The organism is Paenibacillus sepulcri (assembly GCF_042647105.1).
Lineage (GTDB): Bacteria > Bacillota > Bacilli > Paenibacillales > Paenibacillaceae > Paenibacillus_Z > Paenibacillus_Z sepulcri.
On the sequence record NZ_JBHRUP010000001.1, the window covers coordinates 2,133,842 to 2,249,184 of the forward strand.

111 protein-coding genes and 2 riboswitches (2 of these 113 running past the window's edge) are annotated in these 115,343 nt (G+C 50.9%); of the genes, 31 read left to right on the plus strand and 80 right to left on the minus strand.

All coding sequences use genetic code 11. The features are described 5' to 3' along the window. The 6 genes from ACFOLF_RS09375 to ACFOLF_RS09400 all read left to right on the plus strand — a co-directional run. Window positions 1-554, plus strand: partial view of a carbohydrate ABC transporter permease gene (locus ACFOLF_RS09375; protein WP_210038487.1) — the 3' portion only. The gene continues 349 nt to the left of window position 1, outside the view; the window shows 554 of its 903 coding nt (coding positions 350-903); its start codon lies off the left edge, out of view; the stop codon is at window positions 552-554. Window positions 555-578: 24 nt separating this feature from the next. Then, window positions 579-1,424 carry a carbohydrate ABC transporter permease gene (locus ACFOLF_RS09380; RefSeq protein WP_210038486.1) on the plus strand — a complete coding sequence of 282 codons (846 nt, stop codon included), beginning with the start codon at window positions 579-581 and terminating at the stop codon, window positions 1,422-1,424. 286 nt (window positions 1,425-1,710) lie between these two features. After that, window positions 1,711-2,943 (plus strand): DUF2157 domain-containing protein, encoded by a 1,233-nt coding sequence (locus tag ACFOLF_RS09385; protein WP_210038485.1) that lies wholly within the window; start codon window positions 1,711-1,713, stop codon window positions 2,941-2,943. Continuing rightward, the gene (locus ACFOLF_RS09390) at window positions 2,930-3,478 is read left to right on the plus strand and encodes a GDYXXLXY domain-containing protein (RefSeq protein ID WP_210038484.1); all 549 of its coding nucleotides are present in this window, start codon (window positions 2,930-2,932) and stop codon (window positions 3,476-3,478) included. The genes ACFOLF_RS09385 and ACFOLF_RS09390 overlap by 14 nt, the downstream gene beginning before the upstream one ends. 126 nt (window positions 3,479-3,604) lie before the next feature. After that, complete coding sequence (locus ACFOLF_RS09395; RefSeq protein ID WP_210038567.1) at window positions 3,605-5,455, plus strand: LTA synthase family protein; 1,851 nt, start codon at window positions 3,605-3,607, stop codon at window positions 5,453-5,455. Window positions 5,456-5,611: 156 nt separating this feature from the next. Then, window positions 5,612-6,238 (plus strand): C40 family peptidase, encoded by a 627-nt coding sequence (locus ACFOLF_RS09400; protein WP_210038483.1) that lies wholly within the window; start codon window positions 5,612-5,614, stop codon window positions 6,236-6,238. Between the two features lie 34 nt (window positions 6,239-6,272). Here ACFOLF_RS09400 and ACFOLF_RS09405 read toward each other — a convergent pair whose 3' ends face one another. Next, the gene (locus ACFOLF_RS09405) at window positions 6,273-7,010 is read right to left on the minus strand and encodes a DUF1906 domain-containing protein (protein ID WP_210038482.1); all 738 of its coding nucleotides are present in this window, start codon (window positions 7,008-7,010) and stop codon (window positions 6,273-6,275) included. Window positions 7,011-7,382: 372 nt separating this feature from the next. Between ACFOLF_RS09405 and ACFOLF_RS09410 the strand changes: the two genes are divergently transcribed. After that, entirely contained in the window at window positions 7,383-8,816 is a 1,434-nt protein-coding gene (locus ACFOLF_RS09410) for a SpoVR family protein (RefSeq protein WP_210038481.1), read from the plus strand. 168 nt (window positions 8,817-8,984) lie between these two features. Further along, on the plus strand, window positions 8,985-9,326 hold the full coding sequence (locus tag ACFOLF_RS09415) for a hypothetical protein (RefSeq protein ID WP_210038480.1): 342 nt from the start codon (window positions 8,985-8,987) through the stop codon (window positions 9,324-9,326). Window positions 9,327-9,516: 190 nt separating this feature from the next. Here the strand turns inward: ACFOLF_RS09415 and ACFOLF_RS09420 are convergent, their stop codons facing one another. From ACFOLF_RS09420 to ACFOLF_RS09440, 5 genes are all read right to left on the minus strand, one after another. Further along, on the minus strand, window positions 9,517-10,386 hold the full coding sequence (locus ACFOLF_RS09420; RefSeq protein ID WP_210038479.1) for a transglutaminase family protein: 870 nt from the start codon (window positions 10,384-10,386) through the stop codon (window positions 9,517-9,519). Further along, window positions 10,383-11,387, minus strand: a complete 1,005-nt coding sequence (locus ACFOLF_RS09425; protein WP_210038478.1) for an alpha-E domain-containing protein — start codon at window positions 11,385-11,387, stop codon at window positions 10,383-10,385. The genes ACFOLF_RS09420 and ACFOLF_RS09425 overlap by 4 nt, the downstream gene beginning before the upstream one ends. A gap of 30 nt (window positions 11,388-11,417) precedes the next feature. Continuing rightward, window positions 11,418-12,875 carry a circularly permuted type 2 ATP-grasp protein gene (locus tag ACFOLF_RS09430; protein WP_210038477.1) on the minus strand — a complete coding sequence of 486 codons (1,458 nt, stop codon included), beginning with the start codon at window positions 12,873-12,875 and terminating at the stop codon, window positions 11,418-11,420. Window positions 12,876-13,057: 182 nt separating this feature from the next. Continuing rightward, window positions 13,058-14,071 carry a protoglobin domain-containing protein gene (locus ACFOLF_RS09435; protein ID WP_210038476.1) on the minus strand — a complete coding sequence of 338 codons (1,014 nt, stop codon included), beginning with the start codon at window positions 14,069-14,071 and terminating at the stop codon, window positions 13,058-13,060. Window positions 14,072-14,281: 210 nt separating this feature from the next. Beyond that, on the minus strand, window positions 14,282-16,177 hold the full coding sequence (locus ACFOLF_RS09440) for a PrkA family serine protein kinase (RefSeq protein ID WP_210038475.1): 1,896 nt from the start codon (window positions 16,175-16,177) through the stop codon (window positions 14,282-14,284). Between the two features lie 578 nt (window positions 16,178-16,755). On the opposite strand from ACFOLF_RS09440, the gene ACFOLF_RS09445 reads away from it, so the two are divergent. Next, window positions 16,756-17,520 (plus strand): DUF2161 domain-containing phosphodiesterase, encoded by a 765-nt coding sequence (locus ACFOLF_RS09445; protein WP_210038474.1) that lies wholly within the window; start codon window positions 16,756-16,758, stop codon window positions 17,518-17,520. Beyond that, entirely contained in the window at window positions 17,501-17,839 is a 339-nt protein-coding gene (locus ACFOLF_RS09450) for a Rieske (2Fe-2S) protein (protein ID WP_210038473.1), read from the plus strand. The genes ACFOLF_RS09445 and ACFOLF_RS09450 overlap by 20 nt, the downstream gene beginning before the upstream one ends. Window positions 17,840-17,922: 83 nt before the next feature. Here ACFOLF_RS09450 and ACFOLF_RS09455 read toward each other — a convergent pair whose 3' ends face one another. The 3 genes from ACFOLF_RS09455 to trmL form a co-directional block, all read right to left on the minus strand. Further along, window positions 17,923-19,119 carry an aminotransferase-like domain-containing protein gene (locus ACFOLF_RS09455; protein ID WP_210038472.1) on the minus strand — a complete coding sequence of 399 codons (1,197 nt, stop codon included), beginning with the start codon at window positions 19,117-19,119 and terminating at the stop codon, window positions 17,923-17,925. Between the two features lie 668 nt (window positions 19,120-19,787). Beyond that, window positions 19,788-20,039, minus strand: coding sequence for an AbrB/MazE/SpoVT family DNA-binding domain-containing protein (locus ACFOLF_RS09460; RefSeq protein WP_210038471.1), 252 nt, complete (start codon window positions 20,037-20,039; stop codon window positions 19,788-19,790). Between the two features lie 196 nt (window positions 20,040-20,235). Beyond that, window positions 20,236-20,700 carry a tRNA (uridine(34)/cytosine(34)/5-carboxymethylaminomethyluridine(34)-2'-O)-methyltransferase TrmL gene (gene trmL / locus ACFOLF_RS09465; protein WP_210038470.1) on the minus strand — a complete coding sequence of 155 codons (465 nt, stop codon included), beginning with the start codon at window positions 20,698-20,700 and terminating at the stop codon, window positions 20,236-20,238. 135 nt (window positions 20,701-20,835) lie between these two features. Here trmL and ACFOLF_RS09470 point away from each other — a divergent pair, with 135 nt between their 5' ends. Continuing rightward, window positions 20,836-21,561 (plus strand): response regulator, encoded by a 726-nt coding sequence (locus ACFOLF_RS09470; protein ID WP_210038469.1) that lies wholly within the window; start codon window positions 20,836-20,838, stop codon window positions 21,559-21,561. Between the two features lie 93 nt (window positions 21,562-21,654). Here the strand turns inward: ACFOLF_RS09470 and serC are convergent, their stop codons facing one another. The 12 genes from serC to liaF all read right to left on the minus strand — a co-directional run bounded on the left by serC (window position 21,655) and on the right by liaF (window position 35,265). Further along, a complete protein-coding gene (gene serC / locus ACFOLF_RS09475) occupies window positions 21,655-22,743 on the minus strand; it encodes a 3-phosphoserine/phosphohydroxythreonine transaminase (protein WP_210038468.1) in 1,089 nt (362 codons plus the stop codon). A gap of 310 nt (window positions 22,744-23,053) precedes the next feature. Beyond that, window positions 23,054-24,478 (minus strand): type I glutamate--ammonia ligase, encoded by a 1,425-nt coding sequence (glnA, locus tag ACFOLF_RS09480; protein WP_210038467.1) that lies wholly within the window; start codon window positions 24,476-24,478, stop codon window positions 23,054-23,056. A gap of 359 nt (window positions 24,479-24,837) precedes the next feature. Beyond that, complete coding sequence (gene aroF / locus ACFOLF_RS09485) at window positions 24,838-25,899, minus strand: 3-deoxy-7-phosphoheptulonate synthase (protein WP_210038466.1); 1,062 nt, start codon at window positions 25,897-25,899, stop codon at window positions 24,838-24,840. Between the two features lie 132 nt (window positions 25,900-26,031). Further along, window positions 26,032-26,568, minus strand: a complete 537-nt coding sequence (locus tag ACFOLF_RS09490) for a DUF2062 domain-containing protein (RefSeq protein WP_379113966.1) — start codon at window positions 26,566-26,568, stop codon at window positions 26,032-26,034. Continuing rightward, entirely contained in the window at window positions 26,565-27,515 is a 951-nt protein-coding gene (locus tag ACFOLF_RS09495) for a 4-hydroxy-3-methylbut-2-enyl diphosphate reductase (RefSeq protein ID WP_210038465.1), read from the minus strand. The genes ACFOLF_RS09490 and ACFOLF_RS09495 overlap by 4 nt, the downstream gene beginning before the upstream one ends. A gap of 218 nt (window positions 27,516-27,733) precedes the next feature. After that, a complete protein-coding gene (locus tag ACFOLF_RS09500; RefSeq protein WP_210038464.1) occupies window positions 27,734-29,233 on the minus strand; it encodes a sensor histidine kinase in 1,500 nt (499 codons plus the stop codon). A gap of 5 nt (window positions 29,234-29,238) precedes the next feature. Further along, the gene (locus ACFOLF_RS09505; RefSeq protein WP_210038463.1) at window positions 29,239-29,931 is read right to left on the minus strand and encodes a response regulator transcription factor; all 693 of its coding nucleotides are present in this window, start codon (window positions 29,929-29,931) and stop codon (window positions 29,239-29,241) included. Window positions 29,932-30,110: 179 nt separating this feature from the next. Then, window positions 30,111-31,742 (minus strand): S1C family serine protease, encoded by a 1,632-nt coding sequence (locus ACFOLF_RS09510; protein WP_210038462.1) that lies wholly within the window; start codon window positions 31,740-31,742, stop codon window positions 30,111-30,113. Window positions 31,743-31,930: 188 nt separating this feature from the next. Beyond that, entirely contained in the window at window positions 31,931-32,344 is a 414-nt protein-coding gene (locus ACFOLF_RS09515; protein WP_210038461.1) for a YugN family protein, read from the minus strand. 62 nt (window positions 32,345-32,406) lie between these two features. After that, window positions 32,407-33,075, minus strand: a complete 669-nt coding sequence (locus ACFOLF_RS09520; RefSeq protein WP_210038460.1) for a response regulator — start codon at window positions 33,073-33,075, stop codon at window positions 32,407-32,409. Further along, window positions 33,062-34,108: a sensor histidine kinase gene (locus tag ACFOLF_RS09525; protein WP_210038459.1), complete on the minus strand. Its 1,047-nt coding sequence runs from the start codon at window positions 34,106-34,108 to the stop codon at window positions 33,062-33,064. Before ACFOLF_RS09525 ends, ACFOLF_RS09520 begins: the two co-directional genes overlap by 14 nt. An 8-nt stretch (window positions 34,109-34,116) precedes the next feature. After that, entirely contained in the window at window positions 34,117-35,265 is a 1,149-nt protein-coding gene (gene liaF / locus ACFOLF_RS09530; RefSeq protein ID WP_379113964.1) for a cell wall-active antibiotics response protein LiaF, read from the minus strand. Window positions 35,266-35,519: 254 nt separating this feature from the next. Between liaF and ACFOLF_RS09535 the strand changes: the two genes are divergently transcribed. Then, window positions 35,520-36,815 carry an ammonium transporter gene (locus tag ACFOLF_RS09535; protein ID WP_210038458.1) on the plus strand — a complete coding sequence of 432 codons (1,296 nt, stop codon included), beginning with the start codon at window positions 35,520-35,522 and terminating at the stop codon, window positions 36,813-36,815. Between the two features lie 42 nt (window positions 36,816-36,857). Here ACFOLF_RS09535 and ACFOLF_RS09540 read toward each other — a convergent pair whose 3' ends face one another. From ACFOLF_RS09540 to ACFOLF_RS09570, 7 genes are all read right to left on the minus strand, one after another. Then, complete coding sequence (locus ACFOLF_RS09540; RefSeq protein ID WP_210038457.1) at window positions 36,858-37,235, minus strand: hypothetical protein; 378 nt, start codon at window positions 37,233-37,235, stop codon at window positions 36,858-36,860. A gap of 99 nt (window positions 37,236-37,334) precedes the next feature. Continuing rightward, window positions 37,335-38,648 carry a methyl-accepting chemotaxis protein gene (locus ACFOLF_RS09545; protein ID WP_210038456.1) on the minus strand — a complete coding sequence of 438 codons (1,314 nt, stop codon included), beginning with the start codon at window positions 38,646-38,648 and terminating at the stop codon, window positions 37,335-37,337. A gap of 215 nt (window positions 38,649-38,863) precedes the next feature. Next, window positions 38,864-39,004, minus strand: coding sequence for a hypothetical protein (locus ACFOLF_RS09550; protein WP_210038455.1), 141 nt, complete (start codon window positions 39,002-39,004; stop codon window positions 38,864-38,866). 64 nt (window positions 39,005-39,068) lie between these two features. Next, entirely contained in the window at window positions 39,069-39,614 is a 546-nt protein-coding gene (locus tag ACFOLF_RS09555) for an RNA polymerase sigma factor (RefSeq protein ID WP_379113962.1), read from the minus strand. Window positions 39,615-39,735: 121 nt separating this feature from the next. Continuing rightward, window positions 39,736-40,362: a 3D domain-containing protein gene (locus ACFOLF_RS09560; RefSeq protein ID WP_210038454.1), complete on the minus strand. Its 627-nt coding sequence runs from the start codon at window positions 40,360-40,362 to the stop codon at window positions 39,736-39,738. Between the two features lie 189 nt (window positions 40,363-40,551). Beyond that, entirely contained in the window at window positions 40,552-42,489 is a 1,938-nt protein-coding gene (gene thrS / locus ACFOLF_RS09565) for a threonine--tRNA ligase (protein WP_210038453.1), read from the minus strand. Window positions 42,490-42,854: 365 nt separating this feature from the next. Further along, complete coding sequence (locus tag ACFOLF_RS09570; RefSeq protein ID WP_210038452.1) at window positions 42,855-43,859, minus strand: putative sporulation protein YtxC; 1,005 nt, start codon at window positions 43,857-43,859, stop codon at window positions 42,855-42,857. A 167-nt stretch (window positions 43,860-44,026) separates the two neighbouring features. Between ACFOLF_RS09570 and ACFOLF_RS09575 the strand changes: the two genes are divergently transcribed. Continuing rightward, window positions 44,027-45,139: a GGDEF domain-containing protein gene (locus ACFOLF_RS09575; RefSeq protein ID WP_210038451.1), complete on the plus strand. Its 1,113-nt coding sequence runs from the start codon at window positions 44,027-44,029 to the stop codon at window positions 45,137-45,139. An 85-nt stretch (window positions 45,140-45,224) separates the two neighbouring features. Here the strand turns inward: ACFOLF_RS09575 and mqnC are convergent, their stop codons facing one another. The 4 genes from mqnC to metA all read right to left on the minus strand — a co-directional run bounded on the left by mqnC (window position 45,225) and on the right by metA (window position 49,878). Then, entirely contained in the window at window positions 45,225-46,361 is a 1,137-nt protein-coding gene (gene mqnC, locus ACFOLF_RS09580; protein ID WP_210038450.1) for a cyclic dehypoxanthinyl futalosine synthase, read from the minus strand. A 205-nt stretch (window positions 46,362-46,566) separates the two neighbouring features. After that, a complete protein-coding gene (locus ACFOLF_RS09585) occupies window positions 46,567-47,751 on the minus strand; it encodes a trans-sulfuration enzyme family protein (RefSeq protein ID WP_210038449.1) in 1,185 nt (394 codons plus the stop codon). An 8-nt stretch (window positions 47,752-47,759) separates the two neighbouring features. Then, window positions 47,760-48,920: an aminotransferase class I/II-fold pyridoxal phosphate-dependent enzyme gene (locus ACFOLF_RS09590; RefSeq protein WP_210038448.1), complete on the minus strand. Its 1,161-nt coding sequence runs from the start codon at window positions 48,918-48,920 to the stop codon at window positions 47,760-47,762. A gap of 40 nt (window positions 48,921-48,960) precedes the next feature. Continuing rightward, window positions 48,961-49,878: a homoserine O-acetyltransferase MetA gene (gene metA, locus ACFOLF_RS09595; RefSeq protein WP_210038447.1), complete on the minus strand. Its 918-nt coding sequence runs from the start codon at window positions 49,876-49,878 to the stop codon at window positions 48,961-48,963. Window positions 49,879-49,994: 116 nt separating this feature from the next. After that, window positions 49,995-50,102: riboswitch (SAM riboswitch) on the minus strand. Between the two features lie 467 nt (window positions 50,103-50,569). Between metA and corA the strand changes: the two genes are divergently transcribed. After that, on the plus strand, window positions 50,570-51,505 hold the full coding sequence (gene corA, locus ACFOLF_RS09600) for a magnesium/cobalt transporter CorA (RefSeq protein WP_210038446.1): 936 nt from the start codon (window positions 50,570-50,572) through the stop codon (window positions 51,503-51,505). A 166-nt stretch (window positions 51,506-51,671) separates the two neighbouring features. Here corA and ACFOLF_RS09605 read toward each other — a convergent pair whose 3' ends face one another. Beyond that, window positions 51,672-52,967 carry an MFS transporter gene (locus tag ACFOLF_RS09605; RefSeq protein ID WP_210038445.1) on the minus strand — a complete coding sequence of 432 codons (1,296 nt, stop codon included), beginning with the start codon at window positions 52,965-52,967 and terminating at the stop codon, window positions 51,672-51,674. A 193-nt stretch (window positions 52,968-53,160) separates the two neighbouring features. Here ACFOLF_RS09605 and ACFOLF_RS09610 point away from each other — a divergent pair, with 193 nt between their 5' ends. From ACFOLF_RS09610 to ACFOLF_RS09625, 4 genes are all read left to right on the plus strand, one after another. Next, window positions 53,161-54,063: a LysR family transcriptional regulator gene (locus ACFOLF_RS09610; RefSeq protein WP_210038444.1), complete on the plus strand. Its 903-nt coding sequence runs from the start codon at window positions 53,161-53,163 to the stop codon at window positions 54,061-54,063. A gap of 12 nt (window positions 54,064-54,075) precedes the next feature. Then, the gene (locus ACFOLF_RS09615) at window positions 54,076-54,885 is read left to right on the plus strand and encodes a histidinol-phosphatase (RefSeq protein ID WP_210038443.1); all 810 of its coding nucleotides are present in this window, start codon (window positions 54,076-54,078) and stop codon (window positions 54,883-54,885) included. A gap of 195 nt (window positions 54,886-55,080) precedes the next feature. Then, the gene (locus ACFOLF_RS09620; protein WP_210038442.1) at window positions 55,081-56,031 is read left to right on the plus strand and encodes a cation diffusion facilitator family transporter; all 951 of its coding nucleotides are present in this window, start codon (window positions 55,081-55,083) and stop codon (window positions 56,029-56,031) included. Window positions 56,032-56,068: 37 nt separating this feature from the next. Next, window positions 56,069-56,983, plus strand: a complete 915-nt coding sequence (locus ACFOLF_RS09625; RefSeq protein ID WP_210038441.1) for an EamA family transporter — start codon at window positions 56,069-56,071, stop codon at window positions 56,981-56,983. Between the two features lie 16 nt (window positions 56,984-56,999). Here the strand turns inward: ACFOLF_RS09625 and ACFOLF_RS09630 are convergent, their stop codons facing one another. Continuing rightward, window positions 57,000-57,836 carry a DUF695 domain-containing protein gene (locus ACFOLF_RS09630; RefSeq protein WP_210038440.1) on the minus strand — a complete coding sequence of 279 codons (837 nt, stop codon included), beginning with the start codon at window positions 57,834-57,836 and terminating at the stop codon, window positions 57,000-57,002. A 276-nt stretch (window positions 57,837-58,112) separates the two neighbouring features. On the opposite strand from ACFOLF_RS09630, the gene ACFOLF_RS09635 reads away from it, so the two are divergent. Further along, the gene (locus ACFOLF_RS09635; RefSeq protein ID WP_379113961.1) at window positions 58,113-58,421 is read left to right on the plus strand and encodes a winged helix-turn-helix transcriptional regulator; all 309 of its coding nucleotides are present in this window, start codon (window positions 58,113-58,115) and stop codon (window positions 58,419-58,421) included. Window positions 58,422-58,500: 79 nt separating this feature from the next. Next, window positions 58,501-58,779, plus strand: coding sequence for an ArsR/SmtB family transcription factor (locus ACFOLF_RS09640; RefSeq protein WP_210038439.1), 279 nt, complete (start codon window positions 58,501-58,503; stop codon window positions 58,777-58,779). Window positions 58,780-58,845: 66 nt separating this feature from the next. Here the strand turns inward: ACFOLF_RS09640 and ACFOLF_RS09645 are convergent, their stop codons facing one another. From ACFOLF_RS09645 to ACFOLF_RS09660, 4 genes are all read right to left on the minus strand, one after another. Beyond that, on the minus strand, window positions 58,846-59,949 hold the full coding sequence (locus ACFOLF_RS09645) for a citrate/2-methylcitrate synthase (protein WP_210038438.1): 1,104 nt from the start codon (window positions 59,947-59,949) through the stop codon (window positions 58,846-58,848). A gap of 180 nt (window positions 59,950-60,129) precedes the next feature. Continuing rightward, the gene (gene sdhB / locus ACFOLF_RS09650; protein ID WP_210038437.1) at window positions 60,130-60,894 is read right to left on the minus strand and encodes a succinate dehydrogenase iron-sulfur subunit; all 765 of its coding nucleotides are present in this window, start codon (window positions 60,892-60,894) and stop codon (window positions 60,130-60,132) included. 15 nt (window positions 60,895-60,909) lie between these two features. Next, window positions 60,910-62,652: a succinate dehydrogenase flavoprotein subunit gene (sdhA, locus tag ACFOLF_RS09655; protein WP_210038436.1), complete on the minus strand. Its 1,743-nt coding sequence runs from the start codon at window positions 62,650-62,652 to the stop codon at window positions 60,910-60,912. Window positions 62,653-62,676: 24 nt separating this feature from the next. Then, window positions 62,677-63,348: a succinate dehydrogenase cytochrome b558 subunit gene (locus tag ACFOLF_RS09660; protein ID WP_210038435.1), complete on the minus strand. Its 672-nt coding sequence runs from the start codon at window positions 63,346-63,348 to the stop codon at window positions 62,677-62,679. Between the two features lie 220 nt (window positions 63,349-63,568). Between ACFOLF_RS09660 and ACFOLF_RS09665 the strand changes: the two genes are divergently transcribed. Then, window positions 63,569-64,471: a LysR family transcriptional regulator gene (locus ACFOLF_RS09665; RefSeq protein WP_210038434.1), complete on the plus strand. Its 903-nt coding sequence runs from the start codon at window positions 63,569-63,571 to the stop codon at window positions 64,469-64,471. 109 nt (window positions 64,472-64,580) lie between these two features. On the opposite strand, the gene ACFOLF_RS09670 is transcribed toward ACFOLF_RS09665, so the two are convergent. Genes ACFOLF_RS09670 through ACFOLF_RS09680 form a run of 3 tightly spaced genes read right to left on the minus strand, consistent with a single transcriptional unit; the run spans window position 64,581 to window position 67,902 of the window. After that, window positions 64,581-65,822, minus strand: coding sequence for a cation:proton antiporter (locus tag ACFOLF_RS09670; protein WP_210038433.1), 1,242 nt, complete (start codon window positions 65,820-65,822; stop codon window positions 64,581-64,583). Between the two features lie 48 nt (window positions 65,823-65,870). Further along, window positions 65,871-66,533 carry a potassium channel family protein gene (locus ACFOLF_RS09675; protein WP_210038432.1) on the minus strand — a complete coding sequence of 221 codons (663 nt, stop codon included), beginning with the start codon at window positions 66,531-66,533 and terminating at the stop codon, window positions 65,871-65,873. A gap of 16 nt (window positions 66,534-66,549) precedes the next feature. After that, the gene (locus tag ACFOLF_RS09680; protein WP_210038431.1) at window positions 66,550-67,902 is read right to left on the minus strand and encodes a TrkH family potassium uptake protein; all 1,353 of its coding nucleotides are present in this window, start codon (window positions 67,900-67,902) and stop codon (window positions 66,550-66,552) included. Between the two features lie 78 nt (window positions 67,903-67,980). Beyond that, window positions 67,981-68,183: riboswitch (cyclic di-AMP (ydaO/yuaA leader) on the minus strand. Between the two features lie 243 nt (window positions 68,184-68,426). On the opposite strand from ACFOLF_RS09680, the gene ACFOLF_RS09685 reads away from it, so the two are divergent. Then, window positions 68,427-70,064 carry a CPBP family intramembrane glutamic endopeptidase gene (locus ACFOLF_RS09685; protein ID WP_210038430.1) on the plus strand — a complete coding sequence of 546 codons (1,638 nt, stop codon included), beginning with the start codon at window positions 68,427-68,429 and terminating at the stop codon, window positions 70,062-70,064. Here the strand turns inward: ACFOLF_RS09685 and uvrC are convergent. Continuing rightward, the gene (gene uvrC / locus ACFOLF_RS09690) at window positions 70,033-72,093 is read right to left on the minus strand and encodes an excinuclease ABC subunit UvrC (RefSeq protein WP_210038429.1); all 2,061 of its coding nucleotides are present in this window, start codon (window positions 72,091-72,093) and stop codon (window positions 70,033-70,035) included. The genes ACFOLF_RS09685 and uvrC overlap by 32 nt on opposite strands. A gap of 208 nt (window positions 72,094-72,301) precedes the next feature. Between uvrC and ACFOLF_RS09695 the strand changes: the two genes are divergently transcribed. Both ACFOLF_RS09695 and rsgA read left to right on the plus strand, forming a co-directional pair. Continuing rightward, on the plus strand, window positions 72,302-72,448 hold the full coding sequence (locus ACFOLF_RS09695) for a YqzM family protein (RefSeq protein ID WP_210038428.1): 147 nt from the start codon (window positions 72,302-72,304) through the stop codon (window positions 72,446-72,448). Window positions 72,449-72,980: 532 nt separating this feature from the next. Next, window positions 72,981-74,072 carry a ribosome small subunit-dependent GTPase A gene (gene rsgA / locus ACFOLF_RS09700; protein WP_379113959.1) on the plus strand — a complete coding sequence of 364 codons (1,092 nt, stop codon included), beginning with the start codon at window positions 72,981-72,983 and terminating at the stop codon, window positions 74,070-74,072. A gap of 32 nt (window positions 74,073-74,104) precedes the next feature. Here rsgA and ACFOLF_RS09705 read toward each other — a convergent pair whose 3' ends face one another. The 16 genes from ACFOLF_RS09705 to ACFOLF_RS09780 form a co-directional block, all read right to left on the minus strand. Beyond that, window positions 74,105-74,686: a hypothetical protein gene (locus ACFOLF_RS09705; protein ID WP_210038427.1), complete on the minus strand. Its 582-nt coding sequence runs from the start codon at window positions 74,684-74,686 to the stop codon at window positions 74,105-74,107. A gap of 162 nt (window positions 74,687-74,848) precedes the next feature. Beyond that, window positions 74,849-76,567 carry an ABC transporter ATP-binding protein gene (locus ACFOLF_RS09710; protein WP_210038426.1) on the minus strand — a complete coding sequence of 573 codons (1,719 nt, stop codon included), beginning with the start codon at window positions 76,565-76,567 and terminating at the stop codon, window positions 74,849-74,851. A gap of 35 nt (window positions 76,568-76,602) precedes the next feature. After that, a complete protein-coding gene (locus tag ACFOLF_RS09715; protein WP_210038425.1) occupies window positions 76,603-77,634 on the minus strand; it encodes a FecCD family ABC transporter permease in 1,032 nt (343 codons plus the stop codon). Beyond that, window positions 77,635-78,690: a FecCD family ABC transporter permease gene (locus tag ACFOLF_RS09720; RefSeq protein WP_210038424.1), complete on the minus strand. Its 1,056-nt coding sequence runs from the start codon at window positions 78,688-78,690 to the stop codon at window positions 77,635-77,637. A 230-nt stretch (window positions 78,691-78,920) separates the two neighbouring features. Further along, window positions 78,921-79,166 carry a YezD family protein gene (locus ACFOLF_RS09725; protein WP_210038423.1) on the minus strand — a complete coding sequence of 82 codons (246 nt, stop codon included), beginning with the start codon at window positions 79,164-79,166 and terminating at the stop codon, window positions 78,921-78,923. A gap of 52 nt (window positions 79,167-79,218) precedes the next feature. Next, window positions 79,219-80,283 carry an ABC transporter ATP-binding protein gene (locus tag ACFOLF_RS09730; RefSeq protein WP_210038422.1) on the minus strand — a complete coding sequence of 355 codons (1,065 nt, stop codon included), beginning with the start codon at window positions 80,281-80,283 and terminating at the stop codon, window positions 79,219-79,221. Next, window positions 80,280-81,167, minus strand: a complete 888-nt coding sequence (gene cysW / locus ACFOLF_RS09735) for a sulfate ABC transporter permease subunit CysW (RefSeq protein WP_210038421.1) — start codon at window positions 81,165-81,167, stop codon at window positions 80,280-80,282. Before cysW ends, ACFOLF_RS09730 begins: the two co-directional genes overlap by 4 nt. A gap of 13 nt (window positions 81,168-81,180) precedes the next feature. After that, window positions 81,181-82,026: a sulfate ABC transporter permease subunit CysT gene (cysT, locus tag ACFOLF_RS09740; protein ID WP_210038420.1), complete on the minus strand. Its 846-nt coding sequence runs from the start codon at window positions 82,024-82,026 to the stop codon at window positions 81,181-81,183. 24 nt (window positions 82,027-82,050) lie between these two features. After that, window positions 82,051-83,190 carry a sulfate ABC transporter substrate-binding protein gene (locus ACFOLF_RS09745; protein WP_379113957.1) on the minus strand — a complete coding sequence of 380 codons (1,140 nt, stop codon included), beginning with the start codon at window positions 83,188-83,190 and terminating at the stop codon, window positions 82,051-82,053. A 353-nt stretch (window positions 83,191-83,543) separates the two neighbouring features. Beyond that, window positions 83,544-84,008, minus strand: a complete 465-nt coding sequence (locus tag ACFOLF_RS09750) for a hypothetical protein (protein ID WP_210038419.1) — start codon at window positions 84,006-84,008, stop codon at window positions 83,544-83,546. Between the two features lie 59 nt (window positions 84,009-84,067). Then, window positions 84,068-85,306: a cation:proton antiporter gene (locus ACFOLF_RS09755; protein ID WP_210038418.1), complete on the minus strand. Its 1,239-nt coding sequence runs from the start codon at window positions 85,304-85,306 to the stop codon at window positions 84,068-84,070. A 4-nt stretch (window positions 85,307-85,310) separates the two neighbouring features. Beyond that, window positions 85,311-85,805: a cation:proton antiporter regulatory subunit gene (locus ACFOLF_RS09760; protein WP_210038417.1), complete on the minus strand. Its 495-nt coding sequence runs from the start codon at window positions 85,803-85,805 to the stop codon at window positions 85,311-85,313. Between the two features lie 291 nt (window positions 85,806-86,096). Next, complete coding sequence (locus tag ACFOLF_RS09765; protein ID WP_210038416.1) at window positions 86,097-86,459, minus strand: hypothetical protein; 363 nt, start codon at window positions 86,457-86,459, stop codon at window positions 86,097-86,099. Window positions 86,460-86,662: 203 nt separating this feature from the next. Further along, a complete protein-coding gene (dnaI, locus tag ACFOLF_RS09770; RefSeq protein ID WP_210038560.1) occupies window positions 86,663-87,616 on the minus strand; it encodes a primosomal protein DnaI in 954 nt (317 codons plus the stop codon). A gap of 25 nt (window positions 87,617-87,641) precedes the next feature. Continuing rightward, window positions 87,642-89,192, minus strand: a complete 1,551-nt coding sequence (locus ACFOLF_RS09775; RefSeq protein WP_210038415.1) for a helicase DnaB — start codon at window positions 89,190-89,192, stop codon at window positions 87,642-87,644. A gap of 138 nt (window positions 89,193-89,330) precedes the next feature. Next, complete coding sequence (locus tag ACFOLF_RS09780) at window positions 89,331-89,636, minus strand: YuiB family protein (RefSeq protein ID WP_379113955.1); 306 nt, start codon at window positions 89,634-89,636, stop codon at window positions 89,331-89,333. 173 nt (window positions 89,637-89,809) lie between these two features. On the opposite strand from ACFOLF_RS09780, the gene hemQ reads away from it, so the two are divergent. Beyond that, on the plus strand, window positions 89,810-90,553 hold the full coding sequence (gene hemQ / locus ACFOLF_RS09785) for a hydrogen peroxide-dependent heme synthase (RefSeq protein WP_210038414.1): 744 nt from the start codon (window positions 89,810-89,812) through the stop codon (window positions 90,551-90,553). Between the two features lie 159 nt (window positions 90,554-90,712). Here the strand turns inward: hemQ and ACFOLF_RS09790 are convergent, their stop codons facing one another. Both ACFOLF_RS09790 and ACFOLF_RS09795 read right to left on the minus strand, forming a co-directional pair. Beyond that, the gene (locus tag ACFOLF_RS09790) at window positions 90,713-90,970 is read right to left on the minus strand and encodes a hypothetical protein (RefSeq protein ID WP_210038413.1); all 258 of its coding nucleotides are present in this window, start codon (window positions 90,968-90,970) and stop codon (window positions 90,713-90,715) included. Further along, complete coding sequence (locus ACFOLF_RS09795) at window positions 90,970-92,163, minus strand: NAD(P)/FAD-dependent oxidoreductase (protein WP_210038412.1); 1,194 nt, start codon at window positions 92,161-92,163, stop codon at window positions 90,970-90,972. The genes ACFOLF_RS09790 and ACFOLF_RS09795 overlap by 1 nt, the downstream gene beginning before the upstream one ends. Before the next feature lie 323 nt (window positions 92,164-92,486). On the opposite strand from ACFOLF_RS09795, the gene ACFOLF_RS09800 reads away from it, so the two are divergent. After that, on the plus strand, window positions 92,487-93,461 hold the full coding sequence (locus tag ACFOLF_RS09800; RefSeq protein WP_210038558.1) for an NAD(P)/FAD-dependent oxidoreductase: 975 nt from the start codon (window positions 92,487-92,489) through the stop codon (window positions 93,459-93,461). 253 nt (window positions 93,462-93,714) lie between these two features. Here ACFOLF_RS09800 and sda read toward each other — a convergent pair whose 3' ends face one another. From sda to ACFOLF_RS09850, 10 genes are all read right to left on the minus strand, one after another. Next, window positions 93,715-93,858 (minus strand): sporulation histidine kinase inhibitor Sda, encoded by a 144-nt coding sequence (gene sda / locus ACFOLF_RS09805; RefSeq protein ID WP_210038411.1) that lies wholly within the window; start codon window positions 93,856-93,858, stop codon window positions 93,715-93,717. Window positions 93,859-94,146: 288 nt separating this feature from the next. After that, complete coding sequence (locus tag ACFOLF_RS09810; protein WP_210038410.1) at window positions 94,147-94,821, minus strand: YheC/YheD family protein; 675 nt, start codon at window positions 94,819-94,821, stop codon at window positions 94,147-94,149. 206 nt (window positions 94,822-95,027) lie between these two features. Continuing rightward, complete coding sequence (locus tag ACFOLF_RS09815; protein ID WP_210038409.1) at window positions 95,028-96,974, minus strand: FtsX-like permease family protein; 1,947 nt, start codon at window positions 96,972-96,974, stop codon at window positions 95,028-95,030. After that, window positions 96,949-97,725 (minus strand): ABC transporter ATP-binding protein, encoded by a 777-nt coding sequence (locus tag ACFOLF_RS09820; RefSeq protein ID WP_210038408.1) that lies wholly within the window; start codon window positions 97,723-97,725, stop codon window positions 96,949-96,951. Before ACFOLF_RS09820 ends, ACFOLF_RS09815 begins: the two co-directional genes overlap by 26 nt. A gap of 108 nt (window positions 97,726-97,833) precedes the next feature. Further along, window positions 97,834-99,003, minus strand: coding sequence for a sensor histidine kinase (locus ACFOLF_RS09825; RefSeq protein ID WP_379113952.1), 1,170 nt, complete (start codon window positions 99,001-99,003; stop codon window positions 97,834-97,836). Beyond that, window positions 99,000-99,716: a response regulator transcription factor gene (locus tag ACFOLF_RS09830; protein WP_210038407.1), complete on the minus strand. Its 717-nt coding sequence runs from the start codon at window positions 99,714-99,716 to the stop codon at window positions 99,000-99,002. Before ACFOLF_RS09830 ends, ACFOLF_RS09825 begins: the two co-directional genes overlap by 4 nt. Window positions 99,717-99,849: 133 nt before the next feature. Continuing rightward, window positions 99,850-100,236, minus strand: coding sequence for a LytTR family transcriptional regulator DNA-binding domain-containing protein (locus tag ACFOLF_RS09835; RefSeq protein WP_210038406.1), 387 nt, complete (start codon window positions 100,234-100,236; stop codon window positions 99,850-99,852). Then, on the minus strand, window positions 100,237-100,368 hold the full coding sequence (locus tag ACFOLF_RS09840) for a cyclic lactone autoinducer peptide (RefSeq protein WP_210038405.1): 132 nt from the start codon (window positions 100,366-100,368) through the stop codon (window positions 100,237-100,239). Then, window positions 100,365-100,889 (minus strand): accessory gene regulator B family protein, encoded by a 525-nt coding sequence (locus ACFOLF_RS09845; protein ID WP_210038404.1) that lies wholly within the window; start codon window positions 100,887-100,889, stop codon window positions 100,365-100,367. Before ACFOLF_RS09845 ends, ACFOLF_RS09840 begins: the two co-directional genes overlap by 4 nt. Continuing rightward, window positions 100,879-101,541 (minus strand): hypothetical protein, encoded by a 663-nt coding sequence (locus ACFOLF_RS09850; RefSeq protein ID WP_210038403.1) that lies wholly within the window; start codon window positions 101,539-101,541, stop codon window positions 100,879-100,881. The genes ACFOLF_RS09845 and ACFOLF_RS09850 overlap by 11 nt, the downstream gene beginning before the upstream one ends. A 352-nt stretch (window positions 101,542-101,893) precedes the next feature. Between ACFOLF_RS09850 and ACFOLF_RS09855 the strand changes: the two genes are divergently transcribed. Both ACFOLF_RS09855 and ACFOLF_RS09860 read left to right on the plus strand, forming a co-directional pair. Then, window positions 101,894-102,844: an aldo/keto reductase gene (locus ACFOLF_RS09855; RefSeq protein WP_210038402.1), complete on the plus strand. Its 951-nt coding sequence runs from the start codon at window positions 101,894-101,896 to the stop codon at window positions 102,842-102,844. 31 nt (window positions 102,845-102,875) lie between these two features. After that, window positions 102,876-103,640, plus strand: a complete 765-nt coding sequence (locus ACFOLF_RS09860) for an SDR family NAD(P)-dependent oxidoreductase (RefSeq protein ID WP_210038401.1) — start codon at window positions 102,876-102,878, stop codon at window positions 103,638-103,640. A 103-nt stretch (window positions 103,641-103,743) separates the two neighbouring features. Here the strand turns inward: ACFOLF_RS09860 and ACFOLF_RS09865 are convergent, their stop codons facing one another. The 3 genes from ACFOLF_RS09865 to trhA form a co-directional block, all read right to left on the minus strand. Then, the gene (locus ACFOLF_RS09865) at window positions 103,744-104,001 is read right to left on the minus strand and encodes a hypothetical protein (RefSeq protein WP_210038400.1); all 258 of its coding nucleotides are present in this window, start codon (window positions 103,999-104,001) and stop codon (window positions 103,744-103,746) included. Between the two features lie 575 nt (window positions 104,002-104,576). Further along, on the minus strand, window positions 104,577-104,930 hold the full coding sequence (gene erpA, locus ACFOLF_RS09870) for an iron-sulfur cluster insertion protein ErpA (RefSeq protein WP_210038399.1): 354 nt from the start codon (window positions 104,928-104,930) through the stop codon (window positions 104,577-104,579). Between the two features lie 102 nt (window positions 104,931-105,032). Then, window positions 105,033-105,674, minus strand: a complete 642-nt coding sequence (trhA, locus tag ACFOLF_RS09875; protein WP_210038398.1) for a PAQR family membrane homeostasis protein TrhA — start codon at window positions 105,672-105,674, stop codon at window positions 105,033-105,035. Between the two features lie 280 nt (window positions 105,675-105,954). Here trhA and mqnE point away from each other — a divergent pair, with 280 nt between their 5' ends. Then, window positions 105,955-107,058, plus strand: coding sequence for an aminofutalosine synthase MqnE (gene mqnE, locus ACFOLF_RS09880; RefSeq protein ID WP_210038397.1), 1,104 nt, complete (start codon window positions 105,955-105,957; stop codon window positions 107,056-107,058). 70 nt (window positions 107,059-107,128) lie between these two features. Then, window positions 107,129-108,196 carry an NAD(P)/FAD-dependent oxidoreductase gene (locus tag ACFOLF_RS09885; RefSeq protein ID WP_210038396.1) on the plus strand — a complete coding sequence of 356 codons (1,068 nt, stop codon included), beginning with the start codon at window positions 107,129-107,131 and terminating at the stop codon, window positions 108,194-108,196. Window positions 108,197-108,216: 20 nt separating this feature from the next. On the opposite strand, the gene ACFOLF_RS09890 is transcribed toward ACFOLF_RS09885, so the two are convergent. Beyond that, window positions 108,217-108,489, minus strand: coding sequence for a YuzB family protein (locus ACFOLF_RS09890; protein ID WP_210038395.1), 273 nt, complete (start codon window positions 108,487-108,489; stop codon window positions 108,217-108,219). Window positions 108,490-108,581: 92 nt separating this feature from the next. Between ACFOLF_RS09890 and ACFOLF_RS09895 the strand changes: the two genes are divergently transcribed. After that, window positions 108,582-108,827: a NifU family protein gene (locus tag ACFOLF_RS09895; protein WP_210038394.1), complete on the plus strand. Its 246-nt coding sequence runs from the start codon at window positions 108,582-108,584 to the stop codon at window positions 108,825-108,827. Window positions 108,828-109,036: 209 nt separating this feature from the next. Here ACFOLF_RS09895 and ACFOLF_RS09900 read toward each other — a convergent pair whose 3' ends face one another. From ACFOLF_RS09900 to ACFOLF_RS09925, 6 genes are all read right to left on the minus strand, one after another. Next, the gene (locus tag ACFOLF_RS09900) at window positions 109,037-109,822 is read right to left on the minus strand and encodes an SDR family oxidoreductase (protein ID WP_210038393.1); all 786 of its coding nucleotides are present in this window, start codon (window positions 109,820-109,822) and stop codon (window positions 109,037-109,039) included. A 30-nt stretch (window positions 109,823-109,852) separates the two neighbouring features. Then, window positions 109,853-110,563 (minus strand): Cthe_2314 family HEPN domain-containing protein, encoded by a 711-nt coding sequence (locus tag ACFOLF_RS09905; RefSeq protein WP_210038392.1) that lies wholly within the window; start codon window positions 110,561-110,563, stop codon window positions 109,853-109,855. 77 nt (window positions 110,564-110,640) lie between these two features. Further along, a complete protein-coding gene (locus tag ACFOLF_RS09910; RefSeq protein WP_210038391.1) occupies window positions 110,641-112,407 on the minus strand; it encodes a UbiD family decarboxylase in 1,767 nt (588 codons plus the stop codon). A gap of 3 nt (window positions 112,408-112,410) precedes the next feature. After that, window positions 112,411-113,340, minus strand: coding sequence for a COX15/CtaA family protein (locus ACFOLF_RS09915; RefSeq protein ID WP_379113950.1), 930 nt, complete (start codon window positions 113,338-113,340; stop codon window positions 112,411-112,413). A 401-nt stretch (window positions 113,341-113,741) separates the two neighbouring features. Continuing rightward, complete coding sequence (locus ACFOLF_RS09920) at window positions 113,742-114,098, minus strand: thioredoxin family protein (RefSeq protein WP_210038390.1); 357 nt, start codon at window positions 114,096-114,098, stop codon at window positions 113,742-113,744. Window positions 114,099-114,134: 36 nt separating this feature from the next. Beyond that, window positions 114,135-115,343 carry the 3' portion of a copper amine oxidase N-terminal domain-containing protein gene (locus ACFOLF_RS09925; protein ID WP_210038389.1) on the minus strand. Its footprint extends 426 nt past the window's final position, so the window shows 1,209 of its 1,635 coding nt (coding positions 427-1,635); its start codon lies beyond the right edge, outside the window; it ends in the stop codon at window positions 114,135-114,137.

The following is a 115,343-nucleotide window of genomic DNA, read 5'->3' on the forward strand; positions in this document are numbered from 1 at the left end:
TCATCTCGGTTGTAGTCATCGGGGTGCTGTGGAATTTCATCTATAATCCCCAGATCGGTTTCCTGAACGGATTTCTGTCGCTCTTCACGGAAAATAAAGTGGATATCACCTGGCTCGGCTTCCCCAAGCATACCATCTGGATGCTGCTGCCCCCCGCCATCTGGGCCGGCATCGGATTTTATATGATCCTGCTCATTGCCGCGATACAGAACATCCCGGTCTCGTACTATGAAGCAGCGGCCCTTGAAGGCGCTGGACAGTGGCGTCAATTCCGCCATATTACAGTCCCGCTGATCTGGGAGCAGATGAAGGTTTCTATCATCAATATTATGATGACCACCCTGAACGGCTCGTTCGTAATCGTGTGGATTATGACGGAGGGCGGACCCGACAATTCCACCCAGGTTATGGGCTCCTATCTGTACCAGATGGCGTTCCGGCAGTATCACTTCGGCTACGGCGCCGCCATCGGCGTACTTATCCTGGTCCTGTCGCTTATCACCACCGTTACTCTTCAGCGGCTGTTTCGCCAGGAAACCATCGAAGTCAGCTAATGTTTAAAGGAAGGGGCATTCATCATGAATTCGGGCCTCAAAAATCCGGTCACCAAAATAATGGCTTACGCCATCCTTTTCGTATGGGGCGTATCCGTGCTTTATCCGCTGCTGTGGACGCTGCTGGATTCGCTCAAGAATAATGAACAGTTCTTCAGCAATGCACCCTGGTCACTGCCGGAATTTCCGCTGCTGTGGAGCAATTTCTCCTATGTATGGAGCAAATATAATTTCAGCAGATACTTCGTCAATTCCATCGTCGTGACCAGCGGCTCTACGCTGCTCGGACTGCTGCTGGCCGCCGCTACAGCCTATGTGCTGGCCCGCTACAAGTTCAGAGGCAGCCAGGCGCTCTATCTGCTCTACATTGCTTCCATGATGGTGCCCTTCAGCCTGGCTTTGATCCCGCTGTTCTTCCTGATGGATTCGCTGCATCTGATCAATACGGAGCTGGGATTGATTCTGGTATATGCGTCCAGCGTGCTGGCCTTCGGCATATTCGTGCTGGTCGGCTTCTTCAAATCATTGCCCAAGGAGCTGGAGGAGGCTTCAGTCGTCGACGGCGCTTCCCATTACGGCACCTTCTTCCGCGTCATGCTCCCGCTGTCGCAGCCCGGACTCATAACCGTAGCGATCATCAACGTGCTCAATATCTGGAACGAGTATATTGTCGGCACCATTCTGATCAACGACCCGGACCATTATACGCTGCCTGTCGAGATCGGCGTCCTGCGGCAGGAAATGGAATACCGTACGGAATGGGGCCCTTTGTTTGCCGCTTTGCTCATCACGATTGTTCCTGTCCTGATCATGTATATGTTCTTCCAACGGCGGATTGCCAGCGGGATTACAGCAGGCGCTGTCAAATAACAAGGGAGCTCGCGCTGCCCGAAAAAAGCCATCACCCTGAAGAGTTCAACAGGGCGGTGGCCTTTTTTATTTTCCCCGAAGCCCAGATTCTAATTTGCCTCCGCAGGGTACCACATAAAGATAGTACTATTCACACATTCTACCGTCATTATAATAAGAGACAGTAAGAAGAAATGGCCGCTTCCGTCTTTTAGCGAAAAAGTCAGTTTCTTCCTCAAAATATCAGATCAAGCAGAGGCCAATTCTATACATTCTGATATTTCCATGAAAGTTGAGGTGCTTGCATATGAGCAGAAGATGGCTGGAGCAGGAAGGCGCGGCCTGGACGAAGCAGGGGATTATTACGGACGAACAATACAGGCGCATTCTGGAGCTGTACCCGGAACAAAAACGTGCTGCCGGTTTGATTCCCATACTGGGCAGCATCCTCGTCGGCCTTGGGATTCTCAGCTTCGTAGCTGCCAATTGGCAGGACATCCCCCAGCTTGTCAGACTGGTACTGATGATGCTGATCATGACCGGTTTATATGCATCCGGCTGGCTGCTGGATAAGAAAGAACATGACAAGCTTGGAATTGCCCTCATCAGCCTTGGGCTGATCAGCTTCGGAGCAAGCATTGTGCTGATTGGCCAAATGTTCCATCTGGTCGCTTACAACGCTGCTTCTTTTACCATTTGGAGCGTCGCGGGCCTGTTCACCGCCTTCCTGTTTCGAAGCCGTTATTTGTATATTCTCAGCCTGCTGATCTGTACGCTGACGCAATGGTACAGCTCGACGGAATTTCATACATTCAGCTACGCTGTCCTGGTCATCACAATCGCCGGCTTCGGTGCCTACTGGTGGCAAAGAAAAGATGCGCTGCTGGGCTGGTGCCTGGCCGGAAGCTTCGTGCTGCAGGCGCTGCTTGCCATCATCGGAAATGACTGGGCGTTTACCTGGTTCTTCATACCCGTATGGCTGCTGTATGCTGCTGCAGACTTGCCCGGAGACCGCAAAACGTTCTACCCGTTCCAGGCCGTGGCGCTCATTGCAGCTTTTATTTTCAACTGGTTTCTCGTCCTGTTCTGGGAGAACGACTACAGCAGCTTTCGAGAAGACGCGGCGGCGCGGCCTCTTCCCTATATCATTCTGCTGGCCATCCTGCTGCTTCTCTCGCTTGGCGGCAAATGGCAAAATAGCCGTTTAGCGTCCAGTCCGGACTGGATTCTTGCCATTCCCTTCTTCTATTTGGCTAACGGAACCGGTCTGCTAACCCTGCTATCCCTGTTTATCTTCTCGCTCTATTTATTATGGAACGGTTATCTCGAGGAATGGCGGCTCAAAATCAATCTCGGCACCCTGCTGTTTCTGATCAGCACCATGACCGCATACGGAAAGCTCGCATGGGATTTCATGGACAAATCGCTGTTCTTCATTCTTGGCGGCATTCTTCTGCTTGTACTCGGCTGGTTCCTCAACCGCCGCAGGCAGCAGGTATTATCCGGCATCAGAGAGGATGAGCATCATGACCCGAATTGATTTCATGCAGCGGCACCGCACCAAGCTGTTTATCGTTCTGATCGCGGCGCAGATTCTGTTTCTGGGCGGACTTGTCAGCTACCACTATGCTGCTTTATGGTTTGGCCAGGAGGCCAGGCTTGCGACCACTCCCATTGATCCCCGCGATCTCCTGTACGGAGATTATGTGACGTTGAACTATGAGATCAGTCAGCTTGATCCCGGCCTTTGGAGAGGACCGGGCAATCTGCCCGAAGAAGGCGACAAAGTCTATGTGGTGCTGCAGCTTGCGGCGGACAGCGATGTTTATCAGGCAAAGGCTCTTTATTCCCGCAAACCCGCCCCATCCGGAGGCGAGCTAATTATAAAGGGCAGGGTCCGTTACGCAACAAATACAGGAATCTTCATAAACTATGGCTTAGAGAAATTTTATATCCCGGAGAATACAGGCAAACAGCTCGAAGAACAGACGGACAGTCTGGTTGTGAAGGTCAGAATCGCCCCTTGGGGGAACGCCGTAATTGAAGAGATCGAACCTTTGACACAGCCCCGCTAAAACGGCATAATTGAATCTATTGATAGTTTGTAAATTTGGTTATTTGGTCGTAGTTTTACACATCCCGTTAACTCTACAAATCTGCCCGCACCGGCACTGAAAGGAAGGTAGCTCACAGTGTCTTTCATGCACCCTGCGCGTTTGCTGCGCATGAGACCATTTTTCTTCTTCACTCTATTATTGCTAGTTAAAAGCGCCCTCGCCTATTTCGTCATATTTGACGGCGGCCTTTCCTGGACCATGCTCGTAACGGAAATCCCTTTCTTCTGGCTTTTGTTCTGTCTGATTGAACTATTCGCCACCAAACGCAAACTCGGCCTTTATCTGGCCGCTAATTTATTCGTCACCGGCATCATCTTTGCGGTCATCATGTATTACAAATATTACGGCGTTATCGTAACCTATCACGCGCTGGAGCAAGTGAACCAGGTAACGGCAGTCAAAAACAGCGTATTCTCCTTGCTTGATCCCTATTATCTATTGATATTTCTGGATGTCATTGTGCTGGGCTTTGTAATCTTCCGCAAGCAGACGGGTCTGCACTGGAAGAGAATCAGCATGAGGAAAGCCAACCGGAAAGTGGTAACCGCTCTGCTCGTCTTTTCTCTCGTGCTCTGCTTCTTCAGTATTTATCCCAACCGCGCAAGCATGAATGAGATCGTAAAAGCGGAAGACATGGGGATTCTGAATTACGAGCTCTATACCCTGTTTAAGAACAACAACGAAGATCTGATCCATCCGGACGAAATCTCGCAGGGTACCATTAATACACTCAAGAATATCAGCGAGCCTGCCCAGCCTGAATATTGGAATGCCGCCGCCGGCAAGAACCTGATCGTCCTGCAGCTGGAGGCTTTTCAAAACTTCCTGATCGGGCTTAAGATTGACGGCCAGGAAATAACGCCGAATATGAACAAGCTCGCCAAGGAAAATTTTTACTTCTCCCACTTTTTCCAGCAGGTTGGTCAAGGCAATACCTCGGATGCCGAATTCGTTGTCAATACCTCATTTTATATTCCGCCGCAGGGCGCCGCTACGCAGGTATATGCCGGAAAGGTGCTGCCGAGTCTGCCGCGCCTGATGGGCAAGAACGGCTACAAAACAGCGACCTTCCATACCAATGTGGTGGAATTCTGGAACCGCAGCGGCCTGTACAAGGCGCTTGGCTTTGACAAATATTATGATCAGGAATTTTTCGGAACGGATGATACGGTCTTTTTCGGTCCCGCTGATGAGGTATTGTACAGAAAAACCGCCGAAGAGCTTGACCGGATGGATCGCGAAGGCGAACCGCCTTTCTATTCTCAGGTGATTTCCATGACAGCTCATCACCCGTTCACCATTCCCGAGCGTAAATATAAAATGAAACTGCCTGAACGTTATGAGGGAACATTCGTCGGGGATTATATCCGCGCACAAAACTATGCCGATTTTGCCATCGGGTTGTTTATTGACGATCTCAAGAAACGGGGAATCTGGGATAACAGCATGCTCGTCGTATATGGCGACCATCTTGGACTGCCGATCTATTCCCTGCACCGCGACGATAAGGATCTGATGAAAGAGATTTACGGTCATGAATACGGTTATGCGGACATGATGAACATACCGCTTATCATCGCATCCCCTGGAATTACAACGCCTCAGGAATTCAAGCAAACCGGAGCTCAGGTCGATGTTCTTCCTACCGTCACCAATCTGCTTGGCGTGTCGCTCGAGGATCATATTCATTTTGGACAGGATCTGCTCAATCAGACCTCCAACCTGCTGCCGCAGCGTTACTATCTGCCATCAGGCTCCCTGATCACGGACAACGCGATGTTCCTGCCGGGCACCGGCTTCGAGGACGGCTCCAATTATCCGCTGCCGGGACTTGGTCAGCAGGATTCTGCAGCCACCTCCGATCAGTTTGACCGGGCGCTGGAGCTGCTCCTGCTCTCGGACAGTTATGTCAGTCAGCTTCCCAATCTGGAATAATGCACTTATTCGTCGTCCTCCATTAACAGACGCCGGCCTCTGGTCGGCGTCTGTTTTTTTGCCCGGGAATAATGAATCATGAATTTACCAATATTAAAAAAGAATTTCCCAATACCGGTTGAATGGGATGGGATCCTTACATGACGGAGGTTCGGCATGAACACAATCAACGGCTTTCACTATTCCCTCAGGAAAGTGAGAAAGGCCGTCCTATTAGCTGCAGCCGCCAGCCTTACAGCGGGTACGGCGGCATTATTCTGCCCGGAACCGGGGCAATTGGCCCGGGCTGCGGGAATTTATGGCCCAACAGGCAATGAGCAGGCCAATAATCATCTGCACGACGGGGCGAGGTCCACAGATAGAAAAGACAAGATCGCAGCAGCCAGGGCAACCTATCGGTCGTCCGCCTCTATCAAGCAGGCGCTGGTGAAGGATGCCTTTAATTATCTGGAAACCCCCTATGTATGGGGCGGAACCAGGCCTTCTGTCGGTTTTGACTGCTCGGGATTTGTATACTTTATGCTGAACAAATTCGGCATTTCGCAGCAGCGAACAACCGCCTCAGAGCTGTACAGACAGGGCTGGGCGGTAAACAGATCCATGCTCCGCCAGGGAGACCTCGTTTTCTTCCGGAGCCTGACCACGGGGGCCATCAACCATGTCGGCTTCTATTTGGGCGGCGATTCCTTTATCTCCGCAACCAGCTCACGCGGCATATATGTACAGCGGCTTGGAAGTTCTTACTGGGCTCCCCGTTATGCAGGCGCACGAAGGCTATATTAAGAGGGCAGTCCCGCTGACTGCCCTGTCTTTTCCCCTATTCCGTCGGCATTCCTGCCGACTTGCGGATTTCATTAGCCAGACGTTGAAACTCCGCTTTATCTGTTTTGGTCTTTGCGACAAACCATCCCGCCGACAAGAAACTGATAATTTTCTCTGCATCCGCCTTTGTCATCCCGGGTTCTTCCTCCTTTCTGGTCGACCACCAGCCCTCATTGCCAAACGAATCGTTCAGATCCAGCAATACTCCTGCAACGGTAACGCCATTCCGGTATTGATAAAGATTGGCATGCGCGCTCTGCTCGCCCCGGCTCCATGCGTACGTCTGCCAGAAATGCTCGCAAGCCCCGCGCCTGGCCATCTCCTCCACAACGGCATAAGAGCCGTATACTCCGGACTTATAGCCGGTTATTTGAGCGTCCGCAGCGCGGAGATACTCCTCGATCGACCGGTATGCAGCGGGCTGCGCATCATAATCGACAGCAAAGTAAATCGCGCTTCCCTGCGGTTGGCCAATTAGTTTGGCCTGCCTCAGCGCTGCCGCACCGTCTGTTCTACCCGCAGCCTCGCCGCTGGCAGCCCTGCTCGCCGTCGTCTCGAATACAGATACAATTTGCATGCCTGCTCCGGTGATGGCTTCCGCCTCCGCCCGGGTCAGCCGTTTCCATGCCAAATTCTCCGGCACCAGATATCTGGCCGCAAACATCATCCCCGCATTCGCCAGCGCTTTAGCCTGCGCCGCTGTAAGCGGGATCGCACAATCAAATCCCTTCATCCTCGACTATTCACCTCCTGTGCACATTCGCTTAGAGGCACCGTCAAATTAACGGCCTGTATTATTAAATGATGCCAGCTTGGCATACGACCCCGCCAAGTGCTGATTTTAGCCATTTTCCAATCTTGAAGCAGCAGAAAGCGCCAAAAAAAACCTAAAACAGCTGTATAGAGCGCTATTTTTAACGCTAGTTCTTTGTAGAACAGCCTGCCCATGACAAGTGAGCTGCATTTCAGAGTGAAATGCGGCTCACCGCCCCTTTTCCCGCATAACAACGCACGCTCCCCCATATATATAGTTATGAACCGATCTTTAATCTTTCTATTTTTATCCTCAATTTCAAAAAAATTGCTTGGCATGGGGGAGTGACATTTGCGGCAGGATGAGATAAAAGCGCTGGAGCGGGCCATTGAAGAAATAACCGAAATCGCTCAAGGGTTCGGTCTTGACTTCTATCCGATGCGGTACGAGATTTGCCCGGCTGACATTATATACACCTTCGGTGCGTATGGAATGCCAACCCGCTTCAATCACTGGAGCTTTGGCAAGACGTTCCACCGGATGAAGACCCAGTATGACTTTGGCTTAAGTAAAATATATGAATTGGTCATCAATTCCAATCCTTGTTACGCTTTCCTGCTGGACGGCAATTCGCTTATCCAGAATAAGCTGATTGTAGCCCATGTGCTGGCCCACTGCGATTTCTTCAAAAACAATTCGCGCTTTGGCGGCTCCAACCGCAATATGGTGGAGAGCATGTCCGCTACGGCCGACCGCGTCAGCCAGTACGAGATGGAATACGGCACGCCGGCGGTGGAGAAATTTATTGATGCGGTTCTGGCGATCCAGGAGCATATCGACCCAACGCTGATCAAGCCCTATCAGCTTGACAAAACCCGCTATATCGAGCTGCTCAACAAGGAGAAACCGAATACCTATACGCCCCAATACGGCTACGAGGATTTATGGTCGCTCGATGACAAGCCCGCCGATGCGGACTCCCAGCAGGAGCCGGAGACCAAGCGGTTCCCGCCCAAACCGGAGAAGGACCTCCTTTGGTTCATTGAGGAATACTCCCCTGGCCTAAAGGATTGGCAGCGCGATATTATGTCGATGCTGCGCGACGAGATGCTTTATTTCTGGCCGCAAATCGAAACCAAGATCATGAATGAAGGCTGGGCCTCCTACTGGCATCAGCGCATTATCCGCGAGCTTGACCTGACGAGCGACGAGACAATCGAATTTGCCCAGCTCAATTCCTCTGTGGTCCAGCCTTCCCGGAACAGCCTGAATCCTTATTATCTGGGACTGAAAATTTTCGAGGATATCGAGCGGAGAGGGGATGCCCCGACGAAGGAAGAACAGGAACGCTATGGCCGCAAACCCGGTACAGGACGGGAAAAAATGTTCGAGGTGCGGGAGAATGATTCCGATATATCCTTCCTCCGCAACTATTTGACCAAAAAGCTGGTCGAGGATCTCGATCTATATGTATTCGAGAAGAAAGGCGCAGAATGGAAGATTACCGATAAAACATGGGAAACCATCCGCGAGCAGCTCGTCTATTCCCGGGTTAACGGAGGCTTTCCCAGCATTATTGTCTCGGATGGAAATTTCAATCGGAACGGCGAGTTGTATCTGAATCATCAGTATGAAGGCGTGGAGCTGGATCTGAAATACGTGGAACGCACCCTGCCGCATGTCGTCCAGCTGTGGGGCAAATCCGTCCATTTGGAGACTGTTGTAGAGGATAAGCCAATTGTGTTCAGCTGCGACGGGAAGAAAACAAGCCGAAAGTTTCTTTGAATCCATTGAATGCCCATGAGGCAGGCCCAATTTGAAGGATTTGAACACATTTCACAACAAAAGTGTTTCAATACGGTAAAGCTGAGGTTATGGTATACCTAAATAGGGGAGCCACAGCCCGAATGTTTCAAGAGGGAGGTTCTCCCCGGAACGATGAGGTGAATGACCATGATGATTGTGCTTATTGTCGTTGGTGTCGCGCTGATTTTGTTCCTGGCTGCTTTCTTTCTCAGATCCAACCGGTGGAAAACGATTCAATCGGCGTCAGGCGATTCCGCAAATGAACTTCAGGAGAAGCATGCTTACCTGAATAATGAAGGCTTCCGCGTCAGAATTCGCACCGACGACGGGCAGTCGAATCCGGGCATCCCCAGCGTCAACGCAGGAGAGGGCGGATACAGAAGAGGCCTCACCAAGCTCCAGGTGCATGAGGAAGACCTGAAAAAAGCTGCCGATGCGCTGGATCGATTTGAGCGTGATCGTGTCCTGAGACAAACGCCGATCATGTAAAGCCTGCCGACGCAATGATTCATAAAGTCAATAAAGCCGCGAACATCGAGGGTTCGCGGCTTTATTGTATCCAGGCAAAGCATAAGGATGACCCGTGCTATATGGAAACATTAAATAAGAGCAGGTATCGCTTCGCATCGCGACTACCTGCTCTTATACTGACAACCAGGGCAAGGCTGCACAGGCGGCGTTATTCATCGATTTTCACCACATCCACCGTAACCTTCAGCTCCGCCTGGCTGGAGCCGCGGTAAACCCCTTTGACAGGGACAATGTCCTTGTAATCTCTGCCATGGCCCATCTTCACATAGCGCTCGCCCACCAGCGATTCATTGGTCGGATCAAAGCCGCACCAGCCAAGACCCGGCGCATACGCCTCTACCCATGCATGCGAAGCCTGCTCGAAGTCAGCGCTCCCTCCCTGCAAATCCGATACAAAATGGTAGCCGCTCACATATCTTGCAGGTACTCCTCTTGCACGGCAGGCGGCAATCATCAAGTGGGCAAAATCCTGGCAAACGCCGCGGCGCTTATGAATCATATCGCTTGCGATCGTATTCACATCCGTGGCATACGGATCGTAGACGAATTCCGTCTGGATGCGCCTGGAGATGCCGGAAAGCCAGCCGTGCACGCCTTGCTCTTCTTCAGAGCCCGTTTCTGCAAAAGCAATGACCTCGGGAGTCACTCCCGTATAGTCTGTCGGCAGCAGGTACTCGGAAAACCGGTTTTGCGCCTCATCACTTGCCAGCCACTCCCATGTCAGTCTTCGGGGCATGCCCTCCTCCTCGGGACCTGGGATGAAGGCTTCTTTGGTTACCACCGTCATCTGAGTGCGGATCCTGAGCTTGCGGTGCGGTTCATTGACCGAGAATGCATGCACCCGGTTGCCGAAGAAATCATCATAGCTGAATAATGAAGCGCCTGGCTCGATAGAGATGGAATGCTGATAACAGGACTGCTGTTCATTGGTAAAGGGAGTAAGCCGCAGTTCATTGACACTGTCCGTGACCGGGCTTTTGTAATAATAATCGGTCGTGTGCGAGATGCGTAGCTTCATGCGCTGGCCTCCTCGACTCGAAAAAAGGTATGCGCGAAGGTTACGCCGAGCTGCTGGGACGACTGCAGCAGATGCCCCGTAGCGCGCCCTTCCTTCTCCAGCGCCAGATCCTCCCGCTCCAGGCATGCAAGCTCGGCCTTCACCTTGCCCACCTGACGGATAATCCGGTCATGCGCTACGCGCATTTTACTCTCCTGAAGCTCAATGCCGCGCAGATGATGATCAAGCTCATGGAGAGCAAAATGCACGGATCGCGGAAACACGGTGCTCAGCACGAGGAATTCCACAATCGCTTCCTGCGAGAGACCATCGGCATAATATCTGCGGAATGCCTGATACCCGCTTACCGAACGAAGCACCGCCTGCAGGAATGGGTACACATCGTAAGTCTCATCGCCGGGAGACGAGGTGCCATAGCCATTCGCTCCCACCGATTGCAGAATGCGCAGCGTATTCTCGGCACGTTCGAGATAGCGGCCGCATTCCATAAAATGCCACTCATTCTCGCGCGGCATTACGGACTGACAAATTCCATTGAACAGTGAGGTCCATTCCTTGATTCGCCCGAAGAACTGATGCGGCGATTCCCGGCCCAGATCGCTCTGCTGTTTGTCTCTCAGCCACAGATAGAAGCCGTTGGTTGCATCCCACAGCTCGCTTGGAAGCTTCTCTCTGAGGGTGCGGACGTTGGCTCTGGCGTGGTTGACGCAGGTCACGAGGGAATTGGGATTATCACGGTCAAGCGTCACATAATGCACGACATCGTGCTCGCTGTAAGTTGTACCATACTGCTGCTCATAAGCCGCACGGCTGCCCAGGACATCGACTATGCGACCCCACTTGCACAGCCTTTGCTCCTTGTCATCCTCATCCGCATCCGGGAAAGACTGCGTCTCTTCCGAAAGAAGGTGGTAGTGGACATCGATCAGCCTCGCATGATTCTCCGCCCGCTCCATATAACGTCCGATCCAAAACAGGGCCTCCGCATTGCGACTCATCATAAGTGCATCCCTCCGTTTACAAATTTACGGCTAACGACTCAACACCCATGTATCCTTGACGCCCCCGCCCTGCGAAGAGTTCACGACCAATGACCCCTCCGTCAGTGCGACTCTGGTCAAACCACCCGGTATCACGTGGGTTTCCTTCCCCATAAGAACGAATGCGCGCAAATCGATATGACGCGGAGTCATCGCCCCGCCAAGCATAACCGGCGCACGGGACAGCTGCATGGTCGTCTGGGCGATATAACGCCCGGGATCCCGCCGGATCGCATCGGCAAAAGCGGCTATCTCCTTCTGGGAGGCAGCCGGACCAATCAGCATGCCGTAACCTCCCGACAGGGAAGTCTCCTTCACAACAAGCTGATCCAGATTGGCTAAGGCATACTCGCGGTCCTCCTTGCGTGCCAGAATGAAGGTGGGCACATTATTCAGAAACGGCTCTTCTCCCAAATAATAACGAATCATATCCGGAACATAGGCATATACTGCTTTATCGTCTGCCACACCGGTCCCCGGAGCGTTGGCTATGGCCACATTGCCGGCACGGTAAGCATTCATCAGCCCAGGGACGCCAAGCAGCGAATCAGGCTGAAAAGCAAGCGGATCGAGATACTCGTCATCCAGACGCCGATAAATAACGTCCACCTGCCGCAATCCCCGAAGGTCGCGCAGATAGATTTTGTGATCCTTGTAAACAAGGTCGCGCCCCTCTACAAGATGGATCCCCATTTGTTGAGCCAGAAAGGTATGTTCAAAATAAGCCGAATTATAGGCACCCGGCGTCAGCAGCACAATAAGCGGATTGGCTTTGCCAGAAGGAGCAAGACTGCGCAGGGAGCTCAGGAACACATTCAAGCTGCGCTCAATGTCAGCCACTTTGCTCGACAGATATAGATCGGGAAACAGCTCGCTCATCAGACTTCTGCCCTTGTACAGGTATGAGAAGCCGGAAGGCGTGCGCAAATTGTCTTCCAGTACAAAATAACGGCCGTTCTCGTCCCGGATCAGGTCGATCCCCGAAGCGGTCATATATACGTTATGCGGAACTTCAAGCCCGGCCATCTCCGGGCGGAAATACGTGTTTCCAATAATCATCTGCCTCGGAATTACCCCGTCACGGACAATCTGCTGCTCATGGTAGATATCACGAAGAAAGCTGTTCAGCGCTTTAACCCGCTGCTTCATCCCCTTCTCGATTGTGTCCCATTCATGCTTTGGAATAATACGCGGAATGTAATCAAAAGGAATGGTCCGCTCGAGCGGCTCCGACTGGTTCGGAGAGTAGAGCGTGAACGTAATTCCTTCTTCCAGCATTCTCTGCTGCAGCTTGGCATGTCTGGCAGCGAGCTCAGAGGGCTTCATGCGCGTAAACGCCCGGTGTGCGCCATCATAATGGGGACGGACCAATCCATCGCTCTCGAACATTTCATCGTAAAAGGACTGAGAATCATAAGGATCGAACTGCGATTGAATCGCCATTGACATACTTACCGCCTCCAAAGACCATAAGTGTTACTTTCATGTAAGTATTAGGCCGCAAAACCCTCAAAACCAGAGGGTTTGCGCTGGTTATCGCTATCTAAATCATACCTAAAGCTTCATTATATGTCAACTTATATAACATAAAAACAAGGCCTTTATGATCAGGCCTTGTTTCCTTGTTGAGACTATTCTGTTGGCTGCGCTTTCAGGCTTTTCAGATCCTCCACGACCTTCTCAATGGTCTGAATGAACGTGGAAAGTTCTTCCGAGCTTTCAGCCTGCGCTTTGGCCTGCAGCGTCGTTTGCTCGGATTCCTGGCGGACATAAACCATTTTGCGTCCGATTTCCTCGAGCCGGTCCTGGATGCTTTCCATCGCTTCACGGGATGAGCCCGCCAGCTTGCGAACTTCGTTTGCCACGACTTCAAAGCCTCTTCCCTGCTCACCGGCACGCGCCGCTTCAATTGCGGCGTTCAAGCCCAGCAGATGGGTTTGATCGGCAATCCCGCGGATCAATGTACCCACCTCGCCGATATTGTTCATATCCTGCTGCAGATCGCTGAGCAGCTCATTGGCATGATTTTGCGATCCCGCTGTGGAAACTGCCGATTGCGCGATGGATTGCGCGCTTTGGTCAAGCTCGACAATCATGCCGGCCAGCTCCTGAACGGCCTCTGCAACCGACTTCAGCACATGCTCCTGTTTATTGGCCAACAAAACGATTTGCTCTCTTTCCTGCTGCTCATAAGCTTCAAGCACAAGCTGGGAATCGAAATTGAAAACTTTGGACAAAGAATGAATAACGCTCTGCCATTGATCGGGCAGCACCCGGCGGAAAACCTGCGTCGCCATATCCAGATAGATCATATAGGCTCCCAGATACCAGTGCGTTGTCAATCCGATACGGGAATGGACTGCTCCGATCCTGATCCGGTTCTCCACGAATGGCTCATCGATCCGTCCATCGGCAAGCGACATCCAATAAACACGCATCGTTTCCTTCAAGCGGTCAATGGTGCTGAATCGGGCAATAATCGCCGTCAGCTCCGATTCCTGTGTAATCCGGTCATAGAACCGGTCAACGACTTCCGTAACAACCTTGGCGAAAATTTCACGATGCCCGGCAAGCAGTGCCAGGTCTTCTTCCTTAATCCCCGTGTAATCGAGCTGCCGGGCTCTTTGGTCCGATAATGTAATCATTTCTCAGCCTTCTTTCCTTATGTTGAGCCATTTATGAATCGATCCCCTCCTCTTATTATCGGATGGTACCTGCCTTGCGCTTAACCTTTTTCGTCTGGCCGGAGAAGCGCTGCCTTTCACCATTCTCTGAACCAGTAAGCAGACAAAAACCCGACCGTATAGTCGGGTTCTCTGTTCCTCGCCTTATTTTGGCCGTGCAATTTAAGCAATTTAACGGTTAAGCAGACTTCCCACATAGCGGAGCAGTTCATTGGCGCAGACCGGGCAGTAGCCATGCTCATCAATCAGACGCGTCGTCACCTCATTGATCCGCTTGAGCTGACGCTCATCCGGCGTTTTGGTCGATGTGGTGATCTTGACAACATCCTTCAAATCGGTAAACAGCTTCTTCTCGATCGCCTCGCGCAGACGGTCATGGCTGTTGTATTCGAACTTCTTGCCTTTGCGCGAATAGGAGGAAATCCGGATTAATATCTCCTCGCGGAATGCCTTCTTGGCATTCTCCGAGACCCCGATTTGTTCCTCAATGGAACGCATCAGACGCTCGTCGGGATCCATCTCTTCGCCGGTCAGCGGATCCTTGATCTTGGTCCAATTGCAGTAGGACTCGATATTATCCAGATAGTTCTCAAACAGGGTGTGGGCCGATTCCTCATAGGAATACACAAACGCCTTCTGGATTTCCTTCTTGGCGAGCATATCGTATTCCTTGCGGGCGATGGAGATGAAGTTCAAATACCGCTCCCGTTCCTCCCGCGTGATGGAAGGGTGGTGATCCAGCCCGTCTTTGAGCGCGCGCAGCACATCCAGGGCATTGATGCATTCCAGATCCTGCTTGATAAGCGCGCTGGATATGCGGTTGATGACATACCTGGGATCAATGCCCGTCATGCCCTCTTCCATAAACTCGCTCTGCATCTCCTTGAGATCCGCTTCCTTGTAGCCTTCCACCTCTTCGCCGTCATACATCCGCATTTTCTTCACAAGGTCCATGCCCTGCTTTTTCGTCTCCTTGAGACGGGTAAGTATGGAGAAAATGGCGGCGGCTCTGAGCGCATGCGGCGCAATATGGATATGCTTCATATCGCTCTGGCCAATCAGCTTGCTGTAAATCTTCTCCTCCTCCGACACCTTCAGGTTGTAAGGCACCGGCATAACAATCATCCGCGATTGCAAAGCTTCGTTCTTCTTGTTGCTGATAAACGACCGGTACTCCGTCTCGTTCGTATGCGCGATGATCAGCTCATCAGCGGAGATCAAGGCAAAGCGGCCGGCTTTGAAGTTCCCCTCCTGGGTGAGCGAAAGCAGATTCCACAGAAATTTTTCATCGCATTTGAGCATTTCCTGAAACTCCATGATGCCCCGATTGGCTTTATTCAGCTCCCCGTCGAACCTGTAGGCTCTTGGATCCGACTCGGAGCCAAACTCCGTTATCGTGGAAAAATCAATGCTGCCGGTCAGATCGGCAATATCCTGCGACTTGGGATCAGAAGGGCTGAAAGTTCCGATACCGACCCGATTGTCCTCGGAGATGAGCACACGTTCGACTAGCACATTTTCAATATCGCCTTCAAACTCGGTACGCAATCTCATTGTACAGGATGGGCATAAATTCCCTTCAATCCGAACTCCGAGCTCGCTTTCCGCCTCCGCCCGAAGCTCTTGCGGTATAAGATGAAGCGGGTCCTCATGCATCGGGCAGCCCTTGATCGCGTAGACGGCCCCCCGCTCCGTTCTGGAGAACTGCTCGAGTCCTTTCTTGAGCATGGTTACAATCGTCGACTTGCCCCCGCTGACAGGCCCCATGAGCAGCAGAATCCGTTTGCGAACATCAAGCCGTCTGGCCGCGGAATGAAAATACTCTTCAACCAATTGCTCCACTGACCGGTCCAGCCCGAAGATTTCCTGCTCGAAAAATTTGTATTTCTTGCGGCCGTTCTCCTCCACCACCCCATATGATTCAATCATTTCGTAGACACGAGCATGCGCTGTCATAGCAGGTGCCGGATTCTGCTTCAGCAGCTCAATGTATTCCTTAAACGTTCCGGTCCATGCCAGCTTTTCACTCTCCGCCTTGTACGCCGATATACGTTTCAAAATATCCATGCCGTACCTCCTCTCGTCCATCCCGGGATGCTGCCTGCCATTATTTCGACCACGGGGTGACCATCTATCCGTTGTTCCCACTGACCGGCAATTTGTTGAAGTACTACATTTCTATGCATCTGTACGGGGGAAGTTGCCCTATATTTTAAACGAGATTTCATCATCTTTCGTGTTTCTTTCCCATCAGCTCCATAAAACCCCGCAACGATGTCAGGTTCAAGAAGGCCAAAGATGCCTGCGCCCTATGTTTTTTTCCGGTAAAGACCAGCAGCCGCCTGCGAATATGAAGCCATTTGGCCGGACGTTTAAAATCTGCATCATTCGCATATCAATCCGCTTAATTTGCAAAAGGGTACAAGGAATACGCTATAACTGCAATAATGCAAAATTGACTGTCTTTCATTCGTCAAATCCTGATAAAACCAGACTGATGTGACAAAAAGCAGGTCAATCTCCGGGGGCATTCAGGTCGAATGAAGGCGCTTCCCTAAAAGTTTGAACAATCAAAATAAATGGCTGAGTACCCTGCCCGAATATGTTATAATCGCCAAAGACGCTAAGGGAAAGGAGCGCCACTCATGGCAGTCAAGCATGAAACCGAACTCTACAAGCCAGTCAAAGCCTACTTTGAAGCCATGGGCTTCGAAGTGAAAAGCGAGATCATGCATTGTGACCTTGTCGCCATCCATCCGCTGAGCGGCGAGACCATTCTTGTTGAAATGAAAAAAACCTTTACGCTCCCTCTTCTACTGCAGGGGATTGAACGGCTGCGGCTGAACGGCCAGGTCATGCTTGCGATTGAACGCAACCGCAAGAAAAGCGGCGCTCACAATCAGCGCTTCGGCGATTTGACCGAGCTGTGCCGGATGCTGGGCCTCGGCCTGATGACCGTTACCTTCTTCAAGACGAAAGCGCCGGTGCTCGATGTGCTTTGCGAGCCGGGCGATCCGCCGGTCCGCGGTCAGCGCCCCTTGCGTCAGACGCGTCTGCTTCACGAATTTCGCGAACGAAGCGGTGATTATAACACGGGAGGAAGCACAAGGCGCAAACTTGTTACCGCTTACCGTGAGAAGGCGCTTCGTATTGCCTGGGCTCTCAGCCTGCACGGCCAGCTCCCTCCGCGCAGAGCGGCAGAGCTTACCGGCGTACAGCGGGCCGCCTTTATTATGCAAAAAGATTATTACGGCTGGTTCGAGCGGGTCGAACGCGGGGTATACCGTTTAAAAGAAAGCGGCACTGCCGCTGTCGTGGAATATGCCGATGTGATTAATGCCTGGCTGTCAAGCGGACAGCGGCAGAACCAAATTCAAGGAGGAGAAAGAAATGAGCGATCAATTACCTGAATCCGTCGGATACCGTATCATTGGCCATGTTGACGATTTTACAAGTTTTCCTGCATCCGTTACCATTGACCGTGATCCTTATTTTATTATACAAACGACAGGCCAAGAAGATGCCCCTTCGGAATATAAGCTGGTATCCGCCATCTGTCCTCATGCAGGCGGCGTTGTGCGGCCTTGGGAGAATGAATTGATCTGCCCGCTGCATTACTGGTCGTTTGATTCGACAACCGGACAATCCACCAACGTGCCCGGCGAGCAGCTTGACTGCCGTCCCATCCAGATCCATGAAGGGCAGTTCACGATTGCGGTTTCTTCGTAAAAATCCGGCTGCGCACTTATCTTCTGCATCTCCAGAAAAAGCCCCGATCACCATAGATTGCGGCGATCGGGGCTTTGGTTTTTTTAAAGTCGGGCCGTGAACTCTCCAAGCGCCTCCGCTAAACGCGAAATGCCAAGCGCCATTCGCTCCCCTTCGGTATACGTGAAGTTGAGCCGCGCTGTATGGCGCTGTGGAGCCGCTGCATAGAAGGCTGCCCCTGGTACGAAGGCAACTCCCTTCGTCACCGCAGACCGCAGCAGAGCCTGTGTGTCGAGCGCTTCGGGAAACTCCAGCCACAGGAACATCCCGCCCTGAGGCGTAATCCATTTCACATCCGGCCAATTCTGGCTCTTCAGCAAGTTTTCCATTTGACCCAGACGCGCGCCGTAAGCATCTCCGATCCTCCGGATATGCTCATCCAGCGGAAATTCCCGCAGCAGCTGGTCAAGCGTCTGCTGATCCAGTGTGCTGGAATGCAAATCAGCCGCCTGTTTCGCTTTGGCCAGCATCTGGATAACACGGCGGTCGCCGATGGCCCAGCCGGTGCGAAGCGCGGGAGCGACGGTTTTGGAAAATGTGCTCGTATACAGGACGCCGCCTCCGTCCGCAGCTCCTGCCAGAGAAAACAGCGTTGGAAAATAATCGTTTGCGTTGAATTTAATTTCCCCATATGGGTCATCCTCAAGTATAGGGATACCAAATCGGCTGCACAGCTCCAGCAATCCTTTGCGGCGATCCAGACTCCATACCCGGCCCGTCGGGTTCCCAAAGGTGGGCACGACATAGACCATTCTTGGCTTATGCTCACGCATCAGGCGTTCCGCATCGGCCATGATCATGCCGTCCTTGTCGCTTGGCACCGGAACAATCCGCAGACCGCCCAAATTAAATACCTGCAAACTCGCCAAATAAGTCGGATTTTCGACAAGCACCACGTCGCCCGGCTCCATCAGAACACGGACAATCAAATCGATCGCCTGCTGCGAGCCAGTGGTCATAATCATCTGATCCGGCTCAACCTGCATGCCCTTGGCAGCCATACGGCCGCATAACTGCTCACGCAGCGGCAGATAGCCTTCAGTCAGGCCGTACTGCAAAGAACCCTTGCCCGCTGCAAATACGCGCTGCGCAGCATCGCTGATTGCCTCCAGTGGAAACAATTCCTCGGCGGGCAGACCACCTGCAAAGGAAATGATTTCCTGGCCTTGCGTCAACTTCAAGATATCCCGAACCGCTGAAGATTGCAGCCGCTCCACATGACTTGAGAACCGGTAGTCCACTTTGCTTTCGCCCCCTATGTTAAACCGCTATTTACATTTTACGCGCAATTATGCGGATGGGCAACACCATCGACAGCTGGTGAAAAAAGAATCGGATCCTGTCTTTTGCAGCTTTCTTGCTGTTTATGTCTATTTAAGGTTGTAACAACTTGTTCAAACTTTGCAATTTTCTTTTCCAGCAGGGTTGGGTATAATAGAAGAAGCGTATTGGAGGTGTGCAGGATGACGATAAAGTTCCTGATCGTGATAGTTGTCTTTCTATTGTTCCTGGTCGCCATTGTCACTTCGTCCTACAACGATGATAAGACCGAAGGCTTGTAGCAGCATAAGAACCAACGCAAGCTAATCAAGAGACTTATACAGCATACTTAGCTTTGTCTGAGTTGAGAAACGGCTGACGCCGTCTTTTGACGGCGAAGCAATTTTCTCTGAACTTGTAGAAATTTATCGATATAAGACGTTAAACATTCTATAAGTTTTAAACAAAAAAAGAAGCTTCGGGCGATTGATTATCAACCGCCCGAAGCTTCTTTTTTTTGATCCACATCCAAAAACGCGCATGGCAGCAATTCGCCTATGTCAGGTGCGGTAGACTCGGTTATCGAGCCCCGCCGCAGCATCGGCGCCAACTTCAGTTTTATCTGACGATCATGCTGCCGCTTTGTTCATCAGGAGCGGCGCAGGGCATTCATTTCTGTGATGCATGCGGAGCATAAATAACGCTCTTTAAATTCACGGACATCGTCTATCGAACCGCAAAATACGCAGCGAGGACGGTAGCGCTCTAAAATAATATGGTCACCCTGGACAAGAATTTCCACGGGATCGCCTTCATTCATCTGATATCTTTTGCGCAGCGATTTGGGCAGTACAATTCGGCCCAGTTGATCGACTTTACGCACTACGCCTGCCGGTTTCAACGTCTTCACCTCTTCTTGTCATTAATAATTGCGAGTCCATATATAAACATTACGCATCTATAAGCTTTCGTTAAGAAGGGTCATTTTCCTTCCCTTATCAATATTTTCTTAATATCCTGCAAGTAATGTCGAATCTCATCATTAATTATCCCATATAAAGGTAAATTACCTTGTATTTACATTCACTTTAATTCTGCTATTCCAATCCCGTAAAATCCAGCTGCCGGAATGCCTCATAAATAATAATTGCCGCCGAATTCGACAAATTCAGCGAACGTACCTTGTCCGTCATCGGAATTCTCATACCCGTTTGCGGATAAGCATCCAGAATCGATGAAGGCAGCCCCTTGGTCTCTTTGCCGAAAACAAAAAAATCGCCATCCCGGAACGTATGATCCGAATAACGGGTATGAGTCCGCGTGCTGGCGCAAAAAAAGCGACCTTCCGGAAATAACTCCGTCAGTTCGTCAAATGAATCATGATAATGAACCTTTACCGCATGCCAATAATCCAGCCCTGCTCGCTTCAAGGTCCGGTCATCCGTATTGAAACCCAGCGGACGCACCAGATGCAAATATGTGCCCGTAGCAGCGCATGTTCGGGCAATATTGCCTGTGTTAGCCGGAATCTCCGGCTCGACAAGCACGATGTGAAAAGCCATTATAACTTCCCCTTTCAATTTTACAATTATCTTACGACTTCCAAACATTTAACACAGGGTTTACGTAGCCTTAATCTTATGAGAAATGTTACTTGTCATAATGGAGGCATAACGAGAGTAAAGGAGAACAGGACGATGAAGAAGAAAATTTTAGTCGTTGATGACGAACCTTCCATCTCCAAGTTGATCGAATTTAATTTGAAATTGGCTGGCTATGACGTGCGCTGTGTCCAAGATGGCGAAGCCGTTTTTGACATATTAAAACCATTCCGACCCGATCTGATCGTACTCGATCTGATGCTGCCCAAAATGGACGGCATTCAGGTCTGCCGCGAGCTCCGCAAACAGAACAACGCGGTTCCGATCGTGATGCTGACGGCACTGCAGGATGTGACCGACAAGATCACGGGCCTTGACAATGGCGCAGACGATTACATGACCAAGCCTTTCTCGCCGCAAGAGCTGCTATCCCGTATACAAGCCGTTTTCCGCCGTACCCTGGTCCTGCCGGGCGCTAGCGAGAACGTTGTACATGAGATCGGCCAGCTGACTGTATTCACAGAGCAGCGTGAGGTTCAAAAGGATGGCAAAAGCATTGATTTAACACCCAAGGAGTTTGAGCTGCTGCTGTTTCTTTGCCGCCATCGCGGAAAAGTGCTCAGCCGCCAGCAGCTTCTCTATGGCGTATGGGATTATCATTTTCTCGGTGACACGCGGATCGTTGACGTTCATGTCAGCCATCTTCGCGACAAAATCGAGAAAAATGCGCGGACGCCTGAGTACATTATGACAGTACGCAATGTAGGCTACAAGCTGACCGGCCCAAGCGCTATGGAAAACCTTCACCAAACAGCAGATTAATCCTTGCATAACAATAGACCGCCCCATCTTCGACATCGTACGAAGAATCGGGCGGTCTATTTTATTTATGCCATCAGGCTTATGCCCTATTCCTTAGCCGTTACGCTTCTGGAAGTCGCTCATAAACTCGGCCAGTGCTCTGCAGCTCTCTACCGGCACGGCATTATAGGTGGATGCCCGAAGGCCGCCCACGCTGCGATGGCCCTTCAGACCTACGAAACCATGATGTTCCGATTCCTGTACGAAGCGCTTCTCCAGTTCTTCGGTATGGATCCGGAATGTGATATTCATATCCGAGCGGCTGGACGGGTCTGCGAATCCCCGGTAAAATCCGCCGCTTTGGTCGATTCTATCATAAATCAGTTTGGTTTTGTCGCGGTTGATCTGTTCGATGGCCGCAACGCCGCCTTTGCCCTTCACCCATTTGAGCATAAGCCCGGCCAGATAGACCGAGAAGGATGGCGGTGTATTATAAAGGGAATTATTTTTCACATGGGTATCATAACGCAGCATGGTCGGAACACTCTTGGGACTTGCAGCGACCAGATCCTCCCGGGCGATTACAATGGTTACCCCGGATGGACCCAAATTCTTCTGCGCCCCTGCATAAATCATTCCAAACTGGCTCACATTCACCGGACGGCTCATAATATCGCTGGACATATCTCCAATCAGCGTCAGATCGCCGGTCTCTGGAAAAGCTTTATACTGCGTCCCCTCTATCGTTTCGTTGGAGGTAACATGCAGATAAGCCGCATTAGCCGGAATCTGGATGGTGGACAAATCCGGAATCCGGTTAAACTTGTCCGTTTCCGAGGAGGCAGCCACCGCTGTCTCTCCAAATAGCTGCGCTTCCTTGATCGCCTTCTCCGCCCAGCTTCCTGTCATCACATAAGCCCCAACCTTGCCTGCCGGAAGCAAATTCATCGGTACCATGGCAAATTGCGTGCTTGCTCCGCCTTGCAGAAGCAATACTTTATAGGAGTCCGGTATCCCTAATAATTCGCGAAGCAGGGATTGCGCCTCATTATGAACCTCTTCATAGATCGCGCTGCGATGCGACATTTCCATAATCGACATGCCTGAATCTGCAAAATTGATAAATTCCTCTTGCCCCTGCTGCAATACTTCCAGCGGCAGCGCAGCCGGTCCTGCATTGAAATTATATGCGCGTTTGGTCACCCTTACCCACTCCAGTCTTCTTTTCACATATGGCTAACTATAACAAGTTTGAGGATTGGCATCAAGTAAAATAGTCACAAGAAGAACCGGCTAACGCCACCCATTTGCGGCGCAGCCTCCTTCATAAATATAAGCAACATACACTGGATGCTTAGGCTTCCTTCTATGTTGAAAAAAATGACTCTCCTCTTGGGAGGAACGCATATTCATCCCTCTGTTTCCCCTTAATTCGGGAACAAGTCAGACATAAAAACGAACCCTCCACGTCGGAAGGGTTCGTGATCGAAATAAGTGCGTAATGATTAGCTGATTAGCAGTCGAAATACAGGCTGTACTCGTGAGGATGAACACGGATGGATACAGCTTTGGCTTCCTGGCGCTTGAATGCTACGTAGTTCTCAACGAAGTCTTTGGAGAACACGCCGCCTTCTGTCAGGAATTCGGAATCGGCTTCCAAAGCGTCAAGCGCTTCGTCAAGCGTTCCCGGTACCGAACGGATTTCTTTCTTCTCTTCATCAGACAGCTCATAGATGTTTTTGTCGAAAGGACCATAACCGAGAGCGACTGGATCGATTTTGCGTTTGATGCCGTCAAGTCCTGCAAGCAGCATAGCTGCGAAGCAGAGGTATGGGTTAGCCGTGGAATCCGGTGTACGGAATTCAATACGACAGCCTTTAGGCGTTACAGCTGCAACCGGAATACGGATCGCTGCGGAACGGTTACCTTTGGAGAATACCAGATTGACCGGAGCTTCGTATCCAGGAACGAGTCGTTTGAACGAGTTCGTCGATGGGTTGGACAATGCGATCAGCGCTGGAGCATGGTGCAGAATTCCGCCGATGTAGTGCATGGCCATCGGGCTCAGGTTTGCATAAGCACCTTTCTCATAGAACAACGGTGAATCGCCGTTGAAGATGGATTGGTGAACGTGCATCCCGCTTCCGTTATCGCCAAACAGCGGTTTCGGCATAAATGTAGCTACTTTGCCGCTCATGCGGGCTACGTTGTGCACGATGTATTTGTACTTCATCAGGTTGTCTGCAGTTTTGGTCAGCGTGTCGAAGCGGAAGTTGATTTCTGCTTGGCCTGCTGTGGCAACTTCATGGTGATGACGCTCGACGCGAAGGCCGGTTTCCTGCATCAAACGAACCATTTCGCTGCGGATATCCTGCTGTGAATCAACCGGAGCAACCGGAACATAACCGCCTTTAACGCCAACTTTGAACGCCAGGTTGCCGCCTTCTTCCTTGCGGTTGGTGTTCCATGCCGCTTCTTCGGAGTCCACGAAGTATGAAGAAGAATTCATGGAGCTTTCGTAGCGAACATCGTCGAAAATGAAGAATTCGGATTCCGGTGCGAAGAATGCCGCCGTACCTACTCCGGATTTTTTCAGAAACTCTTCCGCTTTGTGCGCAATGCTGCGCGGATCGCGGTCATAACGTTCGCCGTCAGGCGTATGAATATTACACATGATGTTCAGCGTCGGATGCTCCGTAAAGGGGTCCACATAGGCAGTTTCCGTGTCAGGCATCATCACCATATCGGATTCTTCAATACCGCGGAAGCCCGGGATCGAAGAACCGTCGAATGCGACGCCATTCTCGAAAGTTTCCTCTTCTACTTCTGTCGAAGGAAGCGTAATGTGATGAGCGCGACCAGATAAATCGACAAAACGGAAATCGACAAACTGAATCTCGTTTTCTTTAATAGTGTTTAATACATTTTGTGCTGACATTTGAAAATTTCCTCCATTTCCGAACGTTTGCTTAGTATTGAACCTTGAATGTTCAATTTTTCACCGAAACCATGAGGTAATTATAGAATTAAGCCTAGCACCCGTCAATACTTATGTCAGATATTTTTAACGCATTTGTCAGGTATCTTCACACATTTGTTGGAATGTTTTCAATAAGACGATTGACACATAAGAATAAACGGAAAATGCTGTCATTTGTCAGCGGATTCAGGTTCATCATATATGAAAAACAAGCCAATCCTAACCTGCTTTTTTCATTTCAAAAAAGCTGCAGATGCCTTGCTTGGCAAGGTTCTGCAGCTTCCATTACTTTCCTTGACATGCCAGCTTAGTCTAGCTTAGATCTTCCAGCTGGCGAAGTAGTCGGCAGGCTCTTTGGGAGTGTCAAATTTCTTTCCGACTAGATTCCCAAGCTGCTCCAGCTCCTTCAGGAGGTTGGCGAATTGATCCGGGAACAGCGATTGAACGCCGTCGCCTGTCATCGAGTTGTCAGGATCGGTATGCATCTCAATAATCAGGCCGTTAGCGCCAGCTGCAACCGATGCCTTGGCCATCGGTTCGACCAGCTCACGCCGCCCTGTGCCGTGGCTCGGATCAGATATGACCGGCAGATGGCTGAGCTGCTGCAGCACGGGGATGGCTGCCAGATCAAGCGTATTGCGCGTGTAGGATTCGAACGTGCGGATTCCCCGTTCGCAAAGCATAACGTTCGGATTTCCGCCTGCCAGGATGTATTCGGCGGCATTAAGCAATTCGTCGTAGGTAGCGCTGAATCCCCGCTTGAGCAGAACAGGCGTCTTGATCGTTCCGAGCTTGCGCAAAAGATCGAAATTTTGCATATTGCGTGTTCCTATTTGTAAAATATCCGCATATTCTGCACAGACATCCACATATTCCGGTGTCATAACTTCGGTGATTGTCAGCAGACCATGCTTCTTGCCTGCTTCCGCCATCATTACAAGCCCCTCAACGCCGACACCCTGGAAGCTGTAAGGCCCGGTACGCGGCTTGAATGCGCCCCCGCGAAGGATCTGTCCGCCTGCCGCTTTTACCAAACGGGCGATTTCATCAATCTGCTCCGGCGATTCAACCGCGCAGGGACCGCCCATAATGGCCAGATGCTCGCCACCGATCTTAACGCCCTTGATTTCAATAATGGTATCGTCCGGATGAAAATCCCGACTTGCCAATTTATAGGATTTTGAAATCTTAATTACATTCTCTACACCCTTCATTTGGCGCAAATGCTCCGCCAGCGCAGGCTCGGCTTTTCCGATAATTCCGATCACAGTACGATCCACTCCTCTGGATACATGTGCCTGCACGCCTGTCTTCTCGATATGCTCGACGATTTCACTAATCCGCTCTTCTGTAACATGGCTGTTTGTAATGACGATCATAAGATACCCCTTTTCCCGCTTCAACGCGTGTTCGCTTTTATGCTTTTAAGCTTTTAAGCTTTTATGCTTTTAATCGCTAAAGTAAATATACATGAATGTGCCGGCCCCGTCAAGAGGCCGGCGCATGCAAAATCAAATTTCCGAAATCGGCTTGGACTCCAATTGCACCCGTTTCAATTTGCGCTTCTCACGACGCTTGTTGGCGAAGAATTGCAAAGCAAGTCTTACGGGAAAGTAGAAAATGGCTCCAAGGATGATGCCGTCAATAACACCGCCGACGATAAGCTTCAAATTCGTGAGCAAAGCATGATTTATCCATTGGGGCAGAAAATCAATATTGATGCTTATATGCCTCGGCAACACCCATCCACCGACCAAGGTATTGATGAAGGCCACCGGAATAAATATAATCTTCCCGACAACAAAGCCGATCAACGCGCCTGCGAAGCTTGCCCTCAGCCAGTATATCAATGGAAAAATAAGAAAGAAGGCAAGTCCGTAGGTAGGCAATGTAAACATTTCAACAGCCATTCCGATTGAAAATCCCAAAGCTACGAAAGAAGGGCCGCCTGGAGCCCTCAACAGCTGCGTATACTTAAGCTTCAGCCAACGTTTGATCGAGCGCGGTTTTCGCGATGCAATCATGGGGGTAGCGCTCTTTTTAATCATACAGAAGTCTTCGTTCTAAGCCTTGGCAATAATTTATCGATATTAACGGTTCGCCGCGCTTCCCATGTTTTGTCGTCTGATTCGTCGTACTGCTCCAGGTAAGCAATAACTTCCTTCGTGATTGGCGTAGGCGTGGAAGCGCCTGAGGTCACAGCCACTCTTGTCTTGCCTTTGAGCCATGTTGTATCGATCTCCGTTACGTCAGATACCCGATATGCCTTCACCCCGGCGATTTCCTCCGACACCTGCGCCAATCGGTTGGAGTTGTTGCTTCGCGGATCGCCAACCACGATACAAAGTTCAGCCTGGCCCGCCTGTTCCGCCACGGCTTCCTGTCTGACCTGTGTGGCGAGGCAAATTTCATTATGAATTTCCGCCGTCGGGAATTTGGCAATCAGCTTGCTTATAATATCTTTAATATCCCATTGCGACATCGTTGTCTGGTTCGTTATGATAATGCGCCCGGTCTGCAGGTTCAGAAGATCGATCTCTTCCTCTCTCTCGATCAAATGAACATGATCCGGTGCAATTCCGATGGCGCCTTCCGGTTCCGGATGAGCCTTCTTGCCGATATAGATGATCTCATACCCTTCGGCGACTTTCTCGCGGATCAGGACATGGGTTTTGGTCACATCCGGGCATGTCGCATCAACGACCGTAAGCCCTCTGTCACGCGCGCGTTCCCGAACCTCCGGAGAAACGCCGTGAGCGGTGAAAATGACCGTTCCACTCTCGATTTGCTCGAGAATCTCCATGCGGTTCTCGCCATCGAGCGTGATGACGCCTTCCCGCTCGAATGCGTCGGTCACATGACTGTTGTGCACAATCATGCCCAAAATATATATGGGGCGCGGCAGTTCCAGGTTTTGAGCGGTCTTGAGCGCCAGCACCATGGCATCGACTACGCCATAGCAATATCCCCTTGGTGAAATTTTGACAATTTCCATACCGTACACCTGCCTTCTTTCCTCAAGCTCAAAAAAGAAACATCTCCCGCTCAAGAAGAATCGGCTCTCGCCATTCTCTGGCGGCATACCAAGTTTCTTCACTTAGACCTTACCGACATTTATAGGTGTGTTAACTTATACATGCTGTTAAGGGTAAGAAGAACCGGCTGCCGCAGACGGCGCAGCAAGCACTTCCTTCAAAAGACGGTTTCGCTCTATTATACCTGATTCGGCTTGTCGAGGAAAGCAATTGGCAGCCATACAATAAAGGTCGTTCCTTCGCCTTCGCGGGTCGATACCTCAACGGATCCGCTGTGTTCATCGATAATCCACTTGGCGATTGACAATCCAAGCCCCGTTCCGGTTGTTTCACCCCGGGATTCATCCGCGCGATAGAAGCGTTCGAAGATGTGGGGGATCGCCTTGCTGTCCATGCCAATGCCGGTATCTCTGATGACAACCCCTGCCTGATTGGAGGCCCGAACCGCGCTGATTTCGACATAACCGGCCGGTGTGTATTTGAACGCATTTTCGACAAAAATAAAAAACAGCTGGCGAAGAAAGTCGGCATGTCCCGCTACTTCCACCCCATCAAGAGGCATTAAATTGCCGATCCGCCACTCTGCCGTGCGCGGCAGCAGCTGGGCCCGGCGGGCAACATCCTCTACGAGCGGAAGCAGCGGCTGAATCGTTTTCTCCATCTCATAGCCTGCATCCGCACGGGCGAGCGCCAGCAAGTCGTTCACAAGGCTGGACATGCGCTTGGCTTCACCGGCAATATCCTGCATCGCCTCCCGGCTCAGCGCAATGCGCTGCGCGTCGCTCTGCAGGCGGTCCAGCGCCGCTTCTGCCTCAACAGGGCTATCCGCTGCCTGCGCGGCTTCCAGTGCCGGAAGCCACATCCGCTCCAGCAGCTCGATATTGCCGCGGATGGTCGTGAGCGGGGTGCGCAGCTCATGAGAGGCGTCCGAAACAAAGCGGCGCTGCGCTTTATAGGCATCATCAAGCACGTTGTAGGTGGTCTCCAGCCGGCCCAACATATTGTTTAAGGTGTCCGTCAGCCGGCCCATCTCATCATTAGGCGCTTCCCGCGGAATCCGGACGCTGAGATCGGAGCTGTGCTGGATTTTGTTGCTGGCCTGGATGACATTCTCAATCGGCCTCAAAGCCTGACGGGCAAGGAACAGCCCCACCGTAAAGGCGATCAGCAGGGCAACGATAGAGGAGAAGACCAGAATCGTCCGCAGATTGCTGAGAAGCGCCTCTTCACGCCCGGAGTAGGCCGCTACCTGAAGCAGGCCAACCAGCGTGTTGCCGGTGCTGTATAACGGCTGCTGGTACACCAGGAACGGATTCCCCGAAACGTCGATATCATCGTAGTAGCCTACCATTCCCTGCATCTCTTCGCTCCTGGGGAAAGGCAGTTTCATGGAAATCGTTGATAAATTCGCAGATTGTGCCGCTATCTGATCACCGTTGGTGTAATTGATCAGCTGAATATACAATTGATTATCGATCAATGCGCCACCATTGACACCTAAATCCATTCCATTGAAATTAATGTTCTTTACAAGCTTGGCCGTCTGATTATTGATCCGGCCTCTCATATCGCTGTAGGCGTTATAATTGACAAAGAAGTAAATCGCCACTCCGAATGCAATCAGTGTTGCTGCGAGCACAACGGAATACCAAAGGGTCAGTTTCAACCGAATCGTCATTTCGGTCAGCCTCCTTCTCCTCTGAGCACATAACCCGTTCCCCGAACAGTCTGAATAAGCCGTTTGTCGGTCTTATCCTCGGTTTTCTGTCTGAGCATTGCGATGTACACTTCAAGTACGTTGGATTCCCCGCTGTAATCGTATCCCCATATTTTATCCATAATTGCATCGCGTGTAAGCACGCGGCGCGGATTTTGCATAAACAGCAGCAGCAGATCAAATTCCTTGGCGGTCAAATCGATTCTCCGGCCGGAACGGATGGCTTCGCGCGAATCCAGATCCAGCGTCAAATCCTCATACTGCAGACGGGTTGAGGAATCCTCAAGCTTGTCGGATTTGCGCCGCAGCAGCGCCCGGACCCGGGCCAGCAGCTCCTCAAGCGCGAAGGGCTTGACCAGATAATCGTCCGCTCCCGTATCCAGTCCCTTCACCCGGTCCTGAATATCGTCCTTGGCCGTCAGCATCAGGATAGGCACGCTGCTTCCGCCTTCACGCACCCGGCGGCATACCTCCCAGCCGTCGATCTGCGGCATCATCACATCGAGAATCAGCAAATTAGGGTCGCTGGTCAGCATTAATTTGAGACCCTCCAGGCCATTATTCGCCGTCACTACTTCGTAGCCCTCGAAGGCGAGGCTTCTGCGGAGCAGGGATGTAATCTTCTCATCGTCATCTACAACCAATATATGCGGTCTCATCTTATTTCCCCCGTCACTTGATAATCGCTTTGTGTTTTATTCCAACTAATAGTATAACGCAGATGGTTATCAAAACGTAAGAATGCATGATGAATATGGAAAAGACTATTTTACAAAAATGGTCATAAAAAAGACGCAAGGCAGCTCATTTCACTGCCTGCGTCTTTTTTCAAGTGGGATTATTGTTCGCCGGTGAATTGAAACTCATTCTTGTCGCCGATGGTTACTTTCAAATCCATCGTCTTGCCATTTCGGATAATGTTCAGCGTCGCTTCATCGCCCACTTTTTTCTTTTGAATCTGGGCAATCAAGTCCTCGCGAGTTTTATATTTGGTGCCGTCAAGTCCTGTGATCACATCATATTGTCTCAAGTCCGCCTCGTAAGCCGGCGATTTGTAGTAAACATTGGAGACAATGGACCCATCTTTGCTGCTCAGTCCAAGCTGCTTGGCAATGGAGTCTGTAATTTCGGCCAGCTCCGCTCCAATGAACGGTACCGGGGCTTTTGGAATCTCTTTGTTGGACTTCAGGGTTTCCAGGTTCTCCTTGATCGTGCTCGTCGGAATCGCGAATCCGATGCCTTGCGCCTGCGAGCTGACGGCCGTATTGATTCCCACGACTTCACCTTCCAGGTTAATCAGCGGTCCGCCGGAGTTGCCCGGGTTAATGGAAGCGTCGGTTTGCAGCAGATGCTCGTAGTTGCGTGTACCTTCCGTATCCTGAATGCTGATCGGACGTTCCTTAGCGCTGAGAACTCCCACGGTTACGGTGTGATCGAAGCCGTATGGGTTACCGATAGCTACAACCCAGTCACCGATGTCAATGGAATCGGAATCGCCTATAGGAAGCGTCGGGAAGTTGGTTCCTTCCACTTTCAGCACAGCCAAATCAAGATTATAGTCGGAGCCGAGTTTTTTGGCCACCAGCGGTTCTGCGCGGCCCTGAACCGTGACTTTAATTTCGTCTGCATCTCCCACGACATGCTGATTGGTCAAAATGTAGCCGGTAGAGTCGAAGAAAAAGCCGGTTCCCAGACCTTCCGGCGTTAGATCGCCGCTGCCCCCGCCTTGATCGCCGCCGCCGCCGCCCTGGCCGTTCTCATCCGGGGCTCCCCCGAATTGATCTCCGAAGAACTGGCGCAGGAAGTCATCATTCAGTCCGCCGCCCTGGGAAGCGCTCTGCTTCACGAAGGTTTCGATTTTGACGACAGCCGGGCTTGCCTGTTCGAAGATTTGGGCAATATTGTTCGGGCGGACCACATCGGCTGCCGTCGATACTTTGCCGTCATCACCGGATTTCGTGACTGCCGCCGCTGCCTGGTTGGATGCAGGCGAGAGGGCTGTCTGCGCCCCGGTGAACCAGTTCTGCGAATCTGAGGCAAACATCAATGCTCCGACCGCGACCACGCCGACCATGAACGATGCGAAAATCGCCTTGAATGAAGTACGGCGCTTTTCCTTGACCTGCCAGCCGCCTCTGGCCGACTGTGTCGGCGCGAACGCGCGCAGCTGCTGCGGAGGCGTCATTTCCACCGGTTGGCTGTCCGGGATGGATGAACCGGGAACGTTATTCTGGTCTGGGGTGCTCATCGATTCTTCTGATTGCTCCGAGCTGTTTGCTTTGAAAGGGCCGTAGGAATAATAATAGGAAGAAGACTTCGGTCCTGACGATGGCGCCGGCTCATCCGCCGCTTGCGGTTGAAACGGCTCAGCGTCATTTTCTCGCTCCCCGTTATTGTGCTCCTTGTTGTCTTCATCTCTGCGCGGTTGAAAGAAATCGTCGAAAGAATTCTTTTTGTTCTGATCGTCCATGTATATCTCCTCCTAAGTATAATGGTTCCCCATGATAGCTATTATTAGGTTGCGGCTTATCGTCTTAAGACTATTTTGCACAATCTACCTTAAATCAAACTTAAAAATCATATAAAAGGAAATAAAAAAACCGGATCATCTAGGTATAAATAGACGCTCCGGACTTTTTTTAATCGTTTTTTAATCGTTTAATGGGGAAACAGCTGCTCAACCTCGCCCAGCACATGCTTCGCCTTGTCGATCCATTTGGAATCAATTTCGGCATCGGGATCTGTCGGGCCCTGAAATTGATTGATCAGGCCTCCCATCACCCGCGGCACGGTATCTTCATCCAGTCCCTCATTGTATACATGCCTGAGCACAAACGGCTGCCCCATCTTGATCCGGGCATGATTATCATCCGACTCGCTGTCCACGTTGCCGCTGACTACGTCGAAGGGAAGCCGCAGCCATACTTTATGCGCTTCATCGAGAAAACGGTCAAATGAACCGCCCTCATAGCTCCAGCTGCCGCCAAGCGCAAATTCATGCTCCTCCAGCGCGTTCTTCATCTGGCTAAATTCATGCTCGCGGGATTCCAGTTTGGATGAAAGTGGGATCATAAGGGTTGCATTCTCCTTTTGATATAGGTTAATGCCTTTACAATGCCCGCCGATTCCCTCTTTTATCCCGTCTTCACCCAACCCTTGCGGTGCGCAAGCACAGCCAGCTGAGTCCGGTCCTCGAGCTCGCATTTCATCAGCAGATTGCTGACATGGGTTTTAACCGTCTTGATGCTGATATGCAGCTCTTCGGCGATTTCTTTATTGGCGCGCCCTTCCGCAATCAACAGCAGCACTTCCTTCTCCCGCTCGGTCAGTCCCTCGTCCTCTCCCTGCGTGGTTGTCCGCTGGCGCAGGCCGCGGGTCAGTGCCTGCGACACATCCGCCGTCATAACGGGCATCCCTTTGACCGCCCCGCTGATGGCATAGATCAGCTCTTCTGCGGACACGGTCTTGAGCACATAGCTGACTGCCCCGGCTTCAACGGCCGCGACCACTTTCTCGTCCTCCAGAAAGCTCGTCAGCATGACGATTTTCATCTCCGGAAACTCTTTCATAATAGCGCCTGTAGCCTCGACGCCATCCATAATCGGCATCATCAGATCCATAAGTATAAGATCGGGACGTTCCTCCGCACTCAACCCGCGCAGCAGCTTCAGCGCTTCAGCGCCGTTGGCAGCCTCCGCGACCACGTCAAATTTGGACTCCAGCATTAAGTAAGTGCGAAGTCCTGCACGCACCATGTCATGATCGTCCACGATCATAATTTTCCATTGATTACTCGAGTTCATCCGGACCGGCTCCTTTATTCACATAATTCGGCAGCGTCACGCGCACCCGTGTTCCACTTCCCGGCTTGCTGATAATTGAGGTATCCCCGCCAAGCTTGTTGGAGCGTTCCCGCATCGTCGATAAGCCGTATGATCCCCGCTTCACCATATCGGCCCGAAAGCCTGCTCCATCGTCCTGCAGCGTCATCACAATTTGCCGTTCTGTCTCGGCAAGGGTAAGGAAAGCCGTCTGCGCCCCCGCATGCTTCACAATATTGGCCATGGCCTCCTGAATAATCAGGAACAGCTGATGCTCCTTGGCCTCGGAAAGCTTCTCCTTGATCCGCCATTCCAGAACTCCTTGCAGGGCGTTCTGGCGGCAATAATCGGGAAACCATTTGTCGAGCGCTTCCTGAAGCGAACGGCCTTCAAGCTCCATGGGCCGCAGCTGGGCGATAAAGCCCCTCATTTGCTTCTGGGCCAGCGACGACATCGAGATAAGCTGCTCCATAACGGAAGCAGCACGCTCCTGGTTTATTTCCAGCAGCTTGGGCAGGGATGAGGCCGACATATGAATAGCAAACAATTGCTGGCTGACAGTATCATGCAGATCACGGGCCAGACGCTTGCGCTCTTCAAGTACGGCAGCTTCATTGGAAGCAGCCTCGCGCATGACCTGCTCCTCGCCTGTTTGCTGGATGAGCTGCGTCCGCTGATCAAGCGATTCCAGCATATCGTTGAATTCCCGAAATACAGCCGTAAAATTACGAGCTCCCTCCTCCGGCAGCCTTGCCGTGTAATTGCCATGCGATGCTTGTTTCAGCCCCAGATGGAGGATATCCATCCGCCGCTGAATCCGCTGGGCCGCCCAATAGCCGAAGCCAGCGCTGATAAGCAGGAATAACGCCGTAATACCGATCCAGAGGTCATTGTTATTGACCTTTGGATCGGCAATTTTACTGCCAATATTCCATAAAAGCACAGAGATCGAGGAGGCGGCCGCGAACATCAGAATCATGTCCCATTTGCTGTTTCGAAACAATCTCACCATCATAAGCGGAATCAACCTACCTTTGTCACGCGAACATCACCGATAAAGGTGCTGACGACAAGCTTGATTTTTTTATCTGTTTCCTGGAAATACGCCGTTTCTACATTCATATTTTTGAAAATCCCTCCCTCTTTGCGGTCGAGCACGGCAACGTCCCCGATAAAAGCGCTCGAGATCACATTGCAGCCGACTTCAAAATCATTGGGCAAAAACACCTTTACATCGCCAATAAATGAAGAAATATTGATTTTGGTTACGCCGAACGGGATCTGCGCTTTGGTCAGGTCCAGCACCGTATCCCCGATAAAATGGGAGATATTCATCGGTTTTAATTCCCAGTAATCCTGCCCGACGTATATATCTCCGATAAAACCGGAGCGATTCTGCGCATTCGGATCCTGATTCCACCACTCAACCCGGTCATGCCGCTCGCTGTCCCGTCCGTGATGACGATGTACCCGATGGGCGCGATGCTCCATGCGCTCACGCAGCCGTTCGGCTTTCCTCGCCCACCGCTCCATCTTCTCATGGTAATACTGCTGTTCATGCGGATTCCTGGGCCCCTCATAATCTCTGCCGGGATCAGTGCCAGGCTCACTGCCGGGGTTGGCGCCGTTACCGCTCTGCGCACCCGGGCCGAAGGGATCGGGCGGCGTCTGCCCCTGCTGCGGGGCCGGGTTCTTGGTTAGATCAAATGTGGACTTCGGCTCGGCCGGCTTGGTCGGATCCGGATGAAGCGGCGGCGCGGGAGGAACCGGCCGGTCGCTTGGCGGGTAATTATAGGCTTTCCAATCATCCGGCGGGGTCGGCTTCTCCTTTGGCTTGGGCTTCACAATGAGCCGGATGCCGACCAGTATGATCACGAAAGGAACCGCATAGCGGATCAGCTCTCCCATCGACCAATTGAACCAGTTCAGATTCCGCCCGAGGAAGACAAAGCCGACGATCATAATAATGGCGCCGCCCCAGGAGCCCCCGCCGCTCGTCCGGTGCTTGACCAGCTCCTGTAAACCAAAAATCAGCAGCAGGACGGGCCAGAAAACTTTGAAAACATCGCCTAGATCAAAGTTCACGACGCCGCCTTGATCAAGCAGCAGCGCTATCCCCATGACTACAATGAACAGTCCCCACATCATACGGCCTAAAAAATTTCCATTCATGAGCACCTTCAGCTCCAATCGCTATTCTCAAGTTTGTATACCCAGTATAACGTAAGGTTTATATCGCTAAAAGGGTCTCCCGATTGAAGCTTCACTACGACCAGAGACCGAGGCCTGCTTGAGGAGCGAAAGCTATGTGTGATCTCTCATCACTTCCTGCGTTGACATGATTGACACGGCGCTTATATAATGATGAACGGACCAGGAGTTAGAGATAAAACCTTACATGAAATTTATAGACAGGAGATGAACGTATGGATGTGGCCACACTGTCCAAGGGGCTTGACACCATTTGGGTGGTCCTGACGGCGGCCATGATACTGCTTATGGAGGGCGGCTTCGCTTTGCTTGAGGCCGGGTTTGTCAGGCAGAAAAATGCAGTCAGCATTATAATGAAAGTATTCGTCGATATTACGTTCGGCGCCTTAATTTTTTATTTTATCGGCTTCGCACTCATGTATGGCAAAGATGCCGGCGGCTTCATCGGCACCACCGGATTCATGCTGGGCGGGGACCTGTCCCACATCAACCTGAATATTACCCATGACACATACTGGCTGTTTCAATGCGCATTTGTTATCGCGGTCATTTCCATTGTATCCGGGGCCGTAGCGGAACGAATCCATTTTCGGGCCTATATCTTATATACCATTGCAATGACCGGTCTGATTTATCCGCTGGCCGGACACTGGGTATGGTCCGTTGGCGGATGGCTGGGCAAGCTCGGTATGATCGATTTTGCAGGCTCAGCCGTCATTCACGCGCTTGGCGGCTTTTCGGCTCTGGCCGCAGCGATTTTCATCGGTCCGCGAATCGGCAAATTCACAGCGGACGGCAAAAGCAATATTGTTCCCCCGTCCAATTTGCCGCTGGCTTCCGTAGGCGCCTTTATTCTCTGGTTCGGCTGGTTCGGCTTTAATTCCGGCAGCACCTTGAGCGCCACCAACGGCTCCATCGGGCATATCGCCGTCACTACGATGCTGGCGGCCTCCGCAGGCGGCGCGGCCTGTATCTTGTTCACCATGTTCCGCTATAAGAAAGCCGACCCTCCCATGGTGATCAATGGTTCCCTGGCAGGTCTTGTCGGGATTACGGCTGGCTGCTCCTTCGTGTCCGACCAGGCGGCTATCCTCATCGGAGCATTTTGCGGCGTCATGATGGTGCTGGCTACTGAATTTCTGGAAAGCAGACGGGTTGACGACCCCGTCGGGGCTTTTGCTGTTCACGGAATCAGCGGAAGTCTGGGAGCGCTTGCCGTCGGCCTGTTTGCCAAGCCGGAGCTGACCAAAGGAATCGGCCAGGAATATTACGGGCTGTTCTATGGAGGCGGCTGGCATTTGCTTGGCGTTCAAGCTCTTGGACTGGTCATCATCAGCCTATGGGGCTTTGCCCTGACCTGGGGTTCTCTCTGGCTGATCAAACGGGTTATGCCGGTGCGCGTCTCCAAGGATGAAGAACTGATCGGCCTCGATGTAGGCATCCACGGTGTTCCAGCCTATAATCAGGATCATGATTTCCTCGACCTGGAGCTTCTCAAAGCCAGGAAATAGATATGAAGTCAAAGAATAAGCCGCCCCGGACCGGGACGGCTTTTAATTCATTTCATCGGCTAATTCATCGGAAACGGCAATAATATCGGACGTACCGGAGCTTCTGAGAATCGAACGGGCATTCTCCACTTCAATACGAAGGGCACGAACCTTTTCCATTGGTTTTTTCACATAATGAATGTATTCTACTGCAAGATGATGATCCGGCTTCTTGCCGGAAAGCAGCCTGCGCAGAGTCGACATCGACTGATACGAACGTTCTTCGATCAAACGGCGTTTTTCATAACGCTCGACCATCTGCTCGATTTCGGCGATTTCTTGTTCTTTTTTTGAGATATAGGCTTCCAGAAACGGAATGACCTCCGCAGCCTTGCGATGCTTCAACCGGGATGGCGAGGTGGAAACAATCGGATCAGTCATGAGAATTCTCCTATCTCTGCATGTTATCAATTGTCACACCATTAATAGTACACGATTGACTGCTATTTGAAAACCCTTTTCATGCACAATTCGTGTCCATTATTTGACTCCGATGTCAGCTCCAATCACTCCCAGTACCTGGCCATGATCCGAAACAACCGGGACCGAGACCGTCAAGCACGGCTTCTTCGTAATAGCCGAGATATAGACCTCAGAGGTGTACACATTCCCCTCCATAGCACGTCTCCACCATTCACGTCCTTTGGCATTGAGCAATCCCGCTTCCGGCATCGAGAAGATAAAAGCCCCGTCGCCGCGGTTGGACCATATTGCCTCAATCCCGGAACCCCGCTGCATGAACTGCGTTAATTTCGCCTGATGGCTGTTCTCATCCAGGATGAACGCAGAATCCTTCGCCAGCAAAGCCAGCTGATCAATAATCCCGCTTACGCTCTCGGGTATAATAGCCGTCTTGCTCTTGAATCCGACCTTCTGCACGGCGTGCGAGAAAGCATCCGATGACCGCCCCAGATTCACCCGGACACGATTCAATTTGCCGATCTGGCGGCGCTGCTGATGCGTCAGCTCCAATGTTTCATCCACGTTGCCCATCGTCTGATTGACCGCATCCACGACTTCCTTGAGCATTGATGTGGTATGTGTCATATGCTCCGTCTGCCGCCTGCTCGCAATGCTGCTCCTGCCAATCAGCGTATCCACCTCCTGGATCCGGGTAAAAACATGGTCCATCCGTTCTTTGGTTTGTGCCATTTCCAGAGTACCGCGCTCAACCGCCGATTTTTCCAAATCAACGGAAGTGACAACCTGACGAACCCCGCTCTCGATTTCCTGGACCAGCCCGCTTGAACGCCTGACCGCCTCATGGCTCTGCTCCGCCAGCTTCTTGATCTGCTGGGCTACAACAGCAAACCCCCGGCCGTATTCCCCGGCATGCGCCGCTTCGATGGAAGCGTTAAGCGCAAGCAGCGAGGTTTGGGAAACGATTTCCTGAATGAACTCATTGATTTCATTAATGCGCGAGGTTTGTTCAATCAAATCACGGATATGCTTATCCACTGCACTATTGTACGTATGTAAATCAGTCATAACCTGATCTGTATTCGTAAGCAGACGGCGAGCCTGCAGCACATCTTCATTGGCAGACTTGCTCTGCCGGTCAAGTTGCTCCGCCGTTTCACTGATTTGCTCAGCCGAGGCTGCCACTTCCTGAAGGGTGGAGAAGGTCTCCTCAATCCGTTCCATGGCTTTTATGCTGGCCTCACGCAGCTGACCTTCGGTCTCTGCCGATTGATCAGCAATTTGAGTCAATTCGCCTATGGATTGATTTACTTCCTCAACCGCTGCCGTAAGCTGATCCGAAATAACTATTGATTCGTTAATTAATTGCTCCATAACTTCACTCTCCTGATTCTGCCGCAACGGCAAACTCAAGCTCTCAGCCCCTGCTCCGCGTGACCAAAGGCGCTGCAAAACGATTCATTCAGGTAACCACCTTCAGAAGAAATATGTCAGAATTAGTAACATTATAATTCAGCATTTGACAAAAAGAAAGAGGAACCTTGTCGGCTCCTCTTGTCATGACCGTAGTCATTTATTTATAAACAGTGTTATTTCTGCGCATTTTGCGAAGCTGACTTGTTGAGCGTATTCGCAGTATTTGCTGCAGCCGCTGAATTGTTATCTTGGGCAAACTCCGAGTTGAATTGGTTGGAGGCTGCCTTTGTTTTGTTGTTTTTGTTTTTCGCCATTGTACTCACCCCCCGTACGCCTTTAGTATGGCATAGCGGAAAGTCATTTATGTAACCAAAAACTTCACATTCCCTGGGCGTCAGACTGCTTGTCCAGCTTCTTGAGCTGCAGCTTGCTGCGATGGATTCTGGCCTTGACCGTCCCTAGCGGCACGTTCATCGCATCGGCAATTTCCTGGTCCTTGAATCCATAATAAAACTTGTAAAGCAGCATAGTACGGGAGCGGGGGTCCAGCAGTGCCAGCAGCTCGGAAATTTCAAATTGCAGCCCCGCTTCATCCTGATAGCCCGCTTGCGCCTGTTCTTCCTGCGCTTCAGTCCAGCCGTAGCCCTGGGAGCGCTTTGCCTGTCTGTTGATATTAATCGCCGCGTTGGCCGTAATCGTTTTGGCCCAGGAATAAAGTTTGCTTTGTTCCCGCAGAGTATCCTGCTTCGTCAGAATGCTTACCCAAGCTTCCTGGACGGCATCCTGAGCGTCTGATTTATTAATAACTTTGGAATAGGCCACTCGAATCATTTGGTTATATAGTTCCCGCAGTCGATCTTCAACCTGCTCAAGGTCAAGATCCTTCTCTCCATCATCTTCTAAAAAATGGTAATTAATACCCACAGGTAACCGCCCCGCTTATTTTGATGATAGCGTTTACAGCCATAATATCATATTTTTCCAATAAAAAAAAGAAGGCGATTCAACAAATTTCAAGTTTGTTGAACAACCCTCTACATATTTTTCAAGATTCCAAAAGAGCAGCCGGTATAGGTCCTTCTGCAGTAACCGACTTATTTAAGGACCTCAGCCATGATTCCGACACTTTTCCGTCACCCTGCTTGATAACCTGCACTTCAACGGTCCGTTTGCCCCATTGCTTGTATACCTGCTTACGGGTCTCAAAATATAAATCGATTTTATGACCCTTGATCGCTGAACCCGTATCTGCTACTACGCCATATCCGTAACCCGGAACATAAAGCAGGGTCCCGATAGGAAAAACCTTGGGATCCGCCGCAATGGTCGAAACGATATCCCGTCTGACCTTAACTCCGGAATACGTGATTCCGTACAAGGGATGGCCCGGCTTCTTCCCAGTCGATTCGACGCCTGCTGTATAGCCGGTTGCGACCACCTTAATATGTTTCCTTGCCTGAGTCTTCTTATTGGCTTCTTTCACCTTGCGCGCAGGTTTCTTCTGATCCATAACCGCGTTTGCAAGGTTTAACGGCTTGATAACTTCAACAGCAGGAGCATCGGCTGTCTCCTTCTTGCTGGACGTGCTGTTTCCCGAAATCGTTGTTACAATTACCGCCCCTGCAAGTATAGCTGCGAGCAGGAAGCGGAAGATGGGCATGCTTGTCTTCATTTGGATGTAGTCCCCCCTATGAGGAGGTTACCCATATAGAGCAAGCTTTATTCACGATTCTATCAATTGGCAGATAGTTTAATAGTGAGGAAGAATTTCACATCGCCGTCGATTAAGCTCGGATAAGTCCATTTCTTCCCCTCCAAAACAGGCAGTTCCGCCGTAAAGTCCAGGTATTGCTGCTGATTTCTATATCTGCTTGGCGCTGATTTCTTCCTGAAGCAAGGAGATCAGTTCAGACACCGGTCTGGCTCCAATGTCGCCTTCGCCGCGTTTGCGCACCGATACTGTGCCCGACTGCGCTTCGTTATCGCCGACAACAAGCATATACGGAGCTTTCTCCAGCTGCGCCTCGCGTATTTTATAGCCCAGCTTCTCATTGCGCAGATCGGATTCCACACGGATTCCTGATGCGCGAAGCTTCTCTTCAACCTCCCGTGCATAGCTCTCATAAGCCGTGGATACCGGAAGGATTTTGGCCTGCACCGGAGATAGCCAGAGCGGCAGCGCCCCCGCAAAATTCTCCAGCAGGAAAGCGGTCATACGCTCCATCGTGCTGATAATCCCCCTGTGTATAACGACCGGCCGGTGTTTCTTGCCGTCATCTCCGACATATTCAAGCTCGAAGCGCTCCGGCAGCAGGAAGTCGAGCTGCGCAGTGGACAATGTCTCTTCCTTGCCCAGCGCCGTCTTGATCTGGACATCCAGCTTGGGACCGTAGAATGCGGCTTCTCCTTCGGCTTCGAAGAAAGATAACTCCAGCTCCTCGGCAACCTCGCGCAGCATCCGCTGGGACATTTCCCACATCTCGTCATTTGGAAAATATTTCTCGGTGTCCTTCGGATCACGGTAGGATAACCGGAAACGGTAATCTTTGATTCCGAAATCTTCGTATACCTGGCGGATCAGCTTGATAACACGGCCGAATTCCTCTTTGATTTGATCGGGACGGCAGAAAATATGCGCGTCATTCAACGTCATGGCACGCACGCGGTGAAGCCCCGTCAGCGCCCCTGACATCTCATAACGGTGCATCGTGCCAAGCTCTGCCACACGAACAGGCAGATCCCGGTAGGAGCGCATTTCGCTTTTGAAAACCATCATATGATGCGGGCAGTTCATGGGACGAAGAACAAGCTCTTCGTTATCCATAATCATTTTGGGGAACATGTCCTCGCTGTAATGCTCCCAGTGGCCGCTCGTCTTGTACAGCTCCACATTAGCCAGCACCGGTGTATAGACATGCTGGTAGCCAAGCCGTTCTTCGAGATCGACGATGTAGCGTTCCATGGTACGTCTTACAGTCGCGCCGTTGGGAAGCCAAAGCGGCAGTCCCTGACCTACCTCGCGCGAGAAGGTGAACATTTTCAGCTCGCGGCCGAGCTTGCGGTGATCGCGTTTCTTGGCCTCTTCAAGAAAATGAAGATGCTCGTCCAGCTGCGCTTTTTTGGGAAACGCGGTGCCGTATATACGCTGCAGCATCTTGTTCTTGGAATCCCCGCGCCAATAGGCTCCGGCCACGCTCAGCAGTTTGAAAGCCTTGATGCGGCCGGTCGACGGCAGATGCGGTCCGCGGCACAGGTCGAAGAATTCGCCCTGATCATAAATTGTCAGCTCCGCTTCAACGGGCAGATCGCGGATAAGCTCAAGCTTCAGCGGATCATCCAGCTCCGTAAAAATCGCGATTGCCTCCTCACGGCTGACAACACGGCGGCGGATAGGCAGATTTTCCTGTACGATCTTTTCCATTTCCTTCTCGATCTTTACCAGGTCCTCCGGAGTGAGGGATTGCTCCAGATCAATATCGTAATAGAAGCCATCCTCGATTACCGGTCCGATGCCAAGCTTGACTTCTGTCCTGCCGTACAGGCGCTTGATCGCCTGGGCCATCAAATGCGCTGTGCTGTGGCGGTATACTTCCAGTCCGTCCGCAGTCTCGACCGTCACAATCTCAAGCGATGCATCCTCTTCAAGCGGCGTATATACATCGACCACCTTGCCGTTGACCTTACCGGCAATAGCGTTCTTCTTAAGGCCGCTGCTAATGGAGCCGGCCACATCCTCAACTGTAGTTCCCCCGTCATACTCCCGTACATTCCCATCGGGAAATTTCACTTGAATCGACATCTTCAACCTCCTGCAGATATGTTGTATGGTGGAATGCAGACAACAAAAAAAGCACACATCCCGTAAAAGGGACGAGTGCCTGTCAGACCCGTGGTTCCACCCTGGTTCAATTGACGCAAGGGCCATAAATGCGCCTTGGAGCCAATCCTTGTGAGCGTTCGGTAACGGGAACGAAACCGGCGCAGCTTACTACCGTCTGTAACGGCTTCAACTGGGCAGCTAAAAAGGGGTATATCCGCCAACGCAGGCGTGAGGGGCTTGCAGCCTGATGGTCCCTCTCTCTGGAACGTGCGTATTGTGAGGCAGATACATGTCTTTCTCAAAGCTTTATATGCAAACATTATAATCCGAGCTTTGCGCAGCGGTCAAGTCCATTTGCGTTTGGCGGTAATCATCCGCGGGGCCAAGACCGGTTCATGCTGCTGCAGATCATGAACTTGCTCGAAATAAAAGGTGCAGCTTGTGCATTCCACACAAAGCTGAACGCGCTGTTCAAAAATCGTCTCCAGCGTCCGCATAACCTGAAGCTCCGGCTGCCTGGTATGAATGACGATATTCTCCGGCGATATCGTGATCAATGTGCTTACAATCATATCCTCCATATTCATTTCCGTTTCCAGCATTTCTGCAACAATCCGGTCAGCCGGCACCGCTTCGAGCATTTGAAATTCCTCATTATAGAGGACGAATTCCGTTCCGCCCTTATGGACAACATGAACGATCGGCAGCTTTACCTCCTGCATGCGAACGAAATATTTCAATAAAGAGATAAATTCCTGATACTGCTTATCCATGACGTATTCATCGACTGCGAAGGCCGCGATTTCCCGGAGCTCCTCCCAATAGGAAGCAAGACGGAAGGTGACATATCCATCCAGATGGATGCGGGTATTGCTGCCCAGGAACTCTTCGAGCTCTGCCGCAACTTTATTTTTCCGGCGGTCCCGGTCGACCCGCAGCATCTCCAGATCCACACTGACAGCTTCATGGGAGCTGGACTCTCCCCCAAATAGCAGATTTTTGCAGTACTGCTCCACCGATTCAATTTCACGGGGCTCTTCATAATGAAATTGCTTCCGGATGATCGAATGCAGCAGCGTCGGCTCCATCTCGGTCAATATATACCGGGCAAAAGCGTTTGCCGCCCGGCGGTAAACAAGTGGGCCGTGCAAAGCAAGGTTGAAATCCTTCATTTCCGCACTGCAGGTTATGGCTCCATATTGAAGATCTGGGGTGCAATGTATGGTGACATATTCGCCGCCGGATCCGGCTTTGTTATGTAAATCGAGGAATTCTTCCTGCAAATATTCGCGCAGCCGTCCAATCGCTTCGCCCGAAGCCGACATCAGAGATACGGTGAACAATTCCATAGGCTCACTCCTACATATTTTTACGTGTTTTTTCTTCTTGTATCAGTATATGGTCCTGCCAGGGCATATATACGATGCATCGAGTGGGTAAATGGTTAGGGATTGGAAAGAAAGAGTATTCGTGGTATATTGAGTTTTGAACGAAGCTGGCCGCTGGAGTGAATATCATGGATTATGAATCGCTGGATTATAACCGTTACCGCTGGAATCGCATGCTTCTTAGCGGATTCTGGTTCATTTTGTTGTTCTCGATTTTTCTGGAATGCTTGTATTTAACGATAACGGAGATTCCATCCCGAGAATTTATTCTCAAATATATGGTGAAGCCCACCGTTTTTCAATTATCGACGCTTCTGCTTGCCGAGACGGGACTACGGGCATTAAAGGGCAAGTATCAGGATTATATTCTAATCATCACCTCGTCTTTATTGGCCTACATTATTGTTTACATCCACAACTCCATTAACTATTTGCTGCTTGGACTTTTCCTGCCTGTCATGGTTTCCATATTCTACTTCCATCCCAAAAAAATGATTTTTGCCTACGTTATAACAATGGCTTCGGTTTACCTGATGTATTGGACCAATAATTTCATGAATCATGACATTACGCTGGTTGGCTTGGTAACGATTACAGTCATGTTCTCCTGCTTCTCGCTGGTCGGCTGGGGCGTTATCCGCCGCGGACGCGAGCTGATCAGCCATCTGAAGTCCTCCTTCGAATCCAATCAGGAGCTTCTCGTCAAGACCATCTGGATGGATAAGCTGGCCAAAACCGATGCATTAACCGAGCTGTACAATCACATGACATTTCATGAGTATTTTGAAAAGCTGATTGAACAGCATGAGGATAACGGCTTGCCGCTTCAGCTGGCATTGATTGATATTGATAATTTCAAGCATGTCAATGATACGTATGGACATCGCGCCGGTGATGTCGTACTGCAAAGGGTAGCCAAACTAATCAGCAGCAAAGCCTATCAGAACGACTTTGTGGCCCGTTACGGCGGAGAGGAATTCGCCATCCTGTTTACGGACAAGCCCATGGCTGAAGCCCTTGAAATGGTGGATAAAATCAGGCTGGAGATTTCCCGGCTGTCTCACGAATCGCTGGGAGGCAAACCCGTAACGGTCAGCATCGGGGTGGGAGAATATTCGGCCAGCGACGGCAAGGAACGGTTCTTCAACCGAGTGGATGCCGCGCTGTATAAAGCCAAGAACACCGGTAAGAACAAGACTGTTATTGCAGCAGCAGATATAGCTGAAACGCAGCTTGCGTAAAACAGGAAGAAGCTCCCTGCAGTGCGATGGTAAGATCGCTTTGCAAGGAGCTTCTTTATCTTTTTAACATCGAAGGCCAAAGTCTTTAGTTCTGCATAACAAAATCATGCTCGACGCCATCCGACTCTTGGTACATCTTCAATATTTCATATTTCGTGTTACGCTGCGCAGGAATCTTGCCCGATTCGCGGATAAGCCGGAGAATCGACTCGATGTTGACTTTGTGGGTCGTTCCCGCGGCAGAGACAACATTCTCTTCGATCATCGTGCTGCCAAAATCGTTGCAGCCGTATTGCAGAGAAAGCTTGCCTACATCAGGTCCCATTGTAACCCATGAGGATTGGAAATTATCAATATTATCCAAGGTGATCCGGCTGATCGCCAGTGTCTTCAAATATTCCTCAGGCGTTGCTTTCTCACGCTTCATATTCGTGTTCTCAGGCTGGAAGGTCCATGGAATAAAGGCCAGAAAGCCGCGCGAATCATAGCCGTTCGCAATACATTCATCCTGCGCTTCACGCACCCGCAGCAGGTGAAGCGCCCGCTCCTCCATCTCTTCCCCGAACCCGATCACCATCGTTGCGGTCGTGTTCATCCCGATGCGGTGAGCCGTCTTCATCACGTCCATCCAATCGGTCCAGGAGCCCTTAAGCCGGCTGATCTTGCGGCGCGTGCGGTCATCGAGAATCTCGCCGCCACCGCCCGGCAGCGAATCGAGCCCCGCCGCATTCAGCTCGCGCATGGTCTCTTCCATCGTTAAGCCGCCTGAAATTTCGCGCATTTTATGAATCTCTGCGGGAGAGAAGGAATGCATCGTGATGCCCGGGAAATGCACCTTGATTTTGCGCAGCAGATCCAGATAATAGGAGAAAGGCAAGGTCGGATTTACACCGCCCTGCATCAGAATTTCAGTTCCGCCCACATCCATCGTTTCCTGGATTTTCTGGAGAATCGTCTCATCGGGAAGAACATAGCCTTCCGGCGATCCGGGAGCGCGGTAAAAGGCGCAAAAGCGGCAGTACACGTCACACACATTCGTATAGTTGATGTTGCGTCCGACAACAAAAGTCGTGATGGGCTCCGGGTGACGGCGCTCCATCAAAATGTTGGCGGCATGCCCCATTTTTTCAATTTCATCGGACTCAAACAATGTTACGCATTCTTCCAGTCCGACCCGTTCGCCCTGCAGCGCTTTATCCAATATACGATCTATATTTTGCATTCTGCGAAAAACCTCCTTCATTATCAATACCGTACGCTATAAGTCCTGCCTACCATTCATATTAACATAAAGCGTACAAACGCGTCATTAATCGCAGCTTTAAGCAAAAGCATGCCTGAATGCCGAAAAACGCGGCTGGTCCGTCAGGACTGCCGCGTATCGTCTATTATCATGTTTTCCGGTATTTATGCGCAAATATGTCTAATTATTGACGCAGCGCCTGATCAAGATCGGCAATCAGGTCGTCAATGTCTTCCAGACCGACGGAATACCGGAGCAAGCCGTCCGTGATGCCGCGCTCATGACGCACCTCGCGCGGCATAGCCGCATGGGACATCATCGCCGGATAGGAGAGAATGCTCTCAACGGCGCCCAGACTGACGGCCACGATCGGCAGCTTCACGCGGCTCAGCACCGCCTTGGCCCGGTCTCCATCGCCAACGTCGAAGGACACAACGGCCCCATAGCCGAGAGACTGCTTCTCGTGAATCTCCCGTCCCGGATGATTCTCAAGGCCCGGATAGAATACTTGTACAACTCCATTATTCTGAACGAGCCAGGACGCCAGTTTGCGCGCGCTCTTCTCACTGTGCTCCATCCGCGCCTGCAAGGTCTTCATCCCGCGAATAAGCAGCCAGGATTCCTGCGCGCCGAGCACAGTGCCCAGACCGTTCTGCAGCTGTTTGAGCCTGCGGCCAAGGCTTTCGTTAGCAGCTACGGCCAGACCGGCCAACACATCGCTGTGACCTCCGAGGAATTTCGTCGCGCTGTGCAGCACAATATCCACTCCAAGCTCAATAGGCCGCTGATGATAAGGGGTCATAAACGTATTATCGAGCATGGTCAGCAGATTACGCTGCTTGGCCCATGCGGTGATCTCCGCAATATCGGTGATTTTGAGCGTCGGATTCGACGGCGTTTCCATGAACACCGCTTTCGTGTTCGGCTTAAGTGCCGCCTTTACCTCTTCAAAACGGGTCATGTCAACAAAGGTCGATTCAATTCCAAGCCGGTCAAGAATGGTTGTAAGCAGACGGTAGGTCCCGCCGTATACATCCTCTGTGACAATAACATGATCTCCGCTCGAGAGAAGCAGAAAGGTCGTAGAGATGGCTGCCATTCCGCTGGAGAAAGCAAAGCCGCGCTCCCCGCCCTCCAAAAGCGCGATATAATCCTCAAGAGCCTGCCGGGTCGGGTTGCCTGAACGGCTGTAATCATAATCCGGCGGGTTAAAAATATCGTGGTGATGAAAAGTGGACGCCTGGTAAATCGGCACACTGGAGGCTCCTGTATGCTCATCGATCTCTGCGCCGAAGTGAATGAGCTTCGTGGCGAACTGCTTGTCCGCTTTCCTTGCGCCATTATCCTGCTGCTGTTCCTGATCTGCCATAGTATTCGTTACTCCTTCCCGATTTCGCGCGCTGCCGCTTCAAGCGCCTGGCCAAGATCCGCAATCAGATCATCGGCATGCTCAATGCCCACCGAGAAACGCAGCAGCCGGTCATCGACGCCGACCTGACGGCGGATTTCTTCCGGAATATCGGCATGCGTCTGCACAGCCGGATATGTCATCAATGATTCCACGCCGCCGAGGCTTTCAGCGAAAGCGATCAGCGTGATATGGCGGAGAATCGGCTCGACATACCTGGCATCCTTCAAACGGAAGGAGAAAATCCCGGTATTGCCTGAGGCTTGACGGCTCTGGATATCATGGCCCGGATGATGGGAGAGACCCGGGTAGTAGACCTCTTCGACAGCCTCATGCTCATACAGCCAGCCAGCCAGACGGATCGCATTCTCCTGATGGCGTTCCATCCGCAGCGCTAGCGTCTTCATCCCCCTCATGAGCAGCCAGGAATCCTGTGCTCCGAGAACGGCTCCGATGGAATTATGCAGGAAGAACAACTGCTCGGACAGCTCCTTGCCTTTGGTGACAATCAGTCCGGCAAGCACGTCATTGTGTCCGCCAAGATATTTGGTCGCGCTGTGAATGACAATATCCGCTCCCAGCTCAATCGGCCGTTGGAAGAAAGGCGTAAGCAGCGTATTGTCCACAATCGTCAGCATGCCCTTGGATTTGGCCCAGGCGCATACCCGTTCAATATCAGTAATCATCATCGTCGGGTTCGTCGGCGTTTCGATCAGAACCGCTTTCGTATTCGGCGTATAAAGCTGGGACAGCGCATCTATATCGTTCGTGTCCACATAAGAGGCCGTCACGCCAAAACGGCTCATGATCCGCTCCAGCAGACGGTAGGTGCCCCCGTACAGATCCAGCGACACCAGCAGATGATCGCCTTGGCTGAACATCGCGAATACCGTTTGCAGCGCGGCCATGCCGGTGCTGCAGGCGAATCCGGCATCTCCGGATTCCAGCTCTGCCGCGGCATCCTCGAGCACCTTGCGCGTCGGGCTCTTCGTCCTTGCGTAATCGAATCCCGTGCTTTGGCCAAGCTGCGGATGACGGAAAGCGGTGGCTTGATAAATCGGGAAGCTCACCGCTCCGGTTACCGGCTCACTTTGGGAACCTATCTGGGCTAATCGGCTTTCAATTTTCATCGTAGGATAAGCTCCTTTTCAGCTCGTATAATGGTATGTTTTAGATGCCTGCTCCCAAATCGTAGGGCGTTTGCTGGTACACGTAATAGTTCAACCAGTTCGAGAACAGCAGGTTCGCATGCGCCCGCCAGCTGGAAAGCGGTATTAATGAAGGATCATTGTTTGGAAAATAATTTTGCGGAACATCGATACGCAGCCCCTTGGCCTGATCGCGGTCATATTCCCATTTCAGCGTCAAAGGATCGTATTCCGAATGCCCGGTTGCGAAGATTTGTCTTTTGTCCTTGGAAGCCACGAGGTAAACGCCGGAATCGGGAGAAGAAGACAGAATTTCAAGATCGGCTATCGGTTCGATATCTTCCCGGCGAAATTCGGTGTGGCGCGATTGCGGCACGTAGAACTGTTCGTCGAAGCCTCTGAGCAGCGGAACATTGCGCTTCTCGAGCGTGTGCGGATAAACGCCGAATATCTTTTTGTCCAGGTCATACTTCGGCACGCCGTAGTGATGGTACAGGCCGGCCTGAGCGCCCCAACAGATGTGCAGGGTCGATGTGACCCTGCGGGCGCTCCAATCCATAATATCCTTGAGCTCTTCCCAGTACGTTACTTCTTCAAACGGCAGATGCTCTATAGGTGCGCCGGTAATGATCATTCCGTCATAATATTCGTGGGAAATATCGTCGAACGATTTATAGAAGCTTTCCAAATGCTCCGCCGAGGTATTCTTCGACGTATGCGTTCTCGGGTTAATCAGTACCGCTTCAACCTGCAGCGGGGTATTGCCGATCAGGCGGAGCAGCTGCGTTTCAGTCGTTTCCTTCGTAGGCATCAGATTCAAAATGGCGATCCGCAGCGGCCGGATGTCCTGATGGAAGGCGGTGCTTTCATCCATTACGAAAATGTTCTCACCCGACAAAATGTCTTTGGCAGGTAAATGATCAGGTACTTTGATTGGCATCTTCTCGTTCACTCCTCATGTTGCGGGTTCCTTAATCGCCTCGCCGGGCAGGCGGGAAACGAAAAAAGCCCCGCTCTGGTGTCAGAGTAGGGGCATAAAAAATATCGTTCATGCGCCTCTCATCTGTCAGAAACAAAATGTTTCCGCAAGAATTAGCACCGTGCGTATAAACGCCGGTTGCCGGGCTTCATCGGGCTAGTCCCTCCGCCTGCTCTTGATAAGAAAGCTTGCTATTTAATTATCGGTCGACTTATGTTTACTTTAAATCATTCCCTTATTCCCGTCAAGTATGAGTGAAATAACAGGCAGGCTATGGTGTTCACCCCATGAGGTATCAGCGCATAAATTACAGTATCATGCGGCCTGCCTAGTTTCTTCTTGAATGGAAAGACACTGTCAGAGTATACTAGACAAGGATTGCATGATTAAATCCCAAATGGATTCCAAAAAGGGGTGTTGACGCATATGGAAGGCGACCCGAGGCCTGCGGGCAACCGCATTGATTACCGGTACTGGAACTTAGCGCATGTCTGCTTACGATACAGCCGTCCATATCGTTCAACGCCGTCCTTCCTGATATAGGTTCGGTCTGCATCGCTATGGTCAGCGTAACGTATTGATAAATGCCTCCCTCCAATCTACCGGCATCCGGGAAAAACCATCATTAAGGAAAGAGAGGAGAGGGATGCGGATGAAAATCCGTCTGGTTAATCAGGGCATTTTTACGACAATTGAGGATATTCATACTGCCACTATTCCGCCCACTGAGGGCTTTTACTGGATTGACGCGGACGTCGACGATCTGGCTGTGCTGCAGCCGATATTCGCCCTCCACGACCTGGCCGTCGAGGATTGCCTCAGCGAGGAAGAACAGCGGCCGAAGATTGAAATTCATGAGGGCCATTATTTCATCGTGATCAACAGCATCCGGTTTGATGACGAGGAGATTTTTCTCAGAGCTTTGAACATCTTCCTCGGACGGCATTATATTATTACGGTGACCAAGCAAAAAATCAACGAGCTGCGCACTTTAAAGCCGATTCTGTGGGAAGAGGAAGTCGGCAGACCGGACAGATTCCTCTACCATCTGGTCGATCTTGTTGTTGACAACTATTTTCTGGTCGGCGACCGCATTGAAGCGCGCATTGAAAGCCTGGAAGAAGATATCCTCATGCATACGAAGAAATCCCATCTGACTGAAATCATCGGTCTGCGAAGTGAAATTTTGTGGCTGAAAAAGGTGCTGGGTCCGCAGAAGGACGTCATCTTCACGCTCAACAAAAAGGATCTGAAGCTCATCGACGATCAGCTGCAAAAATATTTCAGCGATATCTATGAGAATGCGGTCAAAATCGCCGAGACCTTCGAGACCTATCGCGACCTCATGGGCAACTTGCGCGAGGCTTATCAATCCAGTCTGGCCAACCGCGCCAATGAAATCATGCGCGTATTTACGGCACTGACCACGATCTTTATGCCTCTTACCTTCATAACCGGTATATATGGGATGAATTTTGATTATATTCCCGGCCTGCATCTGCATGGCGGCTCCTATATTTTGCTGTTCATTATGCTGTTTCTCGGCTGCGGGATGTTCTATATTTTCCGCAAGAAGGATTGGCTGTGACTGTAGACAGGAGAATCGAATAAACAACAAAAATAACGTCCCCCCGCTACCGGGAGGACGTTATTTTTGTCTGTTATGGACCATTCGAATGCCTCTAGTCCAGGCAGAATCCCGCTGCGCGTACGAAACCAGTCTTCCGCCCACCCTTAGAGCATGAACAAGAATTCTACAAGGCAATCGTGCTTCCTCCGTCATCCACATCATTAGCCAGCGATTCGCGCGCTCCCTTCTCCAGATCCACCCTGGCCAGAAGTACGATGCCGATGACGAAGAAGGCGACAAGCGAAAGTATCGCCAGCCTGCTGGAGCCTGTAATGGTTCCCACAATGGAGAAAATCAGCGGCCCCATGACCGAAGAGAATTTGCTGGACAGACTGAGGAAGCCGAAAAATTCCGCGGTCCGGGATGGCGGCACCAGATTGGCGTAGATGCTCCGGGCAATCGCCTGGCTTCCTCCCTGCACAAGTCCAACCATGAATGCCAAGATATAGAAATGCACCGCATTGGTCATAAAGAATCCCAGAACCACAATCAGAATATAGATCATCAAGGACATATTCAGGGATCGCTTGGTTCCAAGACGCGCCGCCGCTCTGATAAACAGCAGCGTACTTGGATAGCCTACAAATTGGGTAATCAGCAGCGCAATAATCAAGTGGGTAGTCTCGATGCCAATGCCGCTGCCGTATATGGTTGCCATGACAATAACCGTATTAATGCCGTCGTTAAAAAACCAGAATGCCAGCATATACTTGAGGAGCTCAGGGAATTTTCTGGCTGACTTCAAGGTTTGGCCAATGCGCACAAATCCGCTTCTGACCGCGTGGCCCGCTCCGCTTGAGGCTCCCTTGGCCTGCTCTTTGACATTCCTCATAAGCGGAATGGAGAATAACAGCCACCATATGCCGACCGTTGCAAATGCCGCCTGGGTGCCCGTTGTTTTATCCGCAAACCCGAGCATTTCCCAGCCTTCGATCATCACAATATTCAGCGCCAGCAGAAGCCCCCCGCCCAAATAGCCGGCAGCGTATCCTTTGGAGCTGATCGCAGCGCGTTCCTGCGGCGGCGCGATATCCGTGATGAGGCCGTCATAGAAAGTATTTCCCGCCGAATAGCCAATCGTTCCGATCACAACAAGCACGGATGCGAGCAGCCAATCTCCTTCGCCAATGAAAGCCATCGCTCCGCATGAGATCGCTCCTATAACAGCAAAGAAGGACAGAAACCGTACCTTCATGCCGGAGTAGTCTGCGATTGCGCCCATGATGGGCGAGAGCACGGCGACACAGATCATCGCGATCGTCTGGGTATATCCCCAATAATTTTCGGCAGTATTGCCCGTCAGCCCTGATCCTGCGACGGTGTTATAGAACACGGGCATCACCGCGGCCATTATCGTCGTCGCAAAAGCGGAATTCGCCCAGTCATACATCAGCCATCCGCGAACCACTTTACGATTCATCTGCTTATCGCTCCTTCTTCTAGGCACCGCTTCAGATCGGCACCATATCTCTGCTGAACCTTTCGACAGGCACAACATGATTCCTTCTTAAAGTTTTTGCAAAGGGCCGCATGGTCTTTTGCCGTATTCCCGCTTTTCATTTATAATAGTACGATAAGTGATAAAAATCTTTAATCGACAAAGGAGGGTTTCCGTGAACATCAGCCAGCTTGAGACCTTGCTTACCATCTCCAAGACCATGAGCTTCCGCAAAGCCGGAGAATTGCTCAATTTGACGCAGCCGGCCGTTTCCGCACAGGTCAAGAGCCTGGAGGACGAGTTCAAGACCGTGCTGATTGACCGGAACCAGCCTGTCACCCTGACAGACCGCGGGCAGGTATTCCTGGAGCATGCTTCGCGCATTTTGTCCATTGTCGAGGAGCTGAAACAGAAGCTCTCCGACCTGAATGAGACGCCGCAGGGGCATATTCTGCTTGGGACGACCTCCTCGATCGCGATTCAAATCCTGCCGCGCGTTTTGTCTTATTTTCAAGATCAATTTCCGCTGATTAAAACAACCATTCATTCCATGCCTTCCGCACAGGTCATGACCAGTGTGGAGAACGGCTCCGTTGATCTGGGCATTACTTATTTGTCCGAACGAAATCCCAATGTCGAAACTTCGGTCTTATATTATGATACGTACGATCTCGTCGTGTCGCCCGAGCATCCGCTAAGCGGCTTGAAGCACATGCCTGTTGAAGCGCTCAAGGACATTCCGATGATTATGCTGTCGCCAGACACGCTGGGAAGACGTTTTCTGGATAAAATATTCCGCAAATTCAATATCGAGCCCAACATCGTGATGGAGCTGTCCAGCAGCGAAGAGGTCAAACGCATGGTTGAAATCAATCTGGGAGCCGCTGTCGTCTCCAAGCTGTCCATCGCCAATGAAGTCAGACTGGGAACCCTGAAACGAATCAGTGTAAACGAACTCGACATGAGCCATCCCGTCGGTGTCGTCTTCAAGTCCGGACGTTATCTCAATTCCGCCATGCAGCAGTTTCTCAGCGACTTGAAAGGCATGCCCGAGGATCAATTTATTAGCAGCGAATAGGAGATGTTAACGATGAAATTCGATCTACATACGCATCATTACCGGTGCGGCCATGCCGACGGGGATATCGAATCGTATATCAAGGCCGGTATTACGGTAGGACTCCAGGTTATCGGCATATCCGACCATTCCCCTTACTTTGCCAGCGAACAGGATCAACCGCATCCTGGAATCGCCATGGCCAAAAGTGATCTGCTCAACTATATCAATGAGGTTCTCCGGCTCAAAGCCAAATACGAAGGCAAAATCGATGTGCTGCTGGGAATGGAATCCGACTTCTATCCCGAATCCATCGACTTGTACCGCAGCATGTACGAGCCGCATCCCTTCGACTATATTATCGGCTCCGTCCACCATACGCGGGGAATCAGCATTTTCAACCGCAACCGGTGGAAAGGCATGTCGAAAAGCAAGAAAATCGACGAAAAGCGCGAATATTACAATCTGATCTCCCAGTCGGCGCGCAGCGGAGCCTTCCAGGTGCTGGGGCATATTGATGCCATGAAGGGCTATTATCCAGCCTTCTCCGAAATTGAAGCAGAGGATGCGATTGACGACACGCTGAGGATTATTGCGCAGAACAACGTGGCCATTGAGATCAATACTTCAGGCAAGACCAAGGATGTCGGCGGCTGGTATCCTTCGGATGCCATACTGGAGCGGGCCCTGCATTTCGGCGTCCAGGTGACCTTCGGATCGGATGCGCATGTTCCAAGCCGGGTAGGCGACGATTGGGAGCTTGTGCGGAGACAGCTGAAGGAGATTGGTTTCCGGGAATGGGTGTATTACAGGCAGAAGCAGCCGGTTGTTGTGCCTCTATAACGGTTATATCCTCCCGGGTGGACACAATATCATTATTCGAAAACTGGAGCATAACAAAAAAGTGGACCTGCCAGCGGCAGGTCCCATGTTATATATAAGTAAAAGGGGGTCTTGTTTATTATAATAGCCGAGGAATGTAAAAGGACGATAACAGAATCATTTCATTTGTGTAACAAATGATTAGGGGTGAACGACATGCATGATTATCACCATCTTCGCCACGCCAAGGAACAGGAAACGTCCAAGCGTACGCTTTGGATCACACTCTGGATTACACTTTTCTTCACGATCGTGGAAATTACCGGAGGCGTGCTGAGCCATTCTCTTGCGCTTCTGTCTGATTCGGCGCATATGATCTCGGATGTAATCGCACTTGGTTTGAGCATGACCGCAATCTATTTGTCGCGGCGTCCATCCAATTCCAAATTCACCTTCGGGTATCTGCGATTCGAGATCATTGCCTCGTTCCTGAACGGACTGGCGCTAGCCGTGATCGCAGTCGGCATATTTATTGAAGGCATCCGGCGCTTTATCGAGCCCGTTGCCATCAACTTCCAAATGATGCTGATCATTGCGGTCATCGGATTAATCGTCAATATCGTACTGACGGTGGTGCTCAGCCGCAGCATGAAGGAAGAAGATAATTTAAATATTCAAAGCGCATTGTGGCATTTCATCGGCGATTTGCTCAGCTCGGTCGGCGTGATCCTGTCGGCTGTCCTGATTTATTTTACAAATTGGTACATAGCGGATCCTATCATCAGCGTGGTCATCGGCGGCATTATATTCGCCGGAGGGTATCGGATTATCCGCCAGTCGTATTTGATCCTTATGGAATCGGTGCCGGAGAAATTCGACCTTGAAGAAATGCGGAGCAGCCTGCTCACCATTGACGGCATTGAAGATGTGCACGAGATGCATCTGTGGGCGATTTCGACGGACCATTATTCACTCACCGCACATGTGTTCATCCCCAAGCACTCACAGCCGTTCTATGTCATATTGGCCATTAACGAGCTGCTGCGGGGCAAATACGGCATTACCCATTCAACCATTCAAACCGAGCATGCCTCCATACTCCCTCATGGGGAATACGGACAAGAATTTCTCAGGCAGCATGCCGAACAAAAGCCGGATAGCCCGTAATACCTGAACAACCTCTTTGAAAGAAGGATGAATTCTCATGTGGTTTGCAGCAGCTGTCGGCAGCGCAATATTATTCGGCCTTGCGGGCTGGTGGATGAAGGTATCCCAGATGCGAAGCGGCTCCTCCACGTATCTGCTTCTGGGACTGTATATCTCCGGAACGGCAGGCTTCGGTCTGCATGCAGCAGTAGAGCAAAACCTGGCCGCTTCCTTGACGGACGTCAGGGTGTGGACCGCGGGACTGCTGATTGGCGCAGGCTCCGCTTTTGGCAACGTGCTGTTTATGAAAGCGCTGGAATACGGGCCGGCCAGCCTGACTTCCCCTTTGACCAATATGAATATCGTTCTTGTTGTCGCGCTTGGAACCTTTATCTACAATGAGCCGTTCCAGGGAACGGAATTCACGGGGGTTTTGCTTCTGCTGCTTGCCGTCGTATTGGTTTCGATCCGCGGCAGAGAGAAACTGTCCGTAAAACAAAAGAAGTGGTTCCTCTATGTGGGTGTGAGCATCGTATTATTTGCTGTTCGCAACGGGGGACTTAAAGTCACGGAGGGATTGGGTCTTGCAGGCGCACCGGTCCTGTTCGTTTCCTATGCGCTGTCCATTCTGTGGTTCGCATATGCTGCGCTCCTGGAGCAGAGACGGGTTCAGTCCCCTGCCGTAATATCAGCGCCAGCGGCAGCCGCGCGCGCACTGGCGGATTCTTCGCGAGGCTCATCGCGGACGGGGCTGCTTTGGGGGCTGGTTGCCGGCTTATTCTCATACGGCGGCCTGCAGTTGTATGCAGTCGCGCTGCAAACCGGACAGGCGAACATTGCCGGGCCAATCTTCGCCGCCAACAGTCTTGTCGTGGCAGCCGGCTCCATTGTTCTGTACCGGGAAAGGCTGACTGCTTTGCAGTGGACGGCGTTTGCCTTTATGTTCGCGGGGCTGATTCTGATTCGGGTATAAACCGGCGCAGAGGCGTTTATTGACGCCTGGAATCGCTTTTCTTAAAAATCAGCGACTGTATGGAGTCGATAAATTTGCGGATCTGGTACCGGAACCGTTTGACCGTTGTCAGCTTCATCACGGAGCCCCAGCCGTCGTATCGCCCTCCATTGCCGGACATCAGCCTGTAGAGCTCTCTGACTCTGTCGTTGACCGTATCCAGGCGGACATCCTCGAATTTGCTGATGACGAGCGGATAGGGATATCCGTTATCCGGGCTGCCTTCCTTTTCCCTTTCAATCCTGTATCCAAGCTCCTCGAGCATAGTCTCCATCTCGCGTCTGTCCTCGTCCTCACGGAATAACAGCCAGTGATAGACATGTCTGGGCTCTCTGATATTATCCCCTTTATGGATGAGGGCGTAGATCATCTGGGCGTTATGTACAAATAATTCCTCCAGCGGGTCAGGCAGCATGTAGGAATAGAACGTCCATTGCGGGTCTTCTTTTATATAGTGCTGGGCTCTGAATTCCCATTGATCTTTCATCCAATCCCGGATTACGCTGCTGCTGATCCGGCCCTTCGGCGCATAATAATAAAATTCCAGACGGGTCGATACATTAATTCTCCCGACATAAATAGCATCCGCGCTTTCCTTTAGCCAATGCTCCAGCTTGCCTTCCAATTGCTCCAGCTGCTTGACGAATTCGCCCTTCGAACGGTTATGTTCCCGGACCGGATATAAATTTATAGTAATGGAAAGCAGATCCTCGAATTCAGCCAACGGGGCGGAATTTTTATAGCCCGTGTTGACCAGGACACGCATCTGCTCCGATTCTGATCGGCGTTCATAAAATCCCCAGTTGTCTGTCATACTGCAGCACCTCGAAAATTGAAATTTGCATAGAATGAGTACAGCCTAGTGCTCATCCCTCATTATAACGGTTTTCCGGCTATAACCAAGCATTTTTGCAGCTTTCTTTGATTTATTTAACGTCCGGGTGACATATGGAATCAATTAGTGCTATAATTGATACTAACTATAATATAGTTCATATTTATTGTATAGCAATTAAGAACAGTTAGAAAATCTGCTCTCTTTTGCGACGTCATGTGCTACAATAGAACTAACAAGAGGGGTGATTGAACTGTGGATTATTCCAAAATGTGTCCAAAATACGAGCATGCGGCAGAAATGCTTGGCAAGAAATGGACAGGTATGATTGTTCGGGTCCTGCTCGGCGGTCCCAAACGCTTCAAAGCCATTAAAGAACAAATTCCAGATATGAGCGACAAGATGCTGACGGATCGGATGAAAGAACTGGAGCACTGTCAAATCATCAAACGCAACGTTTACCCGGAAATGCCTGTCCGGATTGAATATGAGTTAACCGAAAAAGGACGGGGTCTTGAACCCGTTATCCAATCGATTCAGGATTGGGGAGAGCATTGGTATTAAAACTGCCCGGACAACGGGCGGTTTTTTTTATCTATATATAATTAAAAGTCGTACAAGACACGAGGAAAGGAAGATCAGCATGATGACATTGACAGAGCAGCAGTTTACGCGGATATCCCGCGCCTTGGCTGAGCCGCGGCGTTATCAGATGCTTAGGGAGATCGGAGCCAGCAGCGATCCGCTGCCCTGCAGCATCCTGCATGAAACCCATCCCGTGAGCGCCGCAACGATCTCTCACCATGTGAAAGAACTGGAGACGGCTGGCTTGGTCCAGACGATTCGCACAGGCAAATTCATGAGCCTCATTGTCCAGCGTGATGTTCTGAAAGCCTACCTGGAGCAGCTATCGAACATTTAAATATAAACAGACAAAAATCCCGGAACCTCCTGCAGGGACTTCCGGGATTTTTGTTAATGTGATTATTTAAATGGGCATAGGCCCCACATAGTTGGACTGTGGACGAAAAATCCGGTTATGCCCGGATTGCTCCAGAACATGGGCCGTCCAGCCCACCACCCGCGCGGCCGTAAAAGTAGGCGTGAAGAGCAGGTCCGGCATTTGCAGCGAACGCATGAGCGCAGCAGCGTAAAATTCAACATTTGTATATATCCCTCGTCCCGGCTTATATTCAGCCAGCAGCCTGATGGCGGTTTGTTCCGTGTATAAGGCCAGGTCGAACCATTCATCGATACCCGCCATCGCGCCAGTCACCTCCCGAAGCGCTTCGGCTCTTGGGTCAAGCCTCTTGTAGATCCGGTGACCAAATCCCATCAGCCGCTCGCCCTGTTCCAGCATATTCCGGATGACAGGCTCTGCCTGGGGCTTGGAACCGACCCTCTCGAGCAGCTTGATAACTCCCGAAGGCGCTCCGCCGTGCAGAGGTCCTTTCATGGCGCCAATTGCAGCGCTTACGGCCGAGTAAATATCCGATTCTGTGGATGCGACAACACGGGCGGCAAATGTCGAGGCATTTAACCCGTGCTCCATTGCCAGGATCATATAGGCATTCATTACACGAATATGGGCTGCTGTGGCAGGGCGGCCGAACAAGACATGCAGGTAATAGGCAACATGGTCGTACTCATCAACTTCCCCGGGCCATTGTGTGCCCATGATTGAATGATACCGGTAAGCGATCACGGTAGGCAGCAGCGCTGTAATGCGTACTGCCTGACGGAGCTCAGGAGGCCAACCGGTGCCGTCTTCTTCAGGAATGAGCGCAGCAACCGCCGACATGACAGTGCTCATGAGTGGAGCCTCTCTGGGTATTGCGTCGAGCAGCGTCTTGAGCTCCGGCGTGAGCCGCCTGTCCCTTGCGAACTGTTCTTTACAGTTCGTTAACTCAGCTGCGTCCGGCAGATGGCCCCGCCACAGCAGACAGGCGGCCTCTTCAAACGAATAATGAATGGCCAACTCCTTGGCCCAATAGCCCCGATAGACCAGTTGACCTTCCAATCCATTTGCATAACTGATCAGAGTATCTGCGGCTACCACATCTTCAAGGCCAGTTACACTTGGCTTTTTCATCACTGATATCCTCCTCAATTTCGATTGAGCTTTTACGTTATATCCAGCTTATCAGCATTTTTTGATAAATAAAACCTCAACAATTATATCAACTATATAAATAATATCTATCAGAAAGCCAATAAAAAAGCACATCCGGCGTAATTGCCTACCGGATGTGCTTGTCTATATGGATATGAATTAAATTCCAAGCCATTTTTTGAACAATTGTTTGGTGGTGTCCTTGTTGATCGCCGCTATGGAGGTCGTCAGCGGAATACCTTTCGGACAGGCGCGCACACAGTTCTGCGAGTTGCCGCAGCCCTCGATACCGCCATCCTCCATCAAGGTTTCCAAACGCTCCGCCTGATTCATCTCGCCGGTTGGATGCGCGTTGAACAGCCGCACCTGCGAGATTGCCGCAGGTCCGATAAAGCTGTTGCGCTCATTGACGTTCGGACAGGCTTCCAGACATACACCGCAGGTCATGCATTTGGACAGCTCGTACGCCCACTGGCGCTTGGTTTCCGCCATCCGCGGACCAGGACCCAGATCGTAGGTGCCGTCAATGGGAATCCAGGCTTTCACCCGTTTGAGCGCATTGAACATCCGCTCGCGGTTGATGACCAAATCGCGCACGACGGGGAATGTGCTCATCGGAGCGAGTGAAATCGGCTGCTCCAGCTTGTCAATCAGGGCGCTGCACGCTTGACGCGGTTTGCCGTTGATTACCATGGAGCATGCGCCGCACACTTCTTCCAGACAGTTGGATTCCCAGCATACCGGGGCCGTATTTTGTCCATCCTGCTTCTTCGGATTACGCTGAATTTCCATTAACGCGCTGATTACGTTCATATTCGGGCGATACGGAATTTCAAAATGCTCCGTGTACGGCTGAGAATCCGGAGAATCCTGACGCGTAATGTTCAGCTTTACTGTTTTTGCTGCCACAGTCGTTTCAGCCATTGTTCATTCTCCTTTCTATTTTTCTTTCGAGTAATCGCGTTTACGCGGTTTGATCAGGGAGACATCCACATCTTCATACGAAATTGTCGGACCTTCAACCGTCCACGTCGCTTTGGTTGTTTTCAGATAATCGTCATTGCGGTCCGGGAATTCCGGCTTGTAATGCGCGCCGCGGCTCTCGTTGCGCATAAGAGCGCCCAGCGTCATCGCCTCGGACAGCTCCAGCATATTCCACAGCTGACGGGTGAACGCCACGCCTGCATTATTCCAACGCGAAGTATCATTGATATTGATGTTGCTGTAGCGCTGCTTCAGTTCCTTGATTTTCCCGATTGTCTCTTCCAGCTTCTTGTTGAAACGAACGACCGTCATATTGTTGGTCATCCACTCGCCAAGCTCCTTGTGCAGCACATATGCGTTCTCGGTGCCGTTCATGGCCAGAATGCCTTCATATTTATCGGTTTGGCGCTTCTTCTCGCGATCATACACGGTTGATGAAATGTCATCCGCCGATTTCTTCAAGCCCTTGATATATTCTACGACCTTCGGTCCTGTGATCATGCCGCCATAAATCGCCGAGAGCAGCGAGTTCGCGCCCAGACGGTTCGCGCCATGGTATTGATATTCGCATTCTCCGCAGGCGAACAAGCCGGGAATGTTGGTCATTTGATTGAAGTCAACCCATAATCCGCCCATGGAATAGTGAACCGCCGGGAAGATTTTCATCGGAATTTTACGCGGGTCATCACCCATGAACTTCTCGTAAATCTCAATGATTCCGCCGAGCTTGACATCGAGCTCCTTCGGATCCTTATGGGACAGATCCAGATAAACCATGTTCTCGCCATTGATGCCCAGCTTCTCGTCAACGCAGACGTGGAAGATTTCACGGGTCGCAATGTCACGGGGAACCAGGTTGCCGTAGGCCGGATATTTCTCTTCAAGGAAATACCACGGCTTGCCATCTTTATAGGTCCAGATCCGGCCGCCTTCGCCGCGGGCCGATTCCGACATCAGGCGCAGCTTGTCATCGCCGGGGATGGCTGTGGGATGGATCTGGATAAATTCGCCGTTGGCGTAATGCACGCCCTGCTGATACACAGCGCTTGCTGCGGTACCTGTGTTGATGACCGAGTTGGTCGTTTTGCCGAAAATGATGCCTGGGCCGCCGGATGCCAGAATAACCGCATCGCCCGCAATGGTATGCACTTCCATGGAGCGCAGATCCTGCGCGGTTATGCCGCGGCAGACGCCATCGTCATCTAATACGGCGCCCATGAATTCCCAGTGTTCGAATTTCGTAACGAGCCCGGCTGTTTCCCAGCGGCGCACCTGCTCATCCAGCGCATACAGCAGCTGTTGGCCGGTTGTTGCGCCTGCGAAAGCCGTGCGGTGATACTGGGTGCCGCCAAAACGGCGGAAATCCAGCAGTCCCTCAGGTGTACGGTTGAACATAACGCCCATCCGGTCCATCAAGTGGATAATACCCGGCGCCGCATCGCACATCGCTTTAACCGGCGGTTGGTTCGCAAGGAAGTCGCCGCCGTATACCGTATCGTCAAAATGCTCCCAGGTGGAGTCTCCCTCCCCTTTCGTATTCACCGCGCCGTTAATACCGCCCTGCGCGCATACGGAGTGAGACCGTTTAACAGGAACAACCGAGAAGAGATCGACATGAAGTCCGGCTTCCGCCGCTTTAATTGTAGCCATCAGACCGGCGAGTCCGCCTCCGACGACAATAACTTTATTCTTAGCCATATTTATTCGCTCCTTGTCCTAAAGCTAAACGAGATTCGTCATATATGAAGCAAGAGAAGCCGCTTCCTTGAACTCATCCCCACGGAAGGAGAAGAGCGACAGCAGAAACAACAGCGATACGAGAACGAATACACCCATCCATATTCTGGAGGAGATGCGCTGCGCACGAGGTCCGACCGTAATGCCCCAACTCACAAGGAAAGCCCACATCCCGTTGCTGAAATGGAATGTCGCCGCAACGACGCCGATAATGTAAAAAACAAGATAGAAGCCGTTGTTGGTAATATCGTGCATCAGACCGCCCAGCTGTTCATGAGTGACTTCGCCGATCATAACCTGGTAGCGCGTTTGATACAAATGCCAGAAAACGAAGATAAATGTGATAACCCCCGAAATCCGTTGTGCCGCAAACGCCCAGTTGCGTCCATACTGAAACCGCCCGGTGTTAATATTGGACTGGTACGCAACGTACAGGCCGTACACGCCATGGAACAGCAGCGGCAGCCAGATGCCGAACAGCTCCAGGAAGAAAACAAGCGGCAGGTCATTCAGAAACTTGACACTGTCCTTAAATCCCTGCGGGCCGCCCTCAAAAGCTGCATAATTGGTCAGCATATGTTCAACAATGAACAAGCTGAGCGGTATCACTCCAAGCAAGGAGTGAATCTTGCGCGATAAATACGAATTTCCTTTCATAACGTGTGCGTTCTCCTTTCGCAACTGTGAGTTGCTAACATTCGCCAATCTTCGCCAAAACCATTCTCCATTGTAACTCCCGCCCAATTATGCGTCAACAATTAGCATGACACATTTTATTCACAGTTCACATAATACTCCTTTTACACTTATAATGGAATTGCTTATTATTCATTAAAACTTATAACAAATACACATATGTAAGGAAAGGGTTGAGGGAATGCTTGAAGAATTGAATGTGTTTGCCATCATTGTGGAGCAATCCAGCATGAACAAGGCTTCAACCGCGCTTAATTTATCCCAGCCCGCTCTGTCGCGGAAAATTTCCAAGCTTGAGCAGGACTTGGGAGTCGAGCTGTTCAAGCGGGTCGGCAAAAGATTGGAGCTGACGCGGATCGGCCGGCTTACCTATGATTACGCCATCGAGACCAGACAGCAGCATCTGCGGTTCCTGAAGATGCTTGCCGAATACAAGACTGCGGGCCGCTCCTCCCTGACGATCGGCGCGAGCCTGACCACCCTGCAGACGACGCTGCCTGATCTGATTCAGGCGCTGACGCAGCAAAGCTCGGAGCTGGACATCAAGGCCATCACCGGCAAAACGCATGAGATCGTTTCGCTTGTCCGCGACCGCAAAGCGGATCTGGGCATTGTCGCCTCCCAAATCGACGATCCGGGGCTGCGCTGCGTCCCCCTGTTCGAGGATCACCTTGTGCTGGTGCTGCCGCGCAATCATTTTGTGATGGACAAGGGCGAGCCCGTCATTGGCGATTTGAACGGCATGCCGATGATCCTGTTCTCCAAAGGCACCTGGTACCGTATTCTTACGGACGAGCTGTTTGAAAAATATCATCTCCTGCCCGACGTCAGAATGGAAATTGACTCCTTCGAAGCGATATTGCGCCTGCTCCACACATGCCGCGCCGGAACGCTTCTGCCCAAATCATATTTGCGCGAGCAGATGCTGAGCGACAATGACCTGATCAGTGTCACGATCCGCGAGCTCAAGGAATCCAAGCGCACCACATCCCTGATTCATGCCGAGACGGACAGCTTGAGTCCTGCCGTCCGCTTATGGATTGATGAGATTGCCAAGCTCTACAATCCGCGAAGAAACGGCTGATGCTGCCCCGATGTCCTGCGATAATATAGAACAAAGATCGTGGAAAGCACCTGGCCAATAAGTTAAATAAAAACAAAAGGAGAAGGGCAGCTTCAGCGCCCTCTCCTTATTATTTGCCAATTTCCGCTTCCGAATCCATTCCGAGCTTTCGGGCCACCCAGGCTGTGGTGCTGGCCTGTACCAGAATCGTCAGCATAATGGCCATAAAGGTTACCGATGCAATAATATCGGCGTGCTTGACCCCCATTCCCGCCAGCATGCCGGATAAAGCGGCCGGTATGACGCCAGTCTCCCGCACCCACATCATGAAGGTCATTTCCTTCAGGCTCCACCGTGACTTGCGGTCCGGCAGCGCGGAAGCAAGCACGGTCGCAGGACGGGCAATGACCATCAGCACAAGCACCGCAAGCAGGCTCTGCCACCAATAATCGGCCAGCAGCCTGAAATCCACCTGGCTGCCGAGCAGGATAAAGATCAGCATCCGCATAATAACGGTTATATTATCGGAAAAATGATTGATCTCTTCCTTTTTGTCCGCCATATCCATTCCGAAGGATTTCGAATTCCCCCAGATCAGTCCCGCTACAAAGGTAGCCATAAATCCGCTCACATGCAGCATGTCGCCAATCAGATACGCGCCAAGCGCAGTAGCGATCATGGCGATGGTTGTGTAATCGCGCAGCACACCAATGCGGATGTGGGCAACCAGACCGACTATAATAATCCCCAAAGCCAATCCAACGGCAATGCCGCCGAATGCCGTCCGGATAAAATCCCAGGTAATGACGCCGGCAGAAAGCGCCGAATCTCCTACAGCCGCACTCAGGAGAGCGAACGTAATAATCGATCCTGTCGCATCATTAAAGGCTGATTCACTCTCAACCGTTTCGCGTACCCGATTACGAATTGTCACTTGCCGGAACACAGGTATGATAGAAGCAGGGTCTGTGGAAGCGATGACCGATGCGGCAAGCAGCGCATACAGCCAATCAATGCCAAACAGCAAATGTACCGCCGCCCCGACAATGCCAACCGTTATCAGCACGCCGGGTACGCTGAGCAGACCAACCGTCCAGCCCACCTGCTTCAGACCCTTCAAACCGATATTTCTCCCGCCGTCGAACAAAATGATGGAAGAACCGGCTACAAGGATCAATTGATTAATCAGCGAGCTGCTTGACTCATTAATCCAGTGGAAACCCTGCCCGATTGCCATTCCCACGATTATATACATGGCAACATCCGGCAGCCGCAGTCTGGATGCCAGCGTCCCTGCGATCATGCCAGCCGTCACAATCGTGAGCAGCAGTAAAAACAAGTGATGAATTGTTTCTGTAGTTGATGTCTCCATTTGCCGCTTTCACGCCCGTTTCATAATGAAGCAGTCGCTGATTTCCCCCTAACGGGTAACGGACTCCTCGAATTGTTCAATCTGTTGATTGGTCCCGATGACAACCATGACATCCTTCTCAGCGAGCACATCGGTTGCAGTAGGAGCAATAATGATTCCCCTGGGTTTATTGATTGCAACAATGCTGCAGCCGAATTTGGCTCTGGGATTAAGATCCTGCAGGGATACGCCGTTAAGACATTTTGGCACCGCCAGCTCGGCAATTGTATAATCCTTTGATAATTCAATATAATCAAGCAGATTAGGCGACACCAGCTGATGCGCGACACGAATGCCCATATCCCGCTCCGGATAGACTACGCGGTCCACCCCGATTTTCTCCAATACCCGACCATGCAGCTCGCTCATCGCCTTGGCCACGACCTTCTTCACGCCCAGGTCCTTAAGCAAAATAGTCGTCAGAATGCTCGCTTGAATATCATCGCCGATAGCGACAACACCACAGTCAAAATTGCGTACGCCAAGCGACCGCAGCACTTCCTCGTCCGTTGATTCCGCCACGACGGTATGCGTCAGATGCTGACTCATATCCTGAACGGCTTCCTCGTCCTTATCAATGCCGAGCACTTCATATCCAAGCTCCACTAATTCCCTGGCCAAACTTGAACCGAAGCGGCCAAGTCCGATAATGACGAACTGATGATTCTTCATCGTGTAATAATTTCCCCTATCCAATAATAATTTTGCCTTCCGGATGACGATATAATTCTTTCTCCGCACGCGGCCCAAGCGCATAGGCGAGTGTCAGAGGACCCAGCCTGCCGGCAAACATGGTCAAGCAGATAATAATCTTGCCGACCGTTGAGAGCTCCGGTGTAATGCCCAGCGTCAAGCCTACTGTCCCGAAGGCTGAGGTAGTCTCGAACAGGATTTTCAAGAAGGCCTGATCCTCAGTCGTGGAGAGCACCATGGTGACGACAATGACAAGGGAAAGCGATAACAAGGTAATGGTCAATGCTTTGAAAATGCGCTCACGGGCAAGACGGTAGCGAAACAGCACAATATCTTCCCTGCCCCGGATCATGGCAATAACCGCACCGATTAGAGTCGTGAAGGTTGTGGTCTTGATTCCGCCCCCGGTAGAACCCGGCGAAGCGCCGATGAACATCAGGATAATGGTCAGGAACTGCGTGGCCTGCCTGAGCGAGGCAAGGTCAAGCGTATTGGCGCCTGCTGTACGCGGAGTAACCGACTGGAAGAAGGAGGCCAATATTTTGCCGCCCCAATGAAGGGAACCGAGTGTCCTGGCATTGGTGAACTCGAATATAAAAACAACAACCGTTCCGAATACAATCAGAAAGCCGGTCATAGACAGTACTACTTTGGAATGAAGCGAAAGTTTCTTATTATTGCGATATTCAACGAGATCCGAGATAACAATAAAACCGATCCCGCCTGTTATGATCAGCAGCATCGTCACGATATTGACCAAAGGATCATCAACATACTCCGTAAGGCTTACATACGGAACCCCGAACTGGCCGAATAAATCGATGCCCGCATTATTAAAGAATGAAATCGCGTGAAAAATGCCAAAATAAACTGCCTTGCCAAGCGGCATGTCAAACGACCAGCGGATGGCAAAAAGGACAGCGCCAACGAGTTCAATGGTCAATGAGTACAAAATCACTTTGCGTATGAGACGCACAATGCCTTCCATGCTGGTCTGGTTCATCGCCTCCTGCAGAATGAGCCGTTCCTTCAGGGATATTCGCTTGCGCAGAACAAGAGCAAACAAAGTGGCCATGGTCATAAAGCCGAGACCGCCAAGCTGAATCAGCATCATAATAATGATTTGGCCGGGAACCGAATAGTGGCTGCCAGTATCCACAGTCACGAGGCCCGTCACGCACGTTGCCGTTGTTGCTGTAAATACCGCGTCGATAAATGGCGTCGGCAAGCCCTCCCGCGAGGCGAAGGGCATGGAGAGCAGCAAGCCTCCAAGCAAAATAATGAACGCAAAGCCCGTTACTAATATACGGGGCGGCGACCATTTGGAAATATTGAAAAAAGATAGCATCGTAGGATTTGTCCCACCCCTCCTGGCTGATTTGCGCGCACAAAAAAAGCACTGGAAGCCCAAGTGCCAATGCGTTTGAGTCCTGTTCCACGAAGCCTGCGAGGTTAGCTGACGGATTCGGGCTTGAACAGCTGCCCTATTCACAAGCAGTTCAAAATTACGCTGCTTGTTGAAATTCACCCCGTGCTGTCCTTTAATGAAATCGCATAAGCTTAAGCGACCCGTTCAAGACAGCTGTATGGTTCCCCCGTTTTCATTTCGAAATTCGGCTTATCATATGCAATTGATACACATTATAATTGCATTGTTCTGGAAAAAACAAACGACAATTAAGGAGGAAAGGAACCGTTTTCAGGCAAAAAAGACGACCCTCGGGCCCAAATCGGCACATCCTGTTCATTATTGTCCATTTAACTCGACCACAAAACGTATTTGCGAGTATTCGCATGGATATTATCGAGACAACTATGATAAGGTAGATGTATGCGGTTTACTGCTTGTATATTGAGATTAGAGGTGCAAACATGAATGATTATCAGCTGCGGCCCAACTGGAAATTCTATGCATGGTTAGGTGTTATTGGCATTATTATTTATTTGCTCGTACAAGTTGTACCGCAAACCTCGGAGTCTTTTTTTGACTCGGGCAGCAAGAAGGTAATCGCCAAAAGCAAAGCCGAGCAGATTTCTGAGGATTTTGCCCTGCAGCAATTCAAGCAGCTGCCGGAGAGCATTCATGCGGTTCACCAATCCGATTCGATGCTTTACGGTTATCTGTCCAAGGAGAAGCAGACCGACACCTATGACAAAAAGTATGACAGCCGCTTCCCCACCGACACTTTCCAGGTCACGGCGGCGATGCCTGACGGCAGCCAGATTTTTATTTATGTGCATATGCAGGATGCCAAGGTCGTCGGCTGGAACCAATACAAGGAGATCCATACCACTATACCGCAAGCAACCCAGATTAGCGACGCTGCTATGAAATATGCCGTCTCCCAAGGATTTAAAGCGAATGAACTAAGCATGACCAAGGCAGACCCGGAAACAGGCAGGATCTCGTACAAGGTTAACGGCTATACGATCGGAGAATCGCAGCTGATGCTTGCGATGAGAACAGAGAAAACAAGCGATGGAGCGCTCATCATTGCCGAATACAAGCCCGGCTTCACGGTTCCGGCCAGTTATTCGAGCTATGTCCAGGTTCAGCAGAAGCTTGCTTCTTTCCTGTCCCTGCTCGGCAGCATTCTGCTTTCCTTTGTCCTGTTCGTCATTGCAATCGTCTATGCCGCGCTTTACCGCAAGCATTCCTCGTTTACACGCGGTATTGTACTGACTCTGCTGTTCCTCGTCATGTATTTGGCGAATGACTTCAATCTCATGGACGGTCTGCTGGCGAGCGCCGGCGAGGACCCTAATGCGATGGCCTACGCGGCCATTAATGTCGGCATTACCTGTGTCGTCACGATTGTGATGGGCATTGCCGTTTATTTCTCCCTTGTCGGCGGCGACGCCCTGTGGAACTCAATGGGCAAACGTATGTGGCCGCGAATGGGCGAAGAGGGTTATGGCGATCATGTATGGCGCAGCATGTGGCTCGGATATCTGATTGCTTTCCTGCTGCTGGGACTGCAGACCGTCATCTTCATCGTGCTGGTGAATGTTACCGGCGCATGGTCAACCTCGGATGTCACGCAGTCTCCATACAACCTGGGCATTTTGTGGATCTTCCCCATGCTGGCCTGGTGCGCCGCCATTTCGGAGGAGGCTTTGTACCGTTTTTTCGGAATCGGCCTTTTCAAAAAATGGTTCAACAATACATTCGTCGCTTCGCTTATTCCCACTATCATATGGGCGCTTGGCCATGTTACATATCCGATTTTTCCTTCCACCACACGGCTGCTTGAATTGACCGTTATCGGGCTCATCTTCAGCTTCATGTTTTTGCGGTACGGTTTTCTCACGGTCGTATTCGCCCATGCCGTATTCGACAGCATCATGATGGCCATTTCCCTGATCTTCACGGGAACGCCGGGCAATATCATCATGGGCATCGTCTACATCCTGCTGCCTATTCCCATCGCATGGGGACTGCGTTACCTGCATGACAAGAAAAAAAGGACGAGACCGCTTATTGCGGCTCCTCCCTCAACGCTTCAATGATTTGTGCTGCGAGCTTCTCGCCGATGGACAGAGGCCGGAAATCTTCAATTCCGGCTTCTTTTATTTTTTTGATCGAGCCAAAATGCTTGAGCAGCAGCTTGCGCCGTTTCTCCCCGATCCCGGGGATGGAGTCCAGCTTGGACGCGATCATGGACTTGCCGCGCTGCTCCCTGTGGAAGGATATGGCAAAGCGGTGAACTTCGTCCTGAATGCGCTGCAGCAGATAAAACTCCTGGCTGTCGCGCGCAAGCGGCACGATCTCCGCAGGGTCCCCCATCATCAGCTGAGCCGTCTTATGCTTGACATCCTTCACTAGGCCGCAGACCGGCACATACAGGCCAAGCTCGTTCTCCAGCACATCAAGCGCCGCCGATATCTGGCCTTTGCCGCCATCTATAACGATCAGATCGGGAAGCTGCAGCCCTTCCTTGAGCACCCGCTCATAACGCCGCCTGACCACCTCGCGCATCGTTTCGTAATCATCGGGCCCGTGGACCGTTTTCACCTTGTATTTGCGGTATTCCTTCTTATCCGGTTTCCCGTCCGTGAATACGATCATTGCAGAAACCGGATTCGTGCCCTGGATGTTGGAATTGTCGAACGCCTCAATGCGGCGTATCTCAGAAAGTCCAAGCGCGGCGGCCAGACTCTCGGAAGCCTTCAGGGTGCGCTCCTCATCCCGCTCAATCAGCCTGAATTTCTCATCCAGTGTGACTTTGGCATTGTTGACAGCCATCGCGACAACATCGCGCTTGCGCCCGCGCCGGGGAACGAATACTTTGACCTTGAGCCATTTCTGCAGAGAAGAGCCGACCTCATCGGCCACGGTTGCCGGCAGCGCTTCGTTTTCCTCATCCTCTCCCGACGTCTGCAATGAGGTGCCCGTCACATCGCTTACGGATGCCGGCAAAGTCTCATCATTATCATTATCGGCTTTGCCGGTCTGCTCCGGAGCTGTATCAGGCATCTCTCCATCCCCGTTCAGAGTGTCCTGCTCCTGTGCGGCGTCAATCTTGTCAGGTTGCGGCTGTTCCTGCATTAGAGCCGCCACTTCAGGAGCGGGCAGCAGGATTTCCTTCGGCAGCGCCGGATTATCGCTGTAATATTGAGTCACGAATGTCATAAAGTCATCATAAGCCTCGCCATAATAAGGAAACGAGGTCGCTCTGCGCTCAATCAGCTTGCCCTGGCGCATATACATGATCTGCACACACATCCAGCCCTTGTCGGTGAAATAACCGAACACATCACGGTCCATTGCGTCTGCTAATGTGATTTTCTGTTTCTCCATGACCGCATCGATTGCCACCAGCTGATCGCGGAATTCCTTGGCCCGTTCAAATTCCAGCTCCTCGGCGGCTGCGGCCATTTTTGCCTGGAGCGTCTTCTTCACCTCATCATGGCCGCCGTTCAAAAAGCGCGTAATTTCCTGGGTCATCGCCTCATAGGTTCCCGGAGCGATATCGTACTCGCATGGCGCTATGCATTGGCCCAAATGATAATATAAACATACCTTATCAGGCAGCGTATTGCACTTGCGCAGCGGATACAGCCGGTCAAGCAGCTTCTTCGTTTCCTGCGCGGCATAAGCGTTGGGATATGGCCCGAAATATTTCCCCTTATCCTTCACAACGCGGCGCGTGACTTCAAGCTTGGGATGCTTTTCATTGGTTATTTTAATATAAGGAAAGGTCTTATCATCCTTAAGCAGAACATTATAACGGGGATGATATTGTTTGATTAAATTGCATTCAAGGATAAGAGCTTCCATATTGCTGGAAGTCACAATATATTCAAAATCGCGGATTTCCGATACAAGCTTCTGCGTCTTCCCGTCATGGCTGCCGTTAAAATACGAGCGGACGCGGTTTTTGATCACCTTCGCTTTACCTACATAAATTATGATGCCGTCGGCATTCTTCATCAAATAGCAGCCGGACTGATCCGGCAGCAGCGCAAGCTTGCTGCGGATTCGTTCATCCGCCAGCCGCCGCTCCACGGCAGATTCGGCTTTCAATTGTTCTTCCATCCCGTACTCCTCCTGGCCATTTCTTCACCTCTCTATTGTAGCACATCTGTTCCCACGATGCGGCTATGTTGATTTTCTCCTCCGCCGCGCGGCCGTCCCAATCCTGCAAGTTGCCTCACAATTGTCACGAACGGCGGCTTTACAATTATTCTGAAAGTTGGGTATACTAAGAGGAGCAATCGTCGCCCTTCAAGGAGGAGTTACACAAATGGAAAATGTCAGAGATCCGCGCGATCATGTAAACGAAGAACCCCGCGACGACTTTATGGATACCGCAATGGGTTTTGCCGGTTTTTTCGGTGTAATGACCATCATTTTTATCGTTGCGGTCATTATTAAATTCATGATTTCGTAATGGTTAAGGCTTCATGCCGGCGAGCTTCGCCGCATGGAGCCTTTTTACTTGCTATCCTTGACTAATGGCTCGTCTTCACTGTAACATTAACGCCATTGGTATTCATTGCTTGACAACAGCCAGGTCTACACTATAGAATGACAATTACGAAAAAGGAAAGGAGACTGATGTGATATGGTGACTATAATCGTACGAAATGTTCGTTTCCAAGTTGCATGCGCATCAGTCTCTACGGATCCTTATTCAAGTTAACCAGAAGCGTCATCATTGCGGGAAGTCGCGCGCTTTTGTCCAAATATCAGAAATGCTCCATGTCACACATGACTATTCTGATATTTTGCGGGAAGAAACTTGCAGGCGTTAGAAAGACGCAGCCTTTCTTCTTCGGTTTTATTTGAATCAGGCACACAAACCGTTAGAGACCCCCGGAGGGTACTGACGGTTTTTTTGTGCTGTTTTTCACTGATGCGCATTGTCCATTGTCCTGTTACACGAGCCAACCCAATTGTAAAAACAAAGGAGAACAACCAATTTGAACCTGAATGAAAATGAACAAATGCAGGCATTTGGCTGGAATGAACATTGGAAGACACGATTCCTTGCCGATGAGTATAAGGAAATGATTCCAGCGCGCGTCATTGCGCAGTTTGCCAACCAATACCGCGTTATTACGCAGCATGGCGAATGTATGGCTGCGGTAAGCGGCAAATTTCAGTTTGAGGCAATCAGGCGCAGCGACTTTCCTGGAGTGGGGGATTGGACAGCGGTTCAACCGCTCGCCGGTGAGAAGCGGGTCGTTATTCAAGCCGTTCTGCCCAGAACGACGGTGATGCTGCGAAAAGCGGCTGGAAGCATCCCCGAGGAGCAGGTCATTGGCGCCAATATCGATACGCTGTTGATCGTCAACGCACTAAACGAGGATTTCAATATCCGCAAGATTGAGCGGTATCTGATTGTGGCTTGGGAGAGCGGCGCTGTTCCTGTCGTCCTGCTCACCAAAGCCGATTTATGCGATGACGTAGCCGTGAAGATTGCGGCTGTTGAAGCAGCGGCTCCCGGCGTGTTTGTCCATGCGGTCAGCGCCCTGCAGGATATGGGAAGAGATGCGCTTTCTCCCTACCTGCAGCCCGGCTGTACCGTTGCGCTGACCGGATCCTCCGGTGTGGGCAAGTCCACCCTGCTCAACTGGCTGGCCGGCGGGGATCTGCAGCGTGTCCAGGGCATCCGCGAGGATGATGCGCGCGGCCGCCACACGACCACTCACCGCGAATTGTTTCCGCTGCCCGGCGGAGCCGTTATGATGGATACGCCGGGTATGCGGGAGCTCCAGCTGTGGGATGCCGAGGAAGGCAGACAGGAAGCATTTGCGGATATTGAAGCGGTAGCGGCAGCATGCCGGTTTCGCGATTGCCGGCATGAGGCCGAGGACGGCTGTGCCGTGAAGCAGGCTATCGCAGACGGGACGCTTGATCCGCGAAGATTCGCCAGCTACCGCAAAACAGGGCGCGAGCTCGAATACATGAACCGCAAGGAGCAAACGGTCAGCAAACGGCTCAAGAAAAGTGCGGAGAAGCGGCTGGGGACAAACAGCGACAGAAGAAAGTATAGCCAGATGGATGAATAGGTAATTCAAACCCGCACGCATTGTCCATTCCCTTAATCCGTATGAATCGCATATCCGGTCACGATTTGAGCCCCATTCATATCAATAAGCAGCCATTGTCTATTGAGACTGATGTAAGCTCCCTCCTGACCCAATTCATACACCATTTGGTTATCGGCTTGAAAAGGAGAATTGGCATCGGGGAGACCGATCCGTTCAATGACCTCTGCCTTCGTTAAGCCTTGCAGCTCGTTGTGCCGGAGCAAATCGTCAACCATTCTGCCCCGGCTTAGCGGCTGGCTGACCCATATGTTGTAGTCAAAATGAGAGCGGCGCTCATTTCTCTCCAGCTTATATACGCTTAAGGAAGCGATCAATGCGCCGATAATGACCGCATTAATCATAAACGCCTTGGATATGTATCCTAGCATGCCTTTCCTGTAGCAGATGATAAGAAATAACACCCAGCAGATCATCGGTATCAAAGCCAAAATCAGGCTTCCCGCCGAAAGTACAATGGCATAATAATCGATTCCAAAGTTCATAACCACACAAATCACAATATAAGCCAGCATACTGGATGCATAAACCATCCCCTGCCATATCGCAGGCACAGGCCGATCTCTCTTTTCCATAATCGTCCCCCCTTCATCTGCATCTGCGGGCAGTTGATCTCCTGCTTATAAAGACGGGGTAAACCGGAAATAGTTACGCATTTTGGAAGAATCAGGACTATTTTTCTCGATAAAAAAAACCGCTATGACTGCAATAGCAATCGTAGCGGATCCCCTTATAGATCAGATGCTTCCAAACTGAGCCCGGTGCAGCCGGCTGTAGACGCCGCCGGCGGTAACCAGCTCCTGATGGCGGCCCTGCTCGCTGATGCCTTCCTCCGTCACGACAACGATCCGGTCCGCATTCTTGATCGTCGCCAGGCGATGGGCAATGATAAGTGTGGTGCGGCCTTCCGATAACTCGGCCAGCGCCTGCTGAATCGCCATTTCCGTTTCGGTATCCAGCGCCGACGTCGCTTCGTCGAGAATCAGGATCGGCGGATTTTTGAGGAACATGCGGGCAATCGCCAGACGCTGCTTCTGACCGCCGGACAGCTTGACGCCGCGCTCCCCGATCATGGTATCCAGCCCGTGAGGCTGAGAACGAATCAGCTCCTCCAGCTTCGCGCGCCTTGCAGCCTCCCAGATTTCCTCTTCGGAAGCACCCAGCTTGCCGTAAGATATATTATCCCGGATCGAGCCGTTAAAGAGAAATACATCCTGCTGTACAATGCCGATCTGCCTGCGCAGCGATGCCAGCTTCATATCGCGGATATCGATGCCGTCAATGGAAATGCCGCCCGATTCGATTTCGTAGAAACGCGGCAGCAGGCTGCATAATGTTGTTTTGCCAGCACCTGAAGGCCCGACGAAGGCGATGGTTTCACCTGCGTTAATGTTCAGATCAATATTTTGCAGTACCTTGGCCTCATTCTCGTAGCCGAAGGTTACCTTGCTGAAACGGATCTCCCCTCGCAGATGCGCAACTTCAATGGCTCCTGGCGTATCCGCGACATCCGGGGCGGTTTCCAGAATTTCAATATAGCGTTTGAAGCCGGCAATACCCTTCGGGTAGGATTCAATGACGGAATTGATTTTCTGAATCGGGCTCAGAAACACATTGGAGAGCAGCAAGAAAGCAATAAACTCTCCGTAGGTGAGCTGCTCATGAAGAACGAACCAGGTTCCGCAGATCATCACGAACAAAGAAACCAGCCGCATCAGCAGATAGCTGATCGAGGTATTTTTCGCCATAATTTTGTAGGAGAAGAGCTTCGTCAGGCGGTAACGTCCGTTATTGACCGCGAACTGCTCCTTCTCATACTCCTCGTTGGCAAAGGCTTGAACGACGCGGATACCGCCGACATTGTCTTCCACGCGGGCGTTGAAGTCAGCGATGTCCGAGAACATCTGGCGGAAGGCTGACGTCATTTTGCGGTTAAAGTAAATCGCCAGATAGATCATCAAGGGCACAATAACGCATGTCAGCACAGCCAGCTTCCAGTTGATCAGCATCATCATAATGAATGCCCCGATCAGGGTCATAACCGCGATGAACACATCTTCCGGCCCGTGATGGGCCACTTCGCCGATTTCATTGAGATCATTGGTAATCCGCGACATCAGATGGCCTGTCTTGTTATTGTCGAAGAAACGGAAGGATAGCTTCTGAATATGATTAAACAGCTGCCTGCGCATATCGGTCTCAATGTTGATGCCAAGCTTATGTCCCCAATAAGTAACGACATATTGAAGCCCTGTATTCAGGCAGTAGATGAACAGCAGTCCGAAGCAGGCAAGGACAATCAAGGTCCAGTCTCCGCTCGGCAGCAGTTTATCGATGAACTGATTGACGACAAGCGGGAATCCCAGCTCCAGCAGCCCCGCAACAACCGCACATGTAAAATCAAGAATAAACAATCCTTTATAAGGCCGATAGTAGGAAAAAAAACGACGCAGCATCTGAAAATGACCTCCTGATTCCTTGCTTGCGATAGTTATGCTTTGGAACGTGCCAGCAAATACAGAAAATATGGCGCCCCCAGGACGGCTACCACAATGCCCGTCGGAATTTCCGAGGGCTGTACAACCACACGGGCTACCGTGTCGGCTACGACAAGCAGCAGCGCACCGGCAAGCGCCGAGGTCGGCAGCAGCAGCTGATGCTTGGGCCCGACAAGGCGGCGCGCCAGATGGGGAGCGACGAGTCCCACGAAGCCGATACCGCCGCTCACCGCGACGCAGGAACCTGCAAGACCTACAGCCGCGGCCAGCAGCAGCACACGCTCCTTCTCGACGGGAGTACCCAGGCCGGTTGCCATCTGGTCGCCCAGATTCAGCACATTGAGCACTCTGGCCTTCATAATGACATAAGGGAGCAGAACCACAATCCATGGCAGCAGGGCGAGAACAAATTTCCAGTTGGACCCCCAGATACTGCCTGCCATCCAGTTCGCCACAAACTGGTAGTTCTCCGGATCAAGCCGGAGGGTAAGCACGATCGTCACTGCGCTTATCCCTGCGGCAACCGCAATCCCCACCAGCAAGAGCCGTATGGGCGAGATGCCCTCATGCCTTTTAAAGGAAAGCGTATAGATTAAAGCGGCGGTCAAACCCGCCCCGAACAGGGCCAGAAAAGGCAGCAGAAAGATGGGGGCAGCCGTTGTGCTCGGGAAAAACGAAATAAACAGCATGACCATAAGTCCAGCTCCGGCGTTAATCCCCAGAATTCCCGGGTCTGCCAGTGCATTCCGGGATAAACCCTGCAAGATGCAGCCCGATACAGCGAGCCCCACACCAACCAGAATCGAGATCACGATCCGGGGCAGACGGAAATCAAAGAGAATCAGGCTTTGCTTCGCATCTCCTGCGCCAAATAAAGTCTTGAGAACTTGAATGGGCGTCAGACGCGTATATCCTGTATTCATACTAATAATAAAAGTGGCGATTATCAATATCACAAATATAAAAATCACGAGAACGCCTCGTCTGTTCCGTGCTTGCTCATTGTTCGGCTGCGTTGTTTTCATCTACAGTTCCCTCCTCTCTTTCCTTGCCAGATAGAGGAAGAACGGAACGCCGATCAAGGCGATCAAGGCGCCGATAGGCGTTTCATAAGGCGGATTGATCATCCTCGCCGCAATATCCGCCAGTACGATAAGCAGACTCCCCAGCACGGCGGAGCAGGGAATGATCCAGCGGTAATCAACCCCCACCAGATAGCGGGTCAGATGCGGAATTATCAGTCCGACGAAGCTGACGGCCCCAACAGCCGAAACCGCGGCTCCTGCCAGTACAAGCACAATAATCATGACGGCGAATTTTACCAAACGTGTGCGCTGACCCAGGCTCGTGGCAATATCCTCGCCCAGACTGAGCAGCGTGATGGATCTGGAAATGATCATGGAACCAACCATTGCTGCTGCAATCCAAGGGAACATAATTTTAATCTGCGACCATTTGACTCCGGCTACTCCGCCTGCCGTCCAGAATGCCAGATCCTGGCCGATTCTGAAGTAGAGCGCAATCCCCTCGCTCAAGGCATACAGCAGGGCCGAGACTGCCGCACCTGCGAGAGCAAGTCTGACGGGCGTGAGCCCGTTCTTCGCCAGCGATCCAACGCCGAACACAAGCAGAGCGCCGACCCCGGCACCAAGGAAGGAATAGAGGATAAGGCTCATGTAGGACATGCCCGGAAAGAAAGCGAAGCATAATGCAAGCACGAAGCCCGCTCCCGCGTTGAGACCAAGCAGACCAGAATCGGCCAGCGGATTGCGGGTCATGCCCTGCATAAGGGCTCCGGAAATGGCGAAACAGGCTCCGACCATGGCCCCCATAATCGCGCGCGGCAGCCGAAGCTCCTGAATAATTTGATGAGGCGTCAAATCGGGATTGAAATGAAAGATTGCATTCCATACGGTAGCCAGCTTAATATCGGCGGCCCCGACAGAGACGGAGACCGCCAGACTGAATGCCAGGGCGACAATCCCTGCAATCAGAATGACAGAAGCTGCCAACGGTCTTGTGCGAATTTTGGTTTCTGTGGTATCTGCGGTTTTCTGGGGGGATGTTGTCGAATTCGTCATTACAGGTCAGACTGCTCCTTTTTTATGTACATCCTGCACATATCATGATAGTGATAATCATTATCAACTATCATAACGTGATTGCTTCAGCAATTCAATAGTTAACATGGATTTTTTTCTGTTATTCTCTCAAATTAAAATTCGCTGGACATGAAAAGACCCCTGCTGCTCCTTTTGCAAAGAGTAAGCACGGGGCCAATGGAGTTCATACATCCGGATTCGCTCATCAATTATCCGTTCACAGCCTTCAGCTTGTCACTGCTGTTCTGCTGCTGTGATTGCTGCTGTTGTGGCTGCTGCGTCTGTCCTGCCTGCTGCTTCGCGCTTGCGGCATCAAACCTCCGCCGCTCGGTGCGGTCGATCTGCACGACACGGCCGTCATGCACAGTGATGAGAACCGAACCATATTCCAAGCCGTTCACCTGTGCTGAAATGCGGTCCAGCCACTCCTGGTCAAGTACGATAGGCTTTGCCATTATCCATTCCTCCTAAATTTTATCTTATTCTTGCACGATCCGCTGCAGGCCGTTAAATATGAACCGGCAGCGGATCAATTTTAAGCGGATTCTCCACCATGACGGCTGAGTGCTCCGAAACGACATATAAGCGGTGGATGAGAACAGATACTTCATCTCCGGGCTGCAGCGGCTCCTGATCCAGCGAACGATGAGCAAGCAGCCGGTTGCCGCCTACCTGTACTTCAAGCTCCAGATGCGCCCCGCGGAAGAAAACATGGCGCACATTTCCTGTCTCCGCCGCAGAAGGAAAAGCGATCTCTCGCTCATATCCGACCTCTACAAATTCCGGGCGGACAATGGCGCGGGAGCCTTCCGGAACCTGCACCAAATTAAAGCCCCGCAGCAGCGCAGGCTGCTCCACCAAGGTGGAATGCCCGATAAATCCGGCAACAAAAGCAGTCTGCGGGTTCGTATAGATATCGATTGGCGAGCCCTGCTGCTCCAGCCTTCCCTGCTGTACGATCAGCATCTCATCGGCCACCTCGACAGCTTCGTCCTGATCATGCGTAACGAAGATCGATGTGATGCCTATAGTGCTGATCAGCTGCTTGAGCCAGGTGCGCAGTTCCTTGCGCACCTTGGCGTCAATCGCCGCGAAGGGTTCATCGAGCAGCAGCAGCTCCGGCCGCGGTGCCAATGCGCGGGCGAATGCCACCCGCTGCCTCTGGCCCCCGGACAATTGATGGGGATACCGTTTCTCGAAGCCCCGGAGTCCCGTCAGATCCAGAAGCTCATTGACGCGGCTCTTGATCTGAGCCTTATCGGAACGGCCGATCGTGAGCCCAAACGCAATATTGTCAAACACCGTCATATGCTTGAACAATGCATAGTTCTGAAAGACGAAGCCGATTCCCCGGTTCTGCGGCGCGACATCATTGACCCGCTGTCCGTTGATAAAGATATCGCCGGAATCGGGCGTCTCAAGTCCTGCCAGCATGCGCAGCAGCGTTGATTTGCCGCCGCCGCTTGGTCCAAGCAGACCGATCAGCTTGCCGCGGTTGATCGAGAAGCTGACATTCGATACAGCCTCATAAGAGCCGAAGGTTTTGGTTAAATGGCGGACTTCAATATTCATATCGTACCCTCCCCATCGGACTGCTCTCTGGCTGCTCTCCATTCAATGAAGCTCTTCACGACCAGCGTGACCAGCGCAAGGAGGAGCAGCAGAGACGCAACTGCAAAGGACGCCGAGAATTGGTACTCATTATACAAAATTTCAATATGCAGCGGCAGCGTATTGGTCTCGCCCCGTATATGGCCGGACACGACGGAAACCGCTCCGAATTCGCCCATCGCTCTGGCATTGCAGAGAATGATGCCATACAGCAGCCCCCACTTGATATTGGGCAGCGTAATGCGCCAGAAGATCTGCCAGCCTTTGGCCCCAAGACTCGCCGCCGCTTCCTCCTCCTGCACGCCTTGAGCCTGCATAAGCGGAATCAGCTCTCTGGCAACGAAGGGAAAGGTGACGAACGTTGTCGCAAGAACGATACCCGGCAGCGCGAATATAATCTGCAGGTTATGATCGTCCAGCCAGGGACCGAACCATCCCCTTGCTCCAAACAGCAGGACGAAGATCAATCCGGAAATAACCGGGGAAATTGCAAAGGGCAGATCAATAAGCGTAATGAGAACGTTTTTGCCGCGGAAACGGAACTTGCTGATAGCCCAAGCCGCAGCGATGCCGAATATCGTGTTAAGCGGTACGGCAATGAGCGCCGTTATGACGGTCAGCCTGATCGCCGACAAGGCGTCCGGATCATTGATGGAAGCAAAATACACCCCGGCGCCTTTTTTGAAGGCTTCAACAAATATCGTGACCAGCGGCAGCAGAACAATAAGAGCCAGAAACAATAATGCGACGCTGATCAGGATCCACCGGACAACCGGCGGCTCGTTGATATGCTTCGGACGAACGGACGCTTTATCCGACAAATGCGCGGTAACGACTCCTGCCATTTTCCCATCCCCCTTATGCTGCCGTAACGTGGCGGTTGCTCCGCCACTGCAGGTAGTTGATCAGCAGCAGCAGCAGGAACGAGGCGACGAGCATCACCAGTGCAATTGCGGTTGCTCCTGTATAATCATGCTGCTCCAGCTTCGTCATGATCAGAAGCGGCGCGATTTCGGTCTTGAGCGGCATATTGCCGGAGATGAATACGACCGACCCATATTCCCCGATGCCTCTTGCAAAAGCCAGCGCAAAGCCCGTCAGCATCGGCGGCACCAATTCAGGCAATATGATCCTTCTGAAGGTTCTGAAGCGGTGGGCGCCCAGCATTACGGCCGCCTCCTCCGTATCCTTCTCCATATCCTGCAATACCGGCTGAACAGTTCTGACGACAAAGGGCAGGCCAATGAAGATCAGCGCAATCGTAATGCCGATCGGCGTGTAGGCCACCTTAATGCCCAAAGGCCCAAGGAGAGAACCGATCCAGCCGTTCGGAGCATAGATCGTGGTCAGAGCGATGCCCGCAACAGCGGTCGGCAGGGCGAACGGAAGATCCAGGAGGCTGTCGATCAGCTTTTTTCCCGGAAAACGATACCGTACCAGCACCCAGGCCACCAGCAGGCCAAAAACAAGATTAATCAGGGCGGCGAAAAAAGCGGTGAAGAAGCTGATCTTATAGGAAGCTACCACCCTCGGATTCGTCACCGTTTGCCAGAACTCGCCCAAGCTTAGACCCGAAGTCTTGATAAAGATGCTCGCCAGCGGAATCAGCACAATAATGCTTAAGTAAAGGATCGTGAAGCCGAGCGATAGTCCAAAGCCCGGCAGCACGCTTCTCGATTTCGTTCTTCTCCTGGAACCTTTCATGTGAAGTCAGCTCCTGTCATGCGCTTATGAGCCCGGTGTGTATATTTGATCGAATACACCGCCGTCGGCAAAATATTTCTTCTGTGCTTCATCCCACCCGCCGAAATCGTTGTCGATCGTCAGCATTTCAATTGCAGGGAAATTATCCTTGAACTGCTCGGCAACGGAAGCCATGCGAGGGCGATAGTAGTTCTCGGCAACCAGCTTCTGAGCCTCTTCAGTGTACAGATATTTCAGATAGGCTTCCGAAACCTCGCGTGTTCCGTGGTCATCGACTACTTTGTCTACGATGGCGACCGGCGGTTCGGCCAGAATACTGAGAGATGGATAGACGATTTCGAATTTGTCATCGCCGAATTCTTTTTTGGAGAGCTGCGCTTCATTCTCCCAGGCCAGCAGAACGTCTCCGATTTCGCGCTCAACGAAGGTTGTGGTCGATCCGCGTGCGCCGGAATCCAATACCGGAACATTTTTGAACAATTTGGTTACGAATTCCTTGGCTTTGGCTTCATCGCCATTGTTTTGTTTCAGCGCATAGCCCCATGCTGCAAGGAAGTTCCAGCGTGCGCCGCCGCTTGTTTTCGGGTTCGGTGTGATAACGGAGACGCCGTCCTTAACAAGATCGTTCCAATCCTTGATCCCCTTCGGGTTGCCTTTGCGAACCAGGAATACAATCGTGGAGGTGTATGGTGAGCTGTTTTCTTCGAATTCCTTCTGCCAGTCGGGTTGGATGAGTCCGGCATCCTGAATAGCGGTAATATCATAGCCAAGAGCAAGTGTAACGACATCGGCTTTCAGCCCATCGACTACAGAGCGGCTTTGTGTGCCTGAACCGCCATGCGACTGCTTGATCGTTACGACCTGGCCGGTTTCCTGTTTCCAGTGATCGGCGAATAATTTATTATAGGCTTCATAAAGCTCGCGGGTAGGGTCGTAGGAGACATTCAATAATTCTACAGGCTCTTTGGGCTCAGCAGCCGCGGTGTCTGTATTGCCAGGAGCTGCGCTCGTATTGTCAGGGGTATTTGCTGCCGGAGTGTTTGTATTATTCTCTGTATTCCCCGTGTTGGAGTTGCCTCCGCAGCCAGCCAGCGCAACCGCCAGAATGACCAAAATAAATAATAGCTGTACCGGTAAACGTTTTTTCTTTGTCATGTTCGTCATGTTAAAGCACTCCCCTTGGTTTCAAACTGACAGATAAATGAAAAAGGCGTTTCACTCCGGTTGTTCCGGTCGCAAAATCAAATCTATTCCTACCTGTTTAGTTGGTTATGAATGAAATGATAACAACGGACACCCTTATGTGTCAAGACTAATTTTCTGTTCTTCTGATCTGATCGATAATATTTGCTTATACCTGTCTAAGCGTCCAAACTTTTGGTTCCCTGCCCTAATGGAAATGAAAAAGACTTCAATCACCTGATTAGTCGGGTAATTGAAGTCTCTTCTGGATCATGGAGTTATGGTAGGCTCTCCAGAATCCTGCGCGCTTGTTCTCATATATTCAGGCGGGAGCCCTAACGCAAATCCTGACGGTCTCCCCTCTTCCATTCATAGACCGGGACGACCACGCACTCAGCTGCCGAATCAATGGAATACACAAGATCCTTCAGCGTTCTCTCCTCCAGCCGGTAAATCACCAGTTTCATCCGCGGTATGCCTTGATCCCCCCGGCTGTCCATAGGAATTCGGATCACCCCGCGTCCGACCGCCTCCATGATGGCGTCCTCAATCTCATTGGCGCGGCTGCTTCTGATCCACATCATGCGGGTATACATGGAACGATGCGAGCGCGGATAGGACAGCAGGAATACTACCGCGAACAACAATGCCCAGCCAGGATCAAAAAACATTATCTGCAGCTTTGCTGTTATGACCGTTATACTGATGAATATCCCCACAGCGGCGGCAGTCAGCTGAATGTTGTCCGGCCGGATTGTCTTTCTTTCCCCGCATATCATCATTACTGTCTCATGTCTCATTCTTGTTTCCTCCCTATTAAGGTGGTTAAGAAAAATGTTCACACGGGCAGATTGAAAGATTAACGTGATTGCGTGGTTCTTTTCTTGGTTCTTTCTTTACCCAGGCGAATGCCGAATAGCTTGAACGTCCGTTCCAGCAAGCCGTATATCCATTTGGTTTCTTTCGTCAGCAGCGGTCCCAGAACCGCTAATATCAGCACATATAACGCTGCGAACGGCTGCAGGATGGGCAGCAGTCCCCCTGCCTTCGCCAGATTCGCCATGATAATAGAAAACTCGCCGCGCGCCACAATCGTAAGTCCGATATTCACCGAAGCCTTGGGTGAGAGTCCCGCGCTGTATCCCGCCCACATGCCGGCTGCGAAATTCCCGGCGAGCGTCACCAGAACCGCTCCCAGCGACAACCAGAATGCCCCGCCCAATGTGAGAGGATCAATCGTAAGACCGAAGCTGAAGAAGAAGATGGCGCCAAAGAAATCGCGGAAAGGCAAAATCATGTGCTCTATCCGCTTCATATGCTCCGTCTCCGCAAGCACCAGACCGACAAGCAGTGCGCCGATCGCTTCCGCCACATGGATCGTCTCGGAGAAACCCGCGACCAGGAACAGAATGGCGAAGATAACAAGCAGGAATACCTCATTGGAGCGGATATTCAGCAGCTTGTTCAGCAGCGGAACCGCCTTGCGTCCCACCACCAGTACAAGCAGCATAAAACCAAGCGCGATCAGGGCGGAGAGTGCAATGCCGCCGATTGAAGACGAGTCGCTGAGTACAAGACCGGATAATATCGAAATATAAATCGCCAGAAAAATATCCTCGAACATAATAATTCCCAGAATCATTTCGGTCTCGGGGTTGGCCGTCCGTTTCAAATCGACCAGCACCTTGGCCACAATGGCGCTGGAGGAAATCGTCGTAATCCCGGCGATTATCAGCACCTCAAGAAGCGGCATACCCGCCGCCCAGCCAAACAGCAGACCAAGCGTAAAGTTGATCAGTATATAGATCGTTCCACCGATTGCAATCGATTTGCCCGATTTAATCAGGCGTCCCACGGAAAATTCAAGCCCCAGGTAAAACAGTAGAAACAGGACGCCGATACGCCCTAAAAATTCAATCAAAGGCGCACTTGAGATAAAGGTTAAATCAATATGCCAGAATTGAATGGCATGGGGGCCGACTGCCATACCCACCAATATATAAAAAGGAATCACCGAGAACCGCAGCTTCGCTGACAATAATCCCGCCGACGCAATGAGCGCAATCGCGACTCCTATCTCAAATACCATATGGTTCATAGGTTCATTCACATCCATTCTTTATCATTTTTTTGAATAATTTCTGCTGCCCCCTCTCTCCTGCCACAACGAGCATGGATTCGGCTTGAAGTACGATATCCGGTCCGGGATTCACATATTTTGCATGGTTTTTCCCGACGATTGCAAGGATGGTCGCACCCGAGTTCTGGCGCACGTTCAGTTCACCTATCGATTTGCCAACACATTTGTGTTCCTGCTCAATCCGGTACCATTCAATGATCAGATCATCCAATGCCATTTCCATCGTCTCTACGGCTGTCGGCTTATAGGTCACCCCGCCGATGATAGCCGCAACCAGTCGCGCTTCGTCATCATCGAGCGTTATCAGGGAATGCGCTTCATCCATGTCCTCACCTTGAAAATGGTAACATTCTCTTCGTCCGTCATCGTGCACGATAATAATCATTTGATCTCCGTCACGCGTGGACAATTGAAATTTCTTCCCTATGCCGGGAAGATCGGTTTCACGTATATTCATAATCGATGAGCCCCTCCTGTAAATTTGATCAATATGCGCTTATCGGGAAGCGGCACTCTTGCCGCTGAACGTTATGATCCTGGTTTTGGGCATGAGCAAACATGCCCCCGGTCACCGTTTTTTAATAAACGGACAAGCAAACGGAAGAAATTGCTTCGTGTGAATTGGAGTGACTTCCGGGCACAGCAAATAATACGGCATGATGCAGCCATTTTTTTACAAATTAGAATTGGACTGATTCAACAGGCTGAAGATTTCCATCGTTAATTGGGGGAGATACTTGGGGCTGCCTTACGCAATAAGCGATGTCTTTTTGATGGGGAACAGCAGCAAGCGGGTTAAATATCGAGCAATCAGAGGGTGAAAGGAGACATGTGTCCCGAGGGGTACGCGAACGGTCGATTTGAGGAACAAGCTCACAGCAAAGAACAAGGCGGATACAAGCGTAGAAAGACGCATTTTTTCCCCCAGGGAGATATGACTGTGGCTGACCGAGATCCGGTTTGTTTTATTCTCCATGCCCGCGGATACAACTGTTCGCGTCGTTTCCCCTGCCGTGGATTCCGTGATGGTGGTAGGCATTGAAAAAATGGTGAAAATAACGAGGAAAATTAGTGAAATCCAGCGTTTCATCGAGATATATTGAGAGAACATACAACTTCACCTCCTTTTATCCAGATTACAGCGTTATTATAGCATAATTCAGTCAAATTTTCAAATTTTGAACCTTTATTGATATTGATTACTTTTCAAAACTATGCTAAATATTTTTCTTATTATCGACAGGTTTTGCCGCCAGATATCGCTATAATAAAAAGCCGGAAAACGGTTTGGCCCGCCTTCCGGCTTACTTAGATTTATTTTGCCCGCTTGTTATGACCCTTGACATGAACAATTTGAACATAATGCCTGATCCGGTCCATGATCCGCTGTCCCTTATGCAGCTCATCGCCATCCTTGTTGGTGAAGCTGAAATGCTGCTCCAGCGCGTCCAGATTATAATTGGAGGTATAGAAAGTCGGCTTTCTGTCCATCCGGTAGTTGAGAATAGCCCCCATCACATGGTCCCTGACCCATGGATTCAGATTCTCCGCCCCGATATCATCGAAGATCAGCAGGTCCGTCTCCTTCATCACGTCGACCGTTTCCTTGAGCTTGCCGGGCTCATGCATCAGCGACTTCAAATCCTCGACAAATTCAGGCATATAGACGATGACTCCGGAGTAGCCCGCCTTGGCCAGCTCATACAGCATGTAGCACATGAGAAAGGTCTTCCCGGTGCCGAACATGCCTGCCAAATATAAGCCTTCTTTCTGCAGGCCCTGCTCCTTGGTCAGATCGATATATTTCATCAGCTGGCCGACAGCCTTCATCCGCTCCAGATCATTGGTTAGAATCTCGTCAGCGGAGTAGCCGCGCGACAAGGCTGTCTGGTCCACATAGAAGCTGCGGACCCGGCTGCGGATCAGATCCTGGCTTTGCTTCGCCAGCAGTTTCTTGCAGGTTACCTTGCGTTCGTTCAGCTGTACCAGATTCCCGGCTGTTTCGCAGGAAAGCAGTGTATAATGCCCTTCAAAATCGTTCGGGCAGCGTTCAAGTCCCGGGCAATTCGAGCAGTTCCGGTATTCCGTCGTATATTGATATACCTTGTTCAGGTTAAGCCGCAGCACCTCGCGGCTGAGCTCCGGATATTTGCTTTGCAGCCGCTGCACCAGAGGCTCCTCCAGCAGATCGTTCATCAACCGGTCCGCCTGCTGCAGCGCCTCATTTCCGCCGGGCCACTGGCCCAGCAGGTCGCCTAACGATTCCATTGCCATTGTCTACTCACCTCTTCACTTACGTTTTGCCGTCCAGCTTCCGCGCAAGCTTCCGCATCTCCTCAAGCTCCTCTTGCGATATAGCCTCAGAATCCGGCGTGTCCTGAATAATCGATATCGAGGGCTTACGCCTTCCCCCTCCGCGTATCCCGGTCTGCGAACCGCCCCGTGCGCCGCCTGAAGGCGCTCCTGCGCCATTATCCCGCCTGCGCTCCTTGTCCGCTTCCAGCTTGATCTGCTCCTGCACGTAACGGACCGCCTTCTCGAATGAATCGACATGTTTCATCAGCATATTCGAAGCGACGGCGTCTATGTAGGTCTTCGTAACCCGCTGGGAATCGTTCATTCCCAGTACATAATGAATGAGGACATTAATGACTGAGCCGTGCAGCCGATAATTCAGATCGATTACCTCGAAAACGCGAATAATCCATTCCGGCACCGCGCCGGGGAAGAAGCGGGCAATAAAGCGGGTATGCGGCTCATTACGCATCAGCATATTATATTGATGGATATCGCAGCGGCCTTCCAGCTGCACCGGCACTTCCATATAAAACTCTGCCAGGACGCCGATTTCATCCGGCGGCTCATCTCCAGCCGCATCGTCGCCCGTTTGTCTGCTTTGCTCCGTTTCTGCCGCCTCCGAGGGCTGGGAACGTCCGAAAATACGCTGACGCTCCTCATTGCGCTTGCGGTCCTGGCGGTACATCTGGTTTGCCCGCAGCTGCAGCTCATCAATCATCAATTCGCCGCGTTGGCCGAACACATCGTCCTCATCCAGCAGCCTGCACAGATCTACGACAGTCAAGCCATATTTATAGGCGATGTAGTTCAGCTGAGCCAGCTTCTCCTCATCTCCGCGCAGGCGCTCCACGAAGCCCCTGTTGGAGGAGTTACGGGGGAATCTCATGATGATTTCGCCGTACTGAATGCCCGCCGTTTCCGGAGCGGCCTTGGGCTGCGCCTGCCGGGTCGGCGCCACTTCCGTAAGCGCCTGCTCCAGCTCCAGATCAATACCCTGTGTATTTAAACGAAACAGCTCGTAAAAGGGAACCGTCAAATTCTCTCTTTGCAGCTCCGTTCCCGCCAGCTCGTCCGCTTCCTTGGCGTAAAACGACTCGCGCAGCGCAATAACGGAATGCTTCCCGACCTTGTCGCGCAGCAGCATCGTCAGATGGGGACTTCCGAAAAACTCATCCGGCGACAAAGGCTTGATCAGCTCATATTCATATACCACATCGTCGTTGTCCACGACGCCCAGCTGAGAGGTTTGAAGAAGTCCGACCGCTTCCAGGCGTGAGGAGTGAATGACCAGTTCCTGGCGTCCGCGTTCATTCATATCCAGCCCCAGGCCCAGAAACAGCTTGCGCTGCGGCTCAAGGGGCGAATAGCCGACGCGATCGTCGGCTACCTGCTGATAGAGCTGTTGATAGAGACCTGCAGCAAATGCGCCGATCATCGGCTGATAGATCAGGCCGATCATTTTGCGATCCACCGCGCTCAGTGAAAAATCGCGAAAAATGTAATAGCGATGATGCTCCGTAAATTGATGTAAGCTTCCCATCCGCATTTTTTTCGACTCCATCCGAGTTATAGTGCGAGTTCAATATCTTTTTGAACATCACTAGTAGACTTTCATTTATTTTAACACATCTAAGGACCGGTTTAGGGACGCTAAAAAAAGAAAATTCCCCCGAATGAGGGAATTCTAGAACATTTTATATCCGCCCCGCCGCAGCGCCCTGATCGTTGCACCGCTCACATAAGCGCCGATGAGCGCCCCGATTGCGGGCAGGATATCGACGAAGGTAAAGGCTGAAAAGTTGCCTGCAAACGACTTCGTATCATCCCAGGTCTGCCAGATAAAGATCGGAATGAGCACGATCACATACATGTAAATGGGAAACCATGTCGTCTTGAGCAGCATATTTAAAATGAATCCGATTCCGAACATCATTACAAGGAATAATACGGTTGCAATGACGAGCTGAAGAATATCCACATCTGTATTCATATAAGTCGTCTTCCCCTTTCGCTACGATTAGTGTAGTAGATGGCCCGCAGGAAGTCAATTTGATTCGCCATGTTGTCACAAGTCCGTCATTTGCGCTCCTTTGCTGCGGTACGATACAATGAACACGACTATTTATTGAAGCTATAGACAACCTTTGAGGGAGTGGATAGACGATGAGTGAAGTAGCCCAAACGCTGGAAGGCTGGTATGCGCTGCATGATTTCCGTTCGATCGATTGGACGGCCTGGGAAGCTGCAGATGAGAGCTTGCGCCAAGTGGCAATGGACGAGCTGTATTCGTATATGAAGGAATGGCAGGCTCTGGAGGATACCCAAACAGGCAGCACCGCTTTCTATTCCGTTATCGGACAGAAGGCCGATCTGGTATTTATGCATCTCCGCGAGACGCTGGAAGAGCTGAACACTATCGAGACGGCGTTCAACAAATCAATTTTTGCCCAGTTTACGTACCCTGCGTATTCGTATGTCAGTGTTGTCGAGCTGAGCAATTACATGGCGCCTCCGGGCACTGATCCTATGCAAAATCCGGACATTATGGCGCGCCTCAAGCCCATTCTGCCCAAATGGAACCACATCTGCTTCTATCCGATGAACAAACGCCGCGAAGGCAATGACAACTGGTACATGCTTGGCATGGATGAGCGGCGCACGATGATGCGCAGCCATGGTATGATCGGTCGCCAGTACGCCGGGAAGGTCAAGCAGATCATTACCGGTTCTGTCGGCTTCGACAACTGGGAATGGGGTGTCACGCTGTTCGCGGAAGATCCGCTGCAGTTCAAGAAGCTGGTCTACGAAATGCGTTTCGACGAGGTCAGCGCGCGCTACGGCGACTTTGGCGATTTCTATGTCGGCAACCTGCTCACTGAAGAGAAACTGGGCCAGCTGCTCAAATAGCGGCCAGAGGAGCGATAAGAGCAGGCGACCGCCGCCCCTATCGCCTCTGCAAGCCTTGTCCTTGAACCATTATAAAAGCGGCCAGCTGCATCAAGAAGATGCACTGGCCGCTTTGCTGTTTCAATATTCATCAGACCTCGTACTATGCGGGCACCCGGGTCAATCCTCGTCATTGTCCTCTTCGAGAATCCGCTTCGCCTCCAGATAAGCCTCTGTCTGCCGGTCGCGTTCCCGCCCCTTCTCCTTCAGCCGCTCAATGGCCGGAAGAATCAGCAGGTCCACTTCTTTCTGCACCGTATAGGACAAATCATGCCGGCTCTGCGATTCCAGAAAAGAACCGACCTCCATCAGCGCGTTGTAACGATCCAGCTCCTCACGCGTCAACAGCCCGCGAACCTGTACGCTGCAATGGCGCATTACAGAAACTTCCCTTTGCGGAGCACAAGAGGAATTCCGCCGATTATATACAAGTAACGGATATCGATCATCTTTTTCAGCCAAGCTGCATAGGAGCCCTTGTACTTCTTGCCAAAAGCGATGCCGACAGCCTCGCCCTTGCCAAGCGATGCGACAGTTCCCTTGTTCTTGAACTCAAACTTCTTGAGCGGTTGGTTGCGGATAGAGGCAACCAGATTATGCGCGCAGGCAACTCCCTGCTGCATCGCAATTTGGGCGGTTGGCGGATAAGGACGGCCTTCCTCGTTAAATATCAAGGAATTATCGCCGATCACATAAATATTCTCATGGCTCACGACACGCAGGGACTCGTCCACCTTCACACGTCCGCGCATGGTCTCGATGCCGGCTTCCTCGATCAACCGGTTGCCTCTTACGCCTGCGGCCCAAATGACCGTTGCCGCACGGATCTCTTCGCCCTCGCCGACAATGACGCCATCAGCCGTACATTCCTTGATCGGCGTACCGATCCGGAAGGTGACCCCTTTCTTCGTCAGCACATCCATTGCGTACTCCACCAGCTCCGGATCAAAGCCCGGCAGCGCGGTAGGAGCCGCTTCGATATTGTACAGCTTCACAAGCGACGGGTCGACATCGTTCTGCTTGCACAGCTCCGGCAGCCTGTCCGCAAGCTCGCCGACAAATTCAATACCGGTAAAACCCGCTCCGCCGACAACAAACGTCAAATAATCGGTGCGGTGCGGCTCCCGTTTATAGCGTGCAAACTGATATTCGATATGTTCGCGGATCAGACGAACCGAGTTGATGCTGCGGATATTCATGGCATACTCAAGCATGCCGGGGATGCCGAAGGTCTCCGGCTCGCCGCCGAGGCCGATGACCAGATAGTCGTATGACAATGTCCCGTCCTCGAGAATCACTTTTTTATCCTGTGTGCGAATTTGCACGACAGTCGATTTTACGAAATCGATCTTGAATTCATCAATAAGCTTGGAGATGCTCACACGCGCGTTCTCCGTTTTGTCCGTTCCGGCAGCCGGCATATGCAGATGCGTTGTAAAATAGTGATAGTCATGCTTGTTCACAAGCGTAACGTCAGCTTCATTATAATTTAATTCTTTCTGAAGACGCAGAGCGGTCAAAATCCCACCATACCCCGCCCCCAGAATCACAATCTTAGGTATGTTACTCATCGCAAAATCCCATCCATTCTTATTTCTCTTTACTTTGTGAAAAATCACACAAACCCAGTCAAAAGTTAAAATTTCATCCTGCTTTAGTTTGCTGACTGAGAGACGCTTTTATGACAGTTTTCATGAATTCGACAATTCGTTTATTAATACCTCACATGATACAAATTATTTAACAAGTTTTCAAGGGTAAAATATACGAAAAACTTTAGAATAACATACAATTTTTTTATTTCCATCCTTCTTTACGAAAAGCTATAATGATTGAATGGACAAACTAAATCTGGAGGTGACAAACATTGTCTCAAGCAAATGAAACCGAACAAATGAACGATATCGTCATCATAGGCGGCGGTCCGGCGGGTATGTTCGCAGCGTTCTATGCCGGAATGCGCCAGGCATCAGTCAAAATCATTGAGAGCATGCCACAGCTCGGCGGCCAGCTCGCTGCGCTTTACCCTGAGAAATATATATATGATGTTGCCGGATTTCCCAAAATTACGGCGGGAGAGCTCGTTGAACAGCTCAAAAGGCAAATGAGCCATTTCAGTTCCTCTGTTTGTCTGGAGGAGAAAGTGCTGGAAGTGATCAAACGCGAGGAGCGGCTGTTTGAAATTGTCACGGACAAAACAACCCATTTCGCCAAAGCCGTCATCATTACAGCGGGAGTCGGAGCATTCGAGCCACGCCGGCTGGAACTGCCTGAAGCGGCTAAATATGAAAGAAACAATCTTCATTACTTCATCAGTGACTTAAACCAGTTCAAGGGACATCATGTGCTGATCAGCGGCGGCGGCGACTCCGCTGTGGACTGGTCGCTTATGCTGGAGCCTGTCGCAGCCAGCGTCACGCTCATTCACCGCCGCGACAAATTCCGAGCCCATGAGCATAGTGTGGACAATCTGATGAATTCGACAGTCAAGGTGCTGACTCCTTATGAAATTACCGATATGCACGGCGCAGACAGAATTGAGCGCATTACACTGCAGGATGTGAAATCCAAAGAAATCAGAGAACTGCCTGTCGATTCCGTAATTGTCAATTTCGGCTTTATTTCCTCGCTGGGCCCCATTGCAAATTGGGGCATCGACATCGAGGGCGGCTCGATTGTCGTCGATTCCCGCATGGAAACGAGCGTCCCCGGCATCTTTGCCGCAGGCGATGTGACTACCTATCCCGGCAAGCTCAAATTGATCGCGGTAGGCTTCGGAGAAGCTCCCACTGCCATTAACAATGCGAAGGTGTACATTGATCCGAACGCGAAGCTGTCGCCTGGTCACAGCAGCAACATGAAGATGTAGAGCCTTCCATTCCTTATATAAGGGTATCCAGACTTAAACGGGCCGCATCGTATGCGATGGTTCCCGGGATAAGAGGGATACCCTTTTTTGCTGCGTCCGGCCTGCAATAAACGGCTTGCTTGACTTTTTCGTATGCCATGGCTATTAAATAGAGGAGCTTGTTATTTTAAGAAATTGTAGTGTGAGAGTAGCCTCTGAGGTATGGAAAAATGAAATATTTCATTCACGAGGATGTACTGGGACTTTCGGGAAGTCAAGCGGTTATTCGGTATGTTTCAGGATTAATCTGTCTGCGTATCATTTCAACAGTCAACAGCTTGATAAATTCCGGATCTAGGTTGAATTGAATGGCCGAAAGATAGGCATCCACAAGAAGTTCATCAGACAGCATATCCATTGTCCACCCTCCTTTCCTAAATTCTTCCTTGTCATCTTAGCATGTCCCAATAGGCAGAACAAGCGTTCCGATTATCCACAGATAGTTGTGGACAGCATGTGTGTAACTTGTGGGTAAACGTCGAAAAAACAGGAATATCAACGAGGATAATGTGGATAGGGTTATACACAGCCCTCATTCACAAAACCTCAATAAAAAAGTTTGATGGTCCTCTATAAACCTATTAACCAATTATATTAAATCCTGTTAACCATTTTGGACAGAAGCAACCGCCCCGAAGGCGATTGATTACTCGGGGCGTGTATTTACTTCAAAAATCCATATTTTACCATTCTTATCAATGCCGTAATCAAAGCCAAGCTGGCCGATTCCTGGAAATTGTCTTTCCAGCACTTCCGTTGACAACCGGGTTAATCTTCTCATTTGCTGCTTCTTGCCTGCTACCGCATTCGAGGAAACGGATAACCGGATTCCTTCCGAGCCATTCAAGCGAGTGCCTCCCCGGCATAAATTGGTCACGAACAGTCCTTGACGCGCCAACCGGCCCACAATAGCGGTAATCGCCCAGCTTCCATCGGCCTGTTTCACATGTTTCACTCTGTAATCAATTGGCCGGCCTTTAATTGTTGCCAGCCGGATCCCCTTCTGAATCAAATATCTGCGGCCTTTACGCATCCCGTTAAGAGAATGATAGAGTCCGTCGAAGGAGCCGAAATGTCTTTTTTTCGCATAATACGTATACGCGTAGCCGCTGCCTTCTCTTGTTACCTTGATGACGCCGTGCCCTCCTGCCCCGACGACGGGCTTGATGACGACCATTCCGTGCGCCTGCAGCATGCTTCTCAGATTGTCTGAAGAAAACATGCGGGTCGGCGGAATATGCGATGCAATTTCATTGTGCGAGAGCAGTGCCGAAGTCTTGGCCCACTTGCTGGCTAACTGCCTTCCCTGACCTTCACCCATAAAGCCATCTCCTTTTCTGTTGTGAGTCTACTAACACTATATGCCTCAAAGACAGGTCTCTCTTGGATGATTGAACGGGGCAACTCGCCTTATTTAATAGCCTGATAGAAAAAGAGGCTGCCGGGAGGTCCCCTGAAAAAGGGATCCTCACGGCAGCCGCATGCTGATTATAGATAAAGTTCGCGCATATTCGCTTCTGCTTCGCACTAAACAGCGGGATTCAGCATCCGCTTCGTATAACCGGTGCAGGCCACCGCAAAATATATGCTCTGCATGATGACATAGATCCCGATTACAGTCCCGGCATAAATCCAGATATTCGCCTGCATCAGCGTACTGAGCGCCTTCATCGCAAAGCACATGTGAATGATGCCGACGACGACGGGCACATAGAAAATAATGCCTACCTGCGTAGCTACGATTCTTCTGATTTCGCCCGCTGTCATTCCTATTCTCGTGAGCGCGCGGAATTGGAGCTGATCCTCTTTCATTTCCGTGAACAGCTTGAAATACAGCACGCTTCCGGAAGCGATAAAGAACAGCAGGCTGACAAACAATCCCACGAATAAGGTCAAGGATGACGATTGATGGGTCTGAAGGAACGAACTGACGCGATAGGTCATGGCATGATCCGACTCCGATGGCGGTATAAGCTTCTCGATCTTTTCCGCCGTCGGCAGCGCGGTTTGCCAGTCCTTGATTTCGAAGCCGTAGTTGACAATTTGCCTGGATTCCGGAGTCGCTGCGAGCAGTGTCCCATACTGCGTATCATCCACGACGATCAGTGTAGTGAAATAATCAATCGGGCTAATAATGGCTCCGAACAGATAGCCGTCAACGCTGAACGGCTGCTCTGTGCCGTTGACCTTCATGGTTACCGAAGGGCCTTCAAAAGGAGGCAGCGTCTCCTGCTCGATATAGGGGAAAACAACCCTCGCATGACCTGTATCAATGGAAAGCCGCGGCCTGTTCATCAATCCCGCCACCTGGTTGTAGTCGGATTCGGACACGATAGCGGAGTCGTATTGGGCCCGCAATGTCTTATGCCCTTCTGCCGGAGTCACCTCTTCGCCGGGTATACCGACAAGTCTGGTCTCATAGGCTAGCTCCCGTCCATCCTGTTTAAGAATGCTTTTGAGCTTGGCCGGATCCAGCACATTATGGGCATTCAGTCCATTCTCCACAAAGCCGATCGTTTGCGGGGTATGGGAAAGAAGCTGCTTCTCCCCTTCCTGCTGGAAGGCGTAGACCGTACCGGAGGCCGTCAGAATAACTGCGCTGAGGATCGATACCATAAATAGGATACGGGCATTATCCTTCAGCTTGTAAGCAACCTGCGAGAATATAATCATGTTGGTTCGGTTATAAAAAATCGATTTGCTCCGCTGCACCATCCGGATAAGGGCAACACTGCACTGCGTAAACAGAAAATAGGATCCGATGATAACAAGCCCCAAAATCGGGAGCATTACGAATATAACGTTTGAAGTATTCATTATATATGCCAGCGTGTAGCCCAAACCAAGACACAGGATCGACAGAATAGTCAGCCACATGGAATATAAAGGCTGGCGCTTCGGCTGGTTGGCTTCCTTCAGCAGCTCAATGATCTCCGAGCGTCCGACACGAATGCTGGTAAGCCAGGTCAATACATTAAACAAGGCAAAATAGCCGATAACCGTCAGCAGTACGGCTTTCAAGGGCACAGCGAAACGGATGGGGCTTTCAACACCAAGCAGCGAGGCCATCGCCATGAAAAAGAGCTTGCTGAGCAGCATTCCGATCCCTAATCCTGCCGCAATTGCGAGGACCGCGATAATGACACTTTCGATGACGAGCATGCGGCGCAGTTGATTTCCCGTCATGCCGAACAAGGTATACAGGCCAAATTCCTTCTTGCGGGTTTTCAGAAAAGCCGAATTGGCGTAAAGCACGAAGAAGAAGGAGAAAATCACGACAATATACTGGCAGGCTTCCATCCCTTTTCTAACCCCTGCCGCTGCTTCAATATGACCGTTGATAACATCGGGATGAAAGAGAAACGCACCGTACATATAGAAAATAATGACGGAGAATACGCTGCTCAGAAAGAAGGCATTGTAGGCCCGCCAATTTCCCCGGATGCTGCTAATCGCGAGCGAGCGGAATGTCATCGAAGTTCCCTCCCAGCAGACTAAGCGAGTCCAGAATTTGCTGAAAGAACATCTGGCGGCTTGCGCCGCGCCGGATTTCCGAATAAAATTTGCCGTCCTTGATAAACACAATCCGTTTGCAGTAGCTGGCGGCAAAAGGATCATGCGTAACCATCGCAATCGTGGCGCCTGCATTTTCATTCAGATCCTTCAAGGATTCCATGACATCCTTGGCCGCTTTGGAATCGAGATTTCCCGTTAATTCATCGGCAAGCAGTATCGAGGGCTGATGAATCATTGCCCGGGCAATAGCCGCCCTCTGCTTCTGGCCGCCCGATATTTCATAAGTCCGTTTGCCAAGAATATCTGTTATGCCGAGAAGCTCAGCGTAAGGAGCCAGTGCTTCTTCAATTTTGCGCGGCGCAAGTCCCTCCAACACAAGCGGCAGCACGATATTTTCCTTGATCGACAAGGTGTCGAGCAGGTTGAAGTCCTGGAACACGAAGCCGAGCTGCCGGCGCCTGAACAAGGCAAGCTCTTTATTTCCAAGACGGGCCGGCTCCGTGCCGTTGATCACAATCCGGCCGGAGGTGGGTTTGTCGATGGTGGCCAGCAGGTTGAGAAGCGTCGTTTTGCCGCTGCCCGAAGGGCCCATAATACCGACAAACTCCCCCTTGGCTACTTCAAAATCAATGTCTTCCAGCGCTTTATAGGTCACGTTTCCTTTGGAGCTGTATGTTTTGCTCAAGTTTTCCGTCTTTAATACACTCATAGCCGTTCCCTCCAAAAACATATTCGATGATAGTCCAAGTATAAAGCTATTGGAGGCAAGTTCCCCATCGATTTCGCTTTCAAAGTCCAGCCTATTCTTACAATAATGTCACTTTCCATTGAACTTGAACAAGCTTTGCGAAGCAAAAGAGATCGTCAGGGTCGTCCCGCCGCCTCCCGGCACGGATTCGACCGCAAGTCCATGTCCAAGCTTGCCGCATACGCTCTTGGCCAGAAACAGCCCCATTCCCGTAGATTCTTCCACCAATCTGCCGTTATCGCCCGTGAAAAAAGGATCGAATACCCGCGGCAAATCATGTGCCGGAATGCCGATGCCCTCATCCTTCACCTTCAGCGCGGTCTTCCCGTTCTCCGTCTCAATGAGCAGCAGCAGCTTCTTTGTACCCTGCTTGTGCTTGCTGTATTTAATCGCGTTCCCTACCAGCTGATTCATGACAAATGCGATCCACTTCTCATCGGTCTGAACAAGCGCTTCCCCCGTAATCTGCGGATAAATGGAATATTTGATGCATAGACGCTTGTAGGAATTCACGACCCGTCTCGCGATTTCATGAAGCGGCACGGTGCGAATGCGGACATCCAGCTCGAATTTATCCAGTCTTGCCGTGTAGAGCATCATATCAAGCCCTCTGGTCAAACGTTCCGTTTCCTCCCGGATGCTGCTGAGGCTTTGAGTGGACGATGGGCTGTTATTTTCCTCCTGCGCCTGCTCCGCATGCTGAATCATCAGATCAATGACTGAAATTGGCGTCTTCATCTGATGCACCCATTGATGGATAAAATGCTGATGAATCTCCTGCTGCTTGCGGTAACGGCTCAGCTCATTCATGTATGCCTCATGCTGTGCCTGCAGGAGACGCTGCACGGCGAGCTGGTCCCCTGTCACGCCCGAGCGGACCCGAAGCGCGGCATCAAGCTCCGACGCATGCAAAATTGCTTCATCCAGCTGGCGGAAATAGGCACGCTGCCGGATGTAATCCAGCAATAGCCATAAGGACAAGCAGCATAAAACAAGCACCCCCGCATAAACGACGGTAGCCGGATCCATATGGGTCGGATAAAAAATTTGACCAAGAACAAGTGCCGCTCCTGCAAGGAACAAAGAAACAATGAAGGCGGCTAAATAGGGCAAGCGGTCGCGGAAATAACGCAGCGGCGAAGCCGCGGACATAAGAGCGCCGGCAGATTGATAAGAATGCTTCACTTGTTCAGGGCCAACTGTTATCTCTTCCTCCTCATGCATAATGTTATCCCTCATTCCTGGACTGTTTCCTGACGGGCGGCTTTCAGCTCGAATTTATAACCCTGTCCCCTGACCGTTTCTATAACGCCAATCAGCCCTAGTTCCTCGAGCTTCTTGCGCAGCCTTGTCACATTGACACTAAGCGTATTATCATCGACAAACTGTACGTCATCCCATAAGGTTTCGAGCAGACGCTCCCGGGCTACAATCCGTCCGGCTTGACCGATCAGAATTTCGGCCAGCTGGCATTCGTTTTTGGTAAGCGGGGACAGCTTCCCCTGCCACTCCAGCTCGCCTCTGCTTATATGCAGCTTTAGTCCGCCGGCTTCCAATTCCATGCTGGGCACGGCCGCCATCGCATATTCGCCATAGGCCCTGCGCAGCAGGCTTTTGATTTTGGCCAGCAGCAGATCCAGCGGAATCGGCTTGGTTACGTAATCATCGCCGCCATTCTCGATCGCCATCACCTGGTCCATTTCACCGGCACGGGCAGAGACGAATATGATGGGCGCGCTTGTGACCGTACGGAATTGCCTGCACCAATAATAACCGTCAAAATGAGGGAGATGGATATCAAGCAGAATCAGATCCGGCTGCGCCTCGGCCATTTCCCGCTTTAAATCATGGAACCGCTCGGCGCGCACCGCACCGAAGCCATATTTTACAAGCGACTGCATGAGCAGGCCGCTGATTTTGTCATCGTCCTCAACAATGAATAGATTGTACATTCATGAGCTCCTCCTTCGACCCGGTATTTACTGCAAATCCTATCACAGGCAGGAGCATTCGTCATCTTGGGTAAATATAAAAAAAGCACCACCGACGAGAGATACTATCATCTCTGCCCAGAGGTGCGCTTCTTTAACCGTTTGAGAAATTAATGCGTTTATCTTTAATTGCTGCAGGCTTGCTGAACATTTCAACATTTTTCTTGTGAACTCTCGATACAGGCGCGTTGGGCGCATCCTTGGAGGCCGGGTGCTGCTCGAAAAACACACAGGACCGCTCTTCATCAAAATATTCGATTTTGTTCATCTGCACGAGATAACCGCGTTCGACTTTCTGGAACCCGTTAGTCATTAAGAAGCGCTCTTGTTCCTCCAGTGTCGAAATCTGGCTGTACGTCTCTTCCTTTGTTTGGTACATTAATGTGCGGTCTTGTATGAAGGTGTAGAGAACGTCTGCCACGTCGATCATTTCAATCTCGTACTCTTTCCTGTTCAACCGCTTTACTACGGGAATTTGCATTTAAACTCCCTTCCTTCTAAGTTCTTCTGGAATTGGCGGGTTGTACAAATAGAAAAGACAGCCCGTAAAAACAAAAAGCGACGCAGCTGAAACAATAATAGCTCCCAATAATTTATAAGCCCGCTTTTTCATTTATTTTTTTCACCCCCTTTAATTGGTAAAAGGATGGACTGGGTCGCAAAGGTGAGAGCAAGCAAATCGGAGCCGATAAAAAAGTTTGATGCCACAATGGCGGAAGCCAATACCTTCAATAGAGGATAATACCGCTCTGGGATTCTGGCGTGCTGATCATAGTTGGAGGGAGCAAATAATACCATCATGACAAATGCCGCTGCAGTAATGAGATAGACCCATAAGCTGGCTACATGAATGTGTGGGATCGCGGCGAGTACGATCGAAGAAGCGGCAATGCAGCCGAGGCTGGTTGGAAGGTGATAACCTCCGGTCAAAAACCGGATGACCGCCAATAAGACAATAACTACCGACGTTTTTGCAGGCTCTCCTGTAACAATTCCCAGTATGGAAGCCAGCAGAATTATTGAAACCGTATTCACTAGAATGTGCAGTACATAAGAAATAACAGGGACCGATGGCGGCTCGTTGCCGCTGGCTGCTATCCGTGCATGCAATTGCTCGGCTGCTTTATGAAGCATCCTCATGATCCTTTCTGAATGAATAATATAAAAATAAGGGTACCGAAATAATAAATATGGCATTGGAGAGTATGATGTAATCCTTGAACTCATTTTTAAATAAGAAGGCGGTTAAACATGCTGCAACAGCGGCAATGACGATAATGACAAGCAGTAAAGCATTCACGCCGGAAATTCTTACATATGCGCGATGTGAAGTCGGAACATAATCAAATCCCCAGTTTTTGATAAATATCAACCGGCTGAACCCGATGACAAGCAGAGCGGATAACGCTTGTGTCGCTGCGCTGGCTAAAGCATTATCTTGTATCGTTCCAAGCGGCGTTCCTGTTTGCCACAGAAATAAGATGACCAGCCCCTGCACTGCAAATCCGAATACAAATCCCGCCCCGTTCATGACGATCGAATAATATAAAGGAACCCGGAACAACACCCACATCGCGATAATTAATAAAGTAAGCTGAATGTACGAGGACAATTCGCCGATTTCGGGATTAAGCCGTGTAAAATAGGAAACCTGACTCATGATAAAGGATACAAAAACGAGATAAAACATGCGATCTCTGAACCGGAAACGAAACAAGGCGAACATAAAGATGAAATAAGAGAAGTACTCAATGATAGACCCTGCTACAAACAGCGCATAGGACACGCACTAACGCCCCTTTGGATGATAAATTCTACAATGATGAATGATTCATCCCTCATTAAGACGAACCTGAACGTTATTTGTCTATTTTTACCTCAGTATAGCAGAGATTTTCAATATAAAAAATATAAACTTTCATATATAGAAGGTGCCAAAAAAAAGCATTTCCCGCTCCGGGTGTCAGCGTTTTCTTTTGCTATTAAGCCTGCGCTTTAGTAAACCTCAGGTAACTAGGTAATAATAATTTCAGTTCTTCTCCTATTCTATTTGTTTAACTATACTATGTATAAGGAAGCAGGTAGAAACAGCCATGCCTGCCGTTAAGATTGATGACTAATTCAAAGGAGTGACCATTGTGAAATACCGCAAGTTGGGCAAGAATGGCCCCGACATTTCCGTAATCGGCTTTGGGTCATGGGCAATCGGCGGCGGAGGCTGGGCCAGCGCCTGGGGAAGCCAGGACGATCAGTCTTCCATCGACAGCGTTCGCGCCGCGTTGGATGCAGGGGTCACTTTTTTTGATACGGCAGCCGTATACGGACTGGGTCATTCGGAGGAAGTGCTGGGCCAAGCGTTGAAATCCGACCGCAGCCGTATTGTTCTCGCGACCAAATGCGGCCTTGTCTGGGATGAGAACCGCAATCCTGCACGGAGCGCGGCCTACGATTCCGTCCTGCAGGAAGCAGAAGCCTCCTTGCGCCGCCTCGGTACCGATTATATCGATTTATATCAGGTTCATTGGCCGGATGCCGAGGTTCCCGCCGAAGAGACGATGCGTGCCCTGGACAAGCTTGTGAAGGACGGCAAAGTCCGTTATGTCGGTGTAAGCAACTATGATGTTCCCCTGCTCAAGCAGTCGCTTGCCGTCCGTCATGTCGATTCCCTTCAGCCGCCTTATTCCATTTTGCGGCCGGCAGCCGAAAAAGAACTGCTGCCTTTCTGTCTGGAGAACGGCATCGGCGTTGTTGCTTACAGTCCTCTAACCTCGGGGTTGCTGTCAGGCAATTATACGTATGATACGACCTTCGAAGAAGGAGATTGGCGCTCCCGCAATAAAGCCCATACCGGCGAGGGCTTGCGCAACAATGTGGACAAGGCGGAGAAGCTTAAAGCGGTTGCCGAGAGCTGCGGGATTACGCTTCCTCAGCTGGCTGTCGCTTACGATCTCGCTCATCCCGCAATTACCAGTGCAATCGTAGGCGTGCGCAAGCCAAGCCATATTCTCGGTGTGCTCCCCGCAGCGGATGTTACGCTGGATGATGCAACTCTGGCGGAAATTCGCGCTATTGCCTCCGCCGAATCATAATAATTCAATCAGGAAAGGTGACGAGAAGCTCATGCAAATTGATTTATCCAATAAAACAGCGCTTGTAACTGGCGCGACCGGAGAGCTCGGAAGAGTGATCGCAGGCACTCTGGCACAATGCGGTGCGGACATCCTTGTTCATTATCATCAGAATGCGGCCAAAGCCGAGCAGCTCAAGCAGCAGATCGAAGCTCTTGGCCGTAGAGCCATTACCGTTCAGGCGGATGTGGCGGATTTGAATTCAGTCAAACAAATGCAGCAAACTGCTCTGGATGCCGGATTCGGCTCCCCCGATATCGTGGTTGCAAACGCTGTGTCCCAATACTCCTGGACATCCGTCCTGGAGCAGGATTCCAGTGATTATGTCGACCAATTTAATTCCTGCGTCCTGCAGGCCGTCCATCTGTCCAAAGTTTTCGTTCCTGCCATGATTGAGCGTAAGGCTGGCCGGGTTGTCGCCATTAATACGGAATGCGCCATGCAGAATTTCCCTACCCAATCGGCTTATGTAGCCGGCAAGCGCGGCATGGATGGCGTCTACCGGGTGCTGGCAAAAGAAATTGGCGAGCACCAAATCACCGTGAATCAGGTCGCACCCGGATGGACCATCAGCGAGAAAGACCGCTTGAACAATACCGAACGCAGCGAAAGCTACGAAAGCACGGTGCCGCTCAAACGCCGGGGCACGGATCAGGAAATCGCCAATGTGGTCGCCTTCCTTGCTTCCGATTTGTCCAGCTTCATCACCGGAGCATATATTCCGGTAGCAGGCGGCAACGTAATGGCGACGATATAATCTTTACCAGCATACAAGTAAAACGGCCCTGCACGTATTGTGCAGGGCCGTTTTACTTGTATTGAAGTCTCGCTGCAAGCATTATACCTCCGCAGCCATTGTGTTAATGACGCGATTTCCCAAGCTGGATATGCTGGAGATTAGGAAATCGTGTCAGTCGGAATTTTCCGGTCCGGTGGTTTTGCGGAGTTAAAGTATATTCATCGGCGTTTTGCTTTTGCAATTCATCATTTTGCTGGGTTGGAATAGATACGATCCCGCTGGAAATAAATTCTAGCATCCGTTCTTTGTCAAGATCAAGAGCCTGAGCAATATGCAGAATGTCTAATTCAAAAGGTGAATTCACATTAAGAACAGTCAAAGTATATTTCCTCCTTACTCCTATATATCTATACCTAAATTATAGGCGATCAGGCCAGAGGAGGCTGTCGAAACCTGTAATATTAAAGAAATTTTAGAATCCCGGGTTTTAGGGATTCTTTTTATCGATAATTATAAGAAATAAGGAACATTTCTGTAAGGTATTTGTCACTTTTGGAGTCATACTCAAAACCGTTCCAAATGCTTGATAATTCTGAGAAATTGAAGATCAGCCGAATTGAAAAAAAGAAAAAATGAGAAAAATGAGAAGAAAAAAGAGGTTGGAGGCGGTACATAGGACAGAAAAATGAGGGATCAGTAACGATCTAGGCGAAGGAGACTAAATTATAACATATCGTAGTCATCAAGCATTAAAAGGTCCCGGGACCATTTCTTACAAAAACCTTACAAATTTCACCCCTACGATACGAAGGATGTCAGCTTGGCATTTGGAATTTAATTACAATTACATTTGATTAGAGGGTCATATTTCGCATAAAAACCTTCCAGAATTATGTATGGAATCTACATAACTCCAGAAGGTTGATGATAGCTCCTTAGAAAAATGAACTCGGCTTAGCAATCGCCGGGTTTACCTGCTGCCACTGCCGTACGGAAAGAAGATCCACAGCCGCATGTAGCCGATGCATTGGGATTGTTGATGGTGAAGCCTCCGCCCATGGCAGACTCCTTGAAGTCGATTTCAAGGCCGTTCAGATATTGCATGCTTTCATTATCGACCACAACTTTAAGTCCGCTGTATTCGATCACTTTGTCGTCGTCATGCTGCTCATCGTCAAAGCCCATGCCGTATGAGAATCCGCTGCAGCCGCCTTCCTTCACACCGATGCGCAGAAACAGATTCGGCGTTTCCTCGGAGCTGAGCATTTCTTTTATTTTTTCATTTGCAGTTTCGCTAATGTTAATCATTCATAATCCCTCCCAATCCAAAATAGTCGGTACAACTCTTGTGTTACTTACTTATTTAGTATACTCCACTTTACGCTGCGGCTCAATATGCAGCCATCCCTTTTAATGAGGCAGAATATAGAGAATGGCGAAAAAATGAAGCACCGATCCGCCTAGTACAAACAAATGCCACACCGCATGGTGATAAGGAAAACTCCGCCACATGTAGAAGATTGTACCGAAGCTGTACAAGAGCCCGCCGATGATCAGCAGATGCAGGCCGCCCGGCGCGAAATGCTCTTTGAGCGGCCCCCAGGCGAATACGATCATCCACCCCATCAGCAAATAGAGAATCGTCGAGGTAAACAGGAATCTGGAAGCGAAAAACGATTTGAATACAACCCCGCAAATCGCTACTCCCCAAATGATGCCAAAAAATGTCCAGCCCTCTGCACCCTTCACCAGATGAAGCAGGATGGGGGTGTAAGTTCCCGCTATAAATAAATAGATGCAGGCATGATCCATTTTCTCAAAAACATTCTTCGCTCTGCCGGCCGGAAAGCTGTGCAGCAGCGTCGAACAGGTATATAACAGCAGCATCATTGTACCGTAAATCGTGAAACTAACCACATGTGATGCCTGCCCCTTGAGAGCGGCAAAAACAATAAGCAGCACGAGCGCCGCCACACTCAGCACGGCCCCAACACCATGGGTCAGCGCGTTGGCCATTTCTTCCCTGCGTGAATACGTATGCGTATTTGCCAATTCAACACCTCTTTTCCTTCTTCTATTATACCCCAACATCCATCAAGACGATAATAAGACCCATGCGGTTTTGCATGATAATTTAACAACCTCAGGTGTGCCTCTCTTGACTTTGTGGTTGCCGCTCGACGGATGTAGGTTTATAATAAGGTCAGTTAATGTTCGATTGGGGTCACTACAGTATGCGTAAGTGACTTTTTTCACAAAGTATCTTTTCATGTCTTACCCATATCATCCGGACCTATGCAAACAGCGCCCGGCGGACTAGGAGGAAGCCGTCATGAATGTAGCCGTACCTACAGAAGACAAGCAGATGCAAGATATTATTGAGAAAGTTCGCTCCGGCGAACGCCTTTCCCGGGAAGATGGGGAATTTCTTTACAGTTCCGATGATCTCTTGACCATTGGGCAGTTGGCGAATGAAGTCAACATGAAGAAAAATGGCCGCAAGGTTTATTTTATTGAGAATATGAGCCTGTACTTCACCAATGTTTGCGAAGCGCACTGCGCTTTTTGCAATTTCCGCAAGGATGAAGGCGAAGAAGGCTCGTACACACTTTCCGGGGCCGAAATGATCGCTTATGTGGAGCAGCATTTTCACCCGGGTGTCCGGGAATTTCACATTGTCGGCGGTCATAATCCCCATGTGCCGTTTCAATATTATGTGGATTCGTTAAAAGCATTACATGAGCGTTTTCCAGAAGTAACGCTCAAAGCCTACACTGCCGCCGAAATCGATTTCTTCTCGCGAATCAGTGGACTGAGCTACCGCGAGGTACTTGAAGAGCTGATGAAAGCAGGTCTGAAAAGCCTGACCGGCGGCGGAGCGGAAATCCTCTCCGATGAATACCGTAAAAAAATGCGCGTGGAAAAAGCGGATGTATCGCAATATCTTGAGGTTCACCGTACCGCCCACAACCTCGGACTCCGCACACATACAACGATGCTTTACGGCTCTGTCGAGAAGCATGCAGACCGGATCAATCATATGCTGCAAATCCGCGAGCTGCAGGATGAGACGAACGGCTTTTTGGTGTTTATTCCGCTTTCCATGCAGCCCATCAGCCCGCGGGCCGGCATCCGCCGCCGCAACTCGGCTTTTGAGGATTTGAAGACCATCGCGATCAGCCGGCTCATGCTGGATAACTTTCAGCATATAAAAGCTTATTTTATAAATATTGGCACACAGCTGACTCAAGTGTCTCTTACGATGGGCGCTTCGGATGTTCACGGCACGATACTCAAAGAGCGCATCAGTCATGCTGCCGGCGCGCTTACGCCCGAGGGCATCACGCGCGAGGATCTGATCTGGCTGGTTAAAGGGGCTGGACGTATTCCCATTGAACGGGATACTTTCTATAACGAAGTAAAGGTTTATGAGTAAGGAAGAGGACATTCACGCGCATACTAAGCATCATCAGAATTGCAGATGATAAAGAAGGTTGGGGTTGCCAATGAAACGTTTTGTTATCCTCGGCGGCGGCTACGGAGGCTTAACCGTTGCCCATGAATTGTTGGAGGGCGAGCTGCCCGACGACACCATTATTGTTATGATCGACCGCATGCCCTACCAGGGACTCAAGACGGAATATTATTCGCTCGTCGCCGGAACGGTTGCGGACATTGATCTACGGGTCGATTTTCCCTCCGATCCGAGATTGCTGGTCATGTACGGCGAAGTGATGTCGGTTGATCTGGAGGCAAAACAGGTCGGTATTGCCGGACAGGATCCGCTCGATTACGAGTGGCTGGTCATTGCTCTTGGCTGTACCGACAAATATCACAGCATCGAAGGGGCCGAGCTGTATTCCAACAGCATCCAAACCTTTGGAGCGGCGCGCAAAACGTACCAGGCTGTCAATGATGTCAAGCCTTACGGTCAGGTGACGATCGTCGGCGGCGGGCTCAGCGGCGTTGAAATCGCCTCAGAGCTGCGAGAAGGCCGGCCCGATATCAACATCCGTATTGTAGACCGGGGACCGAGTATTTTATCAGCCTTTCCCAATAAGCTGCAGCAGTATGTTTCTTCGTGGTTTATTGAGCATGAGGTGGAGATGCGCGGAAATGTGTCCATCCACAAGGTGGAGCAGGGGATCTTATACGATCAGAACAATACAAGCCCCCTGCTGACGGATGTCATTGTGTGGACTGCCGGAATTCAGCCCGTATCGCTGGTCCAGAAGATTAATCTTCCCAAGGATCCCACAGGACGGCTGATTGTGAATGAGTACCATCAGCTGCCTAGCCATACGGATGTATTCATTGTTGGAGATTGCTCTTCCATACCTTTCGCACCCAGTGCCCAGGCAGCGGAAGCGCAGGGCAAACAGGTTGCTGAGGTCATGCAGGCGCAGTGGAACGACAAGACACCGAAGCTGTCCAAAATCAAGCTCAAGGGCGTTCTCGGTTCGCTTGGCAAAAAATCAGGCTTTGGCCTGATGGGCCGTACACCGATTATGGGCCGTGTGCCGCGGGTGCTCAAAAGCGGCGTGCTATGGATGTCCAAGCATCATCTGGGTTAGCACGCCAAGACTTTTTTTATTTATAAATCGTCAATCAGCCGGTCGAGCGCTTCCCGCTCAGCATCCTGCTCACCGACAGCTTTCATAATTTCATCAAACAATTCATCCGCTGATGGAGCCGCGACGATTTCACCATTAACCATACCGAACGGAAACAGATAACATTCGCCGCAGTTGCCGAGGCAGCCGTATTCAATAATTTCCAGCTCCGGATTCGCTTCAAGCTGTTTCATAACACGATCGGTGCCATGATGCATATTGCTGGCGCAAAATTCAATAATGGGTTTTAACATGATGTTTTCACCTTACCTTGATGATATCGGATGATATCCATTTTCAATTGTTCTACTTTGTATTATAATAGGGGAGAAAGGAGTGGATTGCAATGAGTGATACACAAAGCACCACAATGTATGATGAAGTGTTGGACGTTCTTGATAAGCTTCGCCCTTTCCTCCAGCGCGATGGCGGCGACGTCGAACTCGTTGATGTAGAGGACGGAATCGTTAAGCTTCGCCTGATGGGAGCTTGCGGCAGCTGCCCAAGTTCGACAATCACGCTCAAAGCGGGTATCGAACGTGCCCTGCTTGAAGAAGTTGAAGGCGTACAAGAGGTTATGCAGGTATTCTAAGTTATAACCCAAGCCAAAGTCCTAAAAGAAGAACGTCAGCGTTTCTTCTGCAATAAAGAGTCTTGCCGCTATCATCGCCTTATGGGCAGATGAGGGTCCGGCAAGACTCTTTTTCTGATTAAATGGAGGTTATATCCGAAAGCATAAAGAATCGAAAAATATGGCTGCTGCCAGCCAGTTCAGCCCGTTTGCCTGGACCTTATCTTTAATTATGTACTGGGAATACTGTTCTTAATGGGATCGAAACCACCGGTGACATCAATGATATTTCCGGTCAAATAATCCGAAGCCGGCAAACAAAGAAATCCAATGACACGGGCAATATCTTCCCCGCTTCCCGGCCGGCCGCGCGGCGACTCTTCATCGCGCTCATGGATCACTTCCGCGATGGTACGTTCCTTGTTAAGCCCTTTAATATCGCCGGGACAAATCATATGGACCGTAATTCCGTCCCCTGCCTCCTCAACGGCAAGCGTCTTGGTAAAGGAAACAAGACCTGTCTTGGCAGACGCATACACGGATCTGTGCGGCCAGGCCCTGCCTTCTCCGGCGTGACCGAAGCCAAAATGGATAATACGTCCCCACTGTCTACTTCGCATCCCCGGGAGCAGTTTATGGTCCAGGAGCATTACGCCGAGCAGATTGCCGTTGACCAGATTGATAATATCCTCAACCCCATAATCGGCAAAGCGTTTGCGTTCCCTTATAAAGGGTCCGGCATTATTGATCAAAATATCCACACAGCCGCTGGACGACCAGCTTTGCGCCTGCTCTGCCAGCCGCTCTACATCGCAGCGCAGCGAGATATCGGCCTGAAAAGCTGCAGCGCGCACGCCGAGCAGTTCGATCTCGCCAGCAAGCTGCAGAGCCTCATCCCTGCTGTTGACGTAGTTCAGCACAAGATCGCAGCCCATGCGGGCCAAAGTTAGTGCGGTCATTTTGCCCAAGCCTTTGGCGCTGCCTGTTATTAAAGCTGTTTTTCCGATAAGATCCATGGGTAACCCTCCCATGTGCAGTATAGCATATTAAATTCGTTTCCTCATATGTTTGCAAGCATGATCAAAAGCAAGCAGCAGGGTATCGTATATTAATTCCATTCCTTGAGTCAAATCATCACAGCGCTCCTGCAAATTTTCCAATCGGTGATGTTCTCCGTATGCCAGATAGCTCTGCTGCAAATCATCCTGCATTTCCGAATTCATGTAATGAATTTCGGTGTTGCGCCGCTTCCGCAGTCTTCCAAGCGGTTCTTTGTATTGTTCTTTTAGGGCGTCAAGCCTGGATATAAGCAAAGGATGAAGATTACGCTGGCGCATGCCGCGCAAAACCGTAAAATAAGAAAAATGTACTTTAATCCGCTCCGTTTGCAGATTAAGAAATTCATTCATCAGGGTCCCCAGCTTGTCAAGCAATGCAAATAAACGGATAAAGGCATTTTTGTCAAAATAAACATGCCGGTGATAATCGAGCAATTCATCCGGCGACATACTCTCCATGGAAGTGGATTTCACCTTATTTGCGAATTTTCTCGCTGCATATTGGCTCTGCTCCAGTTCATCAAGCGATACGATCAGGCCAAGGGTCCATATTTCATATTTCCGCAGCTTTTGCTCGCTGTCTTTGCCTTTGGAAATGGAATCGTGAAGCATTGAAGCAAAGCGCTTCATTAGCTGCATCGATTCGTGAAGCTTTCCCTCCGCTTTCCGTGGAGGGTCATCAAACAGCATTCGCAGCATGATTTGAATCCTCCTAGAGTCGATCAATTGCCGGAGTCCGTAGGTTTCCCCGAAAATGCGCTGCTCAAGCAGCCAACTTATGAGCGAAAATACTCTTTCCACCTGCGGTCCACGAGCTCCACAATATCCTCGCGCGCCACAAGCTCATCCGGATATCCCGGCTTCATACGCGCATCAATAACAAGCGGCAGCTCATAGCCGACATGATGCCGCAGAACAACTGTCCCGGCGTAGATGTCGTCTGCCGGATTGAAGCGCGTGAATACCGTCCAGAGGAACGGTGTTTGGGCAGATGCGATAGCGGCATCGTCAGCCAGAATGACAAGGGGCCACCGCGTGCCGCGCTCCTGAAGACGCTCCAGCAGCCGATTGGCAAGCTTCGGCTCTTCCACGAAAGACGCGCCTGATACGACCAGACAGCCACGGCAGTATACCTCGATGCCGTCAATCTCATCCAGAGGGCCTTCATCATAATCCCCGGGCAGTTCCCTTACAGGATCACCAACGCCCAGCATGACGGCTTTACTGCCGCGGTTGAGCTTGCCGCCCGTATAATCCAGCGTATCATGCGAGGTTTTATCGAAGATGTACAAATCCGTCTCCGGCCTGAACCGCTCCAGCACTGTTTCGAGAAGACGGTCGAATTGAGCCAGATCAAGCGGCTGATCCGTTACCATCAGAAATTTAGTCAAAGTAAGCTGTCCTTCTCCGAGTATGCGAAACGCGGTTGTCAGAGCCTCGCGTGAATAACTCTCCCGTACTACCGCTGCAGCCAGCGCATGGAATCCTGTTTCCGCATAGGTCCACAAATCCTTCACGCCCGGCATCGCCAGCGGAAAAGCCGGTGAGAGCAGACGCTGCAGGAAATCACCCAGATAATAATCTTCCTGACGCGGCTTGCCTACAATTGTTGCCGGGTATATGGCATCCTTCCGATGCCACATATGACTGACATCGAACACCGGGAAATCATGAGTCCAGGAATAATAGCCATAATGATCGCCAAACGGCCCCTCCGGCCGTCTGGTGTGCGGGGCAACGCTTCCACTAATGACAAATTCCGCATTCGCCGGAATACGATGAATGCCGTAAGGATCCTGCACAACCGGCAGCTTGCTCCCGGTAATCAATGAAGCCAGCAGAAGCTCAGGCAAATGCTCGGGCACCGGAGCGATAGCCGACGCAATCAATGCCGGCGGTCCGCCAAGGAAAACAGAGACAGGCAGCGCTTCTCCGCGTTTCTCCGCCTCATGATAATGAAATCCGCCGCCCTTATGAATTTGCCAGTGCATGCCTGTTGTCGAATCATCGAATATTTGCATCCGGTACATACCCAGATTATGCTGCTTGCGATGCTCGGGATGCTCCGTATAGACCAGAGGAAGCGTGACGAAAGGCCCTCCGTCAAGCTGCCAGCTTGTCAGCGCCGGCAATCCCTCAAGCGGCCTTTCCCGCCTGCATGCACCCAGCACGGGAGCGGATGATGCCGGGGTCGGCTTGAGACCAACCTTCATCGCATCCCAGATCAGCGAACGTTCGCCCCAGATAGCTTTGGGCGTTGGAGGCAGCATTCGGTCCAAAGCCCCTACGGCCTGCTTCATAAAAGCCTCCGGGCGAGGGCCAAAAGCAAGATCCACCCTGCGGATCGTACCGAATAAATTGGTCACAACGGGAAAAGCGCTGCCTTTCACATTTGTGAAAAGCAGCGCTGGACCGCCCTGATCAATAACGCGGCGGTGGATTTCAGCAATTTCCAGATAGGGATCAACTGGCGCATCGATCACCGCCAAATCATTTTCTCGGCGCAGCGTCTCAATAAAGCCTCTTAAGTCAGCAAAACTCATTTTTTAGCCACGTCCTTCCCGCCATTTCCAAGCACGAATCATCAAGTCGGCCAATATGCCGAACAAGAAGGAAACAATAATATTATGAAGGATACTCGTAAACACCAATAAATCCGCGTTCGTCAGGGTAACCGTCAATACTGCGCCGCTGACGACTTGCGCGCAAATCAAAACGAAAGCCCATGTGGCCGAACGGCGGAGCTCCGGATTTCTGGAACAAACCTGGCTCACGTACCTCCACAGCCACACAATTAAAATCAGCAGGACGAGTGCTCCCAGGCGGTGGATAAAGACAATCCGGGTCGCCCCCTCCATCGCAGGGATAAATTCTCCATTACATAGCGGCCAGCCCTGGCAGCCTCCTGAAGAGTCCGTATGCCGGACAAAGGCGCCAAGATATACTACAACATAGCTGTAGACAAGCACAGTAAGCACGAACCGGAAAACCAAACGGGGCACCGCTGCGAGCGGCCTGTCCTCAATCGTGCCACGCCGAACTCTGCCTGTCCAAAATACCAGCAGCAGGGTACTGACAAAAGCCAGAATGGAAAATCCGAAATGCATCGCCAGTACGGCTGCGGACTGCTCCCATACAACTGCAATGGCACCAAGAACAGCCTGCAGCAGCGTAAAGAATCCAGCCAGACTGGCATAAATAACAGCCTCTGTTCTTCGGCGGTAAAGCATCAATGTGGCGATAAAGACGGCCAGCACCAGCATGCCCACCAGACCGCTGATCAGCCGATGTGAATATTCAATTAATGATTCCAATGTATAAGCCGGAATAAACTTGCCGTTGCATAGTGGAAAATCCGTTCCGCAGCCTCTCCCGGAATCCGTATTGGTTACCAAAGAACCTGCGATCAGTACAAGAAACATTCCAATGCACGCCGCGATAGCAATTGCACGGTAACGGTTTGGGGTCAATCTCATCACCTTGCTTCCAAAAGAATTCAATCAACTTCCCAATTATAGCGGACTCATTGGCCAAATACCATGTTGAAAATGTGACCGTTTTGGTCCGACATCATTTATACAAAACCAATTATGTATCGTGCTTCACAGGGTTATTATTCACCTTTTGCCGGCCGTGCTTCATTTATTGAATCACACAACGAAATGAAGCTATTAACAGGTTTTACAAAGCTTAACCAGAATAATCCGAATCAGCACAGCAAGGCGAGAAAACAAATGAGTTACGATTGAGGACGATTCCTCCCACTCTTCCTGTGCCCAAGGAGCAACACTGCTTCCCGTGGCGACAGGGGTGAAAGCGGACAAAGAAAAAGCCCGCAAGCCGCCGGATAATCCGGCTAGCTTGCGGGCAATGTTTGTTACGCTTGTGAGCTGTTCAAGGCTCCTGCCACCTGTAGGGCACGGTCCAGAAACTGCTCGATCTCCTCACGCGATTTGCGAAGCTTATTAACAAAACGCACGAGTTCGCGATTATTCTGAAAAGCAATAAAGCTCGGAATGCCAAGAATATTCAATTCCCCGCACAAATCGGGCAGCTCGTCGCGGTCAATCTGTATAAAGTGAATGCTGTCCGCATACTTTTGCTCGATATCCGGCATGAAAGGCTCAATATAATGGCAATCCGGGCACCAGGTCGTCTTGAACACAGCCACAGTAATCGGGGCTGTTGAAGCAACAGCCTCTCGGAACGCCTCATCGGTTTTTATGATCTCCATTGCACAAGCACACCTTTCTTCATGCAAGCATAACCTTTATGGCTCGCGGTTAATAACCAGCATGTCATTATCTTCGTACCAGCTTTGCCAGCTCAACTCTCCGCCCAAGGCCTTCACAAGATCACGGGCTGATACATAAGTGACCCCTTGGATGACTGTTGCCGGAAAAGCCCATTTTAACGTTTTTCCATTCACGACGGCCTGATTGCTTCCTACTTTCAAAATCACTGTAGTTTGGGTCGCATCGTCGTATACAGTAATTTTACCTGTCGCAGCGTCTTTAGTCAAAGTCGCTCCCAGCTCTGACGCTGTATCGCGCAGTGGTATGATTGTCACACCGGCAGGAGTCCTGATGGCAAGATTATCGCTGTAATCCGGATTGAATTCTACGGTTTGTCTGGTTATATGCGCACTATTGCGAAGCAGATCATACATGACGGACTTGTTGTCAAATTGACGGAGTAACTGATAGCCTTCCATGTTTCCGAGGTCCATTTCACTGATTGCAGTATCGGAATCCACAGGAGCAGCAGGCGTTACCGTTCCATTGACATTCCACGTTTCACCCGACATCTTGATCCAGATTCCTTTCAGAGGAGAATCGGCAAGTTCGTCTTCAACGCCCGCAAGCTCTTCGTTATTCTGTGTATCAGCTGCGGCAGGATTGCTAAAATGTGGAACAATGGAAGCCTCAACAGTTGATTTACGGATATCAAGCTCGGTGTCCACGAACAGATCGGTTTTGATATAGGTCTCTTCGCTCAGAATCTCCGCCAGCATTTCCGGATCAGCCTGATCCATCTCATCCTTCAATTCAGTGAGCAGTTCAAGGATACCCGCTGACGCTTCCTCTACAGCCGTTGTCTTCTCATCTTCCTCCGGAAGGCTTCCAAAGATGCTCTCTCCGGCTTGCGATCCCAGAAGATCCGTCTGTTCCGCGAGCGTATCCAGCACGCCCGTAATCATCGTGTTCAGACCTTCCTCATCATTCAACAAGGCGTCAACGTAGGATTTAGCCCAGCTCCACAATTCTTTGCCGTTCAATTCGGCGTGGACGCGCATGCCGCTTACGGTTTCGCCATTTACCTGCTCCTGGCCCGGATCAACCGTCAGCGAGCTTGGATTCGGCAAATTATCAATGGCATAACCGCTGAAAATATCAATAATCTGTTTGCCCGTCTCTGCCAGAGCCTCTTTATCAGCCGGAGTGCCGGATACCTGCGAATCAAGTTCAGTACCGGTAAA

Coding starts and splice junctions, on each gene's coding strand:
- ACFOLF_RS09380 (WP_210038486.1), top strand. CDS start 579: ATGAATTCGGGCCTCAAAAATCCGGTCACCAAAATAATGGCTTACGCC.
- ACFOLF_RS09385 (WP_210038485.1), top strand. CDS start 1,711: ATGAGCAGAAGATGGCTGGAGCAGGAAGGCGCGGCCTGGACGAAGCAG.
- ACFOLF_RS09390 (WP_210038484.1), top strand. CDS start 2,930: ATGACCCGAATTGATTTCATGCAGCGGCACCGCACCAAGCTGTTTATC.
- ACFOLF_RS09395 (WP_210038567.1), top strand. CDS start 3,605: ATGCACCCTGCGCGTTTGCTGCGCATGAGACCATTTTTCTTCTTCACT.
- ACFOLF_RS09400 (WP_210038483.1), top strand. CDS start 5,612: ATGAACACAATCAACGGCTTTCACTATTCCCTCAGGAAAGTGAGAAAG.
- ACFOLF_RS09405 (WP_210038482.1), bottom strand. CDS start 7,010: ATGAAGGGATTTGATTGTGCGATCCCGCTTACAGCGGCGCAGGCTAAA.
- ACFOLF_RS09415 (WP_210038480.1), top strand. CDS start 8,985: ATGATGATTGTGCTTATTGTCGTTGGTGTCGCGCTGATTTTGTTCCTG.
- ACFOLF_RS09420 (WP_210038479.1), bottom strand. CDS start 10,386: ATGAAGCTACGCATCTCGCACACGACCGATTATTATTACAAAAGCCCG.
- ACFOLF_RS09425 (WP_210038478.1), bottom strand. CDS start 11,387: ATGATGAGTCGCAATGCGGAGGCCCTGTTTTGGATCGGACGTTATATG.
- ACFOLF_RS09430 (WP_210038477.1), bottom strand. CDS start 12,875: ATGTCAATGGCGATTCAATCGCAGTTCGATCCTTATGATTCTCAGTCC.
- ACFOLF_RS09435 (WP_210038476.1), bottom strand. CDS start 14,071: ATGATTACATTATCGGACCAAAGAGCCCGGCAGCTCGATTACACGGGG.
- ACFOLF_RS09440 (WP_210038475.1), bottom strand. CDS start 16,177: ATGGATATTTTGAAACGTATATCGGCGTACAAGGCGGAGAGTGAAAAG.
- ACFOLF_RS09445 (WP_210038474.1), top strand. CDS start 16,756: ATGGCAGTCAAGCATGAAACCGAACTCTACAAGCCAGTCAAAGCCTAC.
- ACFOLF_RS09450 (WP_210038473.1), top strand. CDS start 17,501: ATGAGCGATCAATTACCTGAATCCGTCGGATACCGTATCATTGGCCAT.
- trmL (WP_210038470.1), bottom strand. CDS start 20,700: ATGGCTTTTCACATCGTGCTTGTCGAGCCGGAGATTCCGGCTAACACA.
- ACFOLF_RS09470 (WP_210038469.1), top strand. CDS start 20,836: ATGAAGAAGAAAATTTTAGTCGTTGATGACGAACCTTCCATCTCCAAG.
- glnA (WP_210038467.1), bottom strand. CDS start 24,478: ATGTCAGCACAAAATGTATTAAACACTATTAAAGAAAACGAGATTCAG.
- aroF (WP_210038466.1), bottom strand. CDS start 25,899: ATGATCGTCATTACAAACAGCCATGTTACAGAAGAGCGGATTAGTGAA.
- ACFOLF_RS09490 (WP_379113966.1), bottom strand. CDS start 26,568: ATGATTAAAAAGAGCGCTACCCCCATGATTGCATCGCGAAAACCGCGC.
- ACFOLF_RS09495 (WP_210038465.1), bottom strand. CDS start 27,515: ATGGAAATTGTCAAAATTTCACCAAGGGGATATTGCTATGGCGTAGTC.
- ACFOLF_RS09500 (WP_210038464.1), bottom strand. CDS start 29,233: ATGACGATTCGGTTGAAACTGACCCTTTGGTATTCCGTTGTGCTCGCA.
- ACFOLF_RS09505 (WP_210038463.1), bottom strand. CDS start 29,931: ATGAGACCGCATATATTGGTTGTAGATGACGATGAGAAGATTACATCC.
- ACFOLF_RS09510 (WP_210038462.1), bottom strand. CDS start 31,742: ATGGACGATCAGAACAAAAAGAATTCTTTCGACGATTTCTTTCAACCG.
- ACFOLF_RS09515 (WP_210038461.1), bottom strand. CDS start 32,344: ATGATCCCACTTTCATCCAAACTGGAATCCCGCGAGCATGAATTTAGC.
- ACFOLF_RS09520 (WP_210038460.1), bottom strand. CDS start 33,075: ATGAACTCGAGTAATCAATGGAAAATTATGATCGTGGACGATCATGAC.
- ACFOLF_RS09525 (WP_210038459.1), bottom strand. CDS start 34,108: ATGATGGTGAGATTGTTTCGAAACAGCAAATGGGACATGATTCTGATG.
- liaF (WP_379113964.1), bottom strand. CDS start 35,265: ATGAATGGAAATTTTTTAGGCCGTATGATGTGGGGACTGTTCATTGTA.
- ACFOLF_RS09535 (WP_210038458.1), top strand. CDS start 35,520: ATGGATGTGGCCACACTGTCCAAGGGGCTTGACACCATTTGGGTGGTC.
- ACFOLF_RS09540 (WP_210038457.1), bottom strand. CDS start 37,235: ATGACTGATCCGATTGTTTCCACCTCGCCATCCCGGTTGAAGCATCGC.
- ACFOLF_RS09545 (WP_210038456.1), bottom strand. CDS start 38,648: ATGGAGCAATTAATTAACGAATCAATAGTTATTTCGGATCAGCTTACG.
- ACFOLF_RS09550 (WP_210038455.1), bottom strand. CDS start 39,004: ATGGCGAAAAACAAAAACAACAAAACAAAGGCAGCCTCCAACCAATTC.
- ACFOLF_RS09560 (WP_210038454.1), bottom strand. CDS start 40,362: ATGAAGACAAGCATGCCCATCTTCCGCTTCCTGCTCGCAGCTATACTT.
- thrS (WP_210038453.1), bottom strand. CDS start 42,489: ATGTCGATTCAAGTGAAATTTCCCGATGGGAATGTACGGGAGTATGAC.
- ACFOLF_RS09570 (WP_210038452.1), bottom strand. CDS start 43,859: ATGGAATTGTTCACCGTATCTCTGATGTCGGCTTCGGGCGAAGCGATT.
- ACFOLF_RS09575 (WP_210038451.1), top strand. CDS start 44,027: ATGGATTATGAATCGCTGGATTATAACCGTTACCGCTGGAATCGCATG.
- mqnC (WP_210038450.1), bottom strand. CDS start 46,361: ATGCAAAATATAGATCGTATATTGGATAAAGCGCTGCAGGGCGAACGG.
- ACFOLF_RS09585 (WP_210038449.1), bottom strand. CDS start 47,751: ATGGCAGATCAGGAACAGCAGCAGGATAATGGCGCAAGGAAAGCGGAC.
- ACFOLF_RS09590 (WP_210038448.1), bottom strand. CDS start 48,920: ATGAAAATTGAAAGCCGATTAGCCCAGATAGGTTCCCAAAGTGAGCCG.
- metA (WP_210038447.1), bottom strand. CDS start 49,878: ATGCCAATCAAAGTACCTGATCATTTACCTGCCAAAGACATTTTGTCG.
- corA (WP_210038446.1), top strand. CDS start 50,570: ATGAAAATCCGTCTGGTTAATCAGGGCATTTTTACGACAATTGAGGAT.
- ACFOLF_RS09605 (WP_210038445.1), bottom strand. CDS start 52,967: ATGAATCGTAAAGTGGTTCGCGGATGGCTGATGTATGACTGGGCGAAT.
- ACFOLF_RS09615 (WP_210038443.1), top strand. CDS start 54,076: ATGAAATTCGATCTACATACGCATCATTACCGGTGCGGCCATGCCGAC.
- ACFOLF_RS09620 (WP_210038442.1), top strand. CDS start 55,081: ATGCATGATTATCACCATCTTCGCCACGCCAAGGAACAGGAAACGTCC.
- ACFOLF_RS09625 (WP_210038441.1), top strand. CDS start 56,069: ATGTGGTTTGCAGCAGCTGTCGGCAGCGCAATATTATTCGGCCTTGCG.
- ACFOLF_RS09630 (WP_210038440.1), bottom strand. CDS start 57,836: ATGACAGACAACTGGGGATTTTATGAACGCCGATCAGAATCGGAGCAG.
- ACFOLF_RS09640 (WP_210038439.1), top strand. CDS start 58,501: ATGATGACATTGACAGAGCAGCAGTTTACGCGGATATCCCGCGCCTTG.
- ACFOLF_RS09645 (WP_210038438.1), bottom strand. CDS start 59,949: ATGAAAAAGCCAAGTGTAACTGGCCTTGAAGATGTGGTAGCCGCAGAT.
- sdhB (WP_210038437.1), bottom strand. CDS start 60,894: ATGGCTGAAACGACTGTGGCAGCAAAAACAGTAAAGCTGAACATTACG.
- sdhA (WP_210038436.1), bottom strand. CDS start 62,652: ATGGCTAAGAATAAAGTTATTGTCGTCGGAGGCGGACTCGCCGGTCTG.
- ACFOLF_RS09660 (WP_210038435.1), bottom strand. CDS start 63,348: ATGAAAGGAAATTCGTATTTATCGCGCAAGATTCACTCCTTGCTTGGA.
- ACFOLF_RS09665 (WP_210038434.1), top strand. CDS start 63,569: ATGCTTGAAGAATTGAATGTGTTTGCCATCATTGTGGAGCAATCCAGC.
- ACFOLF_RS09670 (WP_210038433.1), bottom strand. CDS start 65,822: ATGGAGACATCAACTACAGAAACAATTCATCACTTGTTTTTACTGCTG.
- ACFOLF_RS09675 (WP_210038432.1), bottom strand. CDS start 66,533: ATGAAGAATCATCAGTTCGTCATTATCGGACTTGGCCGCTTCGGTTCA.
- ACFOLF_RS09680 (WP_210038431.1), bottom strand. CDS start 67,902: ATGCTATCTTTTTTCAATATTTCCAAATGGTCGCCGCCCCGTATATTA.
- ACFOLF_RS09685 (WP_210038430.1), top strand. CDS start 68,427: ATGAATGATTATCAGCTGCGGCCCAACTGGAAATTCTATGCATGGTTA.
- uvrC (WP_210038429.1), bottom strand. CDS start 72,093: ATGGAAGAACAATTGAAAGCCGAATCTGCCGTGGAGCGGCGGCTGGCG.
- ACFOLF_RS09695 (WP_210038428.1), top strand. CDS start 72,302: ATGGAAAATGTCAGAGATCCGCGCGATCATGTAAACGAAGAACCCCGC.
- ACFOLF_RS09705 (WP_210038427.1), bottom strand. CDS start 74,686: ATGGAAAAGAGAGATCGGCCTGTGCCTGCGATATGGCAGGGGATGGTT.
- ACFOLF_RS09710 (WP_210038426.1), bottom strand. CDS start 76,567: ATGCTGCGTCGTTTTTTTTCCTACTATCGGCCTTATAAAGGATTGTTT.
- ACFOLF_RS09715 (WP_210038425.1), bottom strand. CDS start 77,634: ATGAAAACAACGCAGCCGAACAATGAGCAAGCACGGAACAGACGAGGC.
- ACFOLF_RS09720 (WP_210038424.1), bottom strand. CDS start 78,690: ATGACGAATTCGACAACATCCCCCCAGAAAACCGCAGATACCACAGAA.
- ACFOLF_RS09725 (WP_210038423.1), bottom strand. CDS start 79,166: ATGGCAAAGCCTATCGTACTTGACCAGGAGTGGCTGGACCGCATTTCA.
- ACFOLF_RS09730 (WP_210038422.1), bottom strand. CDS start 80,283: ATGAATATTGAAGTCCGCCATTTAACCAAAACCTTCGGCTCTTATGAG.
- cysW (WP_210038421.1), bottom strand. CDS start 81,167: ATGGCAGGAGTCGTTACCGCGCATTTGTCGGATAAAGCGTCCGTTCGT.
- cysT (WP_210038420.1), bottom strand. CDS start 82,026: ATGAAAGGTTCCAGGAGAAGAACGAAATCGAGAAGCGTGCTGCCGGGC.
- ACFOLF_RS09745 (WP_379113957.1), bottom strand. CDS start 83,190: ATGACGAACATGACAAAGAAAAAACGTTTACCGGTACAGCTATTATTT.
- ACFOLF_RS09750 (WP_210038419.1), bottom strand. CDS start 84,008: ATGAGACATGAGACAGTAATGATGATATGCGGGGAAAGAAAGACAATC.
- ACFOLF_RS09755 (WP_210038418.1), bottom strand. CDS start 85,306: ATGAACCATATGGTATTTGAGATAGGAGTCGCGATTGCGCTCATTGCG.
- ACFOLF_RS09760 (WP_210038417.1), bottom strand. CDS start 85,805: ATGAATATACGTGAAACCGATCTTCCCGGCATAGGGAAGAAATTTCAA.
- ACFOLF_RS09765 (WP_210038416.1), bottom strand. CDS start 86,459: ATGTTCTCTCAATATATCTCGATGAAACGCTGGATTTCACTAATTTTC.
- dnaI (WP_210038560.1), bottom strand. CDS start 87,616: ATGGAATCGTTAGGCGACCTGCTGGGCCAGTGGCCCGGCGGAAATGAG.
- ACFOLF_RS09775 (WP_210038415.1), bottom strand. CDS start 89,192: ATGCGGATGGGAAGCTTACATCAATTTACGGAGCATCATCGCTATTAC.
- ACFOLF_RS09780 (WP_379113955.1), bottom strand. CDS start 89,636: ATGAATACAGATGTGGATATTCTTCAGCTCGTCATTGCAACCGTATTA.
- hemQ (WP_210038414.1), top strand. CDS start 89,810: ATGAGTGAAGTAGCCCAAACGCTGGAAGGCTGGTATGCGCTGCATGAT.
- ACFOLF_RS09790 (WP_210038413.1), bottom strand. CDS start 90,970: ATGCGCCATTGCAGCGTACAGGTTCGCGGGCTGTTGACGCGTGAGGAG.
- ACFOLF_RS09795 (WP_210038412.1), bottom strand. CDS start 92,163: ATGAGTAACATACCTAAGATTGTGATTCTGGGGGCGGGGTATGGTGGG.
- ACFOLF_RS09800 (WP_210038558.1), top strand. CDS start 92,487: ATGAACGATATCGTCATCATAGGCGGCGGTCCGGCGGGTATGTTCGCA.
- sda (WP_210038411.1), bottom strand. CDS start 93,858: ATGGATATGCTGTCTGATGAACTTCTTGTGGATGCCTATCTTTCGGCC.
- ACFOLF_RS09810 (WP_210038410.1), bottom strand. CDS start 94,821: ATGGGTGAAGGTCAGGGAAGGCAGTTAGCCAGCAAGTGGGCCAAGACT.
- ACFOLF_RS09815 (WP_210038409.1), bottom strand. CDS start 96,974: ATGACATTCCGCTCGCTCGCGATTAGCAGCATCCGGGGAAATTGGCGG.
- ACFOLF_RS09820 (WP_210038408.1), bottom strand. CDS start 97,725: ATGAGTGTATTAAAGACGGAAAACTTGAGCAAAACATACAGCTCCAAA.
- ACFOLF_RS09825 (WP_379113952.1), bottom strand. CDS start 99,003: ATGAGGGATAACATTATGCATGAGGAGGAAGAGATAACAGTTGGCCCT.
- ACFOLF_RS09830 (WP_210038407.1), bottom strand. CDS start 99,716: ATGTACAATCTATTCATTGTTGAGGACGATGACAAAATCAGCGGCCTG.
- ACFOLF_RS09835 (WP_210038406.1), bottom strand. CDS start 100,236: ATGCAAATTCCCGTAGTAAAGCGGTTGAACAGGAAAGAGTACGAGATT.
- ACFOLF_RS09840 (WP_210038405.1), bottom strand. CDS start 100,368: ATGAAAAAGCGGGCTTATAAATTATTGGGAGCTATTATTGTTTCAGCT.
- ACFOLF_RS09845 (WP_210038404.1), bottom strand. CDS start 100,889: ATGCTTCATAAAGCAGCCGAGCAATTGCATGCACGGATAGCAGCCAGC.
- ACFOLF_RS09860 (WP_210038401.1), top strand. CDS start 102,876: ATGCAAATTGATTTATCCAATAAAACAGCGCTTGTAACTGGCGCGACC.
- erpA (WP_210038399.1), bottom strand. CDS start 104,930: ATGATTAACATTAGCGAAACTGCAAATGAAAAAATAAAAGAAATGCTC.
- mqnE (WP_210038397.1), top strand. CDS start 105,955: ATGAATGTAGCCGTACCTACAGAAGACAAGCAGATGCAAGATATTATT.
- ACFOLF_RS09885 (WP_210038396.1), top strand. CDS start 107,129: ATGAAACGTTTTGTTATCCTCGGCGGCGGCTACGGAGGCTTAACCGTT.
- ACFOLF_RS09890 (WP_210038395.1), bottom strand. CDS start 108,489: ATGTTAAAACCCATTATTGAATTTTGCGCCAGCAATATGCATCATGGC.
- ACFOLF_RS09895 (WP_210038394.1), top strand. CDS start 108,582: ATGAGTGATACACAAAGCACCACAATGTATGATGAAGTGTTGGACGTT.
- ACFOLF_RS09900 (WP_210038393.1), bottom strand. CDS start 109,822: ATGGATCTTATCGGAAAAACAGCTTTAATAACAGGCAGCGCCAAAGGC.
- ACFOLF_RS09905 (WP_210038392.1), bottom strand. CDS start 110,563: ATGCTGCGAATGCTGTTTGATGACCCTCCACGGAAAGCGGAGGGAAAG.
- ACFOLF_RS09910 (WP_210038391.1), bottom strand. CDS start 112,407: ATGAGTTTTGCTGACTTAAGAGGCTTTATTGAGACGCTGCGCCGAGAA.
- ACFOLF_RS09915 (WP_379113950.1), bottom strand. CDS start 113,340: ATGAGATTGACCCCAAACCGTTACCGTGCAATTGCTATCGCGGCGTGC.
- ACFOLF_RS09920 (WP_210038390.1), bottom strand. CDS start 114,098: ATGGAGATCATAAAAACCGATGAGGCGTTCCGAGAGGCTGTTGCTTCA.